Genomic DNA, 115,343 nt, shown 5'->3' with positions numbered 1-115,343 from the left:
AGCCGCATGCTATCTATGTACATGGAATAGATCATTGACCCGAAGAATCGTCAAGCCGTCGCATCCGTTCACCATCGGGAGAACCTTCATGCCGTCGACCATCTACCTCGACGGAGGCTTCCGGGACTCCTCGTCCTCGGCCACCGTCCCCGTGATCGACCCGACGACCGAACAGGTCTACGACCACGTGCCCCGGGGCACCGCACAGGACGCGGACGCCGCCGTAGTGGCCGCCCGCCGCGCGGCCGACAGCTGGGCGGCGACCCCACAACCCGAGCGCATCGCCCTCGTGCGGACGCTGCGGGACACGCTCACCGCCCGCGCCGACGAGTTGACCGCGGCTGTCGTGCGGGACGTCGGCACCCCGGTACGCATGGCCCACCCGTTGCAGACGATGCTGGCGATCGGCGCCGTGGACGACTTCCTCGCCGCGGCGGAGGGTGTCGAGGAGCCGTGGAAGGTCGCGAACTCGCTCGTGCACCGCCGTCCCGTCGGCGTGGTCGCGGCCATCACCCCCTGGAACTATCCGCTGCTCCAGATCGTGGCCAAGGTGATACCCGCGCTGCTGAGCGGCTCGACCGTCGTACTCAAACCGAGCGAGGTCGCCCCGCTGGTCCCGCACCTTCTCGCCGAGGCGGTGGATGCGGCCGGTTTCCCGTCGGGGGTGTTCAATCTTCTTTCCGGCCTCGGCTCCGAGATCGGCGACGCGCTGGTGCGTCACCCGGGGGTGGATATGGTCTCCTTCACCGGTTCCACGGCGGCCGGCCTGGCGGTGAACGCGGCGGCAGGGCTCAAGCGTGTGCAGCTCGAACTCGGCGGCAAGTCCGCCTCGTTGGTCCTTCCGGGCGCCGACGCGGTCACGGCCGCCCGGGCGGCCGTGAACAGTTGCTTCCTCAACTCCGGCCAGACCTGCCTCGCGCTGACCCGGCTGCTGGTGCACCGTTCGCTCTACGTCGAGGCGGTGGAAGCTGCCACCGCGACCGCCGCCCGCTTCACCCTCGGCGATCCGGCCGACCCGGCCACCAAGCAGGGACCGCTGGTCTCGGCCGCCCAGCGCGACCGCGTCCGGGGATTCATCGAGCGCGCCACCGCCGACGGCGCCCGACTCACCGTCGGCGGCGCGCACCCGCCGGACGGCCTCGAGCGCGGGTTCTTCGTGCGCCCGACCGTGTTCGCCGACGTCGCACCGGGGTCGGAACTCGGGCAGGAGGAGGTCTTCGGCCCCGTTCTTGCCATCACGCCCTACGACGACGTCGAGGAGGGCGTGCGGATCGCCAACGGCACCCGGTACGGTCTCTCCGGCGCGGTGTGGGGTCCGGACCGGGAGAGCGCCGCCGCCGTGGCGCTTCGGCTGCGCACCGGGCAGGTCGACGTCAACGGCGGACGCTTCCACACCGCCGCCCCGTTCGGCGGCGTGAAGTCCTCCGGACGCGGCCGCGAATTCGGCCGCGCGGGATTGGAGGAGTACTACGAACTGCAGTCGCTCCAGTTGTGAAGGCGGCGGGCCCCGGCGCGCGGGTCGCGGCCGGGGCCGCGAGGACTCAGTACGTCCACTCGACCGGGCGGCCCATCAGGTCCGGGTAGCGGCGGCGCCAATACCGCTCCGCCTCCTCCAGATGTTCGCGCATCGCCGCTTCCGCGGCGTCCGGATCGCCCGTCCGCAGTGCTGCCACGATGGCCTCGTGAGCTGTGGCGACGGCCGCCTGCTTGCGTGCCGAATAGGCCACGCCAACCCGCACGCCGTCCGCCAGCGCCTTGAGCGAACTGGCGAACACGTCCAGCACCACGCTGCGCGCCGCCTCCGCGACCACGGCGTGGAATCGCTGGTTCTGAGTCGCGAACACCTGCTGGTCGCCGGGGCTGCCCCGCAGCAGGCGTACCGTCTCGTCCAGTTCGTCCACCTGTTCCGGGGTGATCCGCTCCGCCGCCCGCCGGGCGAGCATCGGCTCCAACGCGCGACGCGCGTCCGCGACGTCGCCGAAGGAGGCGCCCTCGATCTGGAGCAGGAGACTGAGCGACTCCCCCAGACTCTCCTTGCGCGGGTGTCGCACGACCGGCCCGCCCCCCGGACCGCTCTTGAGCACGATCAGCCCGCGCGTTTCCAGAAGTCGCAGCGCCTCGCGCACGGTCGGGCGGCCGGCCTCGTAGCGCAGCATCATCTCCTGCTCGTTGGGCAGGCGGTCGCCCTCACGGAGGGAACCGGTCAGGATCGGCCGGGCCAGAATCTGGGCCAGCCGTTGCGACGCCTTGGGCCCACGCCACGACCTGTCCTCGATGTTCGTGCTCATACCAGCCCGTTCCCCGGCGAACACCGGCAGCGCATCCGATCCGACCTATTCCTGTACAGGAAAGAGTAGCGCGCGGCGTTCGATGCCTCTCGGGGCGATCGCGAACGATCAGGGGTGGCAAGTCGCGTCGGCGGATGGCAAGCTTTCACGTAACGGCAACACAAAATTGATGGCCCGGAAACCGGCGGCTTCACCCGCATGACCTCGGTCACACGGTCCATCCCGTTGACCTCGTCCTCCCGTCGTCCTACTGTGCCGGGAACCACCGCCCCGACGGGCTGCTCCCGGAGCCTCGCAGGCTTCGAACCCCTGTCCCCGGTGTACGCCTTCACCGGTGGTGGGGCTCTCACACGGTCGGGGTCCTGCCACGGTCGAGCGGGATCGTCCGCTTCGATCGCCGGGCGCGGTCGCGCCTACTCGTTCGTCCTCAAGGAGGCTCCTCGTGGAGTTCGGCATCTTCCTGAACGGTTTCACCCCGGGCCCGGCCGCGCACGACCGCGCCTCCGAGCACCTCGTGCTCAAGCGGGAGATGGACCTCGCGATCGAGGCCGACAAGCACAACTGGAAGTACGCCTGGTTCGGCGAGCACCACGCCCTGACGGAGTACAGCCACATGTCGGCCCCCGAGGTGGTCATCGGCTACGTCGCCGCCAAGACCGAACGCATCCACCTCGGCACCGGCATCAATTCGCTCTCGCCGCGCAAGGAGCACCCGGTCCGCTACGCCGAGCGCGCCGCGATGATGGACCACATCACCGAGGGTCGCTTCGAGTGGGGCACCGGCCGCGGCGCCGGCAGCCACGAAATGGCCTCGTTCAACATCCTGGACAAAGACTCCACCAAGGCCGAGTGGGACGAGGTCGTCCACGAAATCGTCCGCATGTGGGAGCAGTTCGACTACGGCCACAACGGCGAGTCCTTCACGGTCCCCGGCAAACGCTCGATCCACCCCAAGCCGTACGGCCACTCGCACCCGCCGATCTGGGTCGCCTGCGGCAACCCGGCCACCTTCGCCAAGGCCGGCTCGATGGGCATCGGCGCCATCGCCTTCAACTTCGAACCCATCCACAACCTCAAGGGCCGCATCCAGGCCTACAAGGAAGCCGCCGAGAACCCGGTCGAGATCATCGGCGACTACCAGAACAACAACGTCATGATGACCAACGGCGTCGTCTGCCTGTCCGACCGGGGGCGTGCCCGCGAGATCGCCATGTCCCAGGGCGGCGGCTACCTGGTGACCCTGGTCAACCTCTACCACGACACGATGCCCAAGTCCCCCGACGCCATCACCTGGCCGGCCCCGCCGGTGGACCTGCGGCAACTCGGCGGCGAGGAACTGCTCGACCAGCTCATCGCCGGCGGCTATCTGCTCTGCGGCACCCCCGAGGAGGTCTGCGAGCAGGTCGAGGCGTATCAGACCGTGGGCTGCGACCAGTTGGTCTTCGGCCTCAACGGCGGTATGAATCACGAGGAGAACCTCGAGATGATCGAGCTCTTCGGCGACAAGGTCATCCCCGAGTTCGACAAGAACCCGGAACAGTCCACCAAGGCGATGCGCCGCTCCGGAGTGCGCAAGTACCCCGAACTCAACGAACCCGTCGACCCGAACCTGCGGGTAGAGGTCCTGCCCGCGTCGGCGATCCTCCCCCTCCGGGACTGATCTCCCTCGGCCGATCCCAAACGCCGAATGTGGCCAGTCGCTCCGCCCGACGGGCCGACGGGGGACCGGCGCCGGGTCGGAATCCGTGTACGGACTGGATATGCACAGGCGGCCGCCGAACTGGGCCGCCCGGAAAGGGAACCACACGATGAGCCGGACCCTGACACAGCTGAACGACATCCTGCGACCGGTGGCACCGCCCAGGGTGCTGGAGGGCCTGTACACTGACGACCAGCACGCCCGGATCCTCGACGTCCTCAAGCAGCGAGGCCCGTGGCAAACGATCATCGCCCAGACCTTCGACTCGATCGAGGAACTGGTGGCCACCTCCAGCGGCCCGGACAACGACCAGGTCCTGAACCTCACGCTCGACGACGTCGCCGGCGCCCACTTCCGCGGGTTCTTCGCCCAGAACTCCACGGTGCTGTATCCGGAGCTGGAGGACTGTTTCTACAACTCCCGTTTCCTGGACCTGGCGAAGGCCTACTGGGGCGGCGAGTACGCCCGACCGACGATGATGCTATTCAACCTGTGCGGCCCGCACCACAGCGGACTCACCTCGCACCTGGACGCGGTCACCTTCCGCGGCATCCGCTACGAGAACACCCCGACGTGGCTGATGAACGTCATGGGCCGCTCGGGCCTGTTCACCGACCACCTGGTGAAGATGGCCCAGGTGATCACGTGGTGGTACCTCGGCGAGAACGGCACCTTCACCTACTGGCCGGACGGGCCGCACGGCGAGCCCAAGCGCCTGGACCACCCGCTGTGGAACAAGGGCGTGGTCGTGCAGAACGAGGCGATGTTCCACCGGGGTGATCCGGTGGGCCGCCCCGACGAGCGCGACACACCCGGCCTGAAGAACCGCTCACTCCTGGGCTGGGACGCTTCCCGCGACGACTGGGCGATCACCACCGACGGCGAGGCGATCCGCCGCTACCGGCCCGAGGAGATGCGCCTGCTCGTCCACTGGAACGCCGAGGTCTACGCGGACCGCGACGAACTGAAGAAGAACATGGACCACACCGACGACCTCACCCACGACATCGTCTTCGAACGCCTGCTGGCGGACCTGCGAGCCCGGGGAGTCGAGGTCGCCGAACCCTCGGACCCCGTGAACGACAAGGACTTCATCCGCGCCCTCATCGCGACCTATTCGATCGCCCCCACCACCGACTGGGCCATACCGGGGCAGGTCTGACCCGTCCCGCGGAATCCGTGCCCGTCCGCCCCTCCTGCCGGGAGCGGGCGGGCCCGCCGCGCGGGTTCGGCGGTCGCCTGCCCCCTCGCACAACCGCGCCCACCCGCAGCGGAATCCGCTGCGGGTGTTTCGTGCACCCGCTACGCGGGAGTGTTCAATTCCTCCGTGTGCTCACCGAGCAACGGCGGAACACGGCGGACCGGAGGACGACGGCCGTCCAGGGTGAGGGGCGAGGTGACCAGACGAACCGGGCCCGCCGAATGGTCGACCTCCCGAACAAGATCACCCCCGGAGATCTGCGACTCCGCGAACACCTCGTCAAGGCGGTTCACCGGGGCGCAGGGCACGCCGGCGGCCTCCAGGCGCTTTCGCCAGACCGCGGTGCACGCCCGGACGAAGACGTCCGCGAGCAGGGCGTTCAACTCCTCGCGATGGTGCTGCCGGTCACTGTTGCTCGCGAACCGCGGGTCGCTCGGCAGGTGTTCGAGGTCGATTGCCGTGCACAGAGCCGCGAACTGGCGTTCGCCGGTGGCGCCCACGATGATCTGCCCGTCCGACGTCGGCATCGGGCCGTAGGGGACGACGTTGGGGTGTCCGTTGCCCAGCAGCGCGGGCACGAGGCCGCCCACGAGGTGATTGGCGCCCTGGTTCACCAACGCCGCGACCCCGCATTCGAACAACGGCACTTCCACCCGCGCCGCCTGGTGCCCGTCGCGCACCCCCAGAAGCGCGCCCAGCGCCCCCACTGCCGCGTACAGGCCGGTGACGACGTCGACGACGGGGATGCCCACCTTCACCGGCCCGGTCTCGGGGTGCCCGGTCACCGACATGAGCCCTGATCGCCCCTGAGCCATGGCATCGTAGCCGGGCAGGTCGGCCAGCGGGCCGCCCGAGGCCGCGCCTCGTACCGACACCCAGACGGCGTGGGGGCTCGCGTCGCGCAGGTCGTCGAGTCCCAGGCGGGTGAGTTGGCCGGGCAGGAAGTTCTCGATGACGGCGTCGCATGCGCCGACGAGGCGCCGCACCGCGCGTGCCCCGTCCGTGGAACGCAGGTCCAAGACCACCGAGCGGCGATTGCGGTTGATCGCGAAGTAGTAGGCGGCGTCGTCACCGTGGAAGGGCGGTCCCCAGCGGCGGGTCTCGTCTCCCTGGGGCGACTCAACCTTGATCACGTCCGCCCCGAGGTCGCCCAGGACGGTCGCGGCGAGCGGGCCGGCCAGCACCCGCGACAGGTCCAGGACGCGTATCCCGGCCAGCGGAAGAGTCGGATCGGTGGTGGTGTCGCGGGGCCAGCCGTCGTCGGACGGGGGACACGAACGAGAGTTGTCGCGCATCTTCTTCCTCACGGACGGGGACGGCGGACGGGATCGCCACGGACGGCGGCCGCCCACCAAGGAGCGCTCGTCCCGATGATGGAAGGAGTGTCCGTCGGCCGTGGCGTCCCTCCCGAGCACGGTCCGGGCGTGATCCGCGGGTTCAGGCCCCCGCTGCGGCTGCGGGCGCCGCGAGGTCGGGCGGTGTCTGGGGGCTGTCCATGGTGAACTCCCTCCGGTTGATTCGCCAGCCGGTGTCGGTTCGGACGACGTGGTCGACGAAGCGGCCGGTGGTGTTCACGCTGACGCCGCCCTCGGCACCGGTGCGCAGCATGCCGGCGAGGTAGTAGTGCACTGCCGCCCCTGCGTCCGTGGGCTCCGTCCAGAGGTTGGCCACGGTGTGCCACACATGGCCGCCTGTCCAGGCCTGGGTGTCGCGGGCGTGGCGAATCTGCGCCTCGGCACCGCGATATTCCCCGATGCCCACCAAGACGGTCACCACATCGGGGGTGAACAGGGCCGCCAGGTCGTCGTATTCGGCGTAGTCCGAGTGGTGACAGAAACGCGCGGGTAGTTCGGCGATTTCCAGGCGGTCCTGCAGGGACAGCTCGACGTGCGTCATGGTGCGCATGCTCCCGCTCTCACGTGCGGCCGCATCGGGCGGGCACGGCCGGGATCGCGGCTGTCCCGACCGACGCGCCCGAGATTATTCGTGGAAGTTACGCGAATTTACCGGGCGCAACAAGAGGGTCGTCGCGAAGAACCGTCGTCCGTGCCTTTCCCTCCAGGGCGCTCCGGACACCCCGGACGTGGACCGTCACAATCGTGGGCCGCCACCCACGGGCCGCAGCGCCCGGCGGATGATCACCGTCCTGGGCCTGGTCGGCGGAGCGACAATGCCGATCGTGAGCATCTCGCCGACCTGTACGGCAAACGTCGCGTCATGCCGGCGGGCAGCGTCTCATTCCTCGCCGGATCCCTGCTGTGCGCGACCACGGACGACTGGATCCTGTTCCCGATCGGCCGCCCCCTTGCAGGCGAATTGTTTCGCCCTGACCGCCATCGCGGTCGGCCTGCTCCGCGACCCGGTGCCCCGCCGATACCTGCCCATCGCGATCGGCGCGCCGGTGGCATGTCGCCGATCAGGATGCTCGCCGGCCTGGGAACAGCGGTCCCGGCTGCGCGCACGGCTGGTAGCCAGCATGGCGCTGCCGACCGTGTCGATGGCGTTGCCGGCGGGCTTCCACGGCTCGTGGACCCCGGTGATGCTGGTGATGCACAGAATTTGTGTACTGGACTATCGCAATTGTTCGGTCCACACTCGTGGCGCGATCCCGGGTGCCGACGAGCCGGAACAGCCGATTCCGACCCGGTAGCCCGAGCATGCGCCGCTGCACGCTGCCGGCGATGCGTTGTCCCGCGACGGCCGAACAGCCGCCGTGTTCTCTTCTGTCGAGAGGATGCTCGTGTTCAGGAGACGCACCAGAGCCACCCCCCGGACTTCCGCCCCAGGCTCCCGCAACCGCGCAAGGTTCTGGGCCGCGGTCACCGCTACCACGGCGCTCGTCTCCGGCTGCGGATCGGGTGGCCACGAGAACCGGGCGCCCGACGGTGCGCCGCGCGCCGGCGGCAGCATCGATATCGTCACTCTCCAAGACGCGGCGACCCTCGACCCGTTCACGGCTCTCAAGTCCGCGTTGGGGGACTCACCGCGCCTGGACGCCCTCTACGACGGTCTCGTCTATATCGACGCCAAGACCGGCGCCCTGCGACCGCAACTGGCCGAGTCCGTCGCCATGACGCCGGGAAATCCGTCCGAATGGACGGTCAAAATACGTCCCGGGGTTACCTTCACCGACGGTTCCGCCTTCGACGCGGAGGCGGTGAAGTTCAGCTGGCAGACCCAGGCGGATCCCACCGTTCGGTCCTATCGCATACTCGCGGCGACAGGATTGACACTCACTGTTGCCGAACCGCTCGCCCTCAAGGTGACGTTGCCCGCGCCAAACACCGCCTTCGACCGGGTGATCGCCCAGGAACTCAACTGGATCGTCTCGCCGACCGCATACCGCGCGGACCCCAAGGGTTTCGGCACCAAGCCCGTCGGCGCCGGCCCGTTCAAGCTCCAGCAATGGGTGCGCGGCAGCCGGATGACGATGGTCAAGAACCCGACGTACTGGGGCGGGCCCGCCCGCCCGCATCTGGACCGGATCACCTTCGATGTCGTCGCGGAGGAGAGCCAACAACTCGTCAACGTCACATCCGGCCGGGCGCAACTACTGAACTCGTCCAACGGCGCCAACATCGAACGGGCGCGGAACGAGAAGCTCGACGTCGACGAAACGGTGTCGGGTGGTGGGCAGTTCGTCACGTTCAACACGACCCGCCCCCCGTTCGACGACCCGCGAGCGCGTCGCGCCGTGGCTCTCGCACTCGACCCGGCCGACATGGCCAAGACCCTGCGCAACGGATACGTGCCGGCGCTTGGACTCTCGCCGTCCCAGAGCCCGTTCGTCGCCCCCGGTGCGGACCAGCCGCGACCCGACAAGGCGGAGGCACAGCGTCTGTTCGACCAACTCGCGGCCGAGGGCAAACCGATGAACTTCGGGTACCTCGTCCCCCAGGCCCGCAGTTCGATGCAGGTCGCGGAATACTTCCAAAGCCGCCTCAACCAGTTTCGCGGGGTTCGGATGACCATCGAGAGTCTGGATTACTCCGCCTACGCCACGCGGTACGGCATCCAACGCCATTTCCAGGCGAGCCTGTCACAGCAATGGTGGGCGCACCCGGAACCCAACCTCTACAACCTCGTGCACTCACAGAGCCCCCAGAACTACGCCGGCGTACGCAGCCCCGAGATCGACGCGGCCCTGACCCGAGCGCGGAGCAGCCAGGACGAGGACGTGCGCCGGCAGGCGTACAGCCAGGTCCAACAGATTCTCTCGCGCGAACTTCCCTACTGGGTGTATGCGCAGTCCACCGTCGCGGTGATCGCGCAATCGAAGGTCACGGGCGTGGTCCAGGTCAACGACGGCACGTATCTGCCCGGCGAACTCGCCCTGACCGGCTGAGGAAGCGGTGCGGGCGTCACGGTCCCGCAGCGGGCGCCCGCGCCCCATCGATCGTGCACGAGGAGGAGACGCGACCTCGCCCGTGGCCGGCGATGGATCCCATCACTCTGGACGTTGATGCCGGCCTCATGGATAATCTGGCTTCTCGCAAGACATCGTGTCCACTCAATCGCCGCACCGTTGCGAAGGTTGCGACACTACAGGAGGCGCAATGGTGGAACCTCGGTCGAGGCGGTACGTCCTGGTGCCGGAACTGGCCCGGATCATGGACGGGGTGCTTCCGCTTCCGAAGATCTCCGAGGCGAGCCTCTCCGCGATCCGGCGGCGGGTCGAACAGGCCGCCGCGGCGCAACCGCGTCCCGTCGTCCACGCCGTGACGGATCGCACCGTGCCCGGCCCGGCCGGACCGATCCCGGTCCGCGTCCATCAGCCCCGGCCGGCCGAACGGCTGCCGGTCCTGGTGTTCGCGCACGGCGGCGGGTGGTCGATGTGCAGCATCGAAACCCATGACGGACTGTGTCGGGAGATCGCCAAGCGCAGCGACTGCATCGTCGTCTCGGTCGGATACCGACTCGCTCCGGAGCACGTCTTCCCCGCCGCAGCCGAGGACTTCTACGCGGCGGCGCGCCGGATCGCCACGCACGCCGATGAGTTCGGCGGGGACCCCTCCCGCGTCACGGTCGGCGGCGACAGCGCGGGTGCGAACCTCGCGGCCGTGGCCTGCTTGATGGCGCGGGATCGAGGTGGTCCCCGGTTCGCCTTCCAACTGCTCGCCTACCCCGGATTGGACGCACTGTCGCAGTGCCCGTCCGCGACCGTGAACGGCGACGCGCCCATGCTCAACCGCAAGAGCGCCCAATCGATGTGGCGCACGTACGCCGGGGGAGCGGATCTGCGCCACCCGTACCTGTCACCGCTGCACGCCGAGGTCCTGTCCGGCCTGCCACCTGCGCTGATCGTCACCGCCGAATTCGACCTGGGCGTCGACGACGCCCGCGCCTACGCCGACGCGATCGCCGCCGCGGGCGGCACCGCCGAACTGCTCGTGGTGGAAGGCGTGGTGCACGGGTTTCTCTCGTACTACGCCCAGGTGCCGGTCGGTTCGCAAGCCCTCGACCACGCGTGTGCCGCGCTGCGCGCCCCAGTCGACCACACCACATCTCGCTGACGGCGAGCCGTACCCCCATTTCCCGTAACTGACATCATCCCGGAAACAAGAAGAGAGACAACCATGCACGACCGCTTCGCAGTCCACGAACTCATGCATCGCTGGTGGTTCGCCTACGACGAGGGCCAGTTCGACATCTGGCCGCAGATGTTCACCCAGGACGTGTGGTTCACCTCGCGCACCGACACCGGCAAGCATCCCTACGAGGCCTTCATTGCCTCCGACAACCGCGGGCGCGACAAGGTGCTGGCCTGGCAGAAGGAACACCGGCTCGCAAGCCCGTACCCGCTGCGGCACAACGGCACCAACATCCACGTCGACGGAGAGACGGGCGAGGAGGTCTCCATCGCCTCGTACATCCACGTTACACAAATCGTCGAACAACTGCCTTCGGCAGTGGCGAGCGGCATCGTGCGAGCCGTCGTTCGTCGAGAAGGAGACGTATACCGCTTCGCGGCCGTACACGTCGTCCTCGACACCGTCGACTCCGTTGCCTTCGCCGAACGTTCGGTCGATTCCTGACCCCGCAGGTCCCATGGCGCGAGTGACAAACGGTGCGAGCCGTCACCCCCCGAACCCAAGCCTTCCCGGCTCTGCGCGAGCAGCCTGTCGGCCTCCAGGTGATCCTAGGGGATCGCCTCACCGTGCCGTAGGAAACCATCCAAGGGACTGACAGACAGCAATGCCGCCCCCGGGGGGCGGGTCGCCCGGCTTGCGCCGCGTCACCGGCGACGGCGAGCCGCTCGTTGTGGGTGACGCGGCCTCCTGCGCCGAGGCGTGCCGCACGCTCGTGTCGGGAGGGAACGCCGATCGTCCTGCACGGTCGGGGTCGGGGAACGGTGAGTCGGCGCCCGCCGCGGGTCCCGAGCGGGCGCGGACGTTGAACTTGTGGTGGGGCGTCGCCACGGCGCCTCTGCTCGAATCGAGTGTCGAATATTTGTCACGGAGGTTGGTGTGTCTCTTTCCGAGCCCGAACAGGTGGCTGAACGTCTCGGCGTCATCGAGGACGTCAAGCAGTTGAAGGCGCGCTACTTCCGCCTCATGGACACCAAGGACTGGACGGCAATGCGCGAGGTGTTCACCGACGACGCGCGCATGGACATCGACGGCTACGTCACCGACGGCGGCAACGCGATCATCGCCTTCCTGGCCGGGGCACTGGCCCAGGTACGGACCGTGCACCACGGCCACATGCCGGAGATCACCGTCGCCGACTCCGACCGGGCCGGCGGTATCTGGGCGATGTACGACTACGTCGAATTCCCCGGCGACGGACCGGAGCCCCAGGGCTTCCACGGATTCGGCTACTACCACGACGAGTACCGCATCCAGGACGGCGCGTGGCGCATTGCCGCCACGCGCCTGGAACGCCTGCGTCTCGACCCGTTGGCCGGCGGCCTCCCGCAGGTGTCGGTATGACCCCGTCGGAGGCGTGCCTCGCGACGGCCGAGGCACGGCACCGCCTCGACGTCGCGGACCTGGTCAACGCCTACGCCGACGCCCTCGACCGTCGCGACTGGGCCGCCCTGGACGAGGTGTTCGCGCCCGATGTCCGCGCCGACTACAACGGCCGGTACGCCATCATCGGCCGGGACGCCGTGGTGGAGATGATCCGTACATACCTCGACCCGTGCGGGCCCACGCAACACCTGCTGGGGAACCACCGCGTCGTCGCCGACGGAAACCGGGCGCGGGTGTCCGTCAAGATGCGCGTCCACCACATCGGCGCCGCCGAGCGCGCGGGACTGACCTACGAATGCTTCGGCTGGTACCACGCCGAGGCCGGCCGCACCGCCGGCCGATGGCGCATCGACACCTGGCGTCAGGAAGTAGCCGCCGAACTCGGCACCCACGAGGTCTTCGTCGGGGTCTGAGATTGCGGCCCGGGACCATCCGAACCGACCCAAGGAGTCTCCATGGCCAACCTGCACGGCAAGGTCGCCATCGTCACCGGCGCCGCCCGCGGAATGGGCGAGTCACACGCCCGTCACCTCGTCGCCAATGGCGCCGCAGTCGTCTTGGCGGACGTGCTCGACGTCGAGGGCGACAAGGTCGCCGAGGACCTCGGGGCCCAGGCCCTGTACGTCCACCTCGATGTCACCAGTGAGACCGACTGGGAAGCCGCCGTCGAAGCGACCCTGTCGCGTTTCGGCCGGCTCAACGTGCTCGTCAACAACGCCGGCGTCCAGCCCGTCGGCCTCATGGCGGACACCACCGTCGAAGAGTTCCGCCGCTGCCTCGACATCAACGCCGTCGGCCAATTCATCGGCATCAAGGCCGTCACCGACGCGATGACCGCGGCCGGCGGCGGCTCCATCGTCAACATCTCCTCCACCAACGGCTTCGTCGGGGTCAAGGCGATGTCGGCCTACACTGCGAGCAAGTTCGCCGTCCGTGGCCTGACCCGCTGCGCCGCCCTCGAACTCGGCCACTTCGGCATCCGAGTCAACTCCGTACACCCGGGCGGCGTCGCCACGGCCATGACCCAGGACCCGGCCTGGGAGGGACAGGACCAGAACGCGTTCTTCTCCACCCTCCCCGTTCCTCGCATAGGCCAGCCCGTCGACATCTCCCGCATGGTCGCCTGGCTCGCCTCCGACGAGGCCGCCTACGCCACCGGTGCCGAATTCACCATAGACGGAGGCATGCTCACCGGTGGTGGGTACTGATCCCAGCGGGCCCGGCCATCGTACGGACGATCGTGCCTGCCACCGACCATGACGTCGATCCGGACGTTCGTCGTGGACGTCCGATCCGGACCTCCGCAGAGCGACACGGCGGGCGATGAGCTCGCCGTGCCTTCATGCGGAAAAGGGCCGTCGACCCCTGTCGTTCGCCAAGGTTCAGTCGTTCCCGACACGGGAATCGGGTGCTCGACGCATCGTCGCTGATCACCCGCACCACCACCGCATGGCCGCGCGACGCCATGTCGAGCTGCGCGACGTCAAATTCCGCTATCCCGGGACGCAGGCGCGACCCCGGGCGGCGCCGGCCGGTCCGGGTCCCTTGTCACGGCCCGACAGGCCGGGTGATCAAGGTGACCAATGCGTCGACGACTCGGACCATGTCGACGGAGGGGTCCACCAGCCACTGCATCTGGATGCCGTCCACGGCAGCGATCACGAGACGCGCAAGGTCGTCCGCGGCGAGGTCGGTACGGGCGCGGCCGTCGGCCTGCAACTCGGCGATCCCCGCGCCGATCGCGGCGTGCAGGCGCTCGTACCTGCCGGCGAAGTACGCGGCTGCGATGTGCCCGGGGTCCGCGGCCGCCGCCGTCATCGCCACGTACAACCTGACCAGACCGGGAACGCCGGTGTTGTGCCGAACCGTTGCGATCACCGCCTCCAGCGGATCGTTCACCCCTTCGGACGCGGCGGTGGCTGCGCGATCCCGCTCGTCGACGACGGCGAGGAACAACTCGTCGCGAGAACCGAAGTAGTGCGTCAATCCGGTCGCCGTCAGTCCGACCCGCTCCGCGATCTTGTTCAACGAGGCCTTGCGATCACCTTCGTCGGCGAATACCTCCAAGGCGGTACGCAGGATCTGTTCCCGACGGGCGACGCCCTTGGGATACCGCCGACGAGGCGGCTTCGGACCGCCCGTCGCAGATGTCTCGCTACTCATCCGGAAAACCTACCCGACCAAGGTTTCTCGGCGGGCGGCCGCCGGTCATCGGCGAGAGGCGCGCCCAGCCGGATTCGGCGTGATCTGCCCGCTCCGCCGCTGGTCGCCCCTGGCGTTCCGAGTGCCCAGTTCCGCGACACGGATGGGGACCAATGCATCGGTCGGCGGGATAGCCGGGAACCGGCCGTGCGGCGAGCGATGATGTGCCCGCCCACGGAGAGCGGACTCGACATCCGGCGTGCCGAGCTCCGGCCGGATCGGGCCGAGCCGGTGCCGGTTCGCGGACAGTCGGGGAGCCGCCGGTCCTTGGAAGTGAGGGCGGAGTACGAAGAAGTCCTCGCCTTGCCGGAGGCGCGGCGACCGGCCGCCCATGCGACGGGGTGGCCGGTCGCCGCCGTGCGGGCGGTCAGACGGCCCGGCCTCCGGTATGGGAGGACAGGTCGATCAGCTCTTCGAGGTGCTTCGTGGTGACCAGGTGGCCGATGAAGCCCACGAACTGGCGCATGGGCATGGAGTCGACCATGCGCATCATGCGGGCGTTCTCCTCGGCCTCCTCCGGGCTCTGTTCCGGCATGCCCTGGCTCAGTCGTGTGGTGAGTTCGGGGCCGACGACCGGATGGGTGAACCAGTCGTTGACTGTGGAGTCCAGGGACAGTGGCTCGACGATGACATCGCCGGCGAGAGTGAGGGTGGTTTCCGTGACGATGTCCGCGGCGTTGCGGCCGATTTGGATGTGGTAGTCGCCGCCGGGGACGATCCAGCCCCGCTGGGCGGTGTCGTAGTAGGCGAACGCTCGTCGGTCGAGGTCGAAGGTGATCGTGCGGGACTCGCCGGGTTCCAAGGCCACCTTCGCGAACGCGCGCAGCTCGCGGGTGGGGCGCCGGACCGGGCCGGCCTCGGTCGCGACGTACACCTGCACGACGTGCTTTCCGGCACGGTCGCCGGTGTTCGACACCGTGACCGAGACGGTCGCCGTGTCGTCCCCGGTGAGCCTGGCGGTGACGTCGCCGGTCTCGAACGTGGTGTAGCTCAGGCCGTGCCCGAACGGGTATCGGACCGGCAGTTCGATGCTGTTGTAGTGGCGGTAGCCGACCATGACGCCCTCGCCGTAGCGCACGTGGCCGTTCTCGCCCGGGAAATTGAGGTAGCTCGGGTTGTCCTGGAGGCGCACGGGTACGGTTTCGGCGAGGTGGCCGGAGGGGTTGACCGCGCCGAACAGGACATCGGCGATGGCCTCGCCGCCGGCCTGGCCCAGGAGCCAGCCCTCGACGATCGCGTCGACCTCGTCGTGCCAGCCTTCGAGGGAGACCACGCCGCCGTTGGACAGGACGACGACGGTGCGTTCAGCGACGGCGGCCACCGCGCGGATGACGTCCACCTGCGCGGTGGGCAGGTCGAGGGTGGTGCGGTCGAAGCCCTCGGATTCGTCGCGTTCGTCGAGCCCGGCGAAGACCACCGCGACGTCCGCCCCGCGGGCGGCGGCGACGGCCTCGGCGAGCAGCGCCTGCGCGTCGGCGGGTGCGTTCGTGGCGAAACCGCAGGCGAAGGACACGGCGCGACGCCCGTCCGCGGCGAGGGCTCGGATCGCGTCCAGGGCAGCGGACGTGCGGGTGGCGTTGATGTGCGAACTGCCGCCGCCCTGATACCGCGGCACCGTGGCGAACTCGCCGATCACCGCGATGGACGCGGCACCCGACAGGGGCAGCGCACCGCCGTCGTTCTTGAGCAACACCACACACTCGGCGGCGAGTTCCCGAGCGAGCACGTGGTGCTCTTCCTCCTTCTCCGTGCGGTCGCCGCGCGCCTCGGTGGCAAGTCGCGTCAACGCGAGCACCCGGCGGACGCTGCGTTCGACGACGCCGCGGTCGAGGGTGCCGTTGCGCACGGCCTCGACGATCTTCCCGTCGCCCGTGCCGTCGTCGGCGGGCATGGCCAGGTCCAGGCCCGCGGCCAGCGCCGCCACGCGGTCCCCGACGGCGCCCCAGTCCGAGACGACCAGGCCCTCGAAACCCCATTCCTCGCGCAGGACTTCGGTCAACAGCCAATGATTCTGCGAGGCGGGCACGCCGTTGATCCGGTTGTACGAACACATCACCGTCGCGGGCCGGGCCTGGGTGACGACGCGTTCGAAGGCCGGGAAGTAGATCTCGCGGAGCGCGCGTTCGTCGACGTCGGCGCTGACCCGCATGCGATCGTGCTCCTGATTGTTGGCCGCGAAGTGCTTGACCGACGCACCCACGCCCTCGGCCTGCATGGCCTGCACGTGCGCGGTGGCCAGTACGCCGGAGAGCAGCGGGTCCTCCGAGTAGTACTCGAAGTTACGTCCGCACAGGGGCGAGCGCTTGATGTTGACGCCCGGCCCGAGGACCACGTGGATGCCGTACGACCGTGCCTCGCGGGCGACGGCGGCACCGACGCGGGCCGCGACGTCCGGGTCCCAACTGGAGCCGACCGCGACCGCGGGCGGGAAACAGGTCGCCGGCAGGCTTGCGTTGATACCGAGGTGGTCTGCGGTGTCGTCCGGTGGACGCACACCATGTGGGCCGTCGACCAGCACTATCGGCGGCACCCCCGCGTCCTCCACGGGCTTGGTCGTGCTGAAGTCCCGCCCGGTGAGCAGCGAGGCCTGTACTTCGAGACTGAGGGAGTGAGGGTCGACGTCGGGCACCTGGAGTCCTTTCGGGACGGGCGACGGCTTGCACTGCGCGCTTCCCGGCGAAGCGTCGACAGGACGGGGCGGTCGCTCCGACGTCGGCCGCCACAAGGACTAGCGCGCGCTAGTGGTGGATGTCGGGTACGTTATGCTCGCGGGCCGACATAACGCAAGCGGCCTCGAGGAGCAAAGGGGGATCAGTGCCCGAGTCGGCACCGCCGCGCCGGGTCACGGCGGCGGACATCGCCCGGGCCGTCGGCGTCTCCCGCGCCACGGTGGGCTTCGTCCTCAATAACACCGCAGGGCAGACGATCTCCGAAGGGACCCGGGCGCGCGTACTCGACGCCGCCGCTCGACTGGGCTACCGGCCCAACAAGGCCGCGACGGCGCTCGCCGGCGGCCGCAGCCGGATCATCCTGCTGATGTTGCCGGACTGGCCCGTCGATTTCAGCGTGCGGACGTATCTCGAGGAAGCCTCCCGCGCCCTGGACGAGGCGGGGTACTCGCTCGTGACGCAGACCCACTCGTCCGCGCGCGTCGCCCGTCCGCTGTGGGAAGCACTGAGCCCCGACGTGGTCATCGGCTGGGCTCGGTTCGACGAGGAGGACGTTGCGTCCATGCGCGCCGCCGGGATCACCCGCATCGTGCCGCGCCCGGACGCGCAGGTCCCGTTCGACGAGGTTTCCGGGGCGGGTGAAGGAGCTCGGCTGCAGGTCGACCACCTCTGCGACCTGGGCCACCGCAAGCTCGCCTTCGCCGGCTCGGCGGACCCTCGCATAGCCGACTTGGTGCGGGCCCGGGTCTCGGTCGCCGGGAAGCGGGCGGGTGCCCTCGGCGTCGAACTCGCCGAGATGCGCGCGGTCGGGCCTGCGGATCGGTCGGCGGTCGAGGCCGTGCGCGAGTGGCACGCGGCCGGAGTCACCGGGGTCGTCGCGTACAACGACGACGTCGCCGCGGCCGTGGCGAGTGCCGCGCTGCGCTCCGGGCTGCGGATCCCCGACGACCTGGCGGTGATCGGGCACGACGACAGCCCGCTGGCCGCGCTCTTCGTGCCGTCGCTGTCGAGTGTGCGGATGGACGCGGTGCAAGCAGGCCGGTTCATGGCCGAAGTGGCGCTGCGAGAAGCGCAGGACCGGGCCTTGCCCCCGACGCGCTACGAGCCCGCTACGCGCCTGGTCGTCCGCGAGTCGACGGCCGGCCGGGTGGACCCGAATGACGCTTGACGCGTCGGCGGTGAACGGCGACCGCTGCTGCGACGGTACTCGCCCGACAAGGGCCGGACCGGCGGGCCGGTCCGGCCTCGTTCAGTCGGCGACTCGGGCGGCCCGGCGGCTGGAGTCGCGGACGACCAGTTCCGGCCGTAGCACGATGCGCCGGTGGGTGTGTTCGTCGTCGGTGGTTGCGTCGGTCTCGGCGAGCAGCAGCTCGGCGGCGGTGCGGCCGATGCGCGCGGCGGGCTGGCGTACCGAGGACAGCGGGACGGCGGCGGCCGCCGCGAATTCGATGTCGTCGTAGCCGACCAGGGCGATGTCGTGGGGCACCCGCACGCCGGCGGCGTACAGGGATTGCAGCAGGCCGAGAGCCAGCAGGTCGTTCGCGCAGAACACCGCGGTCGGGCGTGGTGACATGCCCAGGAGCCGGGCTCCGGCGTCCCGGCCCGCGGCCACGTCCGGGCGGTCCGATTCGATCGACGTCAGTGCGTCGTCGGCGAGCCCGCTCTCGCGGATGGCGTCGAGGCCGCCGGCGAATCGGTCGCGGACCTGGGCGAGGTGCGGGGGACCGCCGACGTAGGCGATTCGCCGGTGTCCGGAGGAGACCAGGTGGCGAACCGCCATGGCCCCGCCGAGGACGTCGTCGACGGAGACGGAACAGCCTTGATCGGCGGGCAGGGCGCGGTCGACCAGTACGAACGGGATGCCCCTGGCCCGCAGGAGTTCGACGGTCCGTCGGCTGGTGTCCGCGGGGGTCACCAGCACGCCGCGGACCCGCTGTTCGGCGAAGAGCGAGAGGTAGTCGGTCTCCTCGTCCCTGCTGCCCGCGCTGTTGCAGACCATGACGCCCAGACCGACCTCGCGCAGCGCGCGTTCGGCGCCCTTGGCCACCTCGGCGAAGAACGGGTTGGCCAGGTCCAGGACGAGCATGGCGACGATGCGGCTGCGTCCGGCGCGGAGTTGACGCGCGGTCTCGCTGCGGACGTACCCCAACTGCGCGATGGCCGCGCGCACCCGGTCCCGGGTGTCGGCGGAGACGAGTTCGGGGTTGTTGATGACGTTCGAGACGGTCCCGACGGAGACCCCGGCCACACGCGCGACGTCCTTGATACCCGCTTTGCCTGCCACGTGCCTCGCCTCCGCCATCGTTTCAAGCCGACCCCCGGCCGTTGATCCATGGTAGGCGGCGGCGCGGAGCAGCCACCGAATGGCCGAACTTTGCGGCATTCCGCGCTCACGGCGTTCCCGTTGACAGCGGTCTGATTCGCGGATAGCTTACGCGCAATTGAAACGTTTCATTCAAATGGTCTCACGAAAAATGGAGTCGAGATGGCGTCCACGACCGCGGTGCGTGCCGCGCTGAAGGCGCAGCGGATCGAGACGCCCTCGTGGGCGTACGGGAACTCCGGGACCCGCTTCAAGGTGTTCGCACAGCAGGGGGTGCCGCGCGATCCCTTCGAGAAGCTGGCCGACGCGGCCCGGGTGCACGCCTTCACCGGCATCGCGCCGTCGGTGTCGCTGCACATTCCCTGGGACAGGGTGGACGACTACGCGGCGCTGGCGGAGTACGCCAAGGACCACGGGGTGACCGTCGGGGCGATCAACAGCAACGTGTTCCAGGACGACGACTACATGCTGGGGTCGGTGACCAACCCGGACCCGCGGATCCGCCGCAAGGCGACCGATCACCTGCTGGCGTGCGTCGACGTGATGGACGCGACGGGCTCCCGGGACCTGAAGCTGTGGTTCTCGGACGGCACGAACTACCCGGGCCAGGACGACATCCGGGCGCGTCAGGACCGGCTGGCGCAGGCTCTGGCGCAGGTGTACGCGCGATTGGGCGGCGACCAGCGGATGATCCTGGAGTACAAGTTCTTCGAGCCCGCGTTCTACACGACTGATGTGCCGGACTGGGGCACGGCCTACGCACACTGCCTCAAACTGGGGGAGCGGGCCAAGGTCGTCGTCGACACCGGCCACCACGCGCCGGGCACGAACATCGAGTTCATCGTCGCGCTGCTGCTGCGCGAGGACAGACTCGGTGCGTTCGACTTCAACTCGCGGTTCTACGCGGACGACGACCTGATGGTGGGGGCGGCCGACCCGTTCCAGCTGTTCCGCATCATGCACGAGGTGGTACGCGGCGGCGGGCTCGACGCGGGCACCGAGGTCGCGTTCATGCTCGACCAGTGCCACAACATCGAGCCGAGGATCCCCGGCCAGATCCGCTCGGTGATGAACGTCCAGGAAGCGACCGCCAAGGCGCTGCTCGTGGACGCCGAGGCGCTGGAGGCCGCACAACGGGCGGGCGACGTGCTCGGCGCGAACGCGGTGCTGATGGACGCGTACAACACCGACGTACGCCCGCTGCTCGCCGACCTGCGCGGTGAACTGGGCCTGGCGCCGGACCCGATGGCCGCCTACGCGGCATCCGGCCACGCCGAGCGCATCCGCGCCGAGCGGGTCGGCGGTGCCCAGGCCGGTTGGGGTGCCTGACCACCGCGATCGACCGACCACCCTCGTCCCGTCGTGACCGGCACTTCGCCGCCCGAACAGCCCCCACCGACAGGCCGCACCCAGCGATGACCGCAGTTCCCGATCGATGGCCGGAGCGTCCCCAAGAGCGGGGCGGACACTCCTTCCGAGCCATCGGCACGCCGCCGGCCGTACCCGGTCCTCCCGGACCGCCTCACCTTCTCAGGAAAACCTCATGAAGCGACCCACGAACCCGGTGGTGGAAACACTGCTGAACCGCTCCCACGCCCTGGGCGCCGACCCCCGCAACACCAACTACGCCGGGGGCAACACCTCGGCCAAGGGCACCGCACTCGACCCGGTCACCGGCCACCCGGTCGAACTGATGTGGGTCAAGGGCTCGGGCGGCGACCTGGGCACCCTCACCGCGGGCGGCCTGGCCGTGCTGCGCCCGGACCGGTTGCGCGCACTGGCCGACGTCTACCCGGGCGTCGATCGCGAGGACGAGATGGTCGCCGCGTTCGACTTCTGCGCGCACGGCACCGGCGGCGCCGCGCCCTCGATCGACACCGCGATGCACGGCCTGCTCGACGCCGCACACGTGGACCACCTGCACCCCGACTCCGGGATCGCACTCGCCACCGCGGCGGACGGCGAGAAACTGACCGCCGAGTGCTTCGGCGACACGGTGGTGTGGGTGCCGTGGCGACGCCCCGGCTTCCAACTGGGCCTGGACATCGCGGCGATCAAGGCGGCCGACCCGCGGGCGATCGGCTGCGTCCTCGGCGGCCACGGCATCACCGCCTGGGGGGACACCTCCGAGGAGTGCCAAGCCAATTCGCTGCACATCGTCCGCACCGCCGAGGCGTTCATCGCGCAGCGGTTCGACCCCGCCCGGCACCCGTTCGGAGAGCCGTTGCCCCGGTATGCGCCGCTCCCCGAGCCGCGGCGCCACGCCCGGGCGGCGGAACTCGCGCCGCTGCTGCGCGGGTCGGCCTCCACCGATCGGCCGCAGGTGGGGCACTTCACCGACGCCGACGTGGTGCTGGACTTCCTCGCCCGTGCGGAACACCCGCGGCTCGCCGCCCTGGGCACCTCGTGCCCGGACCACTTCCTGCGCACCAAGGTGCGTCCGCTCGTCCTCGACACCGCGCCCGAGGCGCCGCTCGAGGAGGTGGCCGCGCGCCTGCGCGAACTGCACGCGTCCTATCGTGAGGAGTACGCGGCCTACTACGCCCGTCACGCGACCGAGGACTCGCCCGCGATGCGCGGCGCCGACCCGGCGATCGTGCTGGTGCCCGGCATCGGGATGTTCTCGTACGGCAAGGACAAGCAGACCGCCCGGGTGGCGGGCGAGTTCTATGTGAACGCGATCAACGTGATGCGCGGCGCGGAGACGGTCTCGACCTACGCCCCGATCGAGGAGGCCGAGAAGTTCCGCATCGAGTACTGGGCACTGGAGGAGGCAAAGCTCGCCCGGCTGCCCGAGCCCAGGCCGCTCGCCGGCCGGGTGGCTCTGGTCACCGGTGCCGGCTCCGGTATCGGCAAGGCCATCGCGCAACGCCTCGCCGGCGAAGGCGCGTGCGTGGTGGTCGCGGACGTGAACGCCGGGAACGCGGCTGCCGTCGCGGCCGAACTCGGCGGCTCGGACCGGGCGGTGGCGGTGACGGTGGATGTGACCGACGAGGAGCGGATCAAGGCCGCGTTCGCCGAGGCCGCCCTCGCCTACGGCGGTGTGGACCTGGTCGTCAACAACGCCGGCATCTCGATCTCCAAGCCGCTGCTGGAGACCACCGCCCGTGACTGGGACCTCCAGCACGACATCATGGCCCGCGGCTCGTTCCTGGTCTCGCGCGAGGCCGCCCGACTGATGATCGACCAGCGACTCGGCGGCGACATCGTCTACATCGCCTCCAAGAACGCCGTGTTCGCGGGGCCGAACAACATCGCCTACAGCGCCACCAAGGCCGACCAGGCCCACCAGGTACGCCTGTTGGCCGCCGAACTCGGCGAGCACGGCATCCGCGTCAACGGCGTCAACCCGGACGGCGTCGTGCGTGGGTCCGGCATCTTCGCCGCCGGTTGGGGCGCACAGCGCGCCGCCGTCTACGGCGTCGAGGAGGACAAGCTCGGCGAGTTCTACGCCCGACGCACCCTGCTCAAGCGCGAAGTGCTTCCCGAACACGTCGCCAACGCGGTCTTCGCCCTGACCGGAGGCGACCTCTCGCACACCACGGGGCTGCACATCCCGGTGGACGCCGGAGTCGCCGCCGCCTTCCTGCGCTGAGAGTGCCGAGCGCGCCGAGTCGAACCGGCGACAGGAAGAACGTCCGTGCCGCTCCCGGCGGGTGAAGTTCGCCGGTGAGCGGCATGTTCGCACCACACCAGACGTGAACCGAAACGATTGCCGAGGCTGCCATGTCCCATCCCGATCAGCCCGCCGGTTTCGCCGCAGTGGACCTCGGCGCGTCCAGTGGACGAGTGATAGTCGGCCGGGTCGGGCCCGACACCGTCGACCTCACCGAGGTCCACCGGTTCCCCAACACGCCGGTGAGTGTCGGCGGTGTACTGCACTGGGACATTCTGAACCTGTACGCGGGGGTGTTGGAGGGCCTGCGCGCCGCCGGGCAGTCGGCAGGACCGATAGCCGGAGTCGGCATCGACTCGTGGGCTGTGGACTTCGGCCTGCTGGACGCATCCGGCGCCCTCCTCGGCAACCCCGTGCACTACCGCGACATTCGCACCGACGGCATCCCCGAGCTGGTCTACGAGACGGTGCCTGCAGCCGAGCTGTATGCCGCGACCGGCATCCAGCACGCCCCGTTCAACACCGTCCACCAGCTTGTCGCAGCCCGCGGCACTCCCCAGTTCGCCGCCGCGCGCCGAGTGCTGCTGATCCCGGATCTGCTCGCGTACTGGCTGACCGGCGTGTCCGGGACCGAAATCACCAACGCCTCCACCACCCAGCTTCTCGACCCGGCCACCGGGCAGTGGGCCGACGACGTGGCCACCCGCCTCGGCATCGACACCGCGCTGTTCCCGCCGCTGCGCAAGCCCGGCGATCACACGGGATTCCTGCGCGACGACGTGCTGGCCCAGGCGGGCCTGGCAGGCCCGGTCGCGGTCACCGCGGTCGGCTCGCACGACACCGCTTCGGCGGTCGTCGGCGTGCCTGCCGAGGGCAACCGCTTCGCCTACATCTCCAGCGGCACCTGGTCGCTCGTCGGCCTCGAACTCGATGTGCCGGTCCGCACCGAGGACAGTCGCCGCGCCAACTTCACCAACGAACTCGGCGTCGACGGCACCATTCGCTACCTGCGCAACATCATGGGCCACTGGTTGCTCCAGGAGTGCATGCGGCAGTGGACCCGCGAGGGACGGCCGCAAGACCTCACGTCGCTGCTGGCAGCGGCCGCCGATGTGCCGCCGCTCCGGTCGATCATCGACGCCGGTGATCCCGGCTTCCTCGCCCCCGACAACATGCCCCGCCGCATCACGAAGGCTTGCACGGCTGCCGGAGATCCGGAACCGAGCACCCCCGCCGAACTCACGCGATGCATCTTCGACAGCCTGGCGTTGGCCCACCGCGAGGCGATCGCGGACGCGCAACGTCTGTCCGGGCGCCGGGTCGACACCGTGCACATCGTGGGCGGCGGTGCGCAGAACGCACTGCTGTGCCAGGCCACCGCCGACGCCTGCGGCCTGCCGGTGGTCGCCGGACCGGTGGAGGCCGCCGCGATCGGCAACATCCTGGTCCAAGCCCGAGCCCACGGCGTCGTCCACGGCACACTCGGTCAGCTGCGTTCGCTGACCCGCCGCACCCAGACTCTGCGTACCTACCTGCCCCGCAGCGCGCAGGCCTGGGACGCTGCCGCACAGCGGCTGGCCGAGCGCCGCGCTCGCTGACCCGCCCCGCCCCCAAGCTGACCCCATCCCACGCATGGCCTGTCCCTCGGCGCTGGTCGACGCCGCGAAGCAGCCAGACGACACCGGTCTCGCCGAACTGCTCGCCGACAACCTGACGGACTATCGGGCCCACGCTCACCGGGCCACTGAGCCGGACCCTGCCGGACCTGGTCGGCCGCCTGCCCGCCGCCCGAGACACGCGGACCGGGGCCGTGTCTCCCGGACTGCCCGACGATGGCTTGCCCCGCGACCCGGGCATCCTGGCCCTCCGCGACGACGGCACCCTGACAGCAGCCGAACTCCTGGAACTCGACCGGGTCGAAGAAGTTCACGGCCCAGAACCCTGGATGGTGCCGGTCGGCGATTGAGCACCTCTGAAAACGCGTGTGGGCCCGGCGCCTGCCGGGCCCACACGCGTCTGCCCCGACATGACTTCGGCGAGGCTTGCCGGGCCGCCCAAGAGGGCGGCGCCGTCGACGATGCGGCCTTCGGCGACGCGGTTGATGAACGCGGCGGTGCGGGTGGCGGCTTCCGTGGCCTCGGGGAGGAACCCCGCCGTGATCTGCCACGCGTGGCTCAACTTGGGCCACACTTCCAGCTCGACGTGGACACCGGCTCGGGCGGCCCGAGCCACCAGATCGAGCGAGTCGTCGAGAAGGCGCTCCGCGGCGGACGCCTGGACGAACAACGGGGGGAGCCCCTGCAGATCGGCGAGTACGGGGGAGATCAGCGGGTCATCGGCGGCGTGCGCACCCAGGTAGTCGCGGCTCATCGAGCCGTCCATGCCCTGGAGCACGAGGTCGGTGTCCCGGCGGTCGACCCAGCTTCCGGATTCGTACCGCTCGCCGCGCTGGTCGAACACGCCGGAGTAGAGCACGCCCGCGAGGGCCCGGGGGTCGTCGTCGGCGGCCAGGCGCAGCAGGACACCCAAGGCGAGGTTGGCCCCCGCCGACTCCCCGGCGACCACGACGCGCGGCGCGAGAGTTGCGGCGTATTCGAACGCCGCGGTGCAGTCGTCCAGCCCGGCGGGGTAGGGGTCTTCGGGGGCGAGCCGGTACTCGGGGAGTACGACGCGTGCGCCGGTGCCGAGGGCAAGGTGGGCCCCGATCGCCCGGGCCATGCCGGCGGTGCCCGACCGGAAGCCCCCGCCGTGGATGTAGAGGACCACCATGTCCTCGCGGGGAGCGTCCGGTGTCATCAGGTACGACCCCTGCTCCAACGCCCCGGCCGGCTCGTCGTGAACGCCCGGCACAGCCCGGTACATGGAGGAGAGTTCGGCCTGCTGCCGTCGTTCGGCTGCCCGGTCGGCCGGGGGCGGGGACTTGTGGCCTGCTTCGATGATGCTCTCCATGAGAGCGAAAGCCTTGCTCGGCATGGGCAGGGCCCCTTTCGCGATCCAAGTGGTGCCCTGGACGGGGACGGCTCCGGGTCGCCCAGGGCACCAGCGCCTACTGGTGGGTTCCGCCGTCGACGCGGATTTCGGTGCCGGTGATGAACGCGCCGTCGTCGGATGCGAGCATCGCGATCACTCCCGCGACCGTCTCCGGCGGTGCGAAGCCCTGCCCGAGCGCGGGCTGCAGCTTGGCGAACAGCTCGAAATCGACGTCCTCCGGGAGGTGCTGGAGCGTGGTCTCGGTCATGCCGCTCCGAATGCTGCCCGGCGCCACACAGACCGCCCGCAGGCCCTGCTTGGCGTATTCGAGGGCGATGCTGTGCGTGAACGACTGGATGCCGCCCTTGCTGGCGGAGTAGGCGGCCATGTAGGGATGCGCGAACGAGGCCGAGGTGGAGCTGAAGTTCACCACGACGCCCGCGCCGGTCTTCAGCAACGCGGGCAGCGCAGCACGGGTGACCAGGAACGTGCCGGTCAGGTTGACCGCGATGATGCGATTCCACGCGGCGAGCTCGCACTCGTGGGTGTGGGCGCCTCGCAGCATTCCGGCGGCGTTGACGAGTATGTCGAGGCCGCCGAGTTCGTCCACGCTGTCGGAGACGATCGCGTTGACCGCGCTCTCGTTCGAGATGTCGAGAACGCGGGTGGTCAGCCGCTCGGCGCCGCCGGCGGTTTCGGCGCGCGTGACCGTTTCGGTCAGACCTTCCTCGGCGACGTCGACGGCGACGACTCGGGCCCCTTCGGCGAGCAGGCGCGCGACAGTGGCCTGTCCGATGCCGGACGCGCCGCCGGTGACGAGGACGCGCTTGCCGGTGAAACGTTCCATGTCTAGCTCCCTGAGACTTGTGAGCGGTGGGCCGGAGTGCAGGTTCGATCGGATGGCGTCGTGCCCCGACCGGGCGTCAGCGGCGGGTGTGGGGCGCGGTGCCGGCCTGTGCCTGGGTGGCGGCCTCGACCGGTGTGCGGACCTTGGGGATCATCAGGGCGATGACGAGTGCGACTGCGAGCATGGCCGCGCCGGCAAGGTAGGCCGTCCGGTAGCCGTCGTCGGTGTACAGCGCGGTGCCTTGGACGACGTTGGCGTCGTCGTTGAGGATCGAGAAGATCACCTGTGTGGAGATGGCACCGAGGACGCCGGTCAGCAGGCTGCCGACGCCGTTGGCGGTCGTCTGGTCCTCGGGCTTGACTGCGCCGATGATCAGGATCGGTGTAGAGGCGAGCACGAGGCCCATGCCGACGGCGAACAGCGGGCCGAAGACGACGAACTGCCACTTCTCGTAATGATTCGCGGACGTGACCAGGACGCCGGCGACCGCCAGCGCGAGGCCGGTGACAAGGGTGAGCTTCGCGCTGTAGCGGTTGGCGAGCAGCCCCACGGCGGCACCGCATGCCAGGAGCAGGATGCTGGAGTGCACGCCCAGGGCGGCGTTCTCGGTCGCCGTGTATCCGAGACCGTCGGACATGCCCGGGATCTTCGGGTACAGCGCCAGGAGCTGGTTGATGGTGCCGGTGGAGAACAGCACTCCGCTTGCCATGCCACCGGAGAGCAGGACGAGCAGGAGCCGACGCTCGCGCAGCAGGCGCACGTCCAGGAGCGGATGGGCGACGCGGTGTTCGACGACCAGGAACAGGACGAAGGCGGCGACGCCGCCGATCAGGTAGGCGAGCGTCCACGCGTCGGTCCAGCCCCATTCGGCGCCCTTGCCGATGCCGTACACGAGTGCCGTCGCGCTGCCGCCGAGCAGGAGGCCGCCGAACCAGTCGAACGATGTGCGGGCCGCGCGCAGCGGGCTCTCGGGGACGACCAGCAGCAGCAGGACGAGTGCGACGACGCTGTTGACGGCGAGGAACCACAACACGCCGCGGAAGCCGTGGTTGTCCTGGAGCCAGCCGGACAACCACGGCCCGGCCAGGGCGGTGAGTCCCGCGCTGGTCGCCACGACGCCCGTTGCCGTGCCCACCCATCCGGCCGGGAACACGTCGCGGACGATGGAATACGTCAGGGCCGTGACGACCGCGTAGATGCCGACCAGGAAGCGTGCGGAGAGCATCAGTCCCCAGGTCGGCGCGAGCGCGCACAGGGTCTCGCCGATGACACCGACCACGGACGCGACGACCATGACGCGCTTCTTGCCGAACATGTCGGCGGCCTTGATCAGGAACGGCACGCTCATGGTGCTCACCAGCGTGGTGATCAAGGTGAACCAGGCGATCTGGGTCGTGTGGAAGTGCTGCGCGATCAGGACTTGGGCATTGCCCAGCAGCAGCCCGGACATCGACAACACGACGGTCGGCCAGGCCAGGGCGACGACCAGGAGGACGTAGTATGCCTTCGAGCGTTCCTCCACGCCGTCCGGCGAAGTGCCGGGCGGCTCGTCGAGGTGGTCCGAAAGCGCTGTGGTGGTGCTCATGAGGGCGTCCTCCATGGACTGTACGTGCATCCGCCGAGGCGGGAAAACCGGCCTACAGGGCGCGTGGCCCACATCCGGGCCTTGAGATGTGATTGAAACGATTCATAACGTTCCCGCGCCCTTGCTCATGGATTGGGGAGTCCACTTGAGCGTCAGGGAAGTGGATTGAGCTTAGATCGAGAAACCATGGAGCACCAGGTTTCTTCGAGATGAAGTTTTGTGTCCAAGTGGTCACGCCTCCCCGGGGGGTGCGCAGGGGTGCGCACGACGCAGGGTGTGGACTCGAGCGGTGAGGATGATTTGTGCAACAGGTGCGCTCTGCTCGTCAGTCTTTGCATTGATGGTATGAAACGATTCACCCCTCCGCCGTTGTTGATCCACGCCGCCACTGGAGCGCACATGGTCGCCCCCCACCACCTCCGCGTCGAGCACCTCGAATCCCCGTTGGGGCTGCACGTCCGGCGCCCTCGGTTGTCCTGGCTGCTGCCCGTGGGTTCTTCCCGGCAGTTTGCGTATCGGCTACGCACCGACGCGTGGGATTCGGGGCGGGTCGACAACGAGCGTTCGGTGCTGGTGCCGTACGCCGGGCCCCGGACGCGGTCAGGGGAGCGCGTCGGTTGGCAAGTGAAGGTGTGGACCGACCTGGGCGAGAGCCCGTGGTCCGAGGAGTCGTCGTGGGAGGCCGGGCTCCTGGAAGCCGAGGACTGGACGGCCCGATGGATCGAACCCCGCGACCCGCAACCGCGCCCGCCGGCGGGTGAGCGCCCGGCGCACCTGCTCCGCCGGGACTTCCTGCTCGCGACCCCGGCGATCCGTGCCCGCCTGTACGCCACCGCGCACGGAATCTACGAGGCTTTCCTCAACGGCAAGCGCGTCGGGGACCTGGAGCTGACCCCCGGCTACACCGCCTACCGCGACAACCTCCACGTCCAGGCGTACGACGTCACCGAACTCGTGGCCGAGGGCGCGAACACACTGGGAGCCGTCCTGTCCGACGGGTGGTTCCGCGGCCGGGCCGGTGCGATGCGCATCGCCGACAGCTTCGGCGAGCGCACCGCGCTGCTGTTCCAACTGCACGCCGAGCACGAGGACGGAAGCGTCACCGTTCTGGGCACCGACGACTCGTGGACCACGTCGACCGCCGAGATCATCGCCGCCGACCTGATGGACGGCCAGCGCCACGACCTGCGTCGCGCCACACCCGGGTGGTCCGCGCCGGGTTTCGACGGCTCGGAATGGACCAAGGCAACCGTCGCGTCGGGCGGCCTGTACGACGACTTCGCCCGGCTGACCGCCTCTCCGGCCCCGCCGGTGCGGCGCGTCGAGGAGATCCGCCCGCGCTCGATCACGGTTCTCGAGTCGGGCCGCCAAGTCGTCGACCTGGGGCAGAACATCAACGGCTGGGTCCGACTCACGGTCCCAGCCGACGCCGAGCTGACCCTGACCCACGGCGAAGCACTCGACGCCGACGGCGATGTCACCACCGATCACCTGCGCGGACATGACTTCCAAACCTTCGAACCGCTGCCCGTCGGTCAGGTGGACCACGTCGTCTCGGGCGACCGGCCGGGTGAGGTATTCGAGCCGCGACACACCACGCACGGCTTCCGGTACGTCCGTGTGGAGGGCGCCCGCGACGTTCTCTCGCCGGATGACGTGAGTGGCGTCGTCGTGCACACGGACCTGCGCCGCACGGGCCGCTTCCGATGCAGCGACGACCGGATCAACCGTCTCCACGAGATCGCCGACCGAAGCTTCCGCGGCAACGCGTGCGACATCCCCACCGACTGCCCGCAGCGTGAACGCGCGGGCTGGACCGGTGACTGGATGTTGTACGTGCCGACCGCCGCGTTCCTCTACGACGTGGCGGGATTCTCCGTCAAGTGGCTGCGCGACCTGGCCGTGGACCAGTGGGACGACGGGTGCCTGACCAATTTCGCCCCCGATCCCGGCGGGCGCGCCGTGCAGCATCTGCCCGCCGAGATCCTGGAGATGTTCGCCGGATCGTCCGCGTGGGGCGACGCGTCGGTGATCGTGCCGTGGGAACTGTGGCGCGCGTACGGCGACCTCGACGCGCTCGCCGAGTTCCGGCCCATGATGGTTCGGTGGGTGGACTTCGCCGCCGAACGCGCTCGCACGCGGCGTCACCCGAGCCGCGAGGCGGCGCGTCCGGAAGCGGCGCCGCACGAGGAGTTCCTGTGGGACGCCGGCTTCCATTGGGGTGAGTGGACCGAGCCCGGTGTCGACGAGAACGCGTTCCGTGCCGCCGACCACGGGGCGGTGGCCACCGCGTACCTGCACCGATCGGCCTCCTTGCTGTCCCGGATCTCGTCCCTGACCGGCCACGGCGAGGACGCCGAGCGGTACGCCCGACTCGCCGAACGCACCCTGCACGCGTGGCGCGCGGAGTTCATCGGCGAATCCGGCTCGTTGACGCCGCACACGCAGGCCACCTACGTGCGGGCGCTCGCGTTCGACCTCGTCCCCGAGCACCTGCGCCCGGCCACGGGCGAGCGGCTCGTCGGCCTGATCCGGGAGGCGGACACACATCTGGGCACCGGGTTTCTCGCCACCCCGTATCTGCTGCCCGTCCTTGCCGACACCGGGTATCCGGACGTGGCCTACGAACTCCTGCTCCAGGACACGGAACCGTCCTGGCTCACCATGGTCGACCGCGGCGCCACCACGATCTGGGAGCACTGGAACGGCATCGACGAAGTCGGCGTGGCCCACGCCTCGCTCAACCACTACAGCAAGGGCGCGGTGATCTCCTTCCTGCACACCCGCCTCGCCGGCATTCGCCCCCCTGCCGACCCCGATTCGCCGACCGCGGGCTACCGCAGGTTCGAGATCGCTCCCGTGCCGGGCGGGGGACTGACCTGGGCGGAGGCGGAGTTTCAGTCCCCGTACGGCACCATCGCTTCCGCTTGGCGAATCGACGACGGGGTCTTCAGCCTCGTGGTGACCGTCCCGCCCGGCACGGAGGCCGACGTACGTCTTCCCGACGGCCGTACGTTCCGCGCGGGCCCGGGGGACCACACGTACCGCTGAGACGGATGATGGGCGTGGCGGGCAGCCGAATTCAGTGGTCGAGCCGGAGGAGAACCGTGCCGGAGGTGCCGTCGTGTGCGGTGCTACCGGTGAGCACCGCGGACGGGTCATCGAGTGAGACCTGCTTGCTGATCAGTTGGGGTGCCGGCTCGCCGAACTGTCGGCGGCGCGGGCCGCTTTGCCGCCACCCTCACTCCCGACGGCCACGCCGCATGAACTTGCCTCGATCCTCCATTTTGTGTATTGATTACACGATCAACGTGCAGTCGTGCTGCACCGTGCTCGGAGGCCGTGTGTGCTGATCCGCCTGGTACGGGGACACCTGCGCCCCTACTCGCGTGCAGTCGTGCTGCTGATGCTGCTGCAACTCGTCCAGACGGCGGCGACGTTGTACCTGCCCAACCTCAATGCCCGCATTATCGATCGCGGAGTCGGCGAAGGCGACCAGGGCTACATCGTCGGCGTCGGCGCCGTGATGGGCGCGGTCGCGCTGCTGCAACTGCTGTGTACGTACGCCGCAGCCCGCATCGGTGCGCGTGTCGGCATGGCGCTCGGACGCGACCTGCGCAGGGCGGTGTTCGTCAAGGCACAGTCGTTCTCGGCCCAGGAGATGGGCCGCTTCGGTGCGCCGTCGCTGACCACACGGACGACCAACGACGTCCAGCAGGTCCAGATGCTGGTGCTGCTGACCCTGACCCTCATGGTGTCGGCGCCGCTCATGTGCGTCGGCGGAATCGTCCTGGCGGTCGCGCAGGACCCGCCGCTCTCGCTCGCGCTCGTGGCCGTGGTGCCCGTCCTCGGGATCGCCATAGGCGTGATCCTGCGCAGCCTGGCACCGCTGTCGAACGCGATGCAGAACAGCGTCGACACCATCAACCGCATCATGCGCGAACAGATCATCGGGATCCGCGTCATCCGGGCGTTCGTCAGGGAGGACCACGAGAGCCGCCGCTTCGCCACCGCGAACGCCGACCTCACGGAGGTGTCCACGCGAGTCGGGAGGCTGATGGCGCTGATGTTCCCCGCGGTCATGACGATCGCGAACGTCGCCGGCGTTGCGGTCCTGTGGTTCGGCGCGCGGCGGGTGGACTCCGGGCAGATGACCATCGGCGCGCTGACCGCGTTCCTCAGCTACCTGCTGATGATGCTGATGGCCGCGGTCATGGCGACGTACATGCTGCTCTGGATTCCCCGTGCCGAAGTCTCCGCCGGCCGCATCGTCGAGGTTCTGGACACCGCAGGCTCGATCACGCCGCCCGAGAACCCGGTTCGGCGACTGGCCCGCCGCGGCCACGTCGAACTGCGCGACGTCTGCTTTCGATATCCGGGCGCGGAGGAGAGCGTCCTGAACGCCATCTCCTTCACCACCGGGCCGGGGGAGACCACCGCGATCATCGGCGGCACCGGAAGCGGGAAGAGCACCCTGCTCGGCCTGATCCCCCGGCTGTCCGACGCGACCGCCGGACGCGTCCTGCTCGGCGGGGTGGACGTTCGCGACCTCGACCCCGCAGTGCTGACCCGCATCGTGGGTTACGTCCCGCAACGGCCCTTCCTCTTCTCCGGAACCGTGGCCTCCAACCTGCGATACGGCGCTCCCGACGCCTCCGACGACGCGCTGTGGCAAGCCCTGGAGATCGCCCAGGCCCGGGATTTCGTCGAGGCGCTGCCCGACCGGCTGGACGCGCGCATCGCCCAGGGCGGCACCAACGTCTCGGGCGGGCAACGGCAGCGTCTCGCCATGGCGCGAGCCCTGGTGGGACGCCGCGAGATCTACCTGTTCGACGACTCGTTCTCCGCCCTCGACTACGCCACCGACGCCCGCTTGCGCGCGGCTCTCGCACGCCGGACCGCGGACGCCGCCGTCCTCATCGTCGCCCAACGCGTCAACACCATCCGCAACGCGGACCGCATCATCGTGCTCGACGAGGGACGCATCCGGGGCACCGGCACGCACGCCGAACTCCTCGCCGGCAACCACACCTACCGGGAGATCGTTGCCTCCCAGATGACCGATACGGAGGCGGCGTGACCGGCACGGACACCGACGGCCCCGACACGACCGGGGCCCGGCGCCCGCCCCTGGGCGGACGACCGGCCAACCGCGACGGACCGGCCACACGCGACACACCCGTGAAGCCGCCGCACGGGAAGCAGGCCCCAGCGCAACGCCCCGACCGGTCGGCCGACTTCGCGGCCACCGCACGGCGCACCACAGCCATGCTGACCCGCAGCCGCGGCCGGTTCGCCGGTGTCCTGGCGCTGGGGGCACTGAGCGTCGGCCTGACCGTCACCGGTCCCGTACTCCTGGGCCACGCCACCGACCTCGTCATCAGCGGAACCCTGGACGACAGCGCCGGCCGCAGCATCGACTTCGCCGCCCTGGCCCGGGTCCTGGGGTGCACGGCCGCCGTATACCTCGCGGCCGGGGTGTGCGGTGTCCTCCAGGCCCGCCTGGCAACCGTCGCCGTACAACGCGCCGCCGAACGCCTGCGCCGCGACGTCGAAGCCAAACTCGCCCGCATCCCGCTGGACTACTTCGACCACAAACGGCGCGGCGAGATCATCAGCCGCGTCACCAACGACATCGACAATCTCGCCCAGTGCTTGCAACAGGTCCTCAGCCAACTCGTCGTCTCGCTGCTCACCATCGTCGGCGTGCTCGCGGTGATGTTCCTGGTCTCGTGGTTGCTCGCGTTGATCGCCCTGCTCACCGTGCCGCTGTCGGTCCTCGCGGTGGCGTGGATCGGCAAGCGGTCGCAGCCGGAGTTCACCCGGCAGTGGCGGCACACCGGTCGGCTCAACGCGCACATTGAGGAGATGTACACCGGCCACGCGCTGGTCAAGGCGTTCGGCCGGGAGGAACAGGCCATCGCCGCGTTCGATGCGGAGAACGAGCGCCTGTACGAGGCGGCCCGCAAGGCGCAGGCGACGTCCGGGCTCACCCAGCCGCTGATGATGTTCCTCGGCAACCTCAACTACGTGTTGGTCGCCGCCGTCGGAGGTCTGCGGGTGGCCGCCGGCGCGCTGACCGTCGGCGACGTGCAGGCGTTCATCCAGTTCTCGCGCCAGTTCAGCCAGCCGCTGGGCATGCTCGCGGGCATGCTCGGCATGGTCCAGTCCGGAGCCGCGTCCGCCGAGCGCGTCTTCGAACTGCTGGACGCGCCCGAACAGGTGCCCGATCCGCGGCCGGCCGCCGGGCCCCCGAACGGAGGAGGACGTGTCGCGTTCGAGGACGTGTCGTTCCGGTACACGCTCGACAAGCCCCTCATCGACGGCCTCACCCTGGTTGCCGAACCGGGCCACACGGTGGCCGTCGTCGGCCCCACCGGCGCGGGCAAGACCACGCTGGTCAACCTCTTGATGAGGTTCTACGAGGTCACCGGCGGCCGCATCACCCTCGACGGCGTGGACATCGCGTCCATGTCCCGCGCGGACCTGCGCTCGCGCATCGGCATGGTGCTCCAGGACACCTGGCTCTTCGGCGGAACGATCGCCGAGAACATCGCGTACGGCGCCGAAAACGCCCCGCGCGAGCAAATCGTCGACGCCGCCCGTGCGGCCCACGCCGATCGCTTCATCCGCACCCTCCCCGACGGCTACGACACCCGTCTCGACGACGATGGCGGCTCCGGCATCAGCGCGGGAGAGAAGCAACTGCTCACGATCGCACGGGCGTTCCTCGCCGAGCCGACCATCCTCATCCTCGACGAGGCGACCAGCTCGGTCGACACCCGCACCGAGGTGCTGATCCAGCAGGCGATGGCCGGACTGCGCACGGGCCGCACCGCGTTCGTCATCGCGCACCGCCTGTCCACCATCCGCGACGCCGACACCATCGTCGTCATGGAGAACGGTTCCATCGTCGAACAGGGGCCACACGATCGGCTGGTCACAGCCGAGGGTCCCTACAGCCGCCTCTACGCCGCCCAGTTCGCCGACGCGGCAACCGATGTCGACTGACCGCCACCCGCGCCGAGGCTTCGCTCCCACGGCTTCTGCTACGGCGTGCTGATCATCGCGGAGCCCGGTCTCGCAGCCGTCCGGGCTCGGCGCCGGCTGGGTGCCGCAGACCGTCGCCGGTTTGGACGCGCCTCCCGAGTACGTGCGCTGCAGCGTCCGCATCACTCCCAGCCAACGAGGGGAGCGGTACCGCTCGTTTCGCCCGGTCGTTGGCGGGCTCGCCTCGTCGGCCGGGAACGCACGCCCATCTGCAGGGCCTGGCCTGGTCGGTGACCCGTGCCCGCGACGGCGGCCTGTACGTTCCCGCCGGACTGGACCATCCCCCTGATCACCGGACTCGGCGTGACCGCAGGGCGGAGGTCACATGCCGGCGACTCAGGGGCGCCTGCGGTTATCGGGCGAAAGGTTCCGACCGTCGGCGGGCGGAGGCAGTCGGCCGCCACGCGCGGTTCAGTCGAGCGCGGCGGCAATGGCGGCGGCTCGCTGCTGGAAGTAGTCGACCCATTCAGGATGGGGAAAGATGTGCGTCCTGCGTTCGGCCATGCCGCGGACGACCAAGTCGGCGATGTCGGCGGTCGCAAGGCCGCTTTCGATGTTGCGGTAGGTTTCCTCGCGGCGGTCGTCCAGGTCGGGATCGGTCCGCGAGCGCGGGATGTGCCCGACGGGGGCATTGCGTTCGTCGTGGCGGATGTCGGTGGCGGTGTAGGCCGGGCACAGGACCGAGACGCCGATGTGCGGGAACTCGGTGGCGAACTCCGCCGCCAACGATTCGGACAGGGCGACGACGCCGGCCTTGGTGGCGTAATAGGGCGACATGTAAGGCCCGGTAACGAACCCGGCCATCGACGCGGTGTTGACGATGTGCGCCTCGTCCTGCTCGGCCAGCACCGGCAGGAACGCGTTGCAACCGTAGATCACCCCGTGCAGGTTGACGCCCAGGGTCCATTCCCACGTGGCAAGCGTGGTGCGTGCGAAACGCTGCAGACCGCCGACGCCTGCGTTGTTGCACAGCACGTGCACCGCGCCGAATCGGTCGAGTGCCGCGTCCCGCAGCGCCTCGACGGAGGCGGCCTCCGTGACGTCGGTGCGCACGCCGAGCACGTCGCCGAGGCCGTCGAGCGCGGTCGCGGCGCGCTTGAGCGAGGTGTCGTCGTTGTCGGCGATCACCACACGCATGCCCTCGGCGAGGAATCGCGTCGCCAGGCCCAGACCGATGCCGTTGGCACCGCCGGTGACAACCGCAACGCGGCCTTTCAGGGTCTTCATGGTGCGTTGTTCCTCTCGAGCCGGGGTGTGGTGGGACGGCGTCGGCACGTTCGCTTGTTGCGCCACGATCCGTGCGACGAGACGGCCCATGCGCTGCGGATCCGATGATGAATGGCCACGATGGCTTATGGATGGACATCATGTCTAGTGGTGCACGTCATCAGCGAGATGAAGATGAGCACGGAGCCTTCGAAAACGGCTCGTCTTCGGCCGAGCGTCGTTCACCGATTCATGTGAAGACGCACCAGTGACGAAGGTTCATCGGCACCGCTCATTGGGACGCCCCCGCACCGACACGTCGGTGCGGGGGCGTGACCGAGTCGGCGCGTCGGACCGCGGGCGGATCAGGCCGGGTGATCGTGGTCTTGTCGGTTCAGACCGTGAAATCGCTCTTCGAGGTCGGCCAGGAACCGTTCGCCGTTGGGGAGCATCGCGCCGACCGCCGCGACGCTGACGCCGCCGGTCGCTCCGTTGGGTTGATCGATGTAGGCGGCCGCCTCGGGGAAGTGATGGACGAGGAGTTCCTTGAAGGCGTGCAGGGCTTCCGGTCGGTCCATCAGTTCGTCGACGGTGGTGTCGAGGGACAGCGGCGGGAGGGTCTTGTCGGTCTCGGGCACGGTCACGTGCCAGGTGTGGCGGCCGGAGCCGACCGTTGGGCCGGGCTCGTCGGAGTACGGCAGATCGACCTCGGCCGTCGTGTTGGGCGGGACGACGGCCGTGACGCTGAGGTCGCGGCCGTCGAGGGTCCACGAAACCTCGGCGTTTCCGTAGGGCGTGCGCAACCGAGCGTTGGCGTGGGTGAGTTCGCCGCCGGGGCGCGGAGCGATGCGCAGGCGCCGGTAGCCGGGTTCGGCCGGGGCGAGGCCGGCGACGGTGCGGTGCAGCCAGTCGGCCACGGCGCCGAGCGCGTAGTGGTTGAAGGACGTCATGCCGCTGGGATTGATCGTTCCGTCGGGACGGAGGCTGTCCCAGCGCTCCCAAATCGTGGTGGCGCCCTGGGTGACCGGGTACAGCCACGAGGGGCACTCGCGTTGGAGCAGCAGCCGGTAGGCGCTGTCCAAGTGTCCGGTCTCGGCGAGCGCGTCGCAGATCAGCGGGGTGCCGACGAAGCCGGTGCTGATCTTGTAGCCCCCGGCGCGGACGAGGTCGGCCAGGCGTCGGCCCGCGCGTCGGCGTTGCGTCTCGTCGGACAGGAGGGCGAACTCGATGGCCAGGGCGTAGGCGGTGGGCGCGTCCGCGAGCATGCGGCCGGCGGGTGTGACGTACTCGGCCTGGAACGCCGCGCGGATCTCGGCCGCCGACGCCGCGTAGTGGGCGGCGTCGGCGGTGCGGCCGAGTACCGCGGCGGTGCGGGCGAGCAGTTCCGTCGAGCGGGCGAAGTACGCGGTGGCGACGAGTTCGGGCACGGCCTTGGCCGCCTCGGGACGCTCCGGGGGCGCGGTCGGGTCGAGCCAGTCGCCGAACTGGAAGCCGGTGTCCCACAACCGGCTCTCGCCGGCCAGCGAACCGACGTGGTCCACCCAGGCCCGCATGCTGTCGAACTGCGCGGCCAGCACCCCCTCGTCCCGGTAGCGCTGGTAGAGGACCCACGGCACGAAGGTGGCCGCGTCGCCCCAGGCCGCGGCCGGGGAGTCCGCGCCGGGAACGCACTTGGGCACCACGAACGGCACCACGCCGTTCGCGCCCTGCTCGGCGGCCAGGTCGGCGAGCCAGGAGGTGAGGAATCCCGCGCTGTCGTAGAGGTAGGAAGCGGTGGGGGAGAAGACTTGCAGGTCACCGGTCCAGCCCAGGCGTTCGTCGCGTTGCGGGCAGTCCGACGGGATGTCCACGAAGTTGCCGCGCATGCCCCAAACCACGTTCTCGTGCAGGCGGTTGACCAACGCGTCGGAGCACTCGAAGAAGCCGGTTCGCTCCATGTCCGAGTGGATGACGATCGCGCGCACTGCATCGGGGTCGAGCACGCCGGGCCCCGCGGTGACCTCCGCGTAGCGGAAACCGTGGAAGGTGAAGTGCGGCTCGTACGTCTCCTCCGCGCCGCCGCGCAGGATGTAGCGGTCGGTGGCTTCGGCGGTGCGCAACGGGCCAACGGCGAGTTCGCCGTCCTGCAGCACCTCGGCGTGGCGCATGAGGACCTCGTCGCCCGCGGCGCCGCGCACCGTGATGCGCAGCCGTCCGACGAGGTTCTGCCCGAAGTCGAGGATCGTCTTCCCGGACGGTGAGGTGAGCACCTCGAGGGGGGCGATCTCCTCGACGCGTCGAACGGGTGGCCCCTGCGGCGCGACGAGTGTGGCCAGGTCACGTACTTCCACGCGCACGCCGTGCCGATGCGTGGGCGGGACGCGGGCGTCGAAGGTCTCGCCGTCGTAGATGCTGCTGCGGCGGATCGGTCCCGTGCCGGCCTTCCAAGCGCCTTCCGCGTCGGTGACGACACGTTCGGTGCTGCCGTCGGCGTAGCCGATCTCCAACTGGGCGAGCAGGGCCAGGCGGTCGCCGTAGAGGGCGCGGGACTTCCCGTCGAAACCGATGCGGCCGCGATACCAACCTTCGCCCAGCACGGCACCGAGGACGTTGTCCCCCTCGCGGAGCAGGTGCGTGACGTCGTAGGTCTGGTAGCGCAACCGCTTGTCGTACGCGGTCCATCCGGGCGCCAGGACGTCCGCACCGACCCGGCGCCCGTTGATCTCCGCTTCGTAGACACCCAGCGCGGTGGCGTACAGGCGGGCGGTGGCGATCCCGGGGCGCACCCGGAAGTCGCGGTGCAACAGCACCGCGGGCTGGTCCTGTCCGGCGTCCTCGTCCCAGTCGGGGCCGATGAACGACGCGGACCAGTCCTGCGCCGACAACAGCCCCGCCTCGACCCACGCCACGGGACTCCACGTCGAGGCGATGCCGTCGGTGCCGGTCACGCGGACGCGTACCCCCATGCGCTCGCGCGAGACCAGTGGCGCGAACGGCCACGGTCGCAGGACGCTCTCGTCGTCCTCGACGGCCACCCGCGAGCGCACGTCACCCTCGACTCCGAGCAACTCCGCCTCGAACCGGGACTGCCGCCAGTCGGGCGTCTCCGTGTCGGTAGCCCAGGAGAGCCGGGGTCGGTCTCGACCGATGCCCAGGGGATGCCGGTGATGCTCGAACCGCGGCGCGGTCACGGCGGGTGCGGCGGGGAGCGATGCGGTCACTCTCTGGTCCTCACTGTGATATGAAACGATTCAATTTTCCGAGTGGCGTTTTCGACGGCGCGACAACGGAAGGTTCCGCAACCCTAGTCGACAAAACAGAGTAGAGACAGGTATCTCGGCATGCCCTGAGAGGGAACTCCGCTTGCACCGCCACGCACCCTGTGGAAGGAGACTGCGCAGCGATCGGACAGGACACCATCGTTCGCGAAGACGATTTCGGACGGGCAGGTCGGTGGCAACCGGGCCATCGGCGAGGGGCTCGTGCAGTCGGACTCGGTACGCCGGCTTCGAGAAGTGCCTTCATTCCGGGTGTCGACATCCGGCTCGACGGGAGTACGCACCGATGGCAGGTGGGCGATCCGGCCTGTCGATCAGGCCCCGGGATCGGAGCACCGTGCGGGAACAAGCCAGGGCTCGGATGCGACGGTCAGAGCGAGCCACGCGACGGCGTCCACGGTTCGCTCGATGACCATGTCGTGGAGACGCTCATGGACGGCGGAAGGACCTTCCCGCCACGGGTTTCGCGTGTTCGCCGTCGTCTGCCGACATGTTCGCCAACCCGGTCCGCAGGCCCGGCAACGTCTCGCCCACGGGCCGGCGGCGCGGCTTCAGGAGGGCGCAATCGACAACGGTGGAGCCCACGAGTGCCATCGCGAGCGCGAGGTCTTCGTCGCTGAGCGATCGCTTGCGCGACCACCCCGCGGAGGCGAGCACTACCGTCGGCCGGAATCGGGAACCGACGACGCGTCTCGCGGAGCGAAGGTGATGGCAGACCGGCGTCGCCCGACCGTGACCGGGCACGATCGGGCGACGGTGTGGCGGTGGCTCAGGGTCAGGACGCGGACACCGTGAACTTCCGGGTTGCGGGGTCGTACGTGAACAGCCGCGCGGGGATGGCGCCGTGCGGCGTCGCTTGTGCGTAGGTGGCCTTGTCGGCGAACCCCGGGTCCTGGAAGGCGCCGAGGGTGAAACCGGCGTTCTGGAAGGTCGCGTAGTCGAGGTCCTTGCCGGCCTTGTCGGCGATGGCCTTGAACAGGGCGAGGTTGCGGCATGCGACGTTCGGGGCGACCTGCGGAGTGGGTGTGCCCGCGGAGAGCGACGCCGGGTCGACGGTCAGCTTGCCCTTGAAGTCTGGCAGCGCCGCCTCGACCGTGTTCATGCAGTCCTGATTGGCGGCCTCGCTCCACTGGGTGTTCAGGCCGAGAGCGGCCGCATTCGCGAGGGTGGTGAAGTCGTGTTTGCCCTTGTCATTGGCGTACGCCTGCACCTGCAGGTTGTCGGTGAACAGCAGCCGGGGGCGGTACTTGGTTTGTTCCAGGACTTGCGGGAACGACGCGGCCATGCTGCCGACGACCACGATGGTGTCGGCGCCGGAGGCCTGGAACTTCTGGATGAACACGCCGGTCTGTTGGCCGATGGCGGCGGCGTCGGTGGCCGGGGCGTCCAGGACGGCGGTCTCGATCGGGGTGACGCCGAGCTTCTGCAACGCGGGGATCACGGTGTCCTTCATGATCCCCTGCTCGTTGACGTTGGACAGCACCGCGACCTTCTTGCCGGCGAGGCCGTTGTCCTTGTTGAACAGGGGTATCCCTTCCCCCGCCTCGTCGCCGCCGCGGGTGTCGCTGAACCACGGGGCCTGGGCTTGCCCATACCGCTTGGTGGTCAGTTGGCCGCCGATGGCCGCGGTCTTGTTCGTCTGCACGTAGCACAGGGGCTCGTCGCCGTTGAAGTTGCCGAGGACGGCGAAGACCTTCTCGTCTCGGGTCAGCTTGACGCAGGTCTCCTGGGCGGCTGCCGGGGAGATGAGGTTGATCTTGCCGAACACCGGGACGATCTTGCGGCCGTTGATGCCGCCCGCGTCGTTGATTTTCTTGATCAGCGCGTTGTAGGCGGCCTCGTAGGGGCCGTGGTCGATGTTGACGAACTGCTTGACCGAGTCGAGGTCCGGGTAGGTGATGCCGATCTTGATGCTGTCCGTGGTGACGCCGGGGGCGACCTTGGGCGCGGGCGGCGCGGCGGGGGCGCCGGACGGGCCGCTCTTCGCGTCGTTCTTCTTCTCGGCTGTGCAGCCGGTGACGACGAGGGCCGCGGCCGCCGCGAGGATCACGGCGACGTGGCGTCTGGCGCGGTGCGATGTCATGGTCAAATCCACTTCCTGTGTGAGGGGGACGGGGGCGCCGAGTGCGATACGGGGCCGAAGGTCACGCCTGCGCGACGGCGTCGGTCGGGTGTCGGCTGGGAACGGTCGGCGCGGTTCCGCTGCGCCCGATCGCGCGTTCGTCGGTGCCGAGGTAGCTGGCGATGACCTTGGGGTCGTTGCGGACGATGTCCGGCTGTCCTGCGGCGATGACGCGGCCTGTTTCCAGGCAGTAGACGCGGTCGCTGATGCCCATGATCAGGGGCATGTCGTGTTCGATGACGAGCATGGCGGCGCCCAGTTCGCGGCGGATCTCCTGGATGAGCGGGCCGAACGCCTCGGTCTCGCGCTGGGCGACGCCTGCGGTGGGCTCGTCCAGGCACAGCACGCGCGCGTCCAGGGCCAACAGGCCCGCGAGTTCGACGATGCGGCGGGTGCCGGTGGACAGGTCGCCGACGAAGGCGTCGGCGTAGCGGCCGAGCCCGAGGAAGTCGACCAAGTCGTCGGCGTCCGACCGCTTGGCGCGTTCGCGCTTGAAGGTGTGCGGCAGATGCAGCGCGGTGGACAGCAGACGGGTGCGGCCGCGTGCCTCCAGGGCGATCTGTACGGTCTCGCGCACGGTCAGTTCGGGGAACAGGGTCGCGGCCTGGAAGGTACGGCCGAGGCCGAGCCGGGCCCGGTCGGCGGGCGTTGCCTTGGTGATGTCACGGCCGAGCAGTTCGACGGTTCCGGTCGCGGTGACGAAGCCGCCGACAGCGTTCATCAGCGTCGACTTGCCCGCGCCGTTGGTGCCGATCAGGCCGACGATCTGGCCCGGCCGTATCTCGATGGACACGCCGTCCACGGCGGCCTTGCCCCCGAAGCGCACCCGCACGTCCGTCGTCGCCAGCACCGGTTTGTCGGTAGGCAGCGGTGGTCGGGTCGTGGAGGTGAGTGCCCGCGGCGGCGTGGTCGCCGTCTTTGCCTCAGGCTCGGCGCCGAGCCGCTTGTCGGCCCAGCCGAGCAGCGCGTCCCGGGCGCTGTATGCGATTTGTACAAGGCCGCCGGGGAAGTACAGCAGCAGCACGAGCAGACCGAGACTGGAGGTCAGCAGCGGCACGAGTTCGCTGTCGGGCATGAACGCGGGCAGACCGATCACCCAGAGCGCACCGAGCACCGAGCCCGACACCGACCCGAGGCCGCCGATCACCACGATCGCGACAAGGGTCAGCGAGTCGGGGCTGAGGAAGTACTTGTCGGCATACGGCACCGTCTGCACGGCACCGGCCAGCAGCGCGCCGCCGAGTCCGGCGATGCCACCCGCGAGCGCGAAGGCGCGCAGCTTCACGCGGGTGGCACCCACGGTGTACGCGGCTGCGGTGGCCGGGTTGTCGCGGACACCGATGGTGGTTCGGCCCACGCCGGACCGACGCAGCCGGGCAACCACGATGAGCACCACGATCAGCACGGCCAACACGAGGTAGTAGTACGCGCGCTGGGTCGACACGTCGATGCCCAGCACCGTGCTGCGCGGGAACGACGCGCTGCTGGTGCCCTGGTCGTGGAACACGTCTCGGCGGTACAGGTACTGCTCGCAGGCGACCGCGAACGCGAAGGTACTGACCGCGAGCAGCAGCCCGCGGACCCGCAGCGCGCCGGCCCCGACGAGCGCGGCGAGCGCGGCGGTGAACAACGACGCGACCAACACGGCAGCGGGAAACGTCAGGCCCCCGAACGCGTAAACGGTGTCGCCTAGTTCGATGCGCATGCCCCGGTTGAGCGACGCGGCGGTCAGCGCCCCGAGCCCGGCGAACGCCATTTGCCCCAGCGAGAGTTGGCCTGCCCAGCCGGTGAGGATCGTGACCGACGACGCGCAGATCGCGTACGCCAGGATCACCGTGTAGAGCAGGTGCCTCGACGGCTGCGTGACCATCAGTGGCAGCACGACCGCGACAAGTCCGAGCAGGAGCAGTCCGGACCGCTCGATGTGGCGCACCCACCAAATGCCACGCAGGCGTTCGGGGACGGGTTTGACCTTCGGTGCGAAGGAGAAGGACGAGGACTCGGTGTCGCGGCCGCGGCTGACCGCGAACACGGCGACCAGCACGATCGCGAGCACCATCAGGTCGCTCAGGCCGGGTTGGTCGAGCCAGTTGAACTGGATGAAGGCCTGGAGCAGCCCGAGGCCGACGCCGGCCGCGAGGGCGATGCGGAAGGACACCATGCGGGCGATGACCGCGGCGGCGAGCGCGCGGAGCAGGGTGGTGGGCCCAAGAGTGGTGACCTGCGTCAGCGACTTGTTCTGTGCCGAGATGAGGATCAGGCACAGCGTGGCGACCAGGCCGGCGAGCGCCCACACGGCCGTGGAGACGACCTTCGGGCTGATGCCCTGCAGCCGGGCGAGCTCCGGGTTGTCCGCGGACGCCTTGACGGTCTTGCCGAGGACGGTGCGGCCCAGGAACCAACCGAGCGCCAGCGCGGTCACCGGCACGGCTATCAGGATGCTCGCCTGGGCTCCGTTGATCTCCAGGTCGTCGACGGGCGACCAGGTGCCGGTCCACGGCACCGGGTATTGCTCGGTGGTGTAGTCGTCGAGATCCGGGTAGGCGGTCACGATGGTGAGCGCCAATTGGGCCACGCCGATGGTGGCGACCAGGACGATCACGCGTGGCGCGTTGAACAGCCGGCGCACCACGGCCAGGTCGACGACCGCGCCGAACGCGGCGCCGGCGGCGAGCGCGACAACCAGCGCGATCCCGTAGGGCACGTGGTAGCGCACGACCAGCAGGGCGAACAGCACGGACCCGACCAGGCCCATGTTGGCGACGGCGAAGTTGATGACGCGCGAGGATCGGTGCACGAGCACGATGCCCATGGCCAGGAGGCCGATGACCAGGCCTGTGACGGCGCCGTCGAACAACAGTTGGGTGGTTGGCAGTTGCATCGTCGTCAGCCGCCTTCCTTGCCGAGGAAGACCGCGCGGGCGAGGTCGTCGCGTTCGGCGAGTTCGTGGGCCGGCCCCTGGAAGCGGACCTGGCCCTTTTCGAGGAAGACCGCCCGGTCCGCGATCGCGAGGGCGATGTTCAGCGACTGCTCGACGATCACCATGGTCAGACCGTCGGCCTTGAGTCGTTCGATGATCGCCAGCAGGTCCTGGACGACGACCGGGGCCAGGCCGAGGGACAGTTCGTCGATCAGCAGTACTTCGGGGTCATGCATGAGGACCATGGCCAGGGCGAGCGTCTGCTGCTGGCCGCCGGACATCGAGCCGGCGACCTGGTCCTGTCGACCCGCGAGGTCCGGGAACAGGTCGAGGACGTAGGCGAAGCGCCGCTCCCGGTCCGCGGGGTCCTTACGGACCCGGAACGCTGCCATCTCCAGGTTCTCCCGCACCGTCATGCCCGGGAAGACGCCCTTGCCGCCGGGCAGGAGGTGCACGCCGTAGGTGCCGCGCTGCTCGGGCGAGACGTAGGTGATGGTTCGGCCGTTGAGCCGCACGACGCCGCGTGAGGGCGTTCCGAGGCCGCAGATCACCTTCAGGATCGTCGACTTGCCGGCGCCGTTGGTGCCCAGCAGTGCGAGGGTCTCGCCGCGTTTGACCTCGAACCCGACGTCGAACAGCGTCTGCACGTGCCCGTACGAGAAGTCGACGCTGTTGACCTGGAGCAGGGGGATGTTCTCGGGGTCCTGCAACTGCCGGTCACGCTCGTCGAGTTCCTCGCGCAGCTCCTGCACGACGAGCGACAGATCGTGCTTGATGAAGCCCGAACTGCGGATGACCAACAGTCCGCCGACCAGGGTGGACGGGACGCCGACCACCAGGACTGCCACCCGCGCGTCGTAGGCGTTGGCGATCAGTCCGGAGAGCAGGGCGCCGCCGGTCGCGCCGACGAAGAAGATGTAGATGGCCGACAGGGCGCTGCCCAGGCCCCGCAAGCGATACGGGACCACGGACGACAGCACGGGACCGACCATCGCGAAGGTGACCGACGACAGGATCCCCGCCGGGATGCCCGCGAGCATGAACGCGATGCCGTTCGGCATGAACCACTGAACGGGCAGCAGTACCACGCCCGGGAGGATCAGGTAGCCCAGCAGTGCCAGTGCACGGGCCGGATCGCGGCGGTACAGGCGGTCGTACCACGGCCCGGCGAACGGCAGCGCGAGGAGCAGCGACGCTCCGGAGATCGACCCCATGAGACCGCGTTGGAACGTGGACATCCCGAAATGGTCGTCGGCCCATAGGTTGGCCAGCACGCCGCCGGTGAACAGGCTGAAGCCGAGAGCGGAGAAGGCGATGATCGAGTTCTTGATGGAGCGGATGCGCATCAGCCGAGCGAACGCCGCCTCGATCGAAATGGGCATCGGCTTGACGTCCTGGACGACCTCGCCCAGCACCGACTTCATCTCGTGTTGTCCGCGCGGCGGTTCCGGGAGCCGGAAGGCCCATACGGCGACCAGCAGCGCGGGCACGCCCAGAATCAGGAACGGCCAACGCCAGCCGTTGTCTCCGCCCGCGAAGGTGGCGATGCCGCCGACCGCGAGCGGGCTGAGGGCTCCCGCAGTTCTGGCCGCGCCGGCGCTGATGGTGGCGAGGCGACCGCGGACGCCGATCGGATAGGTGTCCGCGTTCAGCGAACCGTGCACCGGCAGGGTGCTGGACTTGGCGACCCCGACGCCGAACCGGGCGAGAAAGAACAGGAAGGCGTTGGCGGCGAGCCCACACGCGAAAACCATCGCGGAGAACGCGATCCCCGCCCAGGCGATGACCCGGCTGCGGCGGTAGCGGTCGGCGAGCCAGCCCATCGGCAGCGCACCCAGGACCAGGAAGGCACCGGACGCCGCCGAGATGAAGACGATGGCACCGTCGCTCATGCCGAACGCGTCGCGGATGTCGGGCGCCAGGATCCCCAGCGCCGCGGACTCCAACTCGTCCATCGCGGCCAGCGTCGTCAGGGTGAGGAAGGTGGCCGACCCCCCGGCAGCCAGTCCCGCCCGCAGCGACAACTGTTCGTCGCCGACACCGGGGAGCAACTCGTCCGCGAACAGCACCTCACGGGAAGCCTCGGCCTGCCGTCTTTGGCGTTCGGCTTCGGCGTCGATCAGACCGGCCGCCAACCCGGCGGCGGACGGCGCCGGCGGCTCGGCCGCGCCGCTCGGCGCGTTCACCGTCTCGACCCGTGGGGGTACGGCCGGCGGGGGGTGCATTGCAGCATGGCGATCTCCACGAGGAACGTGCCGACGGGATATCAGCGGGCGGCGGGCGGGACTCCGATACGCCGAACCCGGGATGGGAAGAGGGCTTGGCGCGGGAGGGCGGCGCCACGGGTGATCACGGGGTTTGAATCGATTCACGAAGAATGGTTCAGGTGTCGTGCGCGTTAACTGCCGGGCCGTGCCGGGAGCGTAGCCGGAGACGCTTGCGCGCGCTAGTGCCCGTACTTGCACTCTTCTGCGGGTTCTGATCCTGCTTTGGAGAGGAGAGCGGAGCCGGGGCGAAAATTCGTGTAACAAGTACGCTTTCTTCGTGGGCTGCGGGTCGGCCGTATGAGACGGATCCTTGCCAGTGGCTTGATTCGCGACTCGCTCCGGAGTTCCCGGCGGCCCCCAAGACCTCGGCGTCGAGCACCTCGAGACTCGGCCGGGCTGCATGTCCGGCATTCGCGACTGTCCGCCTGCTGCCTGCGGGTTCTGCCCGGCGGTTCGCGTATCGGCTGCGCACCGACGCATGGGATCGGGGCAGGGGCGACGATGCCCTCGGTTGCGGTGCCCGCACGCTCGCTGCGGACGCGGTCGGGGGAGTGCGTCGTGGCTGGTGAAGTGCGGGCCGATTCGGGAGAGCCCGTGATCCGATTGGTCGCCGTGGGTAGAACCGCGCTGCGGTGGCCACGCGCGGACGGCAAGGCCGTCTCCGATCCCCGGTGGGAGACGGCCTTGCCGTGGTGACGGGTTGTCTTCCGGCGCCGTGGGACACGGGCCGAGGTGGAGTCGACGGTGCCCTTGGCGGGGCGCGGGGAAGAATCGGCTGCGGCTGCCCCGGAGGAGCGTGGCTACAGGCGTGCGGTGATGAAGTCCGCAGCGGGGTCGATGTGTCCGGGCTGGGAGTAGGTGACGTGGGCGTTGGCGTCCCAGCCGCCGCCGCAGATCGGGTCGCCGGTCGCGCAGTCGTCGAGGGTGCGCGCCTGGTAGATGCCGGTCACCTGACGGAACAGGAACGGGCCGCGTATGGGGTTGCCATACAGCACGACGGCCTTGACCTTGGGTTCGATCGAGGCGGGGATGACCGCGACGGTCGGGCCGCCGGTGAGAGCGCCGTCGCTGCCGACGCCGATGGCGTTGTCGACCACGTTGGCGCCCTGGGAGTAGCCGGCGAGCACGAACGTCTGGTTCGGGCAGGCGGCGGCCTGGTTCTTGAGATGCCGGACGAGGTCCCAGTTGCCCGCCGAGGCGGACCACGGCTCCAGGCTTGCCGGGTATTTCACCCGGTAGGACGAGATGGTCTTGCCTGAGTTGCGGGTGTTGAGGGCGGTGACCAGCGCGTCGTAGACCGGTTCCGGTCCGCTGTCGGACGGCGTGTTGCTCCCGCTGAGATTGGTCCCGGTCGCGTACGTGACGTCGACGGCGGCACAGGCCGTCGAGGTGTCGGTGACCGAAGCGGAACCGGTGGCGGCCGTGGCCGTGCACACCGTGAGCGCGGCGGCGGTCACGGCAGCAAGGCGGGCGGTGGTGGTGCGGTGTCGTTTCATCGAGGGCCTTCCGGTTGGACGCGCGGCCGCGTGAAGCGGCGGGCGGCGGAGTTAGGGACGCGCGGACGTGCCCGGGAGAGTTGAGACCGTCGGGCACGCAGAATGATGTGATGCACAGCACTGAAGCGCGTTAGTGCCCGTTGTTTTTACCACCGGGTAACGAAGGGTTCAAGGGACACCGGTCAGGTGGAGCGGCGGGCCACGATGTCGAGCGCCAGTTCGGTGAGTTCGTCGCCGCCGGGGACCGGACGCACGCCGAGCCGGTGCAGCACGATGCGGGCCAGCATCGCTCCCGAGGGGCGGCCCACCCCGCGCACGGTGGTCAGCGGGGGGCAGGCGTAGCGTGCCGGGGCGATGTCGTCCGCGCCGATCACGGCCAGCTCGTCCGGGACCCGCACGCCCAGGGTCCAGGCGGCGTGCAGCACAGCCAGGGCCATGTCGTCGTTGAACGCGGCCACGGCCGTGACGCGGTCCTCGGCAAGCCAGTCGCGCAGCACCGGTGTCAGGTCCCCGTCGGCGGGCATGCGGCGTGCCGGCGGGTCGGCCAGGCCCCGAGAGCGGGCGGTCTTCCGCGCGCCTGAGTACCGGCGTTCAGCCATGGCCTGCGACGGGGCGTCCGGAGGGTAGAGGTAGCCGATGCGGGTGTGCCCGCGTTCGGCGAGGTGCCGTGCCTGGACCGCCCCGAGCACTCGACCGGCCGCGTCGCTCGGCGGCGGCGGATCGTCGGGGCCGGGCAGCACCACCCGCGCGCCGCATGCCTTGAACGCCGCGGCGTCCTGGGCGCCGAACGGGACCAGCGCAACCACAGCCACCGGCGCCACCGCCGCGGCCAGGGCAAGCGCCGGCTGTCGGCCGGGTCCGGCGGTGTGGGTGACCAGCATCAGCCCATGCGCCCCCACGGCGCTGTCCAACTCCGCGACCAAGTCCGCGATCACCGGGCTCGGCGGAAAATCCGGCAGGCACAGCAGCACCACGCTGCCTCGCCCGCGCGACAGCGCCTGCGCCGGCCCGTGCGGGGTGTATCCCAGCTGCTCCGCGGCCTCCAGCACCTTCCGCCGCGTCTCCGCCGGGATCGTCTGGTTCGGCGTGTCGTTGAGCACGAAGCTCACTGTCGACCGTGACACCCCAGACGCCCGCGCCACATCCGCGCCTGTCACCCGCGAACCCCGACGACCCACCACGCCACCTCGACCCGTCCCGCCTGCGACCGACCAGCACCAGCTCCACGTCTGCAAACCCTATGGGGAAGGTCGATCGCCGTGTCCTGCTCAACCACACCACTCAGGCTCGGCCATCCCGACTTCGAGGCGAGCCCTACGGGGCGTCGGTGAAGGCGGGGATGCTGCGGTTGACCTGCCGCGTGTCGCGTCGTCGAACGCCCGCCAGAGCGTGAACTCCAGCGACCGGCCGCTCGGCGGCTCGCGTTCGGCCGGGGCGATCGTCTCAGGCCCGTGCCAAGCGATCCGTATGGGGCCGACTCATCGGTCACCCTCCGGGAAACCTTGTCCCGGGTTCGGAGTTCGTGCCTTTGCCGGAGTCCGGGCGGAAACGTTCGCGGCCCCCGCATGGTCGCCGGTCGAACCGTGCGTCTTCGACAGCCTTCGCGTAGCTCATACGTGAATTGCTCTCCCGCGACCCTGGCGTCCGCAAGCACCGCCGGGTACGCTCCCCGCACCACCCCGCCGAAGCGTCAGGAAGACCACGATCCAGGGCGAATGAAACGATTCATGCCAGCCGTGGGCGGAGCCGGGCCCAGGGGCAGTCCCAGGACCAGGAGGGATCTCAGGTGCATGGACGCGACCGAGGCCGCTTGTCGTGCGCTCAAGGGCGCCACCCCGGCGCGCCTGCCCTCCGGAACGCCGGGCCTCTTCCTCGGGTCCTTCCAGAACTCGGGGACCCGACAAGCCAACCTACTTCCAGACCGTCCACGGCGCTCTTCCGGCGCGGCTGTGTCGTACCACCCCGCAACCCAAAAGGTCCCGGATCAACATCTCCTGAACCGTCCGCGCCACAGCCGATCTCCGCTTCGCCGCCACCAGGCCGTGTCAAGCCCGGCGCGAAAGAGAAGCTCGCGCATTTGTTCCGTACAGCGTGTCACCTCTGAGCAAGCCACCTCGGTAGCGGGCCCTGCCCGCGCCCTGCGAAGAAAGCGACAGAGCAATGACGAGCAACCCCCTCCCTCCCTTCGACGCGATGTCGGATCGTGCCGACCGGCGCGGGGTGAGCCGCAGAGGCTTCCTCGGTCTGTCGGCGACGGCCGGTCTCGCGACCGCCGGCGCCCTGTCGACCAGCGCATACGCGACCGGCAGTTCCCCGGCCGGGGGCTCCGCCGGATCGACGTTCCGATCATCCCTGTCCGTCAGCCCGGAAACCGAGGCGGTCCTGGGGCAGTTGGCCCTGACCGACGGCACCCGCACGGCGACCACCCCGGAAGCCCTGCAGCGCCTGTACATCGCGCACGGCTCCAGTGAAGTCTTCGCGCGCATGGCCACACGCCGTGTGGCGACGGCCGACCAGGCCGAGCACGGCTTCCGCCGGGTACTCGGCCGAGCCCGCCTGGCCCACAAACTCGGTATGCCGCTCAACGTCGAGCTCGGCCTCTGGGCCGTCTACGGTGACGTCTCCCACCAGCCCGGCCCCGACTTCTCGGACTATCCCCTGATCAGTCTGCCGGGCCCCTGGGAATCGTTGACGCTGAACCAGATGACGGGAGCCCTCCGCACGTACGGTGCCCTGGCCGCCGGCCAACTCCTCGCCACCGGGGCGCGGGTCAACGTCTGGGACTTGGGCAACGAGGTCGAGTTTGGCGTCGCGGGCGTCGCCGTGCGCAGCTTCACCGCGTCCACTCCGTACTGGAGCTACGTGGCACCGGACGCCGTGGACCCGGCGATCGGGCAGATGGACGTGAACACGCTGCTCACCGGGATGTCCGACGCCGACCGGATCGCCTGGCTGCGTGCCCACGTATGGCCGTACACCGGGCGTCTGCTCGCGGCCGTGGCCGAGGGGATCCGCTGGGTCGATCCGCAGGCGAAGTTCAGCACCCACACCAGCGTGATCGCGATGCAGTACCCGGGTTTCGCCGAAGCCTTCTGGCAGGCGATGGCGGACGCCGGGTTCACCGCCCATCAGTTGGGGACGTCGTACTATCCGACCTCGGTGCCTTACGGCGACCAACTGGCGGTGTTCAAAGGCAGCAGCCGGTCACTGCACCGCACGTTCGGCAAGCAGGTCTTCATCGCGGAGGCCGGCTATCCGTCGGGCACCATGTCCCCACCGCTCGAGTGGAACGCCCCCGTCGCCGGCTATCCGTTGACCGTCAACGGCGAGTACGAGTTCTTCCGCGACCTGGTCGCCTGGGGCGTCCAGGACGGTTCTCTGGCCGGAATACGCCCCTGGGCTCCGGACGTCTGCAACACGTTCTGGCAGCCCATGAGCCATTTCACCCCGTCGGGCGGCGCCGCCACCGCGGAGCCCGTCCTGAACGCGATCGCCGACGGGCTGCGGCAGGCGGCCGGCGGTTCGTAGCCGTTCGTGGTGTCGAGTCCCGACCGGGGTGGTGCGCCGATGTCCACGGAACGGCGCACCACCCCGGCCACTGCGTACCGACCGGCACTGTGCCGTGGCCGGCCCGGCGGAGGGTCGTCGGGGCAAGGTCGGACCGCCGACCGTGGTTCTACAGGGGAACGGTGAGGGCGGTGATGCTGTGGGGTGCCAGTGCGATGGTGAGCCTGTGCTCCAGAATCGGGTAGGTGGTCTCGACGGGGGTGATCGCGACATGGGGTCGTCCGTCGAACGTCAGACTGTTGGCCGTATCGAGGTCGGCCGTGAGGACCGTCGCGGCCGCCTGGGCGTCGGCTGAACGAGGCAGGTGAACGCTCGTTTCGACCTCGCTGTCGGTGGTGTTCACCAGCTTGACGAACTGCACGGTCTCCGTCGCGGTGGAGGAGACGAAGACGCCGTCGGCCGCAGTCGTCACTTCGGCCGGCACGATCCGCGTTCCCAGCCGGCCGGCGAAGAGGCGCTGCACCTCGTAGTTCGCGGTGCGCAGCACGGCGTCGGGCGTGAAGTCGATGAGGTTGTGGTCCCAGTTCCGCGTTCCGACGCGATTGAGCAGGGGGGCGTAGGAGGTCATCTCGACCACATCGGAGTTGCGTTCGACACCGGTGAGGAACGCGGCCTCGGCGAGGGCGCTGTGGAAGGTGTTGGGCCCGCTGTCCTTGGGCTTGCCGATCCCCGAGGTGGGCGGGTGCGCGGCATATTCCCCGACGAAGACCGTGGCCTTGCCGCGCGGGTAGGAGTCGTACCGGTCGGTGTTGTCGATGAACCACCTGGGCCCCTTGTAGAAATGCTCGTCGACGATTACGGGGACGTCCAGGCTGCGCGCGTACGCCCACGCGCGGTCGGAGGCCTTGCCGCGGGCAAACGGTCCTGCGCTGAGCACCGTCCGAATCCCGGGAAGGCGCATCTCGACGGCGGCTCGCAGGTCTGCGAACTTTGCCAGATAGTCCTCGCCGTAGTTCTCGTTGCCGATGCACAGGTAGCGCAGCTCGAACGGTTCGGGATGGCCGGCCTGCGCGCGTAGCGCCGCCCACGGGCTGGTCGCCGGATCGCCGGTGGCCCAGTCGACGAGGTCCAGGACGTCCCGGCGCAGCGCGGCGAACTCGTCGCCGTGCCGGTCGAGGGCCTGCTTGCTGCGGAACTGGCAGCTGATCCCGGCCGAGACGACGGGCATGGCCGCGATGCCGAGGTCCTCGCACAGCAGGAAGTATTCGTAGAAGCCGATCTGGTTCGACTGGCTGTAGTCGCCGTCGGGGGTCCGCAGTGCCCACAGGTTGAAGTCGGGAACCCGCTCGTGCAGCGGTCCGACCGTCTTCTTCCAGTCGTAGGCGTTGCCGTCTCCGATGCCTTCGACGATGCACCCACCGGGGAAGCGCATGAACGTCGGATGCAGGTCGCGCAGCGTTTCGACAAGGTCCCGGCGGAACCGCCCCTGCGACCACCGCGGATCGCCGGCGCCCCAGTGGTCGGCGTGCACCAGCGAAACCTCGTCCAGGTCGAGGTGCCCGCTGCCCGTCACGACGATCTGCAGGAACACACGCTCGTCGCGGGACGCCGGCAACTCGGTTCGGACCGCCTGCCAGCCGTTTCCCGCGGGCAGGGTGACCGGCGCCGAGCTGACGACCTGTCCGTTGCCCGAGACCAGGCGCACGTCCAGGCCACCGTCGAACCCGTCCGTGCGTACCCACGCCGAGAACAGCGACCCCACGTCGGCCTTCGCGGTGACCGACGGGTGGAGCGACGAGTCGGAGGGCTGGTAGCCGTGGTTCTCGACGACAGCGCTACCGCCCTGCGGCGTGATCCTCGCGTAGGTGGCTCCCTGCCGAATCGCGTCAACGGTGAGAGCGCGAAGAGATCCCTGCGCCACCCGCCAATGCCTCGTCGGGTCGACGGCGCGACGAGGACGCCGCTTCGTCGTCATCGCGATGAGCTCGTTGTGCAACCGCCGGTTCAGGAAGATGCCCTCGAAGCTGGAGTTGGCGACCATGTTCGCGTTCAGACCGCCGTCGCAGGAGCGATTGAGGTCTTCATAGAACAACCCGAAGAGCGTCGGGCTGACGTCCCTCCTGGCGCGCTCGGGATCCGCCCACACCTGGAATCGCGGTCGGCTCGTGGAAACGGGGTGGGACGGTTCAGTGGACGCGGTCATCGTGGTGCGCCTCTCGGGGGGTCAAGGGGTGAGTGGAGGAAGATTCCGCTTCGGCGTTCGCCTCCGCGACTCGGTGGTCGAGATACCCGGTGGCGTCGGTCATCCTGGGCGAGTGGGGGACGGGAAGAACGCGAATCGCTCCACGGGGTTCCGGCCGGGCACACACATGAGTGTCGATCCAGATGATCCGCATCTTCTCGACCCTGTGAGCGTCTCCTTGCCGTCGGGGCCGCGCGTCACGCGGCACGGACCGTCGTCGTGACCGTGTCGCAACCGGGGGCGGATGCGGTGATCGTGATCTCGCCGGGGCCGGTGGGGCGGACGACGGCGAGGGCTCGGCCTTGGTACGTGCTGTGGATGGTGGCGGCGAAGGTCTGCGTGGTGGTGGGGTTGGCGCTGCCAAAGCCCTGAAGGACCCCCGGGCCGGTGACTTCCACGGTCAGGGGGAGGTCGCGGGCGGTTTGGACAATTCCGTCGGGGTCGGTGAGGGTCAGGGTGATGTACGCGAGGTCGGTCTCGTCGGCGCGGACCTGTGCCCGGTCGGCCGCCGCCTGTAGTTCGACCGTGTCCGCGGGGGTGGTCAGTCGTGTGCGGCCTTGTTCGGTGCCGTTCGTGTAGGCCACGGCGACGAGTTCGCCCGGCTGATAGGTGGTGTCGAACTCGGCCCGGAAGCGGTGGTGTTCACCGGCGGGCGCCGTGCCGAGGGACCGGCCGTCGAGCAGCAGTTCGACCTCGTCGGCGTTGCTGTAGACCTCGACGGTGACCGGAGCGCCCTTGTGGTCGCCCCAATCCCAGCTGGGCGTCGAGTCGGTCCAGGACCACGGTCCCGAGGTGTTCTCCCGCCCGTGGGCGGCCGGGTTCCGGACGGCGATGTACGGGGTGTGGCGCAGGCCGAAGACGGTCTCGCGCCAGTAGGAGGCGGGGCGGCGGTGCCCGGTGATGTCGAGGTCGCCGCACCATGCGGTGAGGAAGCGGAAGGGTGAGGCTTCGGCTGCTGTCGGGTCCTGGTCGGCGTAGGTGACCGCACCGATGCCGGCTTCGCCGAGGTAGTCCCAGCCGGTCCAGGTGAAGTCGCCGATGACGTGGCTGTTGTCCTTGACCAGGCGCCAGTTGGTGTCGATGCGGTTCGGGAACGTTTCGGTGCCGACGATGATCCGGTCGGGGAACAGTTCGCGGTCCGTCTCGTAGCGTTCTTCGAGGTAGTTCATGCCGGCGATGTCGAGGACCGCGAAGGATTCGGCGGTCTTCTTGGTGACCAGTTCGGAGGAGCCGATCCGATTCAGGTGCTCGCCCAGCTGGGCCATGACCGTGTTGACGTCCGAGTTCTCGGCCGCGGCGGCGAGGGACGGGTCGCGGGCGAGGTCGTCCATGACCGAGAACAGGGCGTTGACGCCGTTGGTGATGTAGCGGGTGTCGTCGAGGGAGCGGATCTTCTCGGCCAGTCTGCGGCCCCAGACCGCCCCGGCGGGGCTGCCGACCTCGGGGATCTCGTTGCCGATCGAGTACATGACGACGCTGGGGTGGTTGAGGTCCTTGCGGACCATGGCCTCGACGTCGCGTTCCCACCAGGTGGCGAAGTCGAGCGCGTAGTCGAAGTGCCGCTTGTTCGAGGTCCACATGTCGCACAGCTCGTCCATGACGAGCATGCCGAGTCGGTCGCAGGCGTCCAGCATCGCGCGGCTGAGCGGGTTGTGGGCGCTGCGGATGGCGTTGAACCCGGCGTCCTTGAGCAGTTGCACGCGCCGTTCGTCGGCTCGGGCGATGGTCGCCGCGCCGATGACACCGTTGTCGTGGTGGACGCACGTTCCGCGCAGGTTGATCTGCTCGCCGTTGATCCGGAGGCCGTGCTTCGGGTCGAGCCGCAGCTCGCGGATGCCGAAAGTGACGGTGTCCTCGTCGAGGGTGCCGTCGGCGTCACTCAGCCGGACGGTGGCGGTGTGGAGGTTGGGGTGGTCGACACTCCACAGGGCCGGGTCTTCGAGGTACAGGCGCTGGCGCACGGTGGCCGGCTCACCGGGAAGGACGGTGGCCGTGGTGATGCCGGTCGCGACGATGCGGCCGTCGCCGTCGTGGATCTCGGTCCTCACCTCGACCGTCTGGCGGTTCATGCCGTCGTTCTCGATGACGGTGACGACTGCGGCGATCGCGCCTTCGGTGTCGATGTCGGGGGTGCTCACGCGGACGCCGTCCAGGGCGATGTGGGTCGCCTCGCCGACGATCAGGTGCGTGTCGCGGTGGATGCCCGCGCCGGTGTACCAGCGCGAGTCGTCGTGCGTGCGGCATTCCACGCGGATTTCGTTGTCCGCGGCGTAGTGCAGGTGGTTGTCGGTGCGGATCGCGAAGGTCGAGTAGCCGTAGGGGCGTTGGCCTGCGAACTCACCGTTGATGTAGACCATCGCGTCGCGCAGGACGCCCTCGAACTCGATCGTCACACGTTTGCCGCGGTAGTCGTCCGGCACGTACAGCGTCTTTCGGTACTCGTACACGCCGCCGGGAAAGAAGCCGGACGAGCGGCCGTTGACCGCCTCCGGGTCGCGTTCGAGGGCGATGGTCGCATCGTGCGGCAGGGTCACCGGTGTCCACGGCATGTTGAAGTAGGACGCCGCCTCGAAAGGAACGGCTTTGGGGCGAAACTCCCAGCCCTGGTTGAACAGCGTACGAATCACGGTCTGGCCTTCTTCGAGGTCCGGCGCCCGGGAGCGCCGGTGTGGTGAGCGGGTCGTTCGGTCGCGTGGGTGTTGGGTCAGCCCGCGAAGCGGAGTTGCGGGAGGCCCTGTCCGATCCCACTCGTCACCAGCAGCGAGCCGGCGAGCGGGTGGGGTGTGGACAGCCCGGTGCGGGCGGTGGTGATGTACAGGTCGGTGAGGGTGCTGCCGCCGAACGCGCATGCGGTGGGTCGCTGCACCGGCAGATCGATCACCCGGTCGAGGCGCCCGTCGGGGGTGTAGCGGCGCACAGCGGCGCCGTCCCACAGGGCGACCCACACGGCGCCGTCCGCGTCGACGGTGATGCCGTCGGGCCAGCCCGCGCCGGGTTCGATCTCCACCCGGCGACGCCGGTTTCTCACGTGGCCATCGGTGTAGGTGAACACATCGATGCATCGCGTGGGGGTGTCGACGTAGTACATCAGGCGGTGGTCCGGGCTCCAGGCGATGCCGTTGCTCACGGTGACGTCGTCCAGGACCGGGTTCGCCGTGCCGTCGGGGCCGATCCGGGTCAGGGTGCCACCGCCTGGGGCTTCGTCGTAACGCATTGTGCCGACCCACAGCGCGCCGTCCGGCGCGACGGCGGCGTCGTTGCTGCGGCGGCCCGGCACCGGGTCGTGGTGCAGCCAGGTGAAATCGCCCGCCACGTTGTACAGTCCGACGCCGTCGCGGAGGTTGACCACCAGTCCGCCGACGCTGCGGGGCTTGGCTGCCCCGACGTGTTGATCGGTGGCCAGTACGCTTCGGTCGTCGGTGGACGGGTCGAAGGTGTGCACGCGGAAGCCGAGGATGTCGACCCAGATCAGTGTGCCTTCGGTGGCGTCCCAGGTCGCGCCCTCACCCAGTTCGGCGTCGTCGGCGACGGCCTCGTCGACAGTCGTCGTGGTCATGGTGCGGCCTTTCGGTGTCCGAGCCGAGTGGAGAGTTCCGCCGCGCCGGAGGCGGCGAGTTCCTCCAACTGCGTGCGCCGGTCCGGGTTCCAGCGGATGCCGGGGACCGAGATGGACAGCGCCGCGACGACCTGTCCGGTGCGGTCGCGTACCGGCGCGGCCACGCACGACGCGTCGAGGTTGGATTCGCTCTCCTCGACCGCGCAGTCTCGATCCCGCGTGCGGGCAAGGGTGGCGTCCAGAGTTTCGGTGTCGGTGATGCTGTTGGCGGTCATGGCCTCGAGCACGGTGCCGTGGGGGATTCGGGCGCGCAGTTCGTCCTCGGGTAGGGAGGCGAGGAGCATCTTGCCGACGGCGGTGCAGTGCGCGGGCAGACGGCGTCCGGCCGCGGAGACCAGGCGCACGGCCTGGGTGGAGTCGACCTTGGCGACGTAGATGACGTCGCGGTCCTCCAGGATCGCGACGTGCACGGTCTCCTGGCATTTCTCCGCGACCCGTCGGGCCACCTGCCGTCCCTCGGCTGCCAGGTCGAGTTGCTCGGCGTACCGGCTGCCCAATTGGTAGAGGCGGACCCCCAGGCGGTACCCGTCCCGTTGATCCCGGACGAGACAGTTGCGGGCGACCAGCGTCGCCAACAGTTCGTGCACGGTGGTGCGCGGGAGCCTCAGTTCGCGCGCGATGTCCGGGGCGGTCAGCGTCGCGTCCCGATCCAGGAAGAGTTCCAGGATGTCGAATGCCCTGGTGACTGCGGGCACGAGTCGTTTCACGGTCGGGTACCTCCTGCGGTGTCGTCGGGTTGTTCCCGCCGGATGGAGGCGACGATCACCGAGCCGAGACCGGGATCGTCCGGGGCAAGGGAAAACGCCGGAGTTCACCGGGCAAGCGGGAGCCCAACGGGGACATGCCGCCGGCGGCGCCGTGGCGCTCCAGCAGGTCGAGGACAAGACGGCCGCGACGGACGCGTTCGCGGGACGCGGCCAGGACGGTCTCGCGCAGGTGTGCGCCGGACGGGTACAGCGCAGGCGCCTTGGACAGGCCGAACTTCAGGTACAGCGGCGCGCCGCGGCGGATGAGTTCGGCGGCGTCGTACATGCGTACGTACCCACCGAGGTCGTCGGGGGCCTCGATGTAGAGGTCCATCGGTGCGCGGCTGACGCGGCGGATCTCGGTGAGGTGCTGCAGGGTCAGGTCGGAGGGGATGTTGATCGAGTCCGCCCCGAGTTGCTCGAACACCGCGTACGAGGCCGGGTTGACCGGGCCGATGAGCGCGGAGACCTTGAGTGTCGTCTCCGCCGGCAGGACGCCGGTCGCGCGCAGACGGTGCAGCGTCCACAGCACACCCTCGTCGGCGACGAGCAGACACCGGACACCCAACTCGGTTGCACGGACGGTGTCTTCGACGCACGCGGCGAGCGCGTCGTGGCCGCGGGCACGAAGGCCGGCTCCGCCCGAGGGGGTTCTGGTGCCGGCGCCGATGTCCCAGGTGCCGCGCGGTCCGGTGAACAGGCACAGCTCGATGTGCTGCTCGGTGCACGCGTCGACCATTTCGGTGATCTCGGCGTCGGTGAGCATCCAGACGCCGCTGCCTTGGCTGACGCGGTGGACGGGCACGTCCAGCCTGTCGGCTTCGGCCAGGACGACGGCGAGTGCCTCGGGGCCCTCGACCGAGGGGACCTCGGTGCGCCATGTGCCCCCGTCGGGGAACGCGTGCGCGGAGGCGTCGGCGGGTTGCGGGGTCGGTGCGGCCAGACCGAGCGACGCGAGCGCCCGCTCGCCGGGACGCCGGGACACCGCGGGTTCGGCGGGAGTGGACAACGGGACTCCTTGCAGGTGGTGGTGATGTCGCCGAGCGGGTCGCGACTGTCGCGAGTGGCGGGGCTTCGGTGTCAAAGGGCCTCGGGATGCGGGTGCAGCAGCACCTTGCCGACGCTTCGATCGGAGCCGCCGACCAGTTCGACCGCGCGCTCGAACTCCGCCAAAGGCAGCCGGTGGGTGATCAGCGGGAGCGGGTCCAGCAGACCTGCGGCGAATGCGCGCACCGCGTGCGTCCACGTGGCCGGGGCGGCGCCGAAGACGGTGCGCACCTCCAATTGGCGGACCACCAGGTCGGTCGGGTCCAGCCCCGCCGCGCCGGGTGCGGGGATTCCGGTGAGCACCAGCCGCCCGCCACGACGCAACAGGGACGCGGCGACGCGGGCGCTGTCGGCCGCACCGGCCGCCTCGACGACGACGTCGAGGTCGCCCGTGCCGTCGAGACGGTCGACGGTGCGGTACGCCGTGGCGCCGCACCTGCGCGCGAGGAGGCCTCCTTCGGGGTGTTTCCCGACGACGGTCAACTCCGCAGGGGAGGAGGCGGCGAGGAATTGTGCGGCCAGCAATCCGAGAGCGCCCGTCCCGACGACCGCGACGCGGTCACCGGGACGCACATCGGCCCGCAGCGCGGCCGCCGCCGCACACGCCGCAGGTTCCAGCAGCGCGGCGGCCGTCAGGTCGGCGTCGTCCGGCAGCAGGTGGAGGAGCCGGGCCGGCAGGGTGAGGGTGGGGGCCATCGCGCCGGGCAGGGTGAAGCCGGTCTCCTCGTATCCCGCACCGCACAACGTGCTCTCGCCCGCGCGACACCGGTCGCAGATCCGGCAGTTGCGGAAGCCCTCGCCGACGACCTTGCGTTCGATCAGCGCCTCCGGCACACCGTCGCCGACCGCCTCGACGGTGCCGGACCACTCGTGTCCGGGCGTCAGCGGATAGCGCACGAAGCCCTTCGCGCGCGTGCCCCGCCACACCTCGCGGTCGCTGCCACAGATGCCCACCGCGTGCACGCGCACCCGCGCCTGGCCCGGCCCCGGCGACGCCGGGACGTGCGTCACCAGACGGACCGTGCCGGGGCGATCCACGACAAGCGCTTGGGCGCCGGTCATCGAACCGCCTCCGGGTCGCGCTTCTCCCAGCCGTCGGCGAACAGATCGAAGTGCGCCTTCTGCTGGGGGAATTCGGCGGCCGCGTCGGCGTCGAACTCCACGCCGAGGCCCGGTGCGTCGCTGATCTCGAAGTAGCCGTCGACGACCTGGGGAGCGCCCTTGACCACGGCCTTGATCTCGGCGTCGGCGAAGTCGTTGAAGTGCTCCAGTACCTTGAAGTTCGGCGTGGAGAAACCGACCTGCAGCGACGCTGCGGTCAGCACCGAGCCGCCGACGTTGTGCGGAGCGACCAGCATGTAGTGCGTCTCGGCCGCCGCCGCGACCTTGCGGGTCTCCGCGATGCCACCGATGTGCCCGAGGTCGGGCTGGACGATGTCGACGGCCTGGGACTCGAACAGTTCGCGAAACTCGATGCGGTCGTGGATGCGCTCACCGGTCGCGATCGGCAGGTCAACCTTGGCGGCGACCTTGGCGAGCGCCTTCAGATTCTCCGGCGGCACGGGCTCCTCGACCCACGCGGGACGAAACGGCGCCATGTCGTGCGCCAGGCGCACCGCGGTGGACGGGCTGAACCGGCCGTGCATCTCCAACATGAGCTCGGCGTCCGGGCCGATCGCGTCGCGCACCGCCTCGATCAACGAGACCGCGTACAGACCTTCCTCGTGCGTGAGCTCGAACCGCCCCGCGCCGAAGGGGTCGATCTTCAGCGCCCGATAGCCGCTCTCGACCACCCGGCGCGCCGCCTGCGCATACGCGTCCGGGGTGCGTTCGGTGGTGTACCAGCCGTTGGCGTAGGCCTTGACCTTGTCGGTGACCTTGCCGCCGAGCAGTTGCCACACCGGCACGCCGAGCGCCTTGCCCTTGATGTCCCAGCACGCCATCTCGACGCAGGCGATGCCGGACATGACGATCTCGCCGGCGCGGCCGTAGTCGCCGTACTTCATCCGGCGGACCAGATCCTCGGTCGCGAACGGGTCGGAGCCGAGGACGTGGTTGACCTTCGCCTCGTGCAGGTAGCCGAGCAGCGCGTCGGTGTGGCCGAGCATGCGGGTTTCGCCGACGCCGGTCAGGCCCTCATCGGTGTGGACGAGCACATAGGTCAGGTTCCGCCACGGCGTGCCGACGACGTGTGTATCAACCCGCGTGATCCGCAAGACGGGCTCCTTACCGAGAAGTCTCGTTCGAAATATCGTACGTCGTTCACAAATACGGACGCGGTTGACGGTATGGACGGCCGGATGGGGTGTCAAGCCCCGGCTCTTCGTGGTTGACCGCATCGGCGAGCGCGCCTATCGTCAACCGCGTTCGCATTTGTGAACGACGTACGATATTTCGAACAAGGAGTTGTGGGCCCGTGTCAGGTGTGCCCGTCTGGAGTGTCGACCCGCGAACCGGCGAGCAGCGCCACCAGGTCTCGGTGGAAGCAACAGCGGCGGACGTCGACGCCGCGGCGCGTGCGGCCCACGCCGTCCGCGACGCGTTGGCGGACCGCACCGTGCGCGCGGCCCTCCTGCGCACCGCCTCGCAGGAGTTGGAGGCCGACCACGACGCCCTGGTCGCGGCGGCGGACACCGAAACCGCGCTCGGTATCTCCCGGCTCACCGGCGAACTGGCCCGCACCTGCACGCAGTTGCGGGCATTCGCCGACATCGTCGATGCCGGCGCGTTCCTCGACATCGTCGTCAACCACCCCGACCCCGACATCATCCCCCCGGTCCCCGATCTGCGCCGCTACAAGATCCCGATCGGCGTCGTCGCGGTCTACTCCGCGTCCAATTTCCCCTTCGCGTTCTCCGTGGCCGGCGGCGACACCGCCAGCGCCCTGGCAGCCGGCTGCCCAGTGGTGGTCAAGGCACACCCCGACCACCCCGCCACCTCCGAACTCGCCGGACAGGCGCTGCGCCGGGCCGCCTCCCGCAACGGGCTGCCCGAGACCGTGGTGCAGGTCGTCCACGGCTTCGACGCCGGCGTCCACCTGATCCGCCACCCCCTCGTCGCCGCCGCCGGCTTCACCGGATCCCTGCGCGGCGGACGGGCGTTGTACGACGCCGCCGCGGCTCGCCCCGTACCGATCCCCTTCCACGGCGAACTCGGCTCCCTCAACCCCGTCGTCATCACCGCCGACGCGGCCGCCGAACGCGCCGAGGAGATCGGAAGCACGCTGGCGGCTTCGGTGACCCTCGGTCACGGCCAGTTCTGCGTCAAACCCGGACTCGCCCTCGTCCCTACGGGAGAGCCCGGTGACCGGCTGGTGGAGGCGCTGGCCGCAGCCCTGGAAAAGACCGCCAGCGCCGTCCTCCTCGACCACCGCATGCGCGACGCCTACCTCAGCGGCATGGAGCAGCGCGCCGCACTGCCCGAAGTCGACTCTCCCGTCGCCGCCGGCCCTGACGGCGACCACGCAGTCCGCGCTGGCCTGCTCACGGTGTCCGCCTCGCTCCTCGCCGAAGGAAACGGGGACGCGCATCACCTGCTGCTCGAGGAATGCTTCGGTCCCGCCATCGTGGTGGCCCGCTACGTCGGGCTCGACGAGGCATATGCGGTGCTGGATCGCCTGCCGGGAAACCTGACCGCCACACTTCAGGTCTCCGCTCCCGAGACGGAGGACCACGGCACCGCGGCCCTGCTCGCCCGCCTGACCGGCCTCGCCGGACGGGTCGTGGTCAACGCCTGGCCCACCGGCGTCGCGGTCGCCCCCGCACAACACCACGGCGGCCCCTACCCGGCCACCACCTCCACCTCCACCTCGGTCGGCGCCACCGCCATCGAACGCTGGCTCCGCCCCGTCGCCTACCAGAACACCCCCCAAGCCCTGCTGCCACCGGAACTCCGCGACGCCAACCCACTGAGTCTGCCGCGCAACGTCGACGGGCGCCCCGAGAACTGCGTGCACAGGAGGACTAGCTTTGGTTAGGACATAGAACCCAACTGTGCAAGGTTTTGTGGGGCGAACGATGCTCTGCCTTGGCGTCGCCGTGCATCGTTCCGGGGCCGTGGCGTTGCGCATCCTGTCGGTGCACCCCTTGTATTGCGTATCCCATACGCAAAGATGTGGGGTCATGCCGCGTCGCTCGGGTGTCGTCGCTGCCGGCGGCGGGTCGGCGCCCTGTGTGTGCCGGGCTCGGGCCGGGACCGGCGGCCGGGTGACGTTGCTCGGAACAAGCGAGGGGAAGATGCGGTGAGCGTGCGGCAATGGGACCTGTACGAGGTTGTCCTGCTGGGGCCTGGGCGCGGCGCGGCAACCCCTTCGACGAGGTGGATCTGTCCGCACGGTTCACTCTTGGTGAGCACCAGGTGGAGGTGGCCGGCTTCTACGACGGCGAGGGGACGTACCGGGTGCGGTTCATGCCCGACCGCCCGGGGGTCTGGGCGTACGAGACGTCCAGCAACGCACCGGAACTCGACGGCCGCGCGGGCGGCTTCGAGTGCATCGGCCCGCGCTCCGGCAGCCACGGTCCGGTCCGGGTACACAACACGTACCATTTCGCGTACGCCGACGGCACGCCTTTCAAGCCCGTGGGAACCACCGCGTACGCCTGGACGCATCAGGGTGCGGAACTGGCCGCGCAGACCTTGACCACGCTGGCGGCGTCGCCGTTCAACAAGGTCCGTTTCTGCGTCTTCCCGAAGTACTACGCGTACAACCGCAACGAGCCCGAGCGGTACCCCTTCGTCGGCACGCCCCGACGGGATGGGACTTTTCCCGCTTCGATCCCGCGTTCTTCCGCGACTTCGAACACCGGGTGGGCCAACTGCGCGACCTGGGCATCGAGGCCGACGTCATCTTGTTCCACCCCTACGACGAAAGCCGCTGGGGCTTCGACCGGATGGACGCCGACACCGACGAACGCTACCTGCGGTACGTGGTGACGCGGCTGTCCGATAACCTGTGGTGGTCGATCGCGAACGAGTTCGACCTGATGACGCTTCCCTGGTTCGGCGGCGTCAAGACCGAGCACGACTTCGACCGCGCGTTCCAAGTGGTCCGGGACAGCGACCCGTACGGGCATTTGCGGTCCATCCACAACTTCGGCGCGTTTTACGACCACAACAAACCCTGGGTGACGCATGCCAGCATCCAAAAGGGCGCCGCGGTCGAAGCGGCCGGGCGCGCGGTGCTGTACCGCGACGTCTACCGCAAGCCGATCGTCTTCGACGAGGTTCAGTACGAAGGGAACCTCCCCGAGGCCTGGGGCCGCATCGACGCCGAAGAACTCGTCCATCGGTTCTGGCACGGCACTCTCGCCGGCACCTATGTCAGCCACGGCGAGACGTACGCACACCCGCACGACATCGTGTGGTGGTCCAAGGGCGGCGTACTGCACGGCGAGAGTCCGGCGCGGATCCGCTTCCTCAAAGAAGTCATCGACACCGCGCCGCCCGCAGGACTGGACCCGCTGCCGTACGTGGCCAACCCCGACGGCATCGCCGGCACCTGGCCCGACTACTTCCTGCTCTACCTCGGCCGCGACACTCCCGTGGAATGGCGCTTTGCCATCCCTCTCTTCCCTGCCGACGCCCACGTCCCCCAGCCCATCCACGACGGCATGACCTTCCGCGTCGAAATCCTCGACACCTGGAACATGACCGTCACCCCCGTCGACCCGCTCTTCACCGCAGCCGTCGACGCCGACAACGCCATCGCGTACGCCCGAGGCAATGCCACCGTGAAGCTCCCAGACACCCCCTACCTCGCCCTACGCATCCAACGCATCCAACGCATCCCAGACTGAGACAGTCGTTCCCTGCGCGGCAGGCAGCACGTAAACGGTGCCGCCGAGCTGTGGCCCGCACTGCGAAGCTCCGGTGCCGGGATGCCGAAGTTGGTTACTGAGGTTTCCGTTGTGATGTCGCTTGGTTGGATTTCATTTCCTGGGTCGGATGACAAGTCCGGTTTCGGCGAGACAGCCGTCGATGAGGTGGGGCCGCCGTTGGATGTGGCGGAGGCCGTGTCTGATCGTGCGGACCAGGTGGTCGGCGTCGGTGAAGGCGGCGTTCCCGGTGAAGCCGCGACGGATCAGGGACCAGATCCCCTCCACCGGGTTCAGGTCCGGCGCGTAACTCGGCAATTGTCGGATCGTCAACCAGTCGTGCTCGGCGGCGTACTCCCGCATCCCGGAGGCGAGATGGGTGTTGAGGTTGTCCCGGATCAAAACGATCGGACCACCCAACTGCAGGTGCGCGCGCACCACCAGGTCGCGGTAGTCCGTCCAGGCGAAGCTCCTGCGTTCTCCTTGGCGACGGGTGTGCAGACGGGGTCGGTAGATCAGTCTGGGGCGTTCGCCCGGTTTGTAGCAGGCCAGGGCGGCGATCGAGACCCGTCCGCGGGAGCCGCCCCGCACCCTCACCACCGGTGTGGTCCCGCGTCGTCCCCAGGTGCGCGTTCGCGGCGGCGTCATCGACATCCCGGCCTCGTCCTCGAAGACGATCCACGCGTCGAGCGCCGCCGCGGTGCTTCCACCGACGGCCACGTCTCCCGAACCCAACCCCGCACCGCGTCCTCGTCCCGCTCCACCGCCCGCCGCGCGGGCTGTTGACACGACCACCCGGCCCGCCGCAGCACATCCCACACCCCGTGGATCGAGTACGTCACCCCGAAACGACGCCGGATCACCGCCCGCACCCGCACCAACGTCCAACGCTGATCCTCCCAACCATGGGCCCTCGGACCCTTGTCCAACTCCTCTTCCAACGCGGCCACCTGCGACGGATCCAGCCTGGGCAGCGACGCCGGGCCGGCGGACCGCAACCCCCGAACTCCCGTCTCACGCCAGGCACGACGCCACCGCTCCACCGACCGACGCGCCACCCGTAACTCCGACGCGATCACCGCGTTGGACTCACCCCGCCCGAACCGATCGGCGGCATCCAAACAAGACCGGCGCCCGTTACTACGACCCCACGGTGGGCCGCTTCACCCAGTCCGACCCCGCGGGCCGCGAGGCCAACGGGTACGCCTACGCGGCGGGCGATCCGATCAACCGGGCCGACCCGACCGGAACGTGGTCGCTCAAGATCGGAGGGGAAGCCTGCTTCGGCGTCTGCGTCGGCTTGAGCGCCTCCGTGGACCATCGCGGCAAGGTCGGCGTCACTCCGAGTCTGGGAATCGGCCTGCCGGGAGCGAGCGCCGGAGTGGAGGGTTCGACGGGCAACGTGAGCGACGGCTGGGGAGCCGGCGGCAAGTGCTCGGCGGGCCCGGCGAGCGCCTCCGCCTCGAACAGTGGCAGTTGGTCGTACGGCGGCGCGTTCGGCACCAAGGCGAGCACCCCGTACTGCGGAATAAGCGTCGAATACACAAAGGTCATCGATTAGCCTCGGGAGGACCCCCGTGGACGTCGCGACCACCTTGACCCGGGACGGGGACGGAATGCTCCTCGCCGGCCGTCAGGGACCAGGATGGCTCCTGATCGTCTTTCTGATCGCGTGGGTGGTTGCCGCGGCCGTCGTGATTCCGCTGTATCTGCGGTATCGCCGCCGCAACCGGTCGCAGGGGTAGGCATGATAATCGTCTTCGGCCTCATGGCGTGCGTATTCGGGATCGGGCTGGCCTGGCTCGGACCCCGACTGGGCACCGATGCGGCACGATCCTCTCGTGGCCTGTCCGTCCGCAGGAGCAGATTCACGTTCGTGGCCACTGGCGTGATTCTGTTCGTCGTCGGCGTCTTCGCGGTCGTGGGCCGACTGGTCTGACCGCTCCTCCCGCCCGGCACGTGGACGAACCGGTCCACGTGCCGGGCCCGGTCGAAGACGGCGCGCTCGCTGCACGTGCCCACGCCCGGACGCGGATACGAAGAGAGGTGGGCCCGGCACGACGACATGCGCGCCCGCCTGTCCCGCGCACGGACGGCTCTTCCGCCGCGGGCGCCGGGATCGTCGAAACCAGGGTCTGATTCGGGTTCTCCTCGGCCGTCGGTTCGACCGACGACCCCTGCATGCGCCGCATCATCCGGTCGCTACACCCGGGCCGCGCCCGGGAGTTGTTCGACGGCCCCCACGCCGGCGCCCCCGAACGCGGTCCGGCGCCGTGACGTCCCTGGTCGACCTCACCCTCACACCCGAACACCGACGCGGCCACGGCGCCCTCTTCGGCGGCTTGAACAGCGGCCGGATCGGCGAGGAACGCCTGCGGACCGTCCTGGCCGGTCTGCCGCTGCCCAGATGCGCGGACGGCCGGATCGTCCTCGCCGTCGATGTCAGCCCGTGGCTGCGCTCGGACGCGCTCCCACCAGCGCGGAACGCCTGTTCTGCCACGTCGAGGGGCGGGCGAGGAGCAGAGGTCCGGGGTGATCCCGGGTTGGCCGTACTCGTTCGTTGCCGCGTCGGAATCCGGACGCACCTCCTGGACCGCAATCCCAGACGTCGTCCGCCTGGGACCCGCGCACGACGCAACGGCCGTGACCGCGAACCAACTCCGTTCCGTGGTGAGCAGGTTGACGAAGTCGGGTCACTGGAACGAGGGTGACCTGGACATCGTCGTCGTCATGGACGCCGGCTACGACGCGACCCGTCTGGCGTTCGTCCCGGCGTGCCCGTCGGGATCCTGGGCCGGATCCGCTCGGATCGGGTGATGCTCCACCCGAGACCGCCCCGCCTGCCGGGCACCAACGGCCGCCCGCCCAAACACGGACCCGTGTTCGCGCTCGACAGACCCGAAACCTTTCCGCTCCGACCCGTTCGACCGTCACCGAGACCACCCGCTACGGGCCGGGACCAGTCCCGACGACGGGCGAAAGCCCCGTCCTGAGACGGCGGCGGCTCCGTCGACCGGGGGCGTTCCCCTGCCGCGCGGCAAGGAGCAAACGGTGCTTTATCAGATTTCCTGACCCCAATGCTGTCCAATATGCGCTGCTCGAGAACGGCATCAAGACAGGTCTCGGCTGCTTCCGGCCGAAGCGGCCGAGGGTTCTATTTCCGGGAGGAGTGGTCGACTAGCTTGTTGGAGCCCTGAAGAGACGGGCTATCCACTAACGAGTCGGGAATGGTATGCGCAGAATAGCGATTCTTTTGTCCGTAGCGCTTTCAATAGCGTTCTTACCGTGGTCCGCTAACGCCGGGGAGGGGAGTGCTGCACGCACAGAACCTTTGACGGCCCCTCCCTCGATGCCGCCGGCCACTGCTGCGCCCGTCCCGGCAACGACCCCCGCCCCCACCCACGACACATGTCCGGCGGCTCGACTCGCGTCGATGCAGTCCCCGGACCAGCGGGCGTCATGCATCACCACGGTCGCCCCCACGAGCCGTGCCGCCAAGGAAGCCGGGCGTCAGGCATTTGCACAGGCACGGGGGGCCGGGACCCTGGCGCCTGTCGCCCCTCCGGCGTGGTGTGCGGAAGATGCCTACATGAACGGGCAATGGTGGTTCTATCGCACCCAGGCATGCCGAACCTGGGGAGTCGCGGTCACCTATTTCTTGAATTCGGTCCCGCAAGGCACGGTCACGTCCACGATCACCGAGTATCTGTACACGGACACGGGCGCAGGTCCGGTCTTTGTGTCACAGATCGGAGTCATGCCCTACCTTGAGGTCGGCACGCTTCCTCCCGGCAGGCAGGTGACGAAGACGCTCACCTGCAAGCAACTCTGTTCCGTCACGAATGGGACGGCCACCCATCCGGAGGTGTTGTTCCAGTCTGCGGTCAGCGACGGCGGTCTCGTGGCCAACCCTCCTGCGGGCACCGTCCATTTCACAACCGCCACGAACTCCCTCACGTGGAGCGCACCCGGCTTTCCCTCCACCAATCCCGTCCGCTCCGAAAGCCCGGATATCCGATGCGATAGGGCGCTGCCGGGGAACAATAATACGGCTGCGTGCGTATTTCCCACCGGTCCTGCAAGTGTTGAATACAAATACTCGGATCCCGAGCACTGGGAGGCCGCCCAGCATATAGGTTGGGCGCTTTGGTCCGGGCTTCCGGGGGGTGCGGGCAGCGGTACCAGCCTGCAGCGCCTCAGGGATCCGTCGCAAAGCACCAACAACGGTAATCGAGCGTGCCCGAGCGGCGATCCATATCCCCGCCCGCCCGGCTACACCTGTGACGAATACCCCTTCCGATCCACTGAACAAGGCGCCTGGACTTCCGCGCCGCCTCCGGCGACATCTCCGGCCCGAACGTTCGGGTTCTGTCAATTGTCCTGGCCGAACACACAGCTCGTGACCGCGGCCACGGGGCCTGCGGGGCCCACGGGCTACAGTCGATGCAATGTAAACGCGAATCACAACACCAAGGCCGGGCAAATCCTACTGGACTTCTATCGAGTCCAGCGGATTCTTCCCGGTGATTGGTTCACCGTGTGGGTGCATTGAGGAGGGCTCATGACCGACACGCAGGACACCCGGCAGGGATGGGTGAGGGTCGCATATCACCAATTCTTCCTCACATCCGACGGCGACATCCCCACGATGTCGTCCGGCCCATCGAGCAACGGCTTGGTGAGAGGCGAGAACGGCGCGGTGGTGATTTCCACCGGGATCCACACGGGCGGCGTTCACGTGACGCTCCAGCCGGGCGACCGCGAACCAGTCCCCGATACCGGCGACTGGGAAGACGTCGCGGAGACGAGCGTGCTCGTCTCCGGTGAACTCCTGGTGGCCCCGGGAGAACCAATCGAAACCGACCTGCGATCGAATCTCGCCACAGCAGGCCCCGGCGTGTACCGCATCCGGGTACACGCCACGGGACGCATGTTCGACTACGACGGAAGCATGGCCCATTCCCGGGAGAGATATCTGATCCAGGCATGGCCGGCGCCCATGGGTGAGGACGTTTCGCTGCGACTCGGGCACGAGTACGCGAGGCAAACGGGAGTGGGTGGAACTCCGGTGCCGGAGCCACCACTGGCGACTCTCCCTCCCGGACCACCGATGACCCGCGAGCCACCTGCGACTTTCAGCCGACCCACTCGGTAGGCGCGGCGTCTCTCAACCATCAAACGTCCCTCGGCGTCGCCTTCGAGTGACAACCGGGCTCGTTCACGCGGATCCCGACGGCGGCTGACACCGCCTGAAGCATCATCCCTTGAGGGGGCGGGGGACCAAGTCCCCCCGCCCCCTCTTCCATGCCAGCCTGAACGCGGTTCGTCTGGAACGCGCGCCGAGCGGCCTTCCGCCACCTCGATGACGACCCACTCCTCGGACTTGAGCTGCCTCAACCCAGGAGCAGCGAAGCCACCTTTACCGATCCCAGACCTTTCTCCCGGATGACTCTGGAGGGGAATAGTGCAGGGGCGGGAAATCTCCTCCCGCCACTTCGGGATCCCCCGCCTGCTCCCACAGCTCGGCCGGCAACGTCAACGCGTGTATGTCCATGGAGCCGTTCGGGTTCGGTTCAAGCTGGAGTGGGGTTGGCGGCCAGCCACGTCTGAAGCTCGCGGTGACGGAACTGATATGCGGTACCCGCGATTCTCAATAGACCGGCGTCGGTGGCCCAATCACAGAACCTGCCCAGTCGCCACGGCAGTTGCGGGGTGCCCCTGGCACACCAGACGATGAATGTGAGTGTGCGGTGTGGTGTCAGCGGGTTTGGTGACAGCGGTTCCGGTTTTGGTTTCCCCTTGTTGAGCTGGGCTTTGTCCGGCTGACCGCAGGGTTCTTGGCTGTCACGGGATGACGAAGTGGCTGTCACGGTCTGCGAGACGGCGCTACTGAGTCTTTCTGGTTAGGGTGACGTCACGGCGTGTCCAGGGTGAGCCCGGTCTGGGCGATGAAGCCGTTGAGGAGTGCGGGTCGGTATTGCATGCGTCTGAGGCGTGTGCGTGCCAGGCCAGCGAGTTCGTCGGTGGTGCAGGCTGCGAGGTTGCCCAGACTGCGTTTCAGGTGGGCCCAGACCCCCTCGGCAGGGTTGAGGTCCGGGGCGTACGTCGGGAAGCGGAAGACGGTCAGCCACTCCCGCGCCTCGATCAGCTCCCGCATGGCGGCGTCGACATGATGGGTGTAGTTGTCCCACACCAGCACAATGGGCCCGCCGAGCTGTTGGTGGGCCGCGTCCAGCAAGGCGGCGAAGTCCTTCTCACGGAACCCCTTCGGATCGCCCTTGCGGCCCCGGTGCACCCGCATCCGGTAGATCAGCCGGGTCCGCCGACCGGGCCTGCAACACACCATGCCCGCCATGGAGATACGTCCGGAGCCCTTGGCGGACACCTCCACGACGGGCGGGTGGCCCCGCCGGGACCAGGTGCGCGCCCTGGGCGGGCGCAACGTCTGGCCGGCCTCGTCCGCGAAGCACAGCCAGGCGCCCTGGTCCCTCACCGTCTTTCCACGCGCGGCCACGTCTCCTTCACCCACGTCGCGACCGCGTCCTCGTCGCGTTCGGCCGCACGGCGCCGGGGCATCTGCGGGGTCCAGCCCATCTGCCGCAGGATCCGCCAGGTCTGCGGAACGCTGAACCGCACGTGGAACCGGCGGGCGATCACGACCGCCACCCGCTGGACCGTCCAGCGCTGGTCCTCGACCCAGCCGTGCGCGGCCGGGCCACGCGCCAACTCCGCATCCAGCCACGCCCGCCAGCCCGGTCTCATCCGCGAGGACCTGCCCGGCGGCCCCTTGGACCGCAACGCCTCCGGGCCTCCGCTCCGCCAGTCGGCGTGCCAGGCGTACGCGGACTTGCGGGAGACCCGCAGCCGCCGGGCAACCTCCGGCGGCGCGACCCCCTGGGCGAATAACTCGGCGGCCTCGAACCGCACTTGCTCCCGCTGGGCCCGCTGCTTCGCGGTCAGGCCGCCCCCGTCGGAATACCGCATAACAAGGACATACACCCACCACCACGCTGATCGTCACCCCCATCCGAAAGACTCATTAGCCAGGCCAGGTGAGCACCGAATCTCCCTGACCAGACGCGGCGGCCCACTCGGCAATCCGAGTGGGCCGCCGCGTCGGGCAGGGGGGCCGGCGACAGCACCGGCGGGTTGCCCGGCAGGACGAACGCCTCCGGGGCCACGCCGCCGGTGACACCTGGGAAGCCGTCCTCGGATGGGACGGCGACACCCCCGGTCGGCTACGTGTACGACAGCGGCGTACCCGCCTGAACGCAGCGCTTCTCGGGGGTTGAGGAACCCCGACCGGCGACGATGTCGCCGCCCTGACGGCGTTCTCGTCCCCAGGCGACGCCCGCCGCGGATAATTCCCGACGCGGCGTGGGGCGGCCGGGTGAACACCCCGATCATGAACGGCCGTTCGTGAGCGTAGGAGGCCGCTTGGGAGGGCGGCGGCGGGAAGTCTCGTGGCCTAGTCTGGTTTTCGGCGGGCCGCGGGGGCTCCGAGCGGGGGCGCGCATGACGGGTGGTATCGGGGTGTGGCACCCCGGGCAGGTCGTGCTGGACCGTTATGAGGTGCTGCGGACGGCCGGTGTGGGCGGTATGGGTGTTGTGTACCAGGTGCGGCATCTGGGCTGGGATCACGTCCTGGCGGTCAAGGTGCCGCGCCGCGAAGTGCTCGGTTCACCGCACCGCGTCGCCGCGTTCGAGCGGGAGGCCGAGGCGTGGGCGCATCTGGGGTTGCATCCGCACACCGTGCATTGCGCCTACACGCTGCGCGTCGCCGGGTTGCTCACGGTGTTCGCGGAGTGGGTGGACGGGGGCAGCCTCGACGGCGTGATCCGGTCCGGTGCGCTGTACCGCGACGGGCCCGAGCGTGCGCTGGCGCGCGTACTCGATGTGGGCGTGCAGTTCGCCTGGGGGCTCGACCACGCGCACCGCAGCGGGCTGGTGCACCAGGATGTCAAGCCCGCCAATGTCATGCTCACCGCCGACGGTGTCGTCAAGGTCACCGACTTCGGCCTCGCCAAAGCGCGTTCGGAGGTCGGCGGGGTCGGCGGGGTCGGCACCGGGCCGCCGACCGGCGGGCCCGATCCGAGCTTCACCGTTGCCGGGCTGACACCGGCGTACTCCTCGCCCGAGCAGACCGCCGCCGCGCGCGGCGAACCGATTCGGCTGACCCGCGCGACGGACATCTGGTCCTGGGCGGTCAGCGTCCTGGAGATGTTCGCCGGACGGCGTCTGCCCGGCCAAGGCCCTGACGCGCCGTCCGCCCTCGTCCACCTCGTCCGGCACGGCGCGGTCGACCCGTCGGTGCCGCCGTTGAGGCCCGACGTCGCCGATCTGCTCGCCCGGTGCCTGAGGTTCGAGCCCGGGGAACGACCGGCGAGTCTGACCGAGGTGGCGGACGAACTGGTCGCCATCCACGAGGCGACGGCCCGCGTCCGGTACTCCCGCCCTGCCCCGAAGCCGGCCGATCTCATCGGCGACAGCCTGTCGAACCACGCCCTGTCCGCTCTTGACCTGGGCGACGAAGACCGCGCGACCGACCTGTGGGAACAGTCGGCACAACGCGATCCGCACCACCCGCACACCGTCTACAACCGGGGACTGCACGCGTGGCGTGCCGGACGGCTCACCGACGCGCAACTCCTCGACGAGTTGGCGGCGGTACGCGACACGGATCCGCGCGACCGGCTTCGCAGCCATCTCCTGGGCCTGCTCCATCTGGAGCTGAACGATCGCGTCCAGGCCGCCGCGCTGCTGCGTGACGCTTCCGACGCCACGGCCGTGCGGAGCCTGCGGCGGGCCTCGACGGTGCGGCCGCCGCGCGTCCTCGTGCCGGAAACCACGTCGGCCGAATCGCTCGCCATCGCCCCGGGCGCCCGGGTGGCGCTCACCGGCCGCGGCGAACACACGATGCCCACACCGCCCGGCAGCGAGGGCGGAGCCGTCCGCGTGTGGGGGCTGGTGTCCGGAACCTGCCTGCACGCGTGGCCCGCCCACCCGCGCACCGCGTACACCGTCGCGCTGAGTGACGATGGGACGCGGGCGGCGTCGGGCGGCGACGACGGGACCGTGCGGGTGTGGGAGACCGACACCGGACGCCCCCTGCACTCGCTGCCCGCCCATACCGGGCCGGTCGAATCCGTCGCGTGGAGCCCGTGCGGGCGCCGGATCGTGTCCGCCACCCCGCACGGGTCCCTCATCGTGTGGGACGTCGACTCCGGCAGGCCGGTACGCGAGCTCCAGCCCCACGACGCGACGATCCACGGATTCCGCGGCTCCGCGGTGTTCGCCCCGGACGGCGAGTCGGTGGTGCGGTGGGAAGCCGGGCAGGCCCGCTTCCGGGTCTGGGAGATCGCGACCGGACGACTGATCCGCAGCCAACGCCTGTATCGATGCCGGGTCGCCCTCGGACACCACGGCCGGGTGGCCCTGGCGAAGGGCGATGACGGCATGGTGACCCTCTGGGCGCCCCTCACCGGCCGGAAACTCGGACAGTTCGAGGGACACCCGTTCTGGGGGGAGCAGTTCGCCGTCGACGCGGACGGCCGCCGCGCCCTGACCACCGGCCCGCTCGGGGCGCAGTTGTGGGACCTCGACACCGGACGCTGTCTTCGCACCCTGCGGGGCCACGGGCGGAACGGACCCGTGGCGATCAGCCCGGACGGCGGTGTCGGGCTGTGCTGCTCCGCGGACGGAGTCCGCGTGTGGGATCTGCTGCCCCTCGGGCCGACCGCGCCCTGGTCGTACGCCCGTCCGCACGAGGCCGCCGCTGTCACCGGCGCAGCCAATGCGGCCGCGACGGCGCTCGATCAGGCGGAACTACTCGCACAGAAAGGGGAGTTCGCCGCTGCAGCGGGCCGCATCCGGGCCGCGCGCGACGCCCCGGGGCACGAACGCCACCGTCCACTCGCGGACCGCTGGGCGGAACTCGGCAGCGCGCACGGCCGCCGCGTCGGTCTGAGATCCGCCTGGCACCAACACACCTTCGAAGCCGGCAACACACCCCTGGCGGTTCTCAGCCCGGACGGACGGCTCTCGCTGACCGCCGCCACACCGTTGCACAGCGCCGTGCTCTGGGACAACACCACCGGACTTCCGCTGCACACCCTTCGAGGCCACACCGAATACGTCCGCCGCGCGGTGTTCGCTCCGGACGGACGGACCGTGTTCACCGGGGACGACGACGACACCATCATGATGTGGGACACCGCCACCGGGAAGTGCCTCAAGCGGCGCACGGGGCACCGTGGGCTCATCTCCGTCGCCATGCTTCTGCCGGACAGCCGACACCTCGCGTCGGCACTCGGGGACCTCACGAACGCATATGCCCGCCGAGCCGTCCGCGAGCACCGCGGCTTCATCACCTCCGCGGCATGCACCCCCGACGGGCACACCGTGGTCACCGGGGGCGTCGACGCCACCGCCCGCGTGTGGCACCGCAGCCTGGCGCATCGGGCCGGACCGGTTCTGGCCGACCACACCGAGACGGTGACGTGCGTCGCCGTCGACGCCACCGGCGAAATGGTCCTCACCGGCTCGTGCGACAAAACCGCGCGCCTGTGGAGCCTGGCGACCGGACGATGCCTGCACGTACTCCGCGGCCACCACGACGACGTCGTCGCCGTCACCTTCGCACCGGACGGAAGAACCGCGCACACCTCGTCCGTTGACGGCACCCTTTGCGTCTGGGACCTGGCGAACGGCCGCGCCATCATGGTCCTGACCGGTCATACCGGCCTCATCAAGACACACCTGACGACTCCCGACGGACGCGCGGCACTGACCGCCGGGAACGACGGGACGATCCGCATTTGGGACCTCTCGCGGGGTACCGCCCTGCGTGTGCTGACCGGGCACACGAACCGAGTCACCGATATCGCGTTGAGCCACGACTGCCGCACCCTGCTTTCCGGCTCGTGGGACAACACCGCTCGACTCTGGTATCTCGACTGGGACTACGACTTCCGAACCCCCGCACCTCGTACGGACGAAGGGATGACATCACCATGATCAGCTCCTGCGCCGGAGAGCACTGCAAACGCCTCGTGAGCCTGTCCGAGGTACCCGGCGGAAACCCGGTCGCGCTCCGGGATCCCGAGGGCTTCGCCGTGTCCTTCCTCATCTGCGGCGACTGCAAGCTCACCTTCTGCGAGCGCTGCGACCCACGACGTATACGTCTCATCCGGGCGCTCCCTTGTGGCGCCTGCGGCGGCAAGCTGTTCGACGGCAACTACTGGCGCAACGCGCGCCGCCAACCCACCCCCGAGGCCGTCGTCCTGCACGACCAGGGCTACGAACTGGCCGCACAGGGCCAACTGGCGGAAGCCATCACCGTCTTCCGCGATGTCATCCGCCAACGCCCCCGGTACGTCCGGGCCCACATCCACCTCGCCGCCGCGCTCGACGGCGTCGGTGACGCCCAAGGCGCGCTCGAAGCCGTCGACAGGGCCCTGCGCATCGCCTCCGACAACCCCGCCGCACTCGTCGACCGCGCGAACTACCTGACCCAGCTCAGCCGCGGCGCGGAGGCGGTCATCGCGTACGACCGGGCCATCAAGCGCCTGCCCGCGCAACTGGCAGCCCACGTCAACAAGAGTCTCGTACTCCTCGACCTGAACCGCGTCGACGAAGCCGTCGCCGCCTGCACCGAGGCGGTCCGCCTCGCCACCACCGGAACCGGCGTCGACATCACTCCCACCGCCACCGCCGCCGCCCACGGCAGCCTCGGCGCGGCCTACCACCGTGCGGGCCGACACGACCTCGCGGTGAACGCCGCCGACCAGGCCATCCAATCCGACCCCGACAATCCCCAGTGGTACACCAACCGGGCCAACGCCCTGATGAACCTGGGACGTCCGGCGGAAGCCCGGCGCGATCGCGAAACCGCCGCGGCCCTGGCCGCGAACTGACGACGGCTCGCACCGGTCCCTCCGCACGGTGCCCCTCGTGCAGGAGAGCGTCGCCGTCCGCGTACCGGCGCAGCCGTCCCGCGGACTTCCACGCCTCGAATGTCAGGGGTTGGGGCTGCTTGTGTGTGAAACACAAAATTGCGACGTGGTGGCGACGTGCGCTGTCTCGCTGCGGAGTACCACTCACAAGCGGGGCGTTCGGTATGCCGCGGACAGAGCGGCACGGGAACCGGCGGATGCGGCAAAGCCGACCTTCGGGTACGAGGGGAGAAGGAAGTCGTACGGAACGAGTGGATCATCACCGCGGGCAAGCGTGTTCGGTGGAGAGGCTTGGGAATTGCTCGACTGCGCCCGCGTCCGGAATCAGCCTCGCGGCACCCTGCAGACGATCGCTGGCATCGGGAGGCGTGGCAAGCCGGGCACTCGCGAACAGATGTGTCTTACTTCCGAGGCGGCCCAGGGCGCACGATGGTCCGCACGTGCGCGTTACGGGCCCGCGGCGGAGGCGGCGAGTCGGTGTGCGGTGACCCGGTGCCATCCGCGCAACGTCCCGCCGACGTCCCGGTTCAGGCCGGTGATCTCACGGGCCGTGGTGTCCGCCCACAACGGGTGCAGGCCCGGGACCACCGTGACCGCCTCGGCGTCCGTCAAAGGCTCCAACCGCACACGCCGATACGTGTGGGAGTGCAGGTTCGGCGCCCGTTTCGGCAGCGCCGTGCCCCAGGCGGGGGAGCCGACGACGATCAGGGCGAGGTCGACGTGCGGGTCCTCGGCCAGGGCCGCGAAATACTCCAATGCGTCCTTCGGCAGGACGTCGGCGTGGTCGACGACGACGGTGCGCGGGGTTCGTTCGAACGCGCGGGTGACGCCGTGTTCGAAGTCGATCCGCGACCGCGGGGCCACCCGGCCCGGCCACAACCGCCCCCACAACGCCTCGCGCACGCCCGCCATCGTCGGGCGGGAACGAAACGTCAACCACGCCGCGTCCCGGCCCCGTTCACCCCGCGCCTCGCCCAGCGCGGCGGCCACGGCGGCGGTCTTGCCGACCCCGGGTACCCCGGTGACGCACAGCACGGCCGGTGTCGCGACCGCCTCCCGCACCGCCTCCCCGACCTCCAACAGCCCGACGGTGGCCGCCGTGCCCCACCCGGACACCACATCGACACCGGCCTCGGCTTCAGTCCACACGCGACGCGCCCTCCCGATCGACACCACCCCCGAACCGACCCAGTCTGGCCCCGAGGTCCGGGCCACGAGTCGAAAACCGGGGAAGTACCGGCGGCGGGCCGGTCGCCCGGTGACGGTGCCGCGTCGAGCACGGACGGCGGCCCGGTGATCTGGGAGGGCGCCTCGGTGGCGGTGGGCGACGGGTTCGGGCTCGACGTCGGGTCGGAGGTCGTCGGTGAGCCGGATCGGAGCCACCGAGACGGCGTCACCGCGACGATGTCTGTGGGCACCTGTAGGTACCGTGATCGTGTTCGAGGGGTGGCGGGTGCCGGCGGACGAAGAGCGGCGGACGTGGATGCTGGAGCCGTTCGTGGGTGTGGGGTCGCTGCGCTTCGGCTTGACCCCCGACGAGGTCGCGGACGCGATGCGGGAGGTCACCGCGCAATCCGAGCGATACAGGCGTAGTTGTCCGCCGGGCGCGAACGTCTACACGGTCGAGGAGGGGTGGTATCGGGAGTTCGGTCTGCGCCCTGGGCACCCACGCCGGTGCCGAGGCCGCCGCGCCGATTCGCGACGACCTCCTGGAAGCCGCGACCGGTTCGGCCGATCACACCGCCCGGGGCGTGCGGTGGGCCGTCGCCCGCCGCCGGTACCCTTCCCGGGCCAGCGTGTGCAACCGGCTCGACAGCCCCAGGAGTCATCGTGAAAAGTTCGCACACCGCCGGCATCTCGAGAGTGAGGAATGGGTCGTGACCAACCGCGCGGCGGACCCGAACGAGCAAGCCCGCAAATCGTGGGAGCGCGGACTGAGGCTCCTCGACTCCTCCGACGAGGAGGAGCGCTTCCAGGGCGTTTCATGAACATCGTCCACGCCAGGGAGATGGATCCTGCGTGTCGACGGATGCCGACGAGGTGCTTCGCGACTTCGCGGCGGGCCGTCGGCGGCGCTGGTTGCCCGATCGGCTCGCCGTGCGAGCGGCTCGCCTCGCAGTACGTGGCAAGGACCCCTTGAACGCCTACCGGGGCAACCCGGCGGTCAGGTTTTGGCGGACGTGCACCCTGCAGGAGAAGGCGATGGCCGGGGCAATGGCGCTCCTGGGCCTGATAATGATCGTGATCGGTGTCCAAGCCCTCCCGTGAAGCCCACTTGCGCGTCCGGGTGCTCCGTCCCGGCCGTTGTGAAGGGTCTTGCCGGTTGATCCTGTGTTGACCGTTGGGTCTGCAGACCGGCCACCCCGACATCACCGTGGTGTGCGCCGGCGGCGTCGATCGGCCGCCACGGACGCCGCCGCGACCCGAGGACCGTCCGTCCGCCCCGCCTCCTCCCGCGTCCGCAACCTTGGGTGCGGGCCCATGGGATCCGCCTGGTTCCCGCGGGTTCAGCGGGTGTCGATGCGGTCGTCGGTGCCCGGTGTGGGGAGGAGGTGATCGAGCGATCGGGCGTCGTCGTGGGTCCCGCTGTACGGGGTCGAGTTGGTGATGCCGATGTAGACGGGACCGCAGGTGGTGCGTGTCTCGAGCGCGGTCCACTGGTCGAGTTGGTGTTCGGCGTACGCGTGGAGCAGGACGGCGAGTCGGATCTCGTGGGCGGGGGTGAATCGGTTCTCCCGCGCGCCGAGCGGCGGCAGCAGAGCGTCGATCGAGTGGAAGTAGCCGTCGGTTGTGCCCGTGGGGATCGTACGGAACATTTCGAGGTACGCGTCCCCGTACTTCGTCCGCACCCGCAGTATGGCCGACTCGTCCAGGACGTGTTCGGCGTACTCGTGCAACACCAGGGCGAGTTGCCGTCGGTCGGTGTCGTCGAACCCGGTCATCGGCCCAGCGTATCGGCGCGCCCGGGAGCCTCACCCGACCGGGTTCCGGTTCCCGGCCTGCGCGACGCGGGGTCGCGTGCCTCGGGGATCGGAGGCCTTTGCCGGGGGCGGTCGGGTCGCCTACGCCGGTCGTGGGTGTCCACCGCCGGGGCGGGGCGACCGGTCCGGGCCGTCCCGGAGCGAGGCGGTGTCGGTGTGCGGTGGTACCCAATCGTGATTCGGCCGGTGACATCCGTGGGAGGCGATCGTGACATCCGAGGAACTCGTGTTCGATTACCGGCGGGCGTGTGTGGACGGGTTCGAGGTGTACGAGGGGACCGCGTTGGATGTGCGGATCGTGGTCGCGGGCCTGCCGAGGGCGGTTCGGGACGGGTTCCTGCTCGGGGAGGTGCCTTGGGGTCGGTTCTCCCACGCGTACGGCTCGGGCGAGGACGTGCCCGCACTCCTGGAGTCGATGCGTTCCGCGGACGCGGACGGGGCGATGCACGCGTGCGCGACGTTGTGGGGTTCGGTGTGTCATCAGGGCACGATCGGTTCGGTGGCGCCGCTGGCGGTGCCGTTCCTCTTGCGGATCGCCGCGAACCCTCTCGGGCACGTACGGGCGGACGCGCTGGGCCTGGTCGCCGCGGTGGCGTGTCGCAACCACTGGGGCGACGGGTCCCGCGAGCATCTGTTGCGGGTCGCCGACCCCGACGACGAACCGCGCTTCGACGGGGGCGGCTACCCGCAGAACTGGTCGGTGCGGGCCGCGCGGGACGCGATCGTGGCCGACGCGCACATCCCGATCGCCCTCCTGGACGACCCGGATCAGCAGGTGCGACAGGAGGCGGCATGCGTGGCGGCGGCGTCGTCGGGCCGCGCCGGGGAGTTCTCCGCCGCCCTGCACGAGCGCCTGCGCGCCGAGAAGATCCCGCGCCTGAGGCCGGGTCTGGTCCTGGCGATCGCACAGTTGGCGCGGGAGCACCGTCACGAGGACGCGGTCGGTTTCACCCACGCGTGCTGGACGGACCCAGGACGCCCCGCCGAGGTCCGTGTCGCCGCGGCGCTGGGGTGGCTGTGCCTGGTCGACGACCCGCCCCCCGCCGAGCTGCGTGCGGTCCTGGACGATCTCGTTACGCCCGAACTCGGCCGCCTGATGGCCGAGGTGCCCTGGATAGCGCAGGTCGACCACTACCGCGGCGCCGGACTGACGCGCACCCTTGAGCACATGCTCGGCCCTGTCCGACGCCGCACCGCCTTCCCCGACTCCTGGGCAGAGACGGGGTGGTTCGTCGACGAGCCGCCCTTTTGACCAGTGCACGGGTGACGAGGGTGTCGCGCGCCCGCTGCGTGTCGGGGAAGAACCCCCGGGCGTGGCCGCCGACGGCCCTGCCGTCGTCATCGACGCCGGCGAACGAACGGCTTCTCGCGGTGACGAGTTGCCGCCACCGCTCTGCCGCTCATAGCCACGTTGCTCCTGGGAGGCGGAGCCGGAAGTTCGGGGCCACGCAGGGTCAGCAGCCGGCCGTCACGTTCCCGCAGTAGATCCATCCATAGCGGGCTTCGGGGGTCCGAACCGCGTACCACTTGTGGTGGTAGCTGTTGTAGTCCGACCCGAGTACGACAAGAATCTCCCCCGGGGGGCTGTAGGCGACGGGGTCGGACTTCCCGTACATGTCCTTCCGGACGTTGCCGCCCGAGGACACTGTGGTGTCGACAACCGCTACCGAATCGGCGGCGGTGGTGATGGGTGCGGTTGTCGTCGTGTGCGTGTCGATGGGCGCGGGTAGCGCCTGGGCAGCGGTGGTGGGAACACCGGTCAGCAGGACGGCTCCCGCCACGGCACTGGTGAGTGCAAGTCGAGTACGCATGTTTTCCCCTCAGGGTCGAAGTGTTGCTGTTGCCGTGGTCCGAGGACTGTTCGGGTGTGCGATATGCATGGTGCCGATCGGAACGCCACGCGGCGTTCTGTCAGTCCGCGCAGGTGTGCGCCCACCTCTGGCCCGGTCGGGCCCTCGACCGCGGTGCCCCGACGCCCGTCCCATCACGACGCTCGGGATGCCCCAGGGAGTGAGTTCCTGCGTGTGCGTGTGTCTCCCCTTCGTTGTGGCCACACCGCGGCGGACGCGACCGGCCGTCGAAGCATCGATGGATCGAGGTCCCGTTCCCGCCGCGGGCGTGGACGAGTGGCCGGTTAGCGGCTTCCGCGTTCTTCGTGCGACGGTCCAGGCTTGGAGTTGCCGTTTCATCGTCGGGGCCGCGGGCGGTTCCACGCATTCGGTTCGGCGTGGACCGAATCGAGCGGGTGGCGAAGCCTGTTGCGTGGTGAGGGGAGAGCCATGCTGCGCGTGTGTTTCACGGCCGAGGACCTGCTGCGGGTGAGGTTCGCCGACGACCCGGCACCGATGGTGGAGTTGATGCTCGCCGTCGCAATGCTTCAGCGCTCCGATGCGGTCTTCGGGCTCTGGCGGCGGCAGGTGGGCCGGAAGCTGACGCCCTCCTTGAGGCCGTTGTCGGAACTCGTGCCGGCCACCGGCAAGGGGCCGCTGTTCCTTGATCCACCCGACTCGGACTTCGATGGCGGACTCGATCGGGTCCTGTCGAGCCCCACCGCGCTTGTCCGTTCCGAGTTGCAGCGGGTGCACGCCCGAGACCGGCGTCCGAGCCCCTGGACACGCGAGCTGGCCGATCGCGACCGGCACGCCTGGCAGAGCCTCGAACATGCTCTGCGGAGTGCGCACGCGCGCATCATCGGCGGGCCCTGGGATCGCATCCGTGCCGGCTTCGACGCCGATCGCGCCTGGCGTGCCCATCTCCTGGCCGGCCGGGGCATCCGCGAGATGCTGACGGGCCTGACCCCGACCGCACGCTGGCGTGAGACGACCCTGGAATTCGACAGCACCGACGATGTCGAGCTCACCCTCGACGGGACAGGCATCACCCTGCTTGTTTTCGACAGGTTGTTTCGGAGCCACTCGGGCAACGTGATTGAGAGCCACGTTGCTCCGTTCGTGGTGGGGATGGACTGTGGTTCGAGTCCGGTTTCGGCAACGAGTTTGAGAGCCACCCCTTTCGGGTGACTTCGGGTGTGCCGGTTCGGCGGTCGGCGGGTTGGTCACGCGGACGTGCAATAGCGTGGGCCCCCGGGTCCTCGCTGCGCTGTGTCCCTGACAGGCGCGGTGCGCGAGGACCCGGTCAGATGACGCAGGCGTGCGTGGGGCCGGCCGGGCTCCCGCGCCCGACCGGCCCCTTCAATGCCCGTTCCGGCCATTCCACCGCGGCAGCAGTGGAGCCGATGGAGCGTCAGGCGCGGCTCTGCGAACGGGACTTGTCCCAGAAGCTACCCGCGATCGACACCACGCCGGCGAACACGGCGATGCCGAAGCCGATGTTGACGTACCGAACGGTCGTGTCGTCTGATGCCCCGGCGATCAGCGGGATACTGCCGACAAGCATCCCCGCCTCGGCGATCAGCAGCCCGGTGATCGTCCACCGGGCGTTGATTCGGGGGTTCGACCGGGGTACCCAGCCGCGCCCCAGCGCGACGGCGAACGTTCCCACGAACACGGTCGAAACGACCGCCAGCACGAGCCAGACAATCTGATCACCACTCATGGCCGCTCCCCTGTCGTCGAGTCGTGATCAGTGTCGCATCGGGCATCCCGCCAGTCTTCATCGGAGCTCGTTCCGGGCTGCTTCGGCGGCGTGTTCGGCTTCGGTGGCCCGCAGCCGGTAGGACTCCGAGCCGGTCTGGACCACGATGGCCAGGAACGTGAGCCGATCGGCGATGGCCGCGCAGAGCCGGGGATCGGTGAAGGTCTGGTCCCATTCGGTGAACGGCGCGTTGCTGGCGACCGCGGTGGACTTGCGTTCCTCACGCTCGGTGAAGATCTGGAAGAGCAGCTTGGCGCCCTTCTTGTCCAGGTTCAGATACCCAAATTCATCCAAACACAGGAGATCGACCTTGCTGTAGCGGGCGATCACCGAGGAGAGGCGGCGGGCCTGTTCGGCCTCGGCGAGCTCGTTCACCAGCGCCGAGGTGGTGGTGTAGCGGACCGAGAGCCCGGCCTCGGCGGCCGCGGTGCCGGCGCCGATCAGCAGGTGGGACTTGCCCGTGCCCGAGTCGCCGATCAGGACCAGCGGGCGCCCGTCGCGGACCCAGGACGGATCGGTGATCATTCCGACGACCTCGGGCGGGACGTTCGGGTTCCAGGTCGGGTCGTACTCCTCCATCCGCTTTTGGCGGGGGAACTTGGCGGCGCGGACCATCCGCTGCTTGCGGCGGGTCTCCCGGTCCGCGCACTCGACCTGGAGCAGGTCGGCGAGGAACTGCTTGTAGGAGTACTTCTCCCGGCCCGCGACCGCGGTGATCTCCTCGAAGCGGGCGCGGATGGTGGGCAACCGCAGTTCGCGGCATGCCTCGTCGATGACCTGGTCCTCCCAGTCCGAGTCCGGCAGCGGGACCCGGGAGGGCGGCAGGTGCCGCCCGGCGACGTCGTCGGCGGCCCGGCGGGCCGCGGCGGTGGTCTCCTCGGCGGCGGGACGGGTTGCGGGGCTCATGCGCTGGTGCCTCTCTGCTGGCGGTCGGGGGCGGAGCGGGGCGGGAGGACCGGCCGCAGGAGCCGGTCGTACTTGGCCATGTCCGGCAGCGGCCGGCTGTCCGGCGGAAGGCGGCGCTCGTGCAGGACGAGCACCCGGCCGCCCGCGGGCTGGTCCCGCGCGGCGTCCCGGGGCGGGCTCTCGGTGTACTTGCGGGCCTCGATCGCGACCAGGTCCGCGCTGACCGAGCCGAGGCGGACCGCCGTCCGCAGCGCGGCGGCCATCGCGTCGGCGGGCAACTGCCGGTGCAGCAGCAGCACCTCGATCAGCATCCGGGTCCCCTCGCGCTCCCCGCACTTGGCCTTCGCTGCGACCCAGAACTCCTCGTGGGCGCGCTCGGGGGGCCGGCGGCGATGCGGGCGCGGTGTCCGCCGGTGGGTGGGTGATCATTTCCGCCACCGGGGAGATCAAAGTTTCCGTTGACACCCACCCCCGCCCAACCCCGCCGCGTCCTGGTCCACGGCACCGGCGCCCGCCGACACCCCTACGCCGACCTCCAACCCCCCGGTCGGCGTTCTGCGGACCTGAGCCGCTACGGGCACCGAAGCCGGGGGAGCGCCGGCTGAACCCGTCGGGACGTCTCGCGCCGCCTTCGGCGCGGCAAGGTGTGTTCGTCTCCGCGTCTCCGTTGTCCCATCGGGGCGTTGGCAGTGTTCGTGGTGCAGGCTCGCGGCGACGAACGCGCCGCATCACCGGCAGGTAGTCCTCGTCCGGCATCCCCTGCGGATTTCGCGGAACGCTGGATCGCGTCCGTCCGCCGCGAATGCACCGACCGGCTCCTCATCACCGGCGAACGCCATCTGCGCATCGTCCTCCACGCGTACGTCGCCCACTACAACACCGGCCGCAGCCACCAGGGCGACGGAATGGACCTGCGCGCCCCGGGCGAGGCCCCGAACGTGACCGCCCTCCCGAGCCGGCCCAGCCGCGCCGTCAGGGCTCCTCGACGAGTACGAAGCAGCCGCATGAAAAGCGCAGGTCAGGACCGGTATCCGAGTATTCGACCAGCACAGGGATTCGACGTTCTCAGCGAATTTGACCGCGTGCTGACAGCGGTGCCCCCGTGCCACTGGTGCTGACCGCCGATTCGGCCCGGCGCGCTCGCATGGGCGCGCTCGGGGGGCCTTCCCGGTCAGGTGATGGCGCACCGTGCGGCGAGCGCCCGGAGCTCGGGTGTCGTGCGTGCGCCGACCAGGAGGCCCGAGACGAGGGCGCGGACGGCGGGTCGGGTGTGGATTTCCTCGGGGGAGCAGCGTTCGGCGTTCAGCAGGGCGTGCAGGCTTTGGTCGCGGCGTCCCCAATGCGCGTACGCGGTGGCGATGTCGGTGAAGTAGCGGCAGCGGCGTTCGACGGTGGGCAGGGTCGCGGGTGTGATGGTTCGGGCGGCGGCGATGGCCGCGCCGGGGTCGCCGGCGGCGTTCTCGGCGGAGATGCGGTGGAGGGTGACGGTCGTGGGTCCGAAGCCGCCGCCGTGGTCGCGGAGCACGACCCCGCCCAGGCGGGCGGCGATGGCGGCCGCCTCGTCGGTGAGTTCCCGCATGCCGTCCCGGTCCCGCGCCCGTGCCGCCGTGTATGCGGCGGACTGCAGCAGCAGTCCTCGTTCCGCGGCGAAGCGTGGAGAAGAGCCCTGGAGGGTGGGGTGGTCGGCGGCGTCGAGGGCGATGCGCATGGCCTGTTCGTGCCACCCGGCCTTGCGGGCGAGAACGGCCAGGTTGCGGGCGGCCTCCGCCGCGACCAAGGGGCTGTTGCCGGCGTGGGCGGTGACGCGGGCGCGGTCGGCGGCCATCCACCCCAACTGGACGTCGTCGAGTTTGATCAGCATGCGCGTGGTCAGCACGTAGACCTCCGCGAGCAGCGCCTGGTGCTCGGCGCTCGCGGTGTCGTCGGCCAAGGCGTGGCCGGCCGCGACCAGGCGCGGCAGGCGTTCCGCGAGGGCGCCGTAGCTGCCGGCGTGATAGTCGCCCATGGCCACCGCCAACGCGCCGCGCAACCGCGTCGTCGTGGTCGTCGGCGGCGCGTCGTCCAGGCCGAGCATCGCATCGCGCACGCGCGCGACCAGGAGATCACCCGACGCTTGCGTCCGCGCGCCGCCGGCCCCGACGAGGGGGAGGGACGCGGTGGCCGCCAGGTTCGCCAACAGGCGTCGTCTGCGCACGTTCTCGCCCTCTCGTGGTTCCTCGCGCACAACAGTAGAACCCGGCAACCCCGGAAGCGATCCACGCGCGGCGGGACGCGATCCCGGTAACGCCGGCGCGGGCGCGAGCCCGAAGTCCTCGACCGACAACTCCAGCGCGTGGGCGAACCGCCGGATGACCGTGACGTCCGTCAACGGCGCGAGGCCGCGTTCGTACCGGGAGACCTGGGCGGCGGAGTACCCGGCCCGGCGGCCGAGTTCGGCGAGCGTCCACGCCCGCGCCAACCGAGCCTGCCGTACCCGCATGCCCGAACCCGCACCCTGCCGCTGTTGCCTGACGGTGGCCACGGACGACCTCCTCGCCTGCCGGTGCGGGAACTCCCAGTGATAGCACCCGCACACCCCCACGATGAACCGCTTTGCACAACATGCAAAGGGTTTGCGCCATACGTTCCCGGCCGGGACGCGACGACCCCGTCCGAGGCGTGATGGGACCACGCGGCACCCACTTCCCGGTCCGCGTCCGAGGCGGCCACCTCGCCGTCCGGCCCCACCGCACGAGGAGCGACCGTGCGTACTCCGACCTCACCCCACCCCGATGAACGCCTCACTCCGGCCTACTACATCGACCCCCGGCAGGTCACACACCGCTACATCGCCGACCTGATGGCCGGCTGCGCCACCGTGTTCGACGTCAAGCCGGCCATCGCCGCCGACCTGGCCCACCTCACCGCCACCATCGCCGACACCGCCGACGTCCACCCCGACGCGCGCCTGACCGGAGCGGTCCGCGTCGAGGACGGGACGAGGATCGAGGCCGGTGCCACGATCGCAGGGCCCGTGCTGATCTGCGCCGGCGCCGTGATCGGGTCCGGTGCGGTGGTCCGTGACCACACCGTGATCGGCCCGGGGTGTCGGATCGCGGGCGGCGCGGAGATCACCCGCAGCCTCCTGGTCGGCCGCGTGCTGATGGTGCACCAGGCGTTCGTCGGGGACTCGATCCTGGGCCACGGCGTCAACGTCGGCGCGTTCTGCACCACCACCGCCATGCGCGTGACCGGCCCGGTCACCGAACCCGCCACCGACGAGATCACCCTCGTCCTCGACGACAAGCGGATCGGCACCGGTCAGACCAAGTTCGGCGCGGTGATCGGCGACGACGTCGCCCTCCCCGCCGGCACCGTGCTGAGCCCCGCCACCCTCATCGGCCCCGGAACGGTGATCCTGCCCCGCCACCACGTCGGCGGCGTCCTGCCGCGCGGCACCCGAATCAGGTGACCCCCGTGACCACAACGAACCCCATCAACACGGCGCCCGGCACCACGGCGACCGGGGCCACGGACATCCTGCGGATCACCGGCGGCACCCCGCTCACCGGCACCGCACGCATCCAGGGCGGCAAGAACATCGCCCTCCACCTCTACGCCGCAGCCCTCGCGTGCGACGGACCCACCGTCCTGCGCAACGCCCCCGGCATCGTCGACACCGACGTGTGCGCCGCGATCCTGCGTCACACCGGCGCCGAAGCCGACCACACCGACCACGCGTTCCGTGTCGCCCCGGCCGGCCGTCCGGTTCCCGAGATCCACGCCGTCCTGGGCGGCCGTGTCCGCATCAGCACCATCCTGGGTGCCGCGATCCTGGCCCGCGCCGGCCGCGTGAGCATGCCCCGGCCGGGCGGGGACGCGTTCTGCCCGCGCCTGATCGACCGCCACCTCGCCGCGATGACCGAGGCCGGCGCCACCGTCACCGACGACGGCCACACCATCCGCGCCTTCCTCGGCCCACGCGGCCTGCGGCCGTTCCGGGTCGACGTCAACACGCCCTACGGCCCCAGCATGGGCGCCACCGTCACCGCCCTGCTCCTCGCCGCCCGCGCCCCCGGCAACAGCCTGATCACGCACCCGAGCATCGAACCCGAAGTCGACCACACCGCCGCGTTCCTCGCCGCCGCCGGCGCGAGCATCGACCAGGCCGACGACGGCCTGCACGTCACCGGCACCGACCACCTCACCGGCGGCACCCACACCATCCCCGGCGACCGGATCGAGGCCGCCACCTGGGCCATGGCCTGCGCCGCCACCGGCGGCCACGTCCTCCTCGACGGCATCACCCTGGCCGACCTGCCCACCGGCCTGACCACCCCCCTGCGCGAGGCCGGAGTGACCCTCACGGACCTGCACCACGCCGTCGCCGTCCTGGCCCCCGACCGGCTCCTCCCGATCACCACGACCACGGCCCCGCACCCGGGCCTGCCCACCGACACCCAACCCCAACTCACCGCCATGCTCACCCAGGCCCACGGCGCCTCCACCATCACCGAGGCGATCTACCCCCGCCGCGACACCCACGTCGCCGGGCTGCGCGCGTTCGGCGCCGACGTCACCACCGACGGCCCCCACATCCGCGTTCGCGGACCCGTGCGTCTCCACGCCGCCGACGTGCACGGCGACGACATCCGCGCCGCCACCGCCCACCTCATCGCCGCCCTGACGGCGAACGGGACGTCTACGCTCCGGGGCATGCACCACCTCCGGCGCGGCTACCAACGGCTCCTGCCGACCCTCGCCGCCCTCGAAGCCCACGCCACCCTCACCACCCCGGAGAGCCCCCACCCATGAGCCCGACGCCGTTCACCCGCACCGACATCCAAACCCTGCGCGACGCCCTCGAGACCCTCATCACCACCGGCGGCAGCCCCGGCGGCGTGATCGTCTGCGGGACCCGGGCGGGGGAGCGGCACACGATCACCGCCGGCGTCGTCGCACCCGAATGCGGCGACGCCCCACCCACCGAACACACCGCCTACGACGCCGCGTCCCTCACCAAAGTCATCGCCACCTGGCCGCTGATCGGCCGCGCCCTCGACACCGGACTCCTCGACCTCGACACCCCGGTACGCGCCTACCTGCCCCCGATCACCGGCGAGGCCCCCGGCGCCGACGCCACCATCCGCCGACTCCTGACCCACACCAGCGGACTGCGCGCCGAAACGCGCCTGGACCGCTACCGGGGCAATCCCGCACCGCTCGCCGAACTCCTGTGCCGCGAACCCCTCGACGAGCCCCCGGGCCGCCACCGCTACCTCAACCGCGGCTTCATCCTCCTCGGCCTGGCCCTCGCCCACGTCCACCGGCGACCCCTGCACGAACTCGCCACCGAACTGTGGACCGACCTCGGCATGGCCGACACCACCTACGGACCCGTCACGCGCGGTCCGAACGTCGCCCCCACCGAACAACGCCTCGCGGGGGCACCGCGGATCTGGGGCGGCGTCCACGACGACAACGCCGCCCTCCTCGGCGGCGTCGCCGGCCACGCGGGCACCTTCACCACAGCGGCCGACCTCGCCGGCTACGCGCAACACCTCCTCGATCCCGAACACCCGCTCCACACCTGGCTCACCGCCTCCCGCGCGCCCCACGCCCCGGTCGAACCCGGCCTGGACCGAGGACTCGCCTGGCTCGTCGCCCAAGACGGCGCCGTCTATCACCACGGCTGGACCGGCATGAGCCTCTTCCTGGCCCCCATCACGGGCCGCTACATCGCCATCTGCACCAACGCCGTCTACCACGGACCCCCGAGCCCGCGCCTGGCCCCGCTGCGCGCCCTCGCCCGCAAAACCCTCACCACCACCTGACCCCCCACCACCCGGAGGCTCACCATGGGTGACCTTCTCGCCGACCACACCACCCTGGGCCTCGGCGGCCCCGCCGACCGAATCCACATCCACACCGACCCCACCACCTGGACCGACCTCGTCGCGGAACTGCCCCCTCGCCCGTGGGTGTTGGGCGGCGGCAGCAACGTCCTGGCGCCCGACGCCGGACACCGCGGCGTCGTCGTGATCATGGCCACCCGCGGCATCACCACCGCCCACGGCCCCCACGGCACCGTCGACGTGACCGCACGGGCCGGCGAGCCCCTGGCCGAACTCGTCGCCCACACCGTCGCCCAGGGCCTCTCGGGGATCGAGTACCTGACCGGCATTCCCGGCACCGCGGGCGCCGCGCCCGTCCAAAACGCCGGCGCCTACGGACAGGAGATCGCCGACGCTCTCACCACGCTCACCGCCCACGACCACCACACCGGCCGCGCCGTGCGCCTGACCCGCGAACAATGCCGATTCGGCTACCGCACCAGCCGCTTCAAAACCGAAACCGGCCGCTTCACCATCCTCGACATCACCCTGCGCCTGATCCCACGCGCCCACGCCGCACCGATCACCTACCGGCACCTGGCCCAAGCCCTCGACGTCGCCCTCGGGGCGACGCCACCACTGGCAGAAGCCGCCGCAGGCGCAGCAGCCGACCGCGGAGCACGCGGACTCCTCCTGCCCGCCGACGGCCCCGACGCCCGACAGGTCGGCTCGGTCTTCCTCAACCCGCCCATCGCCGCGTACCAGGCCGCAGCCGTTCGCACGGCGGGAGGACCCGTCCACCGCACCTCGGACGGCACCGAACGCGCCAGCGCGGGCTGGCTGATCCAACAACTCGGACACCGACCCGACTCACCGCTGGGCCCCGGCATCTGGTGCTCGACCCGCCGGGCATTGACCATCGTCGCCCGAGAGAACGCCACAGCGACCGCATTCGCCGACACACTGGCCGGCCTGGCGACCGACGTGGAGACCACCTTCGGCATCCGCTTGCACCCCGAACCGACCACGCCACACTGACACCCCGACACACGACAGCCTCCGCCCGGGAGCCTGCTCCGGCGTAGCCCCACCCGATGCCACACGCGCGGGCCACCGCGCCGGCGACCGCCGACCCGAACCCGAATCCGTCGGTTCCCGGGAGGACTTCCTCGCGGTCGACGAAGGCACGACCGCGTACCTCCGCCCGCCGCGCCCCCGCGTCCGGCGACGTGTCGAGTCACCCGCCTGGACCCGATGCGTGTGGCCGAGCCTTTGTTCCTGGCCCCCGCGCACCGAATTGGGCGAAACCCATGCAATCGGCCGCGCGCGTGGTGTCGGGTGCGCGAACGTGGGTTCATGGCCCGAAAAGGTGAAAAACATCCGCGCCGCACGTCCGGGGCCCGGCCCTCGCGCCCGGCCCCGAACTCCCGGGACGTCGTGCCCGCGCCGCGCGTCGCGGGAGTCGAACTGTTCCCGGTGACGGCGGTGTTGCTCACCCAGCGCGATTATCCGGCGGAGATCGGGGGGAGCTACCGCGGGGCGTGCGGGGCTCTGGGTGTCGAGCCGGTCGTCAAGGGCTACGCCCTGGTCCTCGCCCAGGACGCGGCCGGCGGCCGGTGGACCAGGATCTCCCGCGACGCCCAGGGCCTGGACACCGTGCTGAGCCTGGCCGCGTCGGGGATCGACTGCGCCTACGACGTCGAGCCGGGCGACCTCGTCGCGGACCTGCCGGGATGGCCCCTGACCTGCACCCTGGGCCTGCACGGCCTCCCCGAGCCATGTGACCCGGTCACCGACCGGCCGATTCTGCGCCCGCCGACGGGGGAAGCCGCCCGGGCGGCTTCCCATCGAGCGCGGGTCGCCCGGATCGCCGAGGAACTCGAGTACCACCGGCCCCGCCGGGAGTACGAGCAGGCGTGGCTCGACGACGCCCACATGTACGGCGACTACGACCCCGGGCCGGCGCCCGTGCGCCTGGTCGACCTGGCCGTGGTTCCCGACCCGGCCCGTCCGCGAACGGCCGCGTTCCTGGCCGAGTTCGCGGCGATCGCCGCGGCCGAAAACCCGCCGGGCGTGCGATGGGGCAAGGTGCACCGGGACACCCGCCTGGTCACGGTGACCCACCCGGATTGGACCCTGATCGCCCGGTGGCCCGGCGGCCCGCACATCGCGCTCCTGCACGACGTCCCGCAACCTCTGGACACCACGGGCCTGGACGGGCTGTCCGACCACCTCGCCCGCCTCGCCGAAGGCCCGACGACCCGACCGTGATCCGGACGCCGCCGCGAGCCACACGACCCCGAAGGCACCGCACCCGGCCCGGGAGTCGGCCGGTATCGGGTGCAACTACCGGGCCCGGCGCGGTCGACCCGGTGTTGCCGGCGATGGACGCCGAGCCGCAGGACCAGGGCAGCACCACGGATCGGGCGGGGCGGAATGCGGACACCAACCGCAGAACGTGCAGGCAGGACCGCACTCCACCGCGAACAGCCCTGACCGACCGGTCCGCGGCACCGGGTCGAGCGGCCAACAGCCTTGTCCGAACGTGCTCATATGATCACCGGCATGCAGATTGCGGAGCCTTTCCACTTGCTTCACCACCCGTCCACGGACACATGGAGCCTGATCCTGTCGGACATGGACTGGCGTCATCTCCAATCGCTGTTCGACGCACTCGGCTTCGAGGGCAACGGCTACTTGTGGGAGGGGATTGCGCAACTCGCGGTCGGCAACGAACTGCCCGAGATCGCCGACGACCTCGACTACGACTGCGAAGGGGGCATGTTCTGCGTCGTCTCCGCCGGACCCGAAGCGCTGCGGCGGCTACACGGCGTGTTGCACCGCATCCTCAACAACCCGGACGAAGTGAGGACCCTGCTCACCTCGGTTGATCGAGACTTCTTCGACGACTGAACACGGACCCCAGGCGCGGCGCCCGAAACCACGACCTGGGAAACGATCTCACGCTCCACGGGAAGCGAACACCCATCCGCCACTCGGAACCAGGTACGAGGACCGGCGCCCGGAGGCGAACCGACCCGGATCCGCGTGTCGTCAGGACCCGGAATCCCTGCCGAATTCCGAGTTCGGTCGCGGCGGTGAGGCGAGGAATCCCGCGGCGAGTCGCCGCCGCCGGAGTCACAGGGACGCGCCGGAGCACCACGCCGGGCCCGACGACCGACCCGCTCCTGGTGACGGTCACCCCGACCACGCGCGGGTAGCCCATCCCAGGACACGGCCCGAGCGATCCGCGTGAAGGGTCTGCGCTGCGCCCGTGCCGTTGCGGTCGTTCGGGCGTTGTCTCCGCAGCCGGTTGGTCGCCGCAGCGAATACGCGGACCCCGACGAAGGCGTCCGTTGGCTTGGCCCGGCGTGGGGACTGCGGTCGTGGCACACGCGTCGAACCCGGTGCCGGGTCCGGTCATCCATCCCCGCCGGTCGGCATCCGCATCGCACGCCGACCGGCGTCGGGAACATGGCCCGGTGGTCGTTGCCGATCCCGATCCGCAGAGTGCAGAAAATCAGGAGATCCCGTGGGTTCGCGCCTGCGATACTTCTCGAAATCCGTGGGATCACAGGCTGTTTGGGGGCCGGGGTGTCGACGCGCAACCACATCACCGAGGTCACCCGGCGGCACATCGTCGACACGATCGTCCTGGAGAAGATCGACTGGGCCGGCCGGTTGGACGAGGTCGACTTCCTCGGCCGCCTGTACGACCTCGAGGCGATGGAGAGCCACGACTCCCGCTACGCCACCGCGAGTGGGGACATCTACCAGCACCGGTACAACAATCCGGAGGACTGGGACGACGACTGGGTCTTCGGCGATCCCCGCTTCGGCCTTGCTCGCGGGTCCGACGACGTCTTCCTGCGGTTCCTCGCCGAGACCCTCCACCCCGTCGTTCGCGCCGATCCCGCCGAGGCCCGACGCCTCGCGAAGGTTTTCAACGACGCGCTCGGGCCGGACGGCTGGGAACTGGTCCCCGACGGCGCGATCAGCGGACGGCCCGTGTACCGGGCCCGCCGCCGTACCTCGTTCCACGGCGGCCTGCCCGAACTCAAACTCGACACGCGCCCACTGTTGACCGATCCCGTGGTCCTGCACGAGCACTTGGGCCGGATCCGCGACGGCATCGAACGCGATCCCGCGGCGGCGATCGCCTCGTGCAAGGAACTCGTCGAGAGCCTGCTGAAGATGATCCTCGACAAGAGCACGGTCGCGTACACCAAGAACGACAACATCCCCAAGCTCTACGCGCAGGTCGCCGCCCTGCTGGCCCTCAAGGCCGAATCGGTTCCCGCGAGCGCGAAGGGCAGCGAGGCGTCCCACAAGGTCCTGGGCACCCTCGCGCAGACGGTCAACTCCCTGGCCGAGCTGCGCAACCAACTCGGCCTGGGCCACGGCCGCACCACACCCAGCCCCGCGCTCGCCCGCCACGCGCGCCTCGCGCTCAACGCCACCGTGACCGTTGCCGAGTTCCTCCTCGACACCTGGCACGAACGCGTCGACAAGGGCCTCCTCACACCCACACCCTGAAACGGCGGGAACGCGAGCCGACGACGTCGCACGGGCAACACCACCTCCACCCCGAAGAGTCCCCACGCACCGCCCCCCGCGACGCACGAGCGGCACGCCGTCCGCATCCGAATGGCACACCGGCCCCCATGAACGCTCCCCCGCCCCGGTCCGAGAGTCGGGCAGCGGTTCGGCCCATGACCCCGCGCGACGTGACGGGCGTCCACGACCTGCTCGCCGCCGACTTCGACATCGACGACCCGACCCAGATCGCCATCCACGCCGGCGCATCACCTCTGGCGTCGGCCTGGCTCGTCGAGGACCCCACCGACGGAAAACCCGGCGGTGCAATCCTCGTCCGCTCGGTGTCCCTTCCCGGGACCATCCCGCGGCGCGCGCCCGTGCGCGTGGCACAGGTCAGGGCCGTGGGCGTGCGTGCCGATCGACGCGGACTCGGCATCGGAACCACCCTCATCCGGACGGCGGCCGCCGCCTACGCCAGCAGGGGACTCCGGCTGATGTTCGCAGTGATCGCGGCACCACGCACCGACCTCATCGAGCTCTACCACCACCGCTGGAATTGGACCGTCTGGGAAACCCCTCCGACGGTCGACGCGGGCCGGAGCGAACCGCTGTTGCTCACCGACGAGATGCCACCACCCAGGGTCGCCGTCCTGGGCCTGACGGCGGATGTCACGATCGAATCCGACGGCATCCTGCGCCATGTCTTCACTCGTGAGGACCTTGCTTCCGCATCCCGATGGATCGGCTAGGCGGGCCGACGGATATCCCTGGGCCGTACGATGGGGGCGCGGTCCGGGGCCGGGCAGACAGGTCAAGAGGAACGCGACGGCGCCGGTCTGATCGGGCGCCCTACGCCGGGAAGGTGGCGTTCCTTGCCCTCGGGCCGCTCGTCGTTCGCCCGTGGGCAGATGGCCGACGCAGCCCGCCAAGAACCCCGCGTTGATTCCGCCGTTTCGGCGAGCCCACGAGGGCCCACGCATGACCGAGTCGGGGCTCGCCCCCGGCTGCGTCGGCCCGGCTTTCGGACGACGAAATGCTGCGCTCGGTCTGTCAGTGCCGTTGGTGATGATCTTCCCGTGACCGATGTTCCGGCGTCCGGCGCCGTCCTCGCAGATTTCGACGCGTACATCCGCTCCGTCGCCGCCGTCTCCGCGGCGGATGACGCCCGCCCGCCCTGCACCGATCGGGGCTTCGGCGCGGGCGGGTGGTTCACCGGACGGCGCGGGGCGCCCGCCGCAGTGTGACGCGAGGGGATGGGTGGATTCGTGTTTTCGTGGGGCGGTCTCAGGTTCGGATCGGAGTGCGTTCGATCGGTTTTCGCCCCACCTGTGCGTGTAGGGATGGTATTCCGGGCATTTACGGAACCCGCCGTCGGTGGCGGATCGCCAGTGGGCGCCGCTGTCGTCCGGGGATCGCACGACGACATTTCGATCGGTAGCCTCCGTCGATGGACTTCGTGTTGAACGGGCGGACGCTGTCACTGGACGCCCCCACGGTGAAAGCGCGCGTGACGACCGTGTCGCCGGATCCGATTCGCACGCACTGGGTCGAGATCGACGGCTGCCGCTGGCCGCCGAAGCAGGCGTTGAGGATCGCCGTGAGCCTCGACGACGAGCCGTTCATCAGCCACTTTGCCCTCCGCATCTTCCAGCGCCTGGGCTTCACGACAAGCGACATCCCCGGCGCGACAACCGCCGACCGTGCGGACCCGCCGAGCCGGCCGCACGGTGATTCCCGGTCAACCGACGAAGACGCCGTGGAAGCCTTCCGCCGCCTGGACTCGTTCCTCTCCGCGCACCCGTTGACCGCGATGCTGGCGAACGTGGAGGCGAGACTCGCCGGAATCGACAGGCACAACGCTGAATCGATCGCCGACGCGGCCGGATTCGACGAGGACCTGGTGGACAGCGCGCTCGTCGTACGCGAGCGCGTCGGCATGCTCGACACCCTGATGGCTATGACGTCTTGAGTTGGCCCCGGCGGGACGCCTTGAATCGGCCCCACCCGGGGATGATTCCGGGGTTGGTGACGTCTTGAAGTGGCCCCGGGTGTTGGCTTGACGTGGCTCCGGGGTCGCTCGGTTCGGTGGGATGATCGGCCCGTGACAGCTGTCCTCCCGCGAACGATCCGGGCGATCGGGACCCCTGAACTGCTCCGCTTGGAAGGCGAGGCCGCCGATTACGGGTTCAGCCAGAGGTTGTCGGTCGACTGGCTGCGGCGGCACGTCCCCGAAGACGCCGTGCACCACCTGTATCCGATGTTCGAACACCGCCTGGAACATCGGCCCGCGGTCTCCCCGCAGTGGCGGTGCCAACTGCTGTTGTCGGTGCGGACCGGCGAACAGATCTTGAGTCTGCTCGATGTTCGACCGGCCGCCTTCGAGGAACTCCCCGAGACGCTGGACGCGCCGGCCAAGACCGAGATCGCGGCCCGGATGGACCGCGCGTCGTCGGTGCGCGAGTGGATGGGGAAGCGGAACCGACCGCCGAACGGGTGACTACGCCGAAGCGTTCGCCTGCATCCGGGCTTTGGTGTGGGCGAGTCGATAGGATTCGGTGCCCGTCTCGATGATCGTGCCGTTGAACGTGAGCCGGTCCACGATCGCCGCGCACAAACGCGGGTCCGTGAACGTTTTCGTCCAGCCTCCAAACGATTCATTGGATGCGATGGCGACGCTGTTCTTCTCCTCCCGCTCGGTCAATACCTGGAAGAGCATCTCGGCACCCCTGCGGTCCAGTTCGAGATAGCCGAGTTCGTCGATGCACAAAAGATCGACGCGTCCGTAACGGGCGATTGTCTTGGTCAACTGCTTCTCGTCTGCCGCTTCCACGAGTTCGTTCACGAGTTTGGCGGCGAGCGCGTAACGAACCCGGTATCCGGCCATCGCCGCGGCCGTTCCCAGTGCAATCAACAGGTGCGACTTTCCCGTGCCGGAGTCGCCGATCAGACACAGCGGTTCGCCTTTGCGGATCCACTCGCAGGTGGCGAGGTTGTTCACCAACGCCGGTGGGATGTTGGGGTTGGCGGAGTATTCGAAATCGGTCAGCCACTTCTGCCTGGGGAAACCCGCCGCGCGGATCCGCCGCTCGGACCGGCGGCGGTCGCGGTCCTCGCACTCGGCCATCAACAGCTCGGCGAGGAACCCCCGGTAGGACAGATGCTCGCGTTCCGCGCGCGAGACGGTGGCCTCGAACTGGCTGCGGATCGTGGGCAGACGCAGGACGCGGCAGGCGGTGTCGATCGCGGCGTTCGAGGCCGGTTCGGTCAGGCTGTGGTGCGGGATCGTCATGACGAGTCCTTCCGGTTGAGCCGCAGTAACTGGTCCCAGTCGTCGAGAGCGGGCGGCGGGCGGACGTCGCCGGGAAGCTGTGCGACCCGCCGCATCGTCAGGCTGGTCACCCGTTCCTGCGGGTCCGGGGCGACCGGCGGCGGGGCCGCGCGACGGGATTCGGCGGCGACCGTCGGCGATCTGTTGCGGCTCTCGGCCGCCTTGCGGGCCTCAAGCGCGACGACGTCCGGGGTGTGGGAACCCACCGCCAACGCCGCCCGGATGCCGTCGACGACGTCCTGATGGTGCATGTATCGGTGCAAAAGGAGAACGTTGACCAGGGCTTTTGCACCGTCCCCGTCGCCGTGCGCGGATTTGGCCGCCGCCCACAAAGCCTCGTGGGCGGCGGTGAAGGAACCTTCCTTGCGGGCCTGGTCCAAGGCTTCGGAACCGGCCAGCGCGCCAGGCTTGCGCAGCAACACCTCCAGATAGTGGTCCAGGACGAGGCGTTCCCCGCCACGACCGGTCAATCGGGGGTGTCGTGCGATCTCGACGCGTCCGTCGTAGGCGACCAGGTCGGTGGATCGCAGCACCACCCGGACCTTGCGGCCGATGAAACGGGCCGGGACCGAGTACCGGCACATCCGCACGGTGATCAGCGCGTAGCGGTCGACCCGGGGTGTGAGGACGAGGCCGGTCTCGAAGGCGTCGTCGGGAAGGCTCATCAGCAGGCCGGACTCGTGGAGGAAGTCTTGGCCGATCGTGCGGATGCGCAACCCGATCCGCCGGTTCTCCTCGATCGCCTCGAACTCGCGGATGCGGACGTTGAGTTCCTCCAGCGAGGTGACTTTCGGAACGGGAGTGAGGTAGTTGCGGCGAAAGTAGCCGACCTGTCCCTCCACTCCGCCCTTTTCGTGGGCGCCGCGCAGACCCGGCTCGCAATAGAAGGGAGTGAATCCGTAATGCCGGTGGAACGCGGACCATCGGGGGTTCTCGTCCCGGGAACGGCTGTGGAAGACCACTCTCTTCACCGCCGGTGTGAGGTTGTCGTAGCGAATCTGACCACCGGGCACCCCGCCGAGAACCGACAAGGCGTGGACGTGTCCTTCGAGGAATGCCTCCTGGCCGCACGAGACGGTGATTCTGTGAACCGCTTTGCCCGAGTAGGCCATGCGGAACGCGAAGAGAAAACACTTGGTGAGCGTCCCGTCGAGATCGACCCACAGCTCGCCGAAATCGACTTCCGCGTCCGCACCCGGGCGGTTGTGTCGGACGACGAATCCCTCGGCCGGCGCCCCCGCTTCCGCCGCGATCTCCGGGCGCCGGGCCGTCACGTAGTCACGGACCGTCGGATACGAGATCCGGGCGTCGAGCTCCTGCTCGAGTCGGGCCACGATCCGCCTGGTCGTGTGGCGTTGCTTGCGCGGCGCGTCCAGATCCGCGCGCAACCAGTCGTCGATGGTCTTCTTGAACGGGTCCAACCGGGGAGATCTGCGGACCGGACGCTTGCGTGGCTTGGGCACCGGCGACGACAACGCCTCACGGACGAGACGGCGATGGACGCCATGCCTGCGGGCCAACGCCCGCACCGACAAACCGTCCCGCCACGAGTCGTGACGTATGCGCGAGAAGAGCTCTTCCTTCGACAAGGACATGGCGGCGTCCCCCAAGCCGGTGAAACACAGTCAGCGTCCCACCGCAAGACCCCTCCCGGGGCCACTTCAAGCCGACACCACCCCCGAACACTCCAACGCGCCCCCCGGGTGGGGCCGATTCAAGGCGTCCCGCCGGGGCCAACTCAAGACGTCATAGCCAGCACTCCAGGGCACACAAGGAATGCATGACGGCGACGGTGGCGAACTCGTACCGGTAGTAGGAGTGCCTGATGAGTTCACGGGAGGTTTCCAACGCGCTCATGACGTACATGGACGCGCCTTCGGGCAGAACCAGGTCGGCAACCAGGTCGTGCATACCCGCATAGTCGAGAACGACATCGCGGGCGCGGGTCCGGTACCGGCAGCGGGAGCGGGCCGGGTATCGGCGGCAGGCTGTTCACCGGTGCAGTCTCGTCGTCCGAAGCTGTTGGTGCCATCGGATTTGCTCGGGGTAACGCTTGGCGACCTGCTGCCGTATGCCTGGTCCAGTCCGACCTTAAAGAACAAGCTGAGCGCGGGTGGATGCCGCAGGATCTTCGCGGACCGGACCGAATCCGACACGGCTCCTGACCCGCCCCCGCCATCGGTCCCGCTGCGAGAGGGTCCGGGACGGGTGGCGGACGTGGGCGGAGCCCGGCGCGTGTGTGCGCCGGGCTCCTGTTGATCCTGGTGGTTGTTCGGTTGTGGTTACCAGGTGCCGGGTGCGGCTCGCCATCCTTGTACGGGCGGCTTGACGGTGTTGTCGGTGTCGGTGGTCAGTGTTCGGGTGGTGGTGGAGCCGTCGGCCCATTCGTACATGGCGGCGATGTCGGCGCGTCCGTTGTTGTCGAAGTCGCCGGCGAGTGCCTTGGTGTCGTTGTTGGACCATTGCCCGGGTCCGGAGCGCCATTTCCGGACGTCGTTGTCGAAGGTGGCGTCGGGTCGGGCGTGGAAGGTGAACAGGGCGGTGTCGCCGCCTCCGTAGTCGTACATCGCGCCGATGTCGGGGCGGTGGTCGCCGTCGTAGTCGCCGGCGACGAGTTGCACGCGGTTCCATTCCCAGTTGCCCGCGGGCACGTTCCAGGACTTGACGGGGGCGTCGAAGCCGCCGTCGGGGCGGGACTTGAGGGTGAACAGGGCGACGGGTCCGCCGTCGGTGTTGGCGTAGCCGTACATGGCGGCGATGTCGTCGCGGCCGTCGCCGTCGAAGTCCCCGGTGACGTATTTCCCGCGGCCCTGACCCCAGTTGCCGGGTGCGCTCTGCCAGCTCGCGAAGGCGTCGTTGAAGGTGCCGTCGGGTTTGGTGGTCCAGGTGTAGGCGCCGGTGGTCTCGTTGCCGTGGTCGTACATCATGGCGATGTCGTCGCGGTGGTCGCCGTTGAAGTCGCCGGCGAGAAGGAGGGCCTTGGCCCATTCCCAGTTGCCGGGGGCGGTGTAGGCGCTGGGGACGCCTTCGTCGAAGGTGGCGTCGGGTCGTGCGGTGAAGGTGAAGACGCGGGTGCTGCCGTTGGGGTAGCCGTAGAGCGCGGCCACATCGTCGCGCCCGTCGCCGTTGTAGTCCCCGATCGCGTATTTGGCGCGTGCGTTGTCGAACCAGCCGGGGTGGCTGACCCATGCCTGGCGCGGTGCGCCGACGGTGCCGTCGGGGTTGCCGGGGGAGACGAAGAACGCGGTGGACTCGGATCCGTGGTCGTAGGTGGTGAGGATGTCGGCGCGGTGGTCGCCGTCGAAGTCGCCCGCGTATTCGGTGCGTTGTCCCGCGGTGCTGTCGGCGGGGTTGGTGTGTGCGGTGGCGGTGTCCAGGACGGTGGTGTAGCGGATGTAGCCGCCCTGGAAGTCGCTGCGGTGTCCGCCGGCGACGGTGTACTGGTCGCCGGTGGGGAATCCGAGTGGGCCGCCCTCCCAGCCCTGCGCGATCCACGCCTGGCGGTCCTTGCCGTACACGGGCCAGGCCCCGGTGGTGGGGGACCAGTACAGGGAGCCGGTGTCGGCGCCGGCGTGCAGGACGCGGAAGTGTTGGTAGCGTCCGGGCTGTTTGAGGGAGGTGGGCAGCGCGTCCATGGAGGGGAATCCGAGGTCGCCGCGGACGCCTCCTGTGGCCTGCCAGCGGTCGTAGAGGTCACCGGTGATGGTGTGGGCACCGGTGCCGCCGGCGCCGCCGGTCCAGGCGATGGCGCCGGTGCCGTCGGTGGTTCCGGCGAAGATGTTCACCGCGCCGACGGGAGTTCCCGCGCCGTCGAGGATGCGGTTCTCGTCGCTGACGGGGTAGCCCAGCGTTCCGCCGGTGCCGCCGTCGGCGAGCCACTTGGTGCGGATGTCGCCGCGGACGGACCAGGCTCCGGTGGTGGGGGACCAGTGGATGGACGCACCGTCGGTGGCGCCGGTGTTGCCGCCCTGGAAGTTGGCGTATTTGCCGACGCCGTCCGCGTCGAGGGTGATGCCGGTCAGGGGCAGGTTCAGCTTCGTGTCGTCGGCCTTTTGGAGGTTCTTGTACTTGGCGAGGATGGGCCCGCACAGTTCGATCCGGCGCGCCGGGTCGTTCGGCGCGGCCCCGTTGGGGAATGTCTCGCACACGGTCGCGGGGGCGTCGGCGATCAGCGCCGCCGGTTTGAACGCGTGGCCGGTGGCGTCGGGGGTGGTGCCCAGGAAGGTGTAGAGGCGTCCGTCGGGGGCGCGTGACCACAGGTCGGGTTTGCCGTCGCCGTCGAGGTCGCCGTCGGAGGTGAGCCTGGGGTGGGTGGCGGTGTCGAACCCGGTGCCGATCAGGGTGCGTGCGGCGGTGTTGCCCAGCGCGGTGACGTCGACGGTGACCACCCCCGTGGTCGGGTTCGTCACGGCCTTGGATGCGTATTGGTAGAGCTTGCCGGTGGCGCGGTCGCGGGCCCACAGGTCGGGGAGTCCGTCGCCGGTGGCGTCGCCGGGGGCGATCAGGTCGAGATTCCTCCAGTCGGCGGTGCCCAGGCGGATTGCCTTGTCGAAGATGCCGACGGCGGTGTCGCCGTGGAGGAGCCACAGGCCGGCGCTGCCGTCGCCGTTGTCCTCGAGGGTGAGTAGGTCCAGGCGGGCGACGCGGGAGTCGGTGAGGTCGTTGTCGACGTTGCCGGGGGCGAGGATCTGCCGTACGCGGGACCAGTCGGTCGTGTACGCGGCGCATGTGCCGTTCGGTCGGGTGGCGTCGACGCACAGGCCGGGTCGCGGGATCACGTCGCGGCTGTTGCTGACGAAGTACTGACCGTTGGCGCCGGCGCGTGCACCGGCGGTGCGATAGCGGTACAGGGCGCCGTTGCCGTAGGCGTAGAGGTCGTCGTAGGTGACGCCGGCGCCGCCGCGGTGGGTGATCAGCGACCCCGCCCACGTGGGTTGTTCCGCGGTGCCGGCCGGCCCCTGGACGGTCTTGGAGGCGATGGTGCCGCCGAGGGCGGGGTCGGTGCCGGCGGCGTACATGCGCAGTGCGCCGTTGTCGTCGATGGTGAGCAGGTCGATGCGTCCGTCGCCGGTGATGTCACCGGGGGCGGTCTTTCGGATGCCCGCGGGGGCGTAGAACGTGTAGGCCTTTTGCTGGGAGCGGTTGCCGGCCTTGTCGACGGTTTGCGCGTACAGGGTGTTGGTGCCCCATTGGACGACGGGCAGGGGGTCGGTGCGCCACTTTCCGTCGGTGCCCAAGGTGGCGCGGGCGGCGCCGCCGACCGGAATGGTGGCGCCGAGCGAGTACTCGACGGTGTCGACGCCGGAGGCGGTGTCGGTGGCGTTGTCGAAGACGAACACGCCCTTGTCGCCCGCGGTCTTGCCGCCGCCCTTGATCGGATAGTCGGTGCTGGTGATGTCGGGCTGGTTCGGTGGTGTGCCATCGACGGTGAACGTCTGGCCGGCGGCGAAGGCCGACGGCGTGTCGCCGTCACCGGTCTGGACGGCCCACGTGTAGGTGTGGCCGTCGAGGAGCTTCCCGGGCGGGATGTCGGCGCGGGCCTCGTGGCCGCTGACGCCCGGGGAGATCCATCCGCTGGTGTGGACGACGGGATTGCCGTTGCCGACCTCGGTGACGACGAAGTTCGCGTCGATGGTCTGGCCCGGGTCGGGGTCGGAGACGGTGGCGTAGAGGCTGACGCCGCCCACCGCCGGGTTGACGGCGCCGATGTAGCCGTCGTTGCCCGAGGTTGCCCCGTTGACCGGGACGGGGGTCATCCGCCGGTTGGTGGGCTGGTTGGGCGGGGTGTTGTACTCGATGTAGATGTAGTTGTCGGCGGCGTTGCGGGAGAACCGCTTGAAGCCGTTGTTGGCGCTGGTTTGCGGGGACTCCTTGCCGTAGATGCCCAGGGTGAGGAATTCCCAGTTCTGGTGGCCGGCGAGGTTGGCGGTGATGTCGAAGTCGACGAGGCGGTTCCCACAGTGGGACTCGACGCGGGAGCTGGGCGCCCAGGCGGTGCCCCACAGGCCGTAGTCGGCGGGTTGGTTGTTCCAGTGGGTGCCGAAGGTGAGGGTGTCGCTGAGCAGGTGCAGGTAGACGGGCTGGGAGACGTCCGGGCTGCAGTCGATGACGGCGGAGTCGACCTGGGTGGTGTTGAAGGTGACCCGCTTGATCAGCTTGCCGTTCAGGCGCCCCTGCCAGTTGTAGTCGACCCGGTAGAAGGTGCGCTCCAGACCGGTCCTGTCGCGCCAGCGCTGGTATCCGGCGCCGGGCTGGTAGTCGGTGCGCCCGTAGCCCACGGTGGTGGGGTAGGCGTCCTGGGCCCAGCCGTACCAGCTGACGCGGTCGAGCAGCGGCACCCACGGCGGGTCGACGTACACCGGGAACACCGTGTCCGGCGCGTTCAACAGATCCGCGTCCGGGGTGAGGGTGAGCGAGGTACCGGCGACGGAGGTCTCCAGCGGCGCGGTGGTGGCGTGCGCTCCGGGGCGTTTGTCGGTGGAGGCGAGTTGGTCCGCCGGTATCGACGTGGTGGGGGTCTCCGACTCGCCCGCCGCGGCCGCCGCCTTCGAGGTGCCGGCTGGGGCCGGTTTCGGGGTGGTGCGCGAGTCCCACATCGTGGGCGCGGGCGCGACGAACGCCACCTTGCCGTCGGCGGCCTTGGCGGCGAGTGAACCGTCGGTCGTCTCGGTGACGGTGACGCCGTCGGTGGCCATCCCGAGCCTGAGCGTGGCGAGTTGGGGGTTCTTCGCGGCGGCGGCGGTTTTGACGATCAGGGTGTGGGTGAAGCCGCCCTGTTCGCCGGCGGTGACCTTGAGGTCGACTTCGGGCAACACGCCGGGGTAGAGCGCGCCGTCGCCCGCGAGGACGGGCGTGGGCAGGGCGGTGGGCCAGGTGAAGGTGAGTTTGCGGCCGTCGTTGGTCATCGACGCCAGCAGCGTGGTTCCTCCGCCTCCCAGGACCAGGTCACCGGTCGTGCTCGCGGGCCGCACCGTCCCGTCCGCGGCGCGCGCCAGCGTCGGGTCGAGGTCGCGCCAGACACCGCTCCTCTTGGTCCGCGACGGCTCGACCGTCCGTTTGAGCGCCAGGACCCCGTCGGGCTTCGCGGTGACGGTGTCCGTCTCGGTGGTCAACTCCGGTACGGGAACGGGGACTCCGGTACGCACCGCCTGCGCGGTCGCCCTCGCCTCGGCCGCGGCCTTCGCCTCGGCCGACGGGGCACCCGCGGCGGCGCTGTCCGCGGTCGAAGTGCCGGCCGCGGCGGCGGATGCGGTGGCGGGTGCGTGGTGGGGCGCGGCGCCGGCGGCGCCGGCGGCGCACGTCATCGACAGGGTGACGAGTGCGCCGACGAGTGTCGACAGGCGTCGGGTGTACGGGCGTGGGCGGGGAGGCGGGTGCCCCATGAAGGGTGCTCCTCGGGAGAGTTGGCGGTGCGGGGCGCGAGCGCGCATAGATGCGCGGAACGTACCGGTTGGCCGGAACCCTTCACCAGGTGACGCAGATCACGTCGACTCATTCAATATATCGACAAGGAATCAAGTCGCTCGAAGACGCTTTCGAATTGCCGAACTATGCCTGCCAACGGGCGATTCGGTCCTGCTGGGGACTCTCGAGCGGCCGGTTGGGTTGTAGTGACGAAGCACACATCCGTCCACGGGAACTCCCTTTACCCGCAGGGAACTTGCCGCGTACGGTGCGCTCCGTCTGTGATCTTTCGCCTACTCGGGGGCGGGATCCGTCCTGTCCTGGTGGGGGTTTCGTCATGCGTGGTTGGCCGTGGGGATCGAAGTCCCGACGCGCACGAGGGTCGCGGCGCACGGCGCGTCTGTTCGTGACCGGTGCGACGGTGTTGGCGTTGACGGCGAGCGTCGGCCCGGCCCAGGCCGTCGACTGGATCAAAACCTCCCCCGACCCGAACATGTGGTCACCGGGCAAGCTGCCGAAAATGCCCTCCGTGGGCGGAAAGAACGCGCCCAAACCCGACGCGCGACCGATCCCCGGCGACGGCCACCCCTCGTGGAAACCGACCGCGACCACCTGGCCCAAACCGGCCGAGTCCGAGACCACCACGGCCCCCGCATCGTCCTTCGTCGCCCGGGGAGGCTCGTCCCTGCTGGCCGCCCCCACCGGCGGCAACGCCCCCGGCACCCCCGTATGGATCACCACCCCCACCACGAACACCCCCGGCCCCCTGCGCCCGAACACCCTCGCCGCCCCCGCGACCGGCGCGGCGAGCTCCCCGGGCCGGGTCAAGGTCACCGTCGCCGACCACGCCGCCGCCGAGAAGGCTGGCGTCGACGGCGTCCTGATCACCGTCCGCCCCACCGACACCACCCCCGCCCCCGGCAAGGTCACCGTCGGCGTCGACTACGCCGGATTCCGCGACGCCTTCGGCGCCGACTGGTCCTCGCGACTGCGCCTGGTGTCGATGCCCGAATGCGCGCTGACCACCCCGGACGTCCCCGCCTGCCGCGTCAAGACGCCGGTGGTGGGCGGACGCAACGACCGTGTCAAGAACCGCGTACTGGCCGACGTCGACCTCACCGCCGCATCACCCACCACCGCCAAGTCCGCGAGCGCGCCCGCCTCGGGCGGCGCGATGGTGTTCGCCGCGACGGCGGACGCGTCAGGCCCCTCGGGCGACTACAAGGCGACTTCGCTGTCGCCGTCGGGTCAGTGGTCGGCGGGCGGCAACTCCGGTGCGATGAACTGGTCGTACCCGATCGGCGTCCCGCCCGCGATCGGCGGCACCGCGCCGACCGTGAATCTGGCCTACAGCTCGGGCGCCGTGGACGGCCGCACCACCTCCACCAACAACCAGGCCTCCTGGATCGGCGAAGGCTGGGAATACTCACCCGGCTTCGTCGAACGCTCCTACCAGTCCTGCGCGCGCGACGGCCAGGACAAGTCCGGCGAGAAGTGCTGGTCCAACCAGAACTCTTTGACGCTGTCCCTGAACGGCAAGTCCTCGACCCTGATCCAGGACGACACCGACAAGACCAAGTGGCGGCTGGAAGACGACGACGACTCCCGCATCGAACCCCTGACCGGTGCGGTCAACGGTGACGACAACGGCGAGTACTGGCGCCTGACCACCGGCGACGGTGTCCAGTACTACTTCGGCGTGGGTCACAAGCCGGGCGGCAACAACCAGGACCCGGCCACGAACTCGACCTGGTCCGCGCCCGTCTACGGCAACAACGCGGGCGAACCCTGCAACAAGGCCTCCGGGTTCGACGCGTCCTGGTGCCTGCAGGCGTGGCGCTGGAACCTCGACTACGTCGTCGACCCGCGCGGCGGCATGGTCACCTACTGGTACAACACCGAGACCAACCGGTACACCCGCGGCGCGGTCCTGGTCGGCTCCGGCACGCTGACCGAGTACACCCGCGGCGGCACCCTCGCAAAGATCACCTACGGGTCGAAGACCACCGACACCACCCCGCCCACCGCCCAGGTCGTCTTCGATACCGCCGAGCGCTGCCTGAAGAAGGACGGGTTCGACTGCGACCCGGCCAAGATGACCAAGGCCAACGCGTCCAAGTGGCCGGACGTGCCGGTCGACAAGCAGTGCGCGACGTCGGGCACGTGCGAGGAGTACGGCCAGTCGTTCTTCTCCACCCGCCGCCTCACCAGGATCGTCACCCAGTCCCTGGTCGGAACCGGATACCAGACCGTCGACGAGTACGCCCTCGACCAGGACTACCCGGACCCGCAGGACGGCTCCTCCCCGACGCTGTGGCTCAACTCGATCACCCGCACCGCCTGGGACGGCATCAAGAAGATCGACGTCCCCTCGGTGGACTTCGTCGGCGAGTTCATGCACAACCGAGTCGACGCCGGTGGTGACCTGGCGCCGCCGATGAACCGCCGCCGCCTGAAGGGGATCACGAACGAGACCGGCGGCCAGACCACCGTCGTGTACAACGCCCCCGAGTGCACCCCGGCCACCCTCCCCACACCGGACGCCAACACCAAGGCGTGCTACCCGATGTGGTGGAACTACGACGAGGATTCGGAACCGGTCCTGCACTGGTTCCACAAGTACACCGTCGCCGAGGTCACCGAACACGACATCGCCACCACCATCCCGAACCGCTCGACGCGCTACGAGTACGTCGGCGGCGCGGCCTGGCACCGCGACGACTCCGAACTCACCGAGGACAAGGAAGCGTCCAAGCCCAAGTCCAAGGACCGCCGGACCTGGAACCAGTACCGCGGCTACGGCCAGGTGATCACCCGCAGCGGTGCCGCTCCGGACGCGGTGACCCAGTCCGCGACGTTCTACCTGCGCGGCATGGACGCCGACGTGAAGAAGGACGGCACCAAACGCGCCGTCACCCTCACCGACTCCACCGGCCAGACCATCGTCGACGCGGACCACCACGCCGGATACGCCTACGAGACGAAGACGTTCACCGGCGACGGCGGCACCGTCGCGACCACGTCACTGAGCACCCCCTTCTCCTCCGCCGTCACCGCCACCCACACCCGCGTCCGCGGCCTGCCCCCACTCGAGGCCCGCCGCACCGCCACCTCGAAGACCCGCGTCCGCAGCCTGCTCGCCGACGCCGTCACCTGGCGCGAGACCTCCAAGACCACCACGTTCGAACCCCTCCACGGCCTCCCGGAGACGGTGTCGGACAAGGCCGACGGCCTGCCCGAGTACTGCACCAAAACCACCTACGCGCACAACACCGCGGCGTGGATCATCGGCAAGCCCGTCGAAACGATCTCCCTGGTCGGCACCTGCGACACCACCAGGACCAAGGACACCGTCTACGCCTGGGCCCACACCCTCTACGACAACAAGCCCTACGGCGAGGTCGGCACGGTCGGCGACACCACCTCCACCGACGCCGTGATCGACTACAAGGCCGACGGCACCCCGAACTGGGTCACCACCACCAAGTCGGAGTACGACGCCTACGGCCGCGTCACCAAGGCCACCGACGCCGAGAACAAGGCCACCACGACCGCGTACACACCCGCCACGGGCACCCTGCCCACCACGGTCGCCGTCACCGGCCCCACCGGATGGACCGCCTCCACCGTCTACGCCGGCGCCCGCAACCTCCCGGTCAAGGCCGTCGACGCCAACGGCCTGGTCGTCGAGCAGGAATACGACGTGCTCGGCCGCCTGATCGCGGTGTGGAAACCCGGCCACACCAAGCAGGACAACGCCGACCTGCAATTCGCGTACGCCCCCAGCAAAACCGGGCCCTCGGTGATCACCACCCGCACCCTCAGGCTCAACAAGGCATACGCCGTCTCGCACCAGATCCTCGACAGCTTCCTCCAGGAACGCCAGACCCAGGCGAGCACCGCCAACGACGGATTCGGCCGGGTGATCACCGACACGTTCCGCGACAGTCTCGGCCGCCCCCTCAAGACCAACCAGCCCCATCTGAACGAGGATTCGAACCCGAGCACGACCGTCTTCGTCGCCAACGACGACGAGGTCCCCGGCCAGAACGCCATCGTCTACGACGGGATGGGCCGCACCACCGCCCAGACGTTCTCCTCCAAGGGCATCGAACAGTGGCGCACCACCACCACCTACGCCGGCGCCGACGAGACCCGCGTCACCCCACCCGCAGGCGGCACCGCGACCCTGTCCATCTCGGACGCCCGCGGCAAGCCGAGGGAACTGCGTGAATACAACGGCGGAATCCCCACAGGCACCGACTTCTCGAAGATCACCTACACCTACACCCCGCGCGAGGAACTGAAGTCGGTCACCGACGCGGGCGGCAACACCTGGAACTACACCTACGACTTCCTCGGCCGCAAGACCCACGTCGAGGACCCCGACAAGGGCCCCTCCGACACCCGCTACGACCTCGTCGGCCGCGTGATCGGCACCACCGACGCCCGAGGCCAGAAGCTCGCGTACACCTACGACGCCCTCGGCCGCAAGACCGCCAGCTACAAGGACTCGGTCGCCGACGCCAACCTCCTCGCCGAGTGGACGTACGACCGCTACGCCAAGGGCCAAGCCGACGGCTCGTCCCGCTACGTCGGCGGCAAGTCGGGCGCGAAGTACACCAGCGAGATCACCGGCTTCAAACCCGGCACCTACCTGCCCACCGGCACCCGCACGACCATCCCCGCCGCCGAGGGCAAACTCGCCGGAACCTACACCACCGCCACCACCTACGAGCCGGTCCTGGGCCTGCCGACGGCCACCGACCTCCCCGCGCACGGCGGTCTCCCGGCCGAGTCGCTCAAGAGCACCTACAACACCCGAGGACTGACGACCACGTCCAAGGGGCAGCACGCGTACCTGAACTGGGCGGACTACGACGCCTTCGGCCGCAATGTCCGCGCCACCCTCGGTGACCAACCCCTGCAGGCCGCCTTCACCAGCGAATATGACCCCGCCACCGGCCGCCTGCTGTCCACATGGTGGGACAAGGAGACAAGCACCACCACAAGCGTGGACGCCACGTCCTACACCTACAAGCCCAGCGGCGACGTCACCTCCATCAGCACCGTCCGCGACGGCACCTCGACCGACACCCAGTGCTTCGCCTACGACGGCCACCGCCGCCTCAAGCAGGCCTGGACCGACACCGCCGGCACCACCACCCTGCCCGCCCCCAACGTCCCCGGCATCGGCGGCTGCACCACCCAGACCCCGACCAAGAACACCGTCGGAGGCCCGGACCCGTACTGGCAGTCCTTCGACTACGACGTCGTCGGCAACCGCACCAAACTCGTCGAACACGACCCCACCGACGACCCCACCAAGAACGTCACCACCGAATACGGCTACCGCCCCGGCGCCCAGCCCGGTGACCGCACCCACCGCCTGGACACCGTCACCGTCAAGACCGGCACCGCCGCCCCGGTCACCACCACCGTGACCTACGACCAGGCCGGCAACACCAAGACCCGCCCCGGCGCCGACGCCAGCCCCCAGACCCTCACCTGGAACGAAGAGGACAAACTCGCCAAGGTCGACTCCGCGACCAACAACGGCGAGTACGTCTACGACGCTGACGGCAATCGCATCATCCGCCGCGAGAACGGCAAGACCACCCTCTACCTCGGCACCGACGAACTCACCACCAACACCTACGGCACCGGCCCCGTCGTCGGCACCCGCTACTACCCCACCGCCGGCGGCACCTCCGTCATCCGCTCCGGCACCGGCGGCCTCGCCTACATGGCCGCCGACCACCACGGCACCCCCACCGCCATCCTCGACGCCGCCGACCTGACCGCCACCCGCCGCCAGTCCAAGCCCTTCGGGGAACCCCGCGGCACCCAACCCACCCAGGCCAACGGCCAATGGCCCGACGACAAGGGCTTCCTCGGCAAGCCCATGGACACCACCGGCCTCACCCACGTCGGAGCCCGCGAATACGACCCCACCCTCGGCCGCTTCATCAGCGTCGACCCCCTGATGGACCTCACCGACAACCAACAAATGCACGGCTACACCTACGCCGGAAACAATCCGGCGACGGTGAGTGATCCCTCAGGCCTGTTCGGTATAGGCGAAGCCGTCGGGGCAGCAGCCGGCAACGAGGGCAAGAGGCAGAAGAAGGCTCAGCATCGGACCGAAGAAACTACGAGAAAAAAGAGCAGTAATCCTGTCACGACCGTTGCTAGTCGAAACGGTGGTCGGGGTAAGGGAGGCGGAGGTTTCGCTGCTGGGCTCACCGACGACCCTCTCATCGACAGTTCTTCATCCATTGTGGCAGCCGCGATTTTCGCAGGGTTGGTGATAGGAAAGGTTGCTGTCGACACTGTATTCGGTGCCATCGATGACTGCATCAAAGACGTTCTGGGATTGAGATGCCTTTCCGGTGGTTGGGATAACCTGTGGGATTCCGTTACTAGCAATCCTGTGGAGAAGGTATCGAACAAGATTGATGAGTGGATTTTCGGTGATGATGTAGAAATCCGTGCTGAAATAACCGGTCGATGGAAGGGCTTGTTGGGAAATTCGAAGTGTGATGGCTCGTCTATGTGTGACGTGGCTGTTGACACGAATCCCGTCATCGATTCGCTGAATGGAACAAAAACGTTCGAAGTGGATAAGGCCCTGGCGGGCAGGCATCCCGTCCTATCTCCCAGAACCGTTCGCGAGCTCCTTGAGGGCGGCCATTCTCCGAATGATATATCGGCCTGGCTGATAGCGCGCAATGGCAGGGTTGGCCCAGCTTCCACTGTCGCCGGCGTGGCCGAAATCAAAGCTCGCTTGAAGGCCATGTGGAAAGGGAAGGGTTTCAAGCCGATGCTAGAAGACGACGATGCCGCAGTTCTGGATTCGGCGCGACAGGAGAATTTGTCGATTATTACGAATGATAAGAGGTTTTATAGGAAGATGGATCTTCTTGGCTATCCAAATGAGCGATACTAGTGACGTGATTCGCAGATGCGGCGGTATGGGTAGCGCTCCGTCGGGAATGTTGTTGGCGGTCTTGGTCCATGAGAAGGGTCGCGCGTGGTCGTTTACCAGCACGACCCGCGACCGCGGGGCAACTGTTCGGGGCGCCATCCAGTGGACGTACCCAAGCTCATGAACAGACCGCTGCGGATCCGAACAACGCCACCACTAGGATCTTCGATCCAGGGCGACTCGTCCCAAACGATGATAAATCGTTCACTATGGGCACTGATGGGGAAAGGATAGATGGTAGGGTTTTGTAACGATTCTTGTATTTGCGGAAAATCGAAGATGAAGGACGATAGATGCTCAATGATGAGCTCGGGGAAATTGAAGAACTTTGCTCCGCTGCTACGCCCGGACCCTGGTTCGTGAGAACCTTGGATGATGATTTTTCGATGAATCTCGTCGCAGTTAGCACGACTCCGGGGGTTGGGCAGGGTCGGAAGTGGCCTAACTTCGAGCATGGGGAAATGATTGCTGCAACATTGGTGCAGCACCCACGCTACATCGACGTACGTGACGAACGCTGGGATGAGAATGCGGCCTTCATTGCCATGGCGCGAGAGGCTGTCCCACGTCTCGTGAGTGAGATTAGGCGCCTTCGTGCGTTGCTCAAGGATGAGACGAGCGGCGATATGTGAGCATGGTGTCGACGTGCGGCGGAGCGGCGGTGGGGCCAATTGATGGCCGGTCTAGGTTTGGCAGGCTTCGCGTTCCCGGACAGGAAGCCGTTGTTCCGTTCGTGTGGCGATTCCAATTCCTCGTACCGGCGCAGCCTCCGCGCGATGGGCGGTAATCGACGGTCGAGTAAGGGCGCTTGCGATCGTGAATCTCGATGCTTCGTGACGGGTCGTTGGCTTGCTGGCGACCCGTTCGCGCCGTTTGGATGCGTTGTAGTCGGTTTTCGGGTGGCGTCCGATTATCGCATCGAATGGGCGCCGGTTTGCACGTCTCTGGTGTGTCGCATCTCGTCGGGATGTTCGGTTTCGGTCGTCCGGATAGTACGGCGAATTTGCCGAGCCGGGCGATGCCGTCGAGAAACGATCCCGAGTACCTGCTCGACGTAAGCGCATTGTGGCAACCGGGGAACCGGAAGACGGCGGTGCGCGGATTCCTCCTTGTGAGTGAGCGTCGTGGTGGCGGTGGTTGGTCGTCCGTGGCGGAGCATTGCAGTGGTGGGGTGGGTTGGTGGCGGGTCTGGGGTTTCGTGTGTTGGTTGAGAATCCAGCGGGTGGGTTGGTGGTTTCGGGTTGTGGTGGCGGGGGTTTCTTGGGGCCTACCCGGTGGTGGTGGCCTGGGGTTTCGTAGTTTCGTGAGAACGATCCGGGTTTTCTCGGTGATGTATTGATGCGTCGTAAGGTAACCGCGGGTTTTTGCGGGGGTGTCGGTGTCGGTGTGGGTGGCCCGAGGTGGGTGTCGGCTCTCATCGGGAGGCGAGTCGTTACCGGTCAGGCCGAGCCGTGGTGGTGGAGCCGCGCCCACAGGAGGTCGTCGGGCGGGACCACCAAGCGGGGGAGTTCGAGGTGGCCGGCGATGTGTTCCAGGGCCCGCGTGTGCCGATACGCGTGAGCCGGCCCGCGGGGTGTGTCCCACGGAACACGGTGGGGGAGTGTGGTGAACGCGCGGGCGAGGGCGACGCTTTCGGGATAGGTCACGACGGTGCGGGCCAGGAGAACGGCCGAGACGCCGCCGGTCGCGGTCAGGGCGGGGTTGCCCGCGGTGAGCCGGCCCAGCCGCCTCTGCCAGCGCCGTGCCAAGTGGTGCCCGCGGTCGTACCAGCGGGTGGTGACCGCCCCGGCCCAGGTATGCGCGGTCGTGCCGTCGCGGTGTCGTGCGAGGCGTCGGTGGGCCCGGTAGGCGAGGTCGATCTCGGGTAGCGCACCCGTGTCGAGGGGGTCCGGCAGTCGGGGCTCGTTCGCCCAATACCGGTGGCGGGGACACCACATGCGGTCCGCGGGCGGATACGTCCACGCGACATCGCCGGCTCCGCGGGTTCGGTGTCGTACACACACCGGGCAGGCCCGGACGGGTTGTTCGTCGGTGTCCAGGACGCGTACCCGCGCGCCGGCCGTCTGCCTCCGTGCCGTGTCCTTGTCTTTGGTGCCGGTGGCCTCCGTCCTGCGGGGCGGCCGGGACGGGCCGGGGGATGCGGTGATCAGACGCGGCAGACTCTCTCGCGTAT

At 69.4% G+C, this 115,343-nt stretch carries 79 protein-coding genes and 2 pseudogenes; 45 read left to right on the top strand and 36 right to left on the bottom strand.

The window, feature by feature from the left end:
- Positions 1 to 88: 88 nt before the first annotated feature.
- Positions 89 to 1,495: an aldehyde dehydrogenase family protein gene (locus tag ACZOOI_RS30320; protein WP_465282765.1), complete on the top strand. Its 1,407-nt coding sequence runs from the start codon at positions 89 to 91 to the stop codon at positions 1,493 to 1,495.
- Between the two features lie 46 nt (positions 1,496 to 1,541).
- On the opposite strand, the gene ACZOOI_RS30315 is transcribed toward ACZOOI_RS30320, so the two are convergent.
- The gene (locus tag ACZOOI_RS30315) at positions 1,542 to 2,288 is read right to left on the bottom strand and encodes a FadR/GntR family transcriptional regulator (protein WP_465282764.1); all 747 of its coding nucleotides are present in this window, start codon (positions 2,286 to 2,288) and stop codon (positions 1,542 to 1,544) included.
- 442 nt (positions 2,289 to 2,730) lie between these two features.
- On the opposite strand from ACZOOI_RS30315, the gene ACZOOI_RS30310 reads away from it, so the two are divergent.
- A complete protein-coding gene (locus ACZOOI_RS30310) occupies positions 2,731 to 3,948 on the top strand; it encodes an LLM class flavin-dependent oxidoreductase (protein WP_465282763.1) in 1,218 nt (405 codons plus the stop codon).
- A gap of 148 nt (positions 3,949 to 4,096) precedes the next feature.
- The gene (locus ACZOOI_RS30305) at positions 4,097 to 5,149 is read left to right on the top strand and encodes a hypothetical protein (protein ID WP_465282762.1); all 1,053 of its coding nucleotides are present in this window, start codon (positions 4,097 to 4,099) and stop codon (positions 5,147 to 5,149) included.
- A gap of 140 nt (positions 5,150 to 5,289) precedes the next feature.
- Here ACZOOI_RS30305 and ACZOOI_RS30300 read toward each other — a convergent pair whose 3' ends face one another.
- Both ACZOOI_RS30300 and ACZOOI_RS30295 read right to left on the bottom strand, forming a co-directional pair.
- The gene (locus ACZOOI_RS30300) at positions 5,290 to 6,483 is read right to left on the bottom strand and encodes a CaiB/BaiF CoA transferase family protein (RefSeq protein WP_465282761.1); all 1,194 of its coding nucleotides are present in this window, start codon (positions 6,481 to 6,483) and stop codon (positions 5,290 to 5,292) included.
- A gap of 142 nt (positions 6,484 to 6,625) precedes the next feature.
- Positions 6,626 to 7,084: a nuclear transport factor 2 family protein gene (locus ACZOOI_RS30295; RefSeq protein ID WP_465282760.1), complete on the bottom strand. Its 459-nt coding sequence runs from the start codon at positions 7,082 to 7,084 to the stop codon at positions 6,626 to 6,628.
- Between the two features lie 580 nt (positions 7,085 to 7,664).
- Between ACZOOI_RS30295 and ACZOOI_RS30290 the strand changes: the two genes are divergently transcribed.
- The 7 genes from ACZOOI_RS30290 to ACZOOI_RS30260 all read left to right on the top strand — a co-directional run bounded on the left by ACZOOI_RS30290 (position 7,665) and on the right by ACZOOI_RS30260 (position 13,370).
- Positions 7,665 to 7,838: a hypothetical protein gene (locus ACZOOI_RS30290; protein WP_465282759.1), complete on the top strand. Its 174-nt coding sequence runs from the start codon at positions 7,665 to 7,667 to the stop codon at positions 7,836 to 7,838.
- Between the two features lie 90 nt (positions 7,839 to 7,928).
- Complete coding sequence (locus tag ACZOOI_RS30285; RefSeq protein ID WP_465282758.1) at positions 7,929 to 9,533, top strand: ABC transporter substrate-binding protein; 1,605 nt, start codon at positions 7,929 to 7,931, stop codon at positions 9,531 to 9,533.
- Between the two features lie 211 nt (positions 9,534 to 9,744).
- Positions 9,745 to 10,701 (top strand): alpha/beta hydrolase, encoded by a 957-nt coding sequence (locus ACZOOI_RS30280; RefSeq protein ID WP_465282757.1) that lies wholly within the window; start codon positions 9,745 to 9,747, stop codon positions 10,699 to 10,701.
- A 63-nt stretch (positions 10,702 to 10,764) separates the two neighbouring features.
- Entirely contained in the window at positions 10,765 to 11,223 is a 459-nt protein-coding gene (locus ACZOOI_RS30275; protein WP_465282756.1) for a nuclear transport factor 2 family protein, read from the top strand.
- Positions 11,224 to 11,655: 432 nt separating this feature from the next.
- Complete coding sequence (locus tag ACZOOI_RS30270; protein ID WP_465282755.1) at positions 11,656 to 12,120, top strand: nuclear transport factor 2 family protein; 465 nt, start codon at positions 11,656 to 11,658, stop codon at positions 12,118 to 12,120.
- Positions 12,117 to 12,575 carry a nuclear transport factor 2 family protein gene (locus tag ACZOOI_RS30265; RefSeq protein WP_465282754.1) on the top strand — a complete coding sequence of 153 codons (459 nt, stop codon included), beginning with the start codon at positions 12,117 to 12,119 and terminating at the stop codon, positions 12,573 to 12,575. The genes ACZOOI_RS30270 and ACZOOI_RS30265 overlap by 4 nt, the downstream gene beginning before the upstream one ends.
- Before the next feature lie 42 nt (positions 12,576 to 12,617).
- Positions 12,618 to 13,370, top strand: coding sequence for a glucose 1-dehydrogenase (locus tag ACZOOI_RS30260; RefSeq protein WP_465282753.1), 753 nt, complete (start codon positions 12,618 to 12,620; stop codon positions 13,368 to 13,370).
- 340 nt (positions 13,371 to 13,710) lie between these two features.
- Here the strand turns inward: ACZOOI_RS30260 and ACZOOI_RS30255 are convergent, their stop codons facing one another.
- Together ACZOOI_RS30255 and ACZOOI_RS30250 are read right to left on the bottom strand one after the other, a co-directional pair.
- Positions 13,711 to 14,325 carry a TetR/AcrR family transcriptional regulator gene (locus ACZOOI_RS30255; RefSeq protein ID WP_465282752.1) on the bottom strand — a complete coding sequence of 205 codons (615 nt, stop codon included), beginning with the start codon at positions 14,323 to 14,325 and terminating at the stop codon, positions 13,711 to 13,713.
- A gap of 406 nt (positions 14,326 to 14,731) precedes the next feature.
- The gene (locus ACZOOI_RS30250; protein ID WP_465282751.1) at positions 14,732 to 16,993 is read right to left on the bottom strand and encodes a glycoside hydrolase family 3 C-terminal domain-containing protein; all 2,262 of its coding nucleotides are present in this window, start codon (positions 16,991 to 16,993) and stop codon (positions 14,732 to 14,734) included.
- Positions 16,994 to 17,178: 185 nt separating this feature from the next.
- Here ACZOOI_RS30250 and ACZOOI_RS30245 point away from each other — a divergent pair, with 185 nt between their 5' ends.
- The gene (locus ACZOOI_RS30245; protein ID WP_465282750.1) at positions 17,179 to 18,201 is read left to right on the top strand and encodes a LacI family DNA-binding transcriptional regulator; all 1,023 of its coding nucleotides are present in this window, start codon (positions 17,179 to 17,181) and stop codon (positions 18,199 to 18,201) included.
- 81 nt (positions 18,202 to 18,282) lie between these two features.
- Here ACZOOI_RS30245 and ACZOOI_RS30240 read toward each other — a convergent pair whose 3' ends face one another.
- The gene (locus ACZOOI_RS30240) at positions 18,283 to 19,317 is read right to left on the bottom strand and encodes a LacI family DNA-binding transcriptional regulator (RefSeq protein WP_465282749.1); all 1,035 of its coding nucleotides are present in this window, start codon (positions 19,315 to 19,317) and stop codon (positions 18,283 to 18,285) included.
- 201 nt (positions 19,318 to 19,518) lie between these two features.
- Between ACZOOI_RS30240 and rhaI the strand changes: the two genes are divergently transcribed.
- The 3 genes from rhaI to ACZOOI_RS30225 all read left to right on the top strand — a co-directional run bounded on the left by rhaI (position 19,519) and on the right by ACZOOI_RS30225 (position 24,570).
- The gene (rhaI, locus tag ACZOOI_RS30235; RefSeq protein WP_465282748.1) at positions 19,519 to 20,685 is read left to right on the top strand and encodes an L-rhamnose isomerase; all 1,167 of its coding nucleotides are present in this window, start codon (positions 19,519 to 19,521) and stop codon (positions 20,683 to 20,685) included.
- 214 nt (positions 20,686 to 20,899) lie between these two features.
- The gene (locus ACZOOI_RS30230; protein WP_465282747.1) at positions 20,900 to 22,951 is read left to right on the top strand and encodes a bifunctional aldolase/short-chain dehydrogenase; all 2,052 of its coding nucleotides are present in this window, start codon (positions 20,900 to 20,902) and stop codon (positions 22,949 to 22,951) included.
- Positions 22,952 to 23,082: 131 nt separating this feature from the next.
- Complete coding sequence (locus ACZOOI_RS30225) at positions 23,083 to 24,570, top strand: rhamnulokinase (protein WP_465282746.1); 1,488 nt, start codon at positions 23,083 to 23,085, stop codon at positions 24,568 to 24,570.
- A 328-nt stretch (positions 24,571 to 24,898) separates the two neighbouring features.
- Here the strand turns inward: ACZOOI_RS30225 and ACZOOI_RS30220 are convergent, their stop codons facing one another.
- The 3 genes from ACZOOI_RS30220 to ACZOOI_RS30210 form a co-directional block, all read right to left on the bottom strand.
- Positions 24,899 to 25,945, bottom strand: a complete 1,047-nt coding sequence (locus ACZOOI_RS30220; protein ID WP_465282745.1) for an alpha/beta hydrolase — start codon at positions 25,943 to 25,945, stop codon at positions 24,899 to 24,901.
- Between the two features lie 73 nt (positions 25,946 to 26,018).
- A complete protein-coding gene (locus ACZOOI_RS30215) occupies positions 26,019 to 26,789 on the bottom strand; it encodes an SDR family NAD(P)-dependent oxidoreductase (RefSeq protein WP_465282744.1) in 771 nt (256 codons plus the stop codon).
- Positions 26,790 to 26,865: 76 nt separating this feature from the next.
- On the bottom strand, positions 26,866 to 28,374 hold the full coding sequence (locus tag ACZOOI_RS30210; RefSeq protein WP_465282743.1) for an MFS transporter: 1,509 nt from the start codon (positions 28,372 to 28,374) through the stop codon (positions 26,866 to 26,868).
- Positions 28,375 to 28,719: 345 nt separating this feature from the next.
- Between ACZOOI_RS30210 and ACZOOI_RS30205 the strand changes: the two genes are divergently transcribed.
- The 3 genes from ACZOOI_RS30205 to ACZOOI_RS30195 all read left to right on the top strand — a co-directional run bounded on the left by ACZOOI_RS30205 (position 28,720) and on the right by ACZOOI_RS30195 (position 35,385).
- Positions 28,720 to 31,425 carry a family 78 glycoside hydrolase catalytic domain gene (locus tag ACZOOI_RS30205; RefSeq protein WP_465282742.1) on the top strand — a complete coding sequence of 902 codons (2,706 nt, stop codon included), beginning with the start codon at positions 28,720 to 28,722 and terminating at the stop codon, positions 31,423 to 31,425.
- 295 nt (positions 31,426 to 31,720) lie between these two features.
- On the top strand, positions 31,721 to 33,454 hold the full coding sequence (locus ACZOOI_RS30200; protein WP_465282741.1) for an ABC transporter ATP-binding protein: 1,734 nt from the start codon (positions 31,721 to 31,723) through the stop codon (positions 33,452 to 33,454).
- Complete coding sequence (locus ACZOOI_RS30195; protein ID WP_465282740.1) at positions 33,451 to 35,385, top strand: ABC transporter ATP-binding protein; 1,935 nt, start codon at positions 33,451 to 33,453, stop codon at positions 35,383 to 35,385. The genes ACZOOI_RS30200 and ACZOOI_RS30195 overlap by 4 nt, the downstream gene beginning before the upstream one ends.
- 450 nt (positions 35,386 to 35,835) lie before the next feature.
- On the opposite strand, the gene ACZOOI_RS30190 is transcribed toward ACZOOI_RS30195, so the two are convergent.
- From ACZOOI_RS30190 to ACZOOI_RS30160, 7 genes are all read right to left on the bottom strand, one after another.
- Complete coding sequence (locus tag ACZOOI_RS30190; RefSeq protein ID WP_465282739.1) at positions 35,836 to 36,651, bottom strand: SDR family NAD(P)-dependent oxidoreductase; 816 nt, start codon at positions 36,649 to 36,651, stop codon at positions 35,836 to 35,838.
- A gap of 344 nt (positions 36,652 to 36,995) precedes the next feature.
- The gene (locus ACZOOI_RS30185; RefSeq protein WP_465282738.1) at positions 36,996 to 39,830 is read right to left on the bottom strand and encodes a family 78 glycoside hydrolase catalytic domain; all 2,835 of its coding nucleotides are present in this window, start codon (positions 39,828 to 39,830) and stop codon (positions 36,996 to 36,998) included.
- 832 nt (positions 39,831 to 40,662) lie between these two features.
- Entirely contained in the window at positions 40,663 to 41,970 is a 1,308-nt protein-coding gene (locus tag ACZOOI_RS30180) for an ABC transporter substrate-binding protein (protein WP_465282737.1), read from the bottom strand.
- 61 nt (positions 41,971 to 42,031) lie between these two features.
- A complete protein-coding gene (locus ACZOOI_RS30175) occupies positions 42,032 to 44,890 on the bottom strand; it encodes an ABC transporter permease subunit (RefSeq protein ID WP_465282736.1) in 2,859 nt (952 codons plus the stop codon).
- A 5-nt stretch (positions 44,891 to 44,895) separates the two neighbouring features.
- Complete coding sequence (locus tag ACZOOI_RS30170) at positions 44,896 to 47,154, bottom strand: MFS transporter (protein ID WP_465282735.1); 2,259 nt, start codon at positions 47,152 to 47,154, stop codon at positions 44,896 to 44,898.
- Positions 47,155 to 47,996: 842 nt separating this feature from the next.
- Complete coding sequence (locus ACZOOI_RS30165) at positions 47,997 to 48,692, bottom strand: cutinase family protein (RefSeq protein ID WP_465282734.1); 696 nt, start codon at positions 48,690 to 48,692, stop codon at positions 47,997 to 47,999.
- A gap of 182 nt (positions 48,693 to 48,874) precedes the next feature.
- The gene (locus ACZOOI_RS30160) at positions 48,875 to 49,834 is read right to left on the bottom strand and encodes a LacI family DNA-binding transcriptional regulator (protein WP_465282733.1); all 960 of its coding nucleotides are present in this window, start codon (positions 49,832 to 49,834) and stop codon (positions 48,875 to 48,877) included.
- A gap of 1,018 nt (positions 49,835 to 50,852) precedes the next feature.
- On the opposite strand from ACZOOI_RS30160, the gene ACZOOI_RS30155 reads away from it, so the two are divergent.
- Positions 50,853 to 52,220 (top strand): glycosyl hydrolase 53 family protein, encoded by a 1,368-nt coding sequence (locus ACZOOI_RS30155; protein ID WP_465282732.1) that lies wholly within the window; start codon positions 50,853 to 50,855, stop codon positions 52,218 to 52,220.
- A gap of 148 nt (positions 52,221 to 52,368) precedes the next feature.
- Here ACZOOI_RS30155 and ACZOOI_RS30150 read toward each other — a convergent pair whose 3' ends face one another.
- The 7 genes from ACZOOI_RS30150 to ACZOOI_RS30120 form a co-directional block, all read right to left on the bottom strand.
- On the bottom strand, positions 52,369 to 54,402 hold the full coding sequence (locus ACZOOI_RS30150) for an alpha-L-arabinofuranosidase C-terminal domain-containing protein (protein WP_465282731.1): 2,034 nt from the start codon (positions 54,400 to 54,402) through the stop codon (positions 52,369 to 52,371).
- A 236-nt stretch (positions 54,403 to 54,638) separates the two neighbouring features.
- Complete coding sequence (locus ACZOOI_RS30145) at positions 54,639 to 57,068, bottom strand: glycoside hydrolase family 2 TIM barrel-domain containing protein (RefSeq protein ID WP_465282730.1); 2,430 nt, start codon at positions 57,066 to 57,068, stop codon at positions 54,639 to 54,641.
- 77 nt (positions 57,069 to 57,145) lie between these two features.
- Positions 57,146 to 57,997: an SMP-30/gluconolactonase/LRE family protein gene (locus tag ACZOOI_RS30140; protein ID WP_465282729.1), complete on the bottom strand. Its 852-nt coding sequence runs from the start codon at positions 57,995 to 57,997 to the stop codon at positions 57,146 to 57,148.
- Positions 57,994 to 58,764: an IclR family transcriptional regulator gene (locus ACZOOI_RS30135; protein ID WP_465282728.1), complete on the bottom strand. Its 771-nt coding sequence runs from the start codon at positions 58,762 to 58,764 to the stop codon at positions 57,994 to 57,996. Before ACZOOI_RS30135 ends, ACZOOI_RS30140 begins: the two co-directional genes overlap by 4 nt.
- A 55-nt stretch (positions 58,765 to 58,819) precedes the next feature.
- Positions 58,820 to 59,812 (bottom strand): hypothetical protein, encoded by a 993-nt coding sequence (locus ACZOOI_RS30130; protein ID WP_465282727.1) that lies wholly within the window; start codon positions 59,810 to 59,812, stop codon positions 58,820 to 58,822.
- Positions 59,813 to 59,883: 71 nt separating this feature from the next.
- The gene (locus ACZOOI_RS30125) at positions 59,884 to 60,912 is read right to left on the bottom strand and encodes a zinc-dependent alcohol dehydrogenase (protein ID WP_465282726.1); all 1,029 of its coding nucleotides are present in this window, start codon (positions 60,910 to 60,912) and stop codon (positions 59,884 to 59,886) included.
- Positions 60,909 to 62,066, bottom strand: a complete 1,158-nt coding sequence (locus ACZOOI_RS30120; RefSeq protein ID WP_465282725.1) for a mandelate racemase/muconate lactonizing enzyme family protein — start codon at positions 62,064 to 62,066, stop codon at positions 60,909 to 60,911. The genes ACZOOI_RS30125 and ACZOOI_RS30120 overlap by 4 nt, the downstream gene beginning before the upstream one ends.
- A 200-nt stretch (positions 62,067 to 62,266) precedes the next feature.
- Between ACZOOI_RS30120 and ACZOOI_RS30115 the strand changes: the two genes are divergently transcribed.
- From ACZOOI_RS30115 to ACZOOI_RS30105, 3 genes and pseudogenes are all read left to right on the top strand, one after another.
- Positions 62,267 to 63,826 (top strand): aldehyde dehydrogenase (NADP(+)), encoded by a 1,560-nt coding sequence (locus ACZOOI_RS30115; protein WP_465282724.1) that lies wholly within the window; start codon positions 62,267 to 62,269, stop codon positions 63,824 to 63,826.
- Between the two features lie 278 nt (positions 63,827 to 64,104).
- Positions 64,105 to 64,290 (top strand): annotated as a pseudogene (locus ACZOOI_RS30110) (DUF5060 domain-containing protein); the annotation flags it as partial.
- Between the two features lie 365 nt (positions 64,291 to 64,655).
- Positions 64,656 to 65,645, top strand: coding sequence for a DUF5605 domain-containing protein (locus ACZOOI_RS30105; protein WP_465282723.1), 990 nt, complete (start codon positions 64,656 to 64,658; stop codon positions 65,643 to 65,645).
- A 132-nt stretch (positions 65,646 to 65,777) separates the two neighbouring features.
- Here the strand turns inward: ACZOOI_RS30105 and ACZOOI_RS30100 are convergent.
- Positions 65,778 to 66,784 (bottom strand): IS630 family transposase gene (locus ACZOOI_RS30100; RefSeq protein WP_465282722.1). Its coding sequence is split into 2 segments (ribosomal slippage): positions 65,778 to 66,398 and positions 66,401 to 66,784, totalling 1,005 coding nucleotides; the frame shifts between segments, so codons are not numbered across the junction.
- A gap of 32 nt (positions 66,785 to 66,816) precedes the next feature.
- Here ACZOOI_RS30100 and ACZOOI_RS30095 point away from each other — a divergent pair.
- The 5 genes and pseudogenes from ACZOOI_RS30095 (at position 66,817) to ACZOOI_RS30075 (ending at position 70,818) form a co-directional block, all read left to right on the top strand.
- The gene (locus tag ACZOOI_RS30095) at positions 66,817 to 67,224 is read left to right on the top strand and encodes an RHS repeat-associated core domain-containing protein (protein ID WP_465282721.1); all 408 of its coding nucleotides are present in this window, start codon (positions 66,817 to 66,819) and stop codon (positions 67,222 to 67,224) included.
- Positions 67,225 to 67,240: 16 nt separating this feature from the next.
- Positions 67,241 to 67,408, top strand: coding sequence for a hypothetical protein (locus ACZOOI_RS30090; RefSeq protein WP_465282720.1), 168 nt, complete (start codon positions 67,241 to 67,243; stop codon positions 67,406 to 67,408).
- 2 nt (positions 67,409 to 67,410) lie between these two features.
- On the top strand, positions 67,411 to 67,602 hold the full coding sequence (locus ACZOOI_RS30085) for a hypothetical protein (RefSeq protein ID WP_465282719.1): 192 nt from the start codon (positions 67,411 to 67,413) through the stop codon (positions 67,600 to 67,602).
- Positions 67,603 to 67,930: 328 nt separating this feature from the next.
- Positions 67,931 to 68,616, top strand: a pseudogene (locus tag ACZOOI_RS30080) (transposase); the annotation flags it as partial.
- Positions 68,617 to 70,224: 1,608 nt separating this feature from the next.
- On the top strand, positions 70,225 to 70,818 hold the full coding sequence (locus ACZOOI_RS30075) for a hypothetical protein (RefSeq protein WP_465282718.1): 594 nt from the start codon (positions 70,225 to 70,227) through the stop codon (positions 70,816 to 70,818).
- Positions 70,819 to 71,577: 759 nt separating this feature from the next.
- On the opposite strand, the gene ACZOOI_RS30070 is transcribed toward ACZOOI_RS30075, so the two are convergent.
- Positions 71,578 to 72,647 (bottom strand): IS630 family transposase gene (locus ACZOOI_RS30070; protein WP_465282717.1). Its coding sequence is split into 2 segments (ribosomal slippage): positions 71,578 to 72,176 and positions 72,176 to 72,647, totalling 1,071 coding nucleotides; the frame shifts between segments, so codons are not numbered across the junction.
- A 531-nt stretch (positions 72,648 to 73,178) separates the two neighbouring features.
- Here ACZOOI_RS30070 and ACZOOI_RS30065 point away from each other — a divergent pair.
- Both ACZOOI_RS30065 and ACZOOI_RS30060 read left to right on the top strand, forming a co-directional pair.
- On the top strand, positions 73,179 to 76,679 hold the full coding sequence (locus tag ACZOOI_RS30065; protein ID WP_465282716.1) for a WD40 repeat domain-containing serine/threonine protein kinase: 3,501 nt from the start codon (positions 73,179 to 73,181) through the stop codon (positions 76,677 to 76,679).
- Positions 76,676 to 77,578 carry a tetratricopeptide repeat protein gene (locus ACZOOI_RS30060; protein ID WP_391589371.1) on the top strand — a complete coding sequence of 301 codons (903 nt, stop codon included), beginning with the start codon at positions 76,676 to 76,678 and terminating at the stop codon, positions 77,576 to 77,578. The genes ACZOOI_RS30065 and ACZOOI_RS30060 overlap by 4 nt, the downstream gene beginning before the upstream one ends.
- Before the next feature lie 486 nt (positions 77,579 to 78,064).
- Here ACZOOI_RS30060 and ACZOOI_RS30055 read toward each other — a convergent pair whose 3' ends face one another.
- Entirely contained in the window at positions 78,065 to 78,766 is a 702-nt protein-coding gene (locus ACZOOI_RS30055) for an AAA family ATPase (RefSeq protein ID WP_465282715.1), read from the bottom strand.
- An 870-nt stretch (positions 78,767 to 79,636) separates the two neighbouring features.
- Here ACZOOI_RS30055 and ACZOOI_RS30050 point away from each other — a divergent pair.
- Positions 79,637 to 79,885 (top strand): hypothetical protein, encoded by a 249-nt coding sequence (locus ACZOOI_RS30050; protein ID WP_391589369.1) that lies wholly within the window; start codon positions 79,637 to 79,639, stop codon positions 79,883 to 79,885.
- Positions 79,886 to 80,124: 239 nt separating this feature from the next.
- On the opposite strand, the gene ACZOOI_RS30045 is transcribed toward ACZOOI_RS30050, so the two are convergent.
- Positions 80,125 to 80,559 carry a hypothetical protein gene (locus tag ACZOOI_RS30045; RefSeq protein WP_391589368.1) on the bottom strand — a complete coding sequence of 145 codons (435 nt, stop codon included), beginning with the start codon at positions 80,557 to 80,559 and terminating at the stop codon, positions 80,125 to 80,127.
- Positions 80,560 to 80,806: 247 nt separating this feature from the next.
- On the opposite strand from ACZOOI_RS30045, the gene ACZOOI_RS30040 reads away from it, so the two are divergent.
- Positions 80,807 to 81,850: a hypothetical protein gene (locus ACZOOI_RS30040; RefSeq protein ID WP_465282714.1), complete on the top strand. Its 1,044-nt coding sequence runs from the start codon at positions 80,807 to 80,809 to the stop codon at positions 81,848 to 81,850.
- Positions 81,851 to 82,052: 202 nt separating this feature from the next.
- Here ACZOOI_RS30040 and ACZOOI_RS30035 read toward each other — a convergent pair whose 3' ends face one another.
- Positions 82,053 to 82,409 (bottom strand): hypothetical protein, encoded by a 357-nt coding sequence (locus ACZOOI_RS30035; RefSeq protein WP_391589366.1) that lies wholly within the window; start codon positions 82,407 to 82,409, stop codon positions 82,053 to 82,055.
- 468 nt (positions 82,410 to 82,877) lie between these two features.
- On the opposite strand from ACZOOI_RS30035, the gene ACZOOI_RS30030 reads away from it, so the two are divergent.
- Entirely contained in the window at positions 82,878 to 83,618 is a 741-nt protein-coding gene (locus ACZOOI_RS30030; RefSeq protein WP_465282713.1) for a hypothetical protein, read from the top strand.
- 223 nt (positions 83,619 to 83,841) lie between these two features.
- Here ACZOOI_RS30030 and ACZOOI_RS30025 read toward each other — a convergent pair whose 3' ends face one another.
- The 3 genes from ACZOOI_RS30025 to ACZOOI_RS30015 are packed head-to-tail and all read right to left on the bottom strand — an operon-like array spanning position 83,842 to position 85,409.
- Positions 83,842 to 84,153 (bottom strand): hypothetical protein, encoded by a 312-nt coding sequence (locus ACZOOI_RS30025; protein WP_465282712.1) that lies wholly within the window; start codon positions 84,151 to 84,153, stop codon positions 83,842 to 83,844.
- A 57-nt stretch (positions 84,154 to 84,210) separates the two neighbouring features.
- The gene (gene istB, locus ACZOOI_RS30020; RefSeq protein WP_391589362.1) at positions 84,211 to 85,098 is read right to left on the bottom strand and encodes an IS21-like element helper ATPase IstB; all 888 of its coding nucleotides are present in this window, start codon (positions 85,096 to 85,098) and stop codon (positions 84,211 to 84,213) included.
- On the bottom strand, positions 85,095 to 85,409 hold the full coding sequence (locus ACZOOI_RS30015; protein ID WP_391589361.1) for a hypothetical protein: 315 nt from the start codon (positions 85,407 to 85,409) through the stop codon (positions 85,095 to 85,097). The genes istB (ACZOOI_RS30020) and ACZOOI_RS30015 overlap by 4 nt, the downstream gene beginning before the upstream one ends.
- A gap of 378 nt (positions 85,410 to 85,787) precedes the next feature.
- Between ACZOOI_RS30015 and ACZOOI_RS30010 the strand changes: the two genes are divergently transcribed.
- Positions 85,788 to 86,216, top strand: coding sequence for an integrase core domain-containing protein (locus ACZOOI_RS30010; protein ID WP_465284178.1), 429 nt, complete (start codon positions 85,788 to 85,790; stop codon positions 86,214 to 86,216).
- 53 nt (positions 86,217 to 86,269) lie between these two features.
- On the opposite strand, the gene ACZOOI_RS30005 is transcribed toward ACZOOI_RS30010, so the two are convergent.
- On the bottom strand, positions 86,270 to 87,619 hold the full coding sequence (locus ACZOOI_RS30005; protein WP_465282711.1) for a helix-turn-helix domain-containing protein: 1,350 nt from the start codon (positions 87,617 to 87,619) through the stop codon (positions 86,270 to 86,272).
- 222 nt (positions 87,620 to 87,841) lie between these two features.
- On the opposite strand from ACZOOI_RS30005, the gene ACZOOI_RS30000 reads away from it, so the two are divergent.
- The 11 genes from ACZOOI_RS30000 (at position 87,842) to ACZOOI_RS29950 (ending at position 97,947) form a co-directional block, all read left to right on the top strand.
- Positions 87,842 to 88,549 carry an LbetaH domain-containing protein gene (locus ACZOOI_RS30000; RefSeq protein ID WP_465282710.1) on the top strand — a complete coding sequence of 236 codons (708 nt, stop codon included), beginning with the start codon at positions 87,842 to 87,844 and terminating at the stop codon, positions 88,547 to 88,549.
- Positions 88,550 to 88,554: 5 nt separating this feature from the next.
- Positions 88,555 to 89,892: a UDP-N-acetylglucosamine 1-carboxyvinyltransferase gene (locus ACZOOI_RS29995; protein WP_465282709.1), complete on the top strand. Its 1,338-nt coding sequence runs from the start codon at positions 88,555 to 88,557 to the stop codon at positions 89,890 to 89,892.
- On the top strand, positions 89,889 to 90,911 hold the full coding sequence (locus ACZOOI_RS29990; RefSeq protein ID WP_465282708.1) for a serine hydrolase domain-containing protein: 1,023 nt from the start codon (positions 89,889 to 89,891) through the stop codon (positions 90,909 to 90,911). Before ACZOOI_RS29995 ends, ACZOOI_RS29990 begins: the two co-directional genes overlap by 4 nt.
- Before the next feature lie 24 nt (positions 90,912 to 90,935).
- On the top strand, positions 90,936 to 91,949 hold the full coding sequence (locus tag ACZOOI_RS29985) for a UDP-N-acetylmuramate dehydrogenase (protein WP_465282707.1): 1,014 nt from the start codon (positions 90,936 to 90,938) through the stop codon (positions 91,947 to 91,949).
- Positions 91,950 to 92,267: 318 nt separating this feature from the next.
- On the top strand, positions 92,268 to 93,182 hold the full coding sequence (locus tag ACZOOI_RS29980) for a hypothetical protein (protein ID WP_465282706.1): 915 nt from the start codon (positions 92,268 to 92,270) through the stop codon (positions 93,180 to 93,182).
- A 282-nt stretch (positions 93,183 to 93,464) separates the two neighbouring features.
- Positions 93,465 to 93,824, top strand: coding sequence for an Imm51 family immunity protein (locus ACZOOI_RS29975; RefSeq protein ID WP_465282705.1), 360 nt, complete (start codon positions 93,465 to 93,467; stop codon positions 93,822 to 93,824).
- A 681-nt stretch (positions 93,825 to 94,505) separates the two neighbouring features.
- The gene (locus tag ACZOOI_RS29970; RefSeq protein ID WP_465282704.1) at positions 94,506 to 95,447 is read left to right on the top strand and encodes an abortive infection family protein; all 942 of its coding nucleotides are present in this window, start codon (positions 94,506 to 94,508) and stop codon (positions 95,445 to 95,447) included.
- A gap of 176 nt (positions 95,448 to 95,623) precedes the next feature.
- The gene (locus ACZOOI_RS29965) at positions 95,624 to 96,199 is read left to right on the top strand and encodes a GNAT family N-acetyltransferase (protein WP_465282703.1); all 576 of its coding nucleotides are present in this window, start codon (positions 95,624 to 95,626) and stop codon (positions 96,197 to 96,199) included.
- A gap of 327 nt (positions 96,200 to 96,526) precedes the next feature.
- Positions 96,527 to 96,694 carry a hypothetical protein gene (locus ACZOOI_RS29960; protein WP_465282702.1) on the top strand — a complete coding sequence of 56 codons (168 nt, stop codon included), beginning with the start codon at positions 96,527 to 96,529 and terminating at the stop codon, positions 96,692 to 96,694.
- Between the two features lie 203 nt (positions 96,695 to 96,897).
- Positions 96,898 to 97,419 (top strand): hypothetical protein, encoded by a 522-nt coding sequence (locus tag ACZOOI_RS29955; RefSeq protein WP_465282701.1) that lies wholly within the window; start codon positions 96,898 to 96,900, stop codon positions 97,417 to 97,419.
- 132 nt (positions 97,420 to 97,551) lie between these two features.
- Complete coding sequence (locus ACZOOI_RS29950; RefSeq protein ID WP_465278675.1) at positions 97,552 to 97,947, top strand: hypothetical protein; 396 nt, start codon at positions 97,552 to 97,554, stop codon at positions 97,945 to 97,947.
- On the opposite strand, the gene istB (ACZOOI_RS29945) is transcribed toward ACZOOI_RS29950, so the two are convergent.
- From istB (ACZOOI_RS29945) to ACZOOI_RS29935, 3 genes are all read right to left on the bottom strand, one after another.
- Positions 97,948 to 98,739: an IS21-like element helper ATPase IstB gene (istB, locus tag ACZOOI_RS29945; protein ID WP_465278674.1), complete on the bottom strand. Its 792-nt coding sequence runs from the start codon at positions 98,737 to 98,739 to the stop codon at positions 97,948 to 97,950.
- Positions 98,736 to 100,373 (bottom strand): IS21 family transposase, encoded by a 1,638-nt coding sequence (gene istA / locus ACZOOI_RS29940; protein WP_465282700.1) that lies wholly within the window; start codon positions 100,371 to 100,373, stop codon positions 98,736 to 98,738. The genes istB (ACZOOI_RS29945) and istA overlap by 4 nt, the downstream gene beginning before the upstream one ends.
- A 687-nt stretch (positions 100,374 to 101,060) precedes the next feature.
- Positions 101,061 to 106,160 carry an FG-GAP-like repeat-containing protein gene (locus ACZOOI_RS29935; RefSeq protein ID WP_465282699.1) on the bottom strand — a complete coding sequence of 1,700 codons (5,100 nt, stop codon included), beginning with the start codon at positions 106,158 to 106,160 and terminating at the stop codon, positions 101,061 to 101,063.
- A 428-nt stretch (positions 106,161 to 106,588) separates the two neighbouring features.
- Between ACZOOI_RS29935 and ACZOOI_RS29930 the strand changes: the two genes are divergently transcribed.
- Positions 106,589 to 113,131 carry an RHS repeat-associated core domain-containing protein gene (locus ACZOOI_RS29930; protein ID WP_465282698.1) on the top strand — a complete coding sequence of 2,181 codons (6,543 nt, stop codon included), beginning with the start codon at positions 106,589 to 106,591 and terminating at the stop codon, positions 113,129 to 113,131.
- Between the two features lie 332 nt (positions 113,132 to 113,463).
- The gene (locus ACZOOI_RS29925) at positions 113,464 to 113,802 is read left to right on the top strand and encodes a hypothetical protein (protein WP_465282697.1); all 339 of its coding nucleotides are present in this window, start codon (positions 113,464 to 113,466) and stop codon (positions 113,800 to 113,802) included.
- Positions 113,803 to 114,609: 807 nt separating this feature from the next.
- On the opposite strand, the gene ACZOOI_RS29920 is transcribed toward ACZOOI_RS29925, so the two are convergent.
- Positions 114,610 to 115,107 (bottom strand): hypothetical protein, encoded by a 498-nt coding sequence (locus ACZOOI_RS29920; RefSeq protein ID WP_465282696.1) that lies wholly within the window; start codon positions 115,105 to 115,107, stop codon positions 114,610 to 114,612.
- Positions 115,108 to 115,343 lie beyond the last annotated feature (236 nt).

Source organism: Embleya sp. L77, assembly GCF_055557415.1.
This window is presented reverse-complemented; position numbering and strand designations above follow the sequence as displayed.

Coding starts and splice junctions, on each gene's coding strand:
- ACZOOI_RS30045 (WP_391589368.1), bottom strand. CDS start 80,559: ATGACCGGGTTCGACGACACCGACCGACGGCAACTCGCCCTGGTGTTG.
- ACZOOI_RS30300 (WP_465282761.1), bottom strand. CDS start 6,483: ATGCGCGACAACTCTCGTTCGTGTCCCCCGTCCGACGACGGCTGGCCC.
- ACZOOI_RS30315 (WP_465282764.1), bottom strand. CDS start 2,288: ATGAGCACGAACATCGAGGACAGGTCGTGGCGTGGGCCCAAGGCGTCG.
- ACZOOI_RS30140 (WP_465282729.1), bottom strand. CDS start 57,997: ATGACCACGACGACTGTCGACGAGGCCGTCGCCGACGACGCCGAACTG.
- ACZOOI_RS29965 (WP_465282703.1), top strand. CDS start 95,624: ATGACCCCGCGCGACGTGACGGGCGTCCACGACCTGCTCGCCGCCGAC.
- ACZOOI_RS30265 (WP_465282754.1), top strand. CDS start 12,117: ATGACCCCGTCGGAGGCGTGCCTCGCGACGGCCGAGGCACGGCACCGC.
- ACZOOI_RS30275 (WP_465282756.1), top strand. CDS start 10,765: ATGCACGACCGCTTCGCAGTCCACGAACTCATGCATCGCTGGTGGTTC.
- ACZOOI_RS30025 (WP_465282712.1), bottom strand. CDS start 84,153: ATGAGTGGTGATCAGATTGTCTGGCTCGTGCTGGCGGTCGTTTCGACC.
- ACZOOI_RS30150 (WP_465282731.1), bottom strand. CDS start 54,402: ATGACCGCGTCCACTGAACCGTCCCACCCCGTTTCCACGAGCCGACCG.
- ACZOOI_RS30260 (WP_465282753.1), top strand. CDS start 12,618: ATGGCCAACCTGCACGGCAAGGTCGCCATCGTCACCGGCGCCGCCCGC.
- istB (WP_465278674.1), bottom strand. CDS start 98,739: ATGACGATCCCGCACCACAGCCTGACCGAACCGGCCTCGAACGCCGCG.
- ACZOOI_RS30125 (WP_465282726.1), bottom strand. CDS start 60,912: ATGACCGGCGCCCAAGCGCTTGTCGTGGATCGCCCCGGCACGGTCCGT.
- ACZOOI_RS30155 (WP_465282732.1), top strand. CDS start 50,853: ATGACGAGCAACCCCCTCCCTCCCTTCGACGCGATGTCGGATCGTGCC.
- ACZOOI_RS30065 (WP_465282716.1), top strand. CDS start 73,179: ATGACGGGTGGTATCGGGGTGTGGCACCCCGGGCAGGTCGTGCTGGAC.
- rhaI (WP_465282748.1), top strand. CDS start 19,519: ATGGCGTCCACGACCGCGGTGCGTGCCGCGCTGAAGGCGCAGCGGATC.
- ACZOOI_RS30220 (WP_465282745.1), bottom strand. CDS start 25,945: ATGCCGAGCAAGGCTTTCGCTCTCATGGAGAGCATCATCGAAGCAGGC.
- ACZOOI_RS30320 (WP_465282765.1), top strand. CDS start 89: ATGCCGTCGACCATCTACCTCGACGGAGGCTTCCGGGACTCCTCGTCC.
- ACZOOI_RS30190 (WP_465282739.1), bottom strand. CDS start 36,651: ATGAAGACCCTGAAAGGCCGCGTTGCGGTTGTCACCGGCGGTGCCAAC.
- ACZOOI_RS30210 (WP_465282743.1), bottom strand. CDS start 28,374: ATGAGCACCACCACAGCGCTTTCGGACCACCTCGACGAGCCGCCCGGC.
- ACZOOI_RS30060 (WP_391589371.1), top strand. CDS start 76,676: ATGATCAGCTCCTGCGCCGGAGAGCACTGCAAACGCCTCGTGAGCCTG.
- ACZOOI_RS29985 (WP_465282707.1), top strand. CDS start 90,936: ATGGGTGACCTTCTCGCCGACCACACCACCCTGGGCCTCGGCGGCCCC.
- ACZOOI_RS30170 (WP_465282735.1), bottom strand. CDS start 47,154: ATGCACCCCCCGCCGGCCGTACCCCCACGGGTCGAGACGGTGAACGCG.
- ACZOOI_RS30075 (WP_465282718.1), top strand. CDS start 70,225: ATGACCGACACGCAGGACACCCGGCAGGGATGGGTGAGGGTCGCATAT.
- ACZOOI_RS30290 (WP_465282759.1), top strand. CDS start 7,665: ATGGCGCTGCCGACCGTGTCGATGGCGTTGCCGGCGGGCTTCCACGGC.
- ACZOOI_RS29980 (WP_465282706.1), top strand. CDS start 92,268: ATGGCCCGAAAAGGTGAAAAACATCCGCGCCGCACGTCCGGGGCCCGG.
- ACZOOI_RS30280 (WP_465282757.1), top strand. CDS start 9,745: ATGGTGGAACCTCGGTCGAGGCGGTACGTCCTGGTGCCGGAACTGGCC.
- ACZOOI_RS29920 (WP_465282696.1), bottom strand. CDS start 115,107: ATGTGGTGTCCCCGCCACCGGTATTGGGCGAACGAGCCCCGACTGCCG.
- ACZOOI_RS30015 (WP_391589361.1), bottom strand. CDS start 85,409: ATGCTGATCGAGGTGCTGCTGCTGCACCGGCAGTTGCCCGCCGACGCG.
- ACZOOI_RS30215 (WP_465282744.1), bottom strand. CDS start 26,789: ATGGAACGTTTCACCGGCAAGCGCGTCCTCGTCACCGGCGGCGCGTCC.
- ACZOOI_RS29990 (WP_465282708.1), top strand. CDS start 89,889: ATGAGCCCGACGCCGTTCACCCGCACCGACATCCAAACCCTGCGCGAC.
- istB (WP_391589362.1), bottom strand. CDS start 85,098: ATGAGCCCCGCAACCCGTCCCGCCGCCGAGGAGACCACCGCCGCGGCC.
- ACZOOI_RS30180 (WP_465282737.1), bottom strand. CDS start 41,970: ATGACATCGCACCGCGCCAGACGCCACGTCGCCGTGATCCTCGCGGCG.
- ACZOOI_RS30205 (WP_465282742.1), top strand. CDS start 28,720: ATGAAACGATTCACCCCTCCGCCGTTGTTGATCCACGCCGCCACTGGA.
- ACZOOI_RS30035 (WP_391589366.1), bottom strand. CDS start 82,409: ATGCGTACTCGACTTGCACTCACCAGTGCCGTGGCGGGAGCCGTCCTG.
- ACZOOI_RS30225 (WP_465282746.1), top strand. CDS start 23,083: ATGTCCCATCCCGATCAGCCCGCCGGTTTCGCCGCAGTGGACCTCGGC.
- ACZOOI_RS30230 (WP_465282747.1), top strand. CDS start 20,900: ATGAAGCGACCCACGAACCCGGTGGTGGAAACACTGCTGAACCGCTCC.
- ACZOOI_RS30085 (WP_465282719.1), top strand. CDS start 67,411: ATGATAATCGTCTTCGGCCTCATGGCGTGCGTATTCGGGATCGGGCTG.
- ACZOOI_RS29925 (WP_465282697.1), top strand. CDS start 113,464: ATGCTCAATGATGAGCTCGGGGAAATTGAAGAACTTTGCTCCGCTGCT.
- ACZOOI_RS29935 (WP_465282699.1), bottom strand. CDS start 106,160: ATGGGGCACCCGCCTCCCCGCCCACGCCCGTACACCCGACGCCTGTCG.
- ACZOOI_RS29955 (WP_465282701.1), top strand. CDS start 96,898: ATGGACTTCGTGTTGAACGGGCGGACGCTGTCACTGGACGCCCCCACG.
- ACZOOI_RS30305 (WP_465282762.1), top strand. CDS start 4,097: ATGAGCCGGACCCTGACACAGCTGAACGACATCCTGCGACCGGTGGCA.
- ACZOOI_RS29975 (WP_465282705.1), top strand. CDS start 93,465: ATGATCACCGGCATGCAGATTGCGGAGCCTTTCCACTTGCTTCACCAC.
- ACZOOI_RS30165 (WP_465282734.1), bottom strand. CDS start 48,692: ATGAAACGACACCGCACCACCACCGCCCGCCTTGCTGCCGTGACCGCC.
- ACZOOI_RS30030 (WP_465282713.1), top strand. CDS start 82,878: ATGCTGCGCGTGTGTTTCACGGCCGAGGACCTGCTGCGGGTGAGGTTC.
- ACZOOI_RS30175 (WP_465282736.1), bottom strand. CDS start 44,890: ATGCAACTGCCAACCACCCAACTGTTGTTCGACGGCGCCGTCACAGGC.
- ACZOOI_RS30255 (WP_465282752.1), bottom strand. CDS start 14,325: ATGAGTAGCGAGACATCTGCGACGGGCGGTCCGAAGCCGCCTCGTCGG.
- istA (WP_465282700.1), bottom strand. CDS start 100,373: ATGTCCTTGTCGAAGGAAGAGCTCTTCTCGCGCATACGTCACGACTCG.
- ACZOOI_RS30295 (WP_465282760.1), bottom strand. CDS start 7,084: ATGACGCACGTCGAGCTGTCCCTGCAGGACCGCCTGGAAATCGCCGAA.